Origin of the sequence: Glutamicibacter protophormiae, assembly GCF_014647495.1 — a bacterium.
GTDB lineage: Bacteria > Actinomycetota > Actinomycetes > Actinomycetales > Micrococcaceae > Glutamicibacter > Glutamicibacter protophormiae.
On the sequence record NZ_BMPH01000012.1, the window covers coordinates 57,672 to 147,929 of the forward strand.

Here is a 90,258-nt window from a genome sequence, read left to right on the forward strand (position 1 = left end):
GCTTCGACTTCCTGCTTCCCATCGCCCGCTGGATCGGCTACAAGGGCGACACCAACTTCCACGGCAGCGTCCTGGACCCAATAGTCTGGGCCGCAGCGCTGATCAGCAGCACAGAGCGGATCAACGTCTTCTCCACCATCCACACCGCGTTCAACCACCCGATGGTCACCGCCAAGCAGATGGCGACCCTCGACCAGCTCGGCGGCGGCGGCCGCGCCGGATTGAACATCGTCGCCGGCTGGAACCAGCCGGAATACGAGGCCATGGGAACCCTCATGCCGCACGAGCACGATGACCGCTACAGCTTCGCCCAGGAATGGGCCGACGTCGTCCTGGCCGCCTGGCAGGAACCGGGAATCTTCAACATGGAGACCAAGCACTTCAAGCTGCGCGGGGCCGAATCCGAACCGAAGCCGCAGGGCAACAAGGTGCCGATCCTTAACGCCGGATCTTCGGGCCAGGGCCGGGCCTACGCCGCCAAGAACTCGGACTTCGTGTTCACCATCGTGCCTGACGTGGCCACCGGCGCCACGATCGCCGCGACCGTGAAGGAACAGGCCCGCACCGAATTCGACCGCGAGGTCGGCGTCTTCACCCTGGGTCACGTGGTCTGCCGCGACACCCGCGAAGAGGCCGAGGAATACCTAAAGTACTACGCCCGGGACAACGCCGACTGGGGCGCGGTGGACTACCTGATGGGCCTGCAGGGCCTGCATGCCCAGTCCTTCACCCCGGAAATGCTCGCCACCATGCGCGACCGCTTCGCCTCCGGCCACGGCTCGCTGCCGCTGGTGGGCACCCCGGAGGATGTCGCGGACCAGATCACCGCCTTGTACGAGGCGGGTTTCGAGGGCATGACGCTGGCATTCGTCGACTACGTGACCGAGCTTGAATACTTCGGGCAGAAGGTGCTTCCGATCCTGGAAGCCAGAGGTGTACGGTTGCCGCGTTAGGCGGCTAAGGACGGCAGGGCCCCGCAATGGTGCGGGGCCCATGCCCCGTGCTACAGGGAAAACTCGCTAAGGAGGATGATCATGACTGAGTTGTCGACGACCGGTCATTCGGCGGCAGGTGGGATGCTGACCCAGCACCCGGTCGCCCGGAGCACCGATCCGCGCATCATCCGCGATGCAGTTAACGAACTGACCCTCGACCAGCACGCCCTGCGCCTGAACAGCGGGGTGGCTTTGAACGGCTCCGTCAACGGCACCAGCCTGGGCCCGCTGTCCCTGGTCCACGTGGCCTATGGCGAAGAAGTCACCATCACCTCCCCGCCGACCGGTGAGCGCATCCTGGTTGTCTTCCCGCTCGGCCCGATGGCCGTCGAATCCAGTTCGCACCAGTGGAAATCCGTAGCCCCCTTCGCACTGAGCACCTCCCGGACCACGCTGATGATCCCGGACGCCGGACGCGGGGCGCTGATCGGCGGGATGGAATCGAAGGTCGCCGCGGAGTACTTCGCCCGCATCAGCGGCAGGAACCTGGCCGCCGGCATCAGCCTGGATTCGAGCACGCCCCTGCAGCTTGCCGCACCGAACCTGGTGGCCCACACCTGGATGGAATCCTGTCTGGCCCTGGGCGAGCTGGGTGTCGCCCCCGAAGCGCATATCGGACAGACCCTGCTGAACACGTTCATCTCGACCCTGCTGCTCGGATTGACCCCGCATCTGGACTGCTTTGAGCAGCCGCAGCAGGCGCCCAGCGGATATCCCGACTACCTGCAGGCGGCCAAGAATTTCATCGACGAGAATTTCGCGCACATCACGCGGATCTCGACGGTGGCCCAAACCGTCGGCATCAGCTCGCGGCAGCTGCAGCATGTCTTCACCCGGCACCTGGGCACCACGCCGGTCCAGTACCTGCGCGAGGTGCGCCTGCTGGCGGCCCACCAACTGCTGCTGGGAGCCAACCCGGCCCAGGGCGACAGCGTCAGCTCCATCGCCTCCAAGGTGGGCTTCGACCACCTCGGACGCTTCTCTGCCTACTACGGGCAGAAGTTCGGCTCCGCCCCTTCGCGGACCCTCGCCGCGGCCTGACATTTCGACCAGTTTGTAATTACCACTCGCCATCAAAGGAACCGTCCATGAATGTTGCAGAACTTGTAGGAAAAACCCTCGCGGAGCTCGGCGTAGGACATGTCTTCGGTGTTGTCGGCAGCGGCAACTTCGCCATTACCAATGCCCTAATCCAGCAGGGTGTGCCCTACACGGCCGCGCGCCACGAGGGCGGGGCGGCGACGATGGCCGATTCCTACTCCCGCACCAGCGGGCAGGTCGGCGTAGTCTCGGTGCACCAGGGATGCGGCCTGACCAATGCGGCCACCGGCATCGGTGAGGCGGCCAAGTCGCGCACGCCGATGATCGTGCTGGCCGCCGAAGCTGCCCCGAGCGCCGTGTATTCGAACTTCGCCATGGACCAAGACTCGTTCTCCACCTCCGTCTACGCGGTGTCGGAGCGGATCCACAGCGCGCAGACCGCGGTGGCAGATACGGTGCGCGCCTACCGCACCGCTGTCAACGACCGCCGGACCGTGGTGCTCAACCTTCCGCTGAACGTGCAGGCGCTGCCGGCCCCCGAAACCGTGGAGCCCATCGAGGTGGTGCCCCGCGAACCGATCCGCCCATCGCGCGATGCCGCGCGCGCCCTGGCGGTCCTCTTGGAGAACGCGCAGCGCCCGGTCTTCGTTGCCGGGCGCGGCGGCCGCGGCGCCAAGCAGGAGATCCTCGCCCTGGCCCGCCACACCGGCGCGCTGGTGGCCACCTCGGCAGTGGCCAAGGGATTGTTCAACGAGGACGACTTCAACCTGGGCATTTCCGGCGGCTTTTCCTCGCCGCTGACCGCCGAGCTCATCTCCTCGGCGGACCTGATCGTCGGGTTTGGCTGCGCGCTGAACATGTGGACGATGCGCCACGGGCACCTGATCGGCCAGGACGCCAAGGTGGTCCAGGTGGATCTGGACGAGCCGGCGCTGGGAGCCAACCGCCCCATCGACCTGGGTGTCGTGGCGGACAGCGCCGAATGCGCCAAGGACGTGCTGGAGCTGCTGCTCGCCCAGAAGACCGCTGTCCGCGAAAGCTACCGCACCGCCGAGGTGAAGGAGCGCCTTGACGCCCAGGCCCGTTGGCAGCAGGTCGACTATGCGGATCTGGGCACCGATTCCTCGATCGATCCGCGGACGCTGACCAAGGCCCTGGACGAGATCCTCCCGGCCGACCGCGTAGTGAGCGTCGATTCGGGCAACTTCATGGGATACCCGAGCCAGTTCCTCGACGTGCCCGACGAGCACGGCTTCTGCTTCACCCAGGCGTTCCAGTCCATCGGCCTGGGCCTCTACACCGCGATCGGCGCGGCGCTGGCGCAGCCGGAGCGGCTGCCGGTGCTGGGCACCGGCGACGGCGGCTTCCACATGGCGATCGCCGAGCTGGATACCGCGGTGCGCCTGAAGCTCCCGCTGGTCTGCATTGTCTACAACGACGCGGCCTACGGCGCCGAGGTGCACCACTTCGGCGAGGCCGAGGATGTTCCGGACATGGGCTCGGTGGTGTTCCCCGAAACTGATTTCGCCGCCATTGGCAGCGGCTTCGGTGCCGACGGCATCACCGTGCGCACCCTCGCGGACCTGGATGCCGTGAAGCATTGGGTGGATTCAAACCCTGCCAAGCCCTTGGTGATCGACGCGAAGATCGCCTCGGATGGCGGCGCGTGGTGGCTAGCCGAGGCCTTCAAGGGGCACTAGACCCGGGCATGCATAGTCGCTGGGGCGCGGTCGCCGACGTAATCCACGACCGCGCACCATTTGCCTTGAACCTATCGGCCGCAGGTACCGGACTTCGGCGGCGGCGAGGCCGCCGCAGGTATTTGCGGCCAGCCGGAGCCCAGCGTTGTGAACCCTGACAGGACGGGAATCGATGCCGGTCGGGCTTGTGCTGCGCCGTCTGAAAAGATGGTTCATGGATCCCTGTTGCGTCATGTCAATACCTCCGGGAGCCTTGATACGTTGCCTCAGATGAAAACCTCCGCGAAATAGGTGGTTCATTGCACTGCCTTCCTCGCCTGCCGGGCCGAGGACCCGGACTTCGCAACGGATAACTTCTCCAGACGGCCGGTGAGCTCCAGGATCTGCTGGGACAAGGCCATGACCCGGATTTTCTTGAACGCGGCGTTCATCCGGATGACCGGCATCTTCCGCACTGCTGGATGCGCTACCGCCCGCTGATGCGGTGTGGCTGGCCGGTCATGGACCATGGTGACCTTCGCGCCGTGGCGGGTCTTGGAAACCAGCTTCTGCTGCGGCAGCAGGTAGTTCGTGAAGATCCGATCCAGTTCCCAAATCTGGTTGAGTAGCTCCAGTTCCTCGGGGCTGTCGTAGCGTTGGTAGCCGACCAGTTCGCGGACCCGTGACCAGTTCTTCTGCTCCACGTGCGCGCCGTCATTCTTGTTCCCTGCCCGGGAACGGGTGAACGTGATCTGCTGCTCCTGGCAGAAGCGCAGCAGCTCCTGATTGATGAACTCGCTGCCGTTATCCGAGTCGATGCCGATGATCGGGAACGGGAAGACCTCCATGACATGCATCAACGCGGCGAACACGTGCTTCTGTGCCTTGTTGCGCACCGAGCGGTTCACGGTCCACCCGGTGCTGATATCGGTGACGGTCAGGGTGAAGCAGAACTCGCCTTGGCTGACACCGCCTTCCTGGCCGACCAGATCGATCTCCACGAAGCCGGGGACCGCGTCGTCCCATTCGGCCCAGGTGCGCACCGGGATCTGGGACTTGAGTAGGGAACCGGGCTTGGTATGCGAACGGCCCCGAAGGGCTATCTTCTTCCGTTCGTTCGCCAGCCTGCGGTCGATGGTCGAGGCGCTCATCCGCAGCAACAGTGCTGCTTGCGCGTCGGTGACGTCCAAGGCTTTCTCGCTGCGTAGCTTGGGCACGAGGTAGGGCATGGAAGCCACCAGCAGTTTGGAGGCCGGGCCGCGCAGCACCGCCCAGCACACGATCAGCGCCGGTTGCAGGTCTGCCGGGTAGGTGGGTTTCCGGCCGGCCCGCACGATGCGCGGCGTGGGCGGTTTCAGTGCTTGGCGCAGGGCGGCGCGGGCGTAGTCGCGGTGCCAGCCGGTCAGCGCGGTCAGCTCGTCCAGGATCTGTGATTTGCTGGGCTTGTCCGCGCGTTGGTAGCGGTGGGCGAGCTTCTTGGTGACTTCTTTGCGTGCGCTCATTGTCAGTCCCATGGTGCTGAGCAGATACCCGAAGATCCCGAGAATCAAGAGCTGTTGTGCCGGAGGTTTTCTTGTGACGCAGCGTAGTATCCGTGCCGGAGGCTTTTTATGAGTCAACGCGGGATCTTCCGGCCTCGGAGCTATCGGCGTACCCTGCGTTCCATGGAAGAACTGGAAATGGTTCACGAGTCGCATCCCGGGAGCAAACGCCGGATCCGGCTGGCCCGCATCATTGCGGGTTTCTTTTGTTTGGTGGCGCTGTTTCCCATGTTCGGGCTCATTGATCTTGAAACCCTGCTGGGGTGGGCTCCTCCCGAGTACCTCTGGGCTGTGCCGCTGGAATCGAGCTGGGGATCACTATTCACCTTTATCATCGGCTCAGCGCTGGGCTTCATCGCCCTGTGGCCCGCGCGCTCGCGCACCGCGCTGGTGATGCTGGCTGCGGCCACCGGCGTGATCCTTCTCTTTGCCCTGCTATGGCGGGAACAGGAACCTGGGTGGGTGGGCCTGACGGTGGGCATGGCGACCGCCGTGCTTGCCTGGCTGCTGCGCAGCCGGCTGGTTCCCGGCCCGGTGCCGGTGCCGGTGCCGGTGCCGGCGATGGCTTGGCCGCGGCTTGCCTGGGCGCTGCTCGGCGTGGTGTTGTGGGCGCCGGTGGCCTGGGGGCCTTCCAGCATTCGATTTCCGCCGGCCCGGAAGAATTGGAGATCACCAACGACGTTGACCACTGGCCAATGCACGCTGCGGTGGCGCTACTGATGATCCTGTTCTTCTTCTGGCTGGTCTGGCGCAGGCAGTCTGAGCGTCTGGTTTTCTGGGCAGTAGGCATGTCGGCCAGCTGGATCGGGACGGCGATGCTCGCCCACCCGGACCGGGCAGGCGCTCTGGTCTCTCCGGCGGCGGGGGCTGCGATGATGCTCTGGGGACTGGTGGGAGCGCTGTTGAAGCGCTGACGACCGCTCCATCGTACAAAACAATAAGCGGGAGTGCCCCGAACAGCCATACGGCGGTTCGGGGCGCTCCCGCGTGCCAGCATCCAGCTGGCGCTAGACGGTTGGCATCAGGTCGTCCTGTGCGGCGTCCTTGGCCGGGGTCCAGCGCAGGTGGACCTGCTCGTCAACCTCGGCCTCCTGCAGCAGCGACAGGCGCGGGCGAACCGCGTCGGTGCGTGCGCTTGGCGGCTTGCGGCGGCCGGCCTTGAACGGCAGCGGCCAGGTGGCTCCGGCGCCCACGTACTCCTGTTCGGCGGCGGCCTGCAGGGTCCACTGCGGGTTGTACAGGTGGGTGCGGCCCAGTGCCACCAGGTCGGCGCGTCCTGCCAGCAGGATCGAGTTCACGTCGTCGTAGGAGCTGATGGCACCCACGGCGATGACCGTGACACCGGCGGCTGCGGCAACCTGGTTGCGGATCTTGTCCGCAAACGGGGTCTGGTAGCTGCGGCCGAAGGCGGGGCGCTCGTTGCGTACGATCTGGCCCGAGGACACGTCGATCGAGTCGATGCCGTGGGCGATGAATGCCTTGGCGATCTCCAGTGCGTCGTCCTCGGTGTTGCCGCCCTCGGCCCAGTCGGTGGCGGAGATGCGGGCGCCCAGCGGCTTGTGCGCCGGCCAGGCGGCACGCACCGCGTCAAGGACCTCCAGCGGGTAGCGCAGGCGGTTTTCCAGCGAGCCGCCGTATTCGTCGGTGCGCTGGTTGGACAGCGGTGAGAGGAACGAGGAGAGCAGGTAGCCGTGTGCGGCGTGCACCTCAAGCAGGTCGAAACCTGCCTCGTCGGCGCGCTTGGCGGCGGCCACGAACTGCTCGCGGACCTCGTCCATCTGGGCGCGGGTGATTTCCACCGGAACGTGGCAGCCTTCGCCGTACGGCAGCGCCGACGGGGCCAGGACCTCCCAGTTGCCCTCATCCAGCGGTTCGTCGAGGCCTTCCCACATGAGCTTGGTGGAACCCTTGCGGCCGGAGTGGCCGATCTGGGCGCCGATCTTCGCCTGCGAGTTGCCGTGCACGTATTCGGTGATGCGCTTCCACGCGGCGCCCTGCTCGTCGGTGTACAGGCCGGTGCAGCCCGGGGTGATGCGGCCGATGTCCGAGACGCAGACCATTTCGGTCATGACCAGTCCGGCGCCGCCCATGGCCTTGGAGCCCAGGTGGACCAGGTGGAAGTCGCCGGGCACGCCGTCGACCGCCGAGTACATGTCCATGGGGGAGACCACCACGCGGTTGACGAGCTCCAGCTCGCCGATTTTGTGCGGCTGGAACATGGCCGGGGCCACCACGTCGGAACCGTTCAGGCGGGCAAAGTCCTCATCCACCTTGGTGGCGAACTCGGTGTCGCGCAGCTTGAGGTTGTCGTAGGTGATGCGGCGGGAACGGGTGAGCAGGTTGAAGCAGAACTGGACCGGGTCCTGGTCCTTGTACTGGCCGATGTTCTCGAACCATTCCAGCGAGGCCTGGGCGGCGCGCTGGGTGGATTCGACCACCGGGCGGCGCTCGGTCTCGTAGGCTTCAAGCGCCGCCTCAACCGAGTTGTGCTCGTGCAGGCAGGCGGCCAGGGCCAGGGAGTCTTCCATGGCCAGTTTGGTGCCGGAGCCGATGGAGAAGTGCGCGGTGTGCGCCGCGTCGCCGAGCAGCACGATGTTCTCGTGGCGCCAGTGCTGGTTGCGCACCGTGGTGAAGTTGATCCACTTGGAGTTGTTGGTCAGCACATCGAAGCCGGCCAGCTCGTCCGCGAAGATCTCCTTGACCTTGGCCACGGACTTCATGTCGCTCACGCCTGGAGGGAAGACCTCGTTTTCGCTCTCGTCGAAGCCGGCGGCCCGCCACACGTCCTCGTGCATTTCGACGATGAAGGTGGAGCCCTCGTCGGAGTACGGGTAGCCGTGGATCTGCATGGTGCCCGCGTCGGTTTCCTTGACGAAGAACTTGAAGGCCTCGAACACCTGGTCGGTGCCCAGCCACATGTACTTGGAAGCGCGCGGATCCAGCGAGGGCTTGAAGGACTCGGGGAACTTGGCGCGGACGGAGGAGTTCAAGCCGTCGGCCGCCAGCACCAGGTCGTACTGCGCCATCAGCTCTTCCACCGGCGGGGCGACGGTGGAGAAGCGCACGTCAACGCCCAGCTCGATGCTGCGGCGCTGCAGCAGCTCCAGCAGCTCCTTGCGGCTCATGGCCGCGAAACCCTGGCCGCCGACAGTGTGCATGGCGCCGCGGAAGTGGATGTCGATGTCGCTCCAGCGGGCGAAACGGCGGGACATGTACTCGGCGATCACCGGGTCGGCGTTGCCGATGCCGCCCAGGGTCTCGTCGGAGAACACCACGCCGAAGCCGAAGGTGTCGCTGGCGGCGTTGCGCTCCCAGACCGTCACCTCGTGCGCCGCGTCCAGCTGCTTCATCAGGGCGCCGAAGTACAGTCCGCCCGGGCCTCCGCCAATCACTGCGATTTTCATGGTCTTAGTCCTTTCACCAGTCCCCGTGGGCACTGCGGTCAAAAATTTGTTGGGGTGGGCTGCCGGTTAGGACAGCGAATCGGCGTTCAGCGCCTCGCGCAGCTTGAAGTGCTGCAGCTTGCCGCTGGGATTGTGCGGCAGCTCGTCCACGAAGTGGATTTCACGCGGGTACTTGTAGGGGGCGATGGTCGCCTTCACGAAGTCCTGCAGTTCCTTGGCCTTGGCCTCGGACTGCTCGGCCCCGTCGACCAGCACCACGAATGCGCACACGATGGATCCGCGGTTCGGGTCCGGGCGGGCGATGACCGCGGTCTCCAGCACCTCGTCGTGCTGGTTCAACGCGTTCTCCACTTCCGGAGCCCCGATGTTGTAGCCGGAGGAGACGATCATGTTGTCGCTGCGGGCCTGGTAGATGAAGTAGCCCTCCTCATCCTTCATGAACACGTCCCCGGTGACGTTCCAGCCGCCGCTGATGTAGTTCAGCTGGCGTTCGTCGTCCAGATAGCGGCACCCGGTCGGGCCGATGACCGCGAGTCGGCCGATCTCGTTCGGGCCCAGCTCCTTGCCATGCTCATCCAGGATGGTGGCGCGGAAACCGGGGATCGCGGTGCCGGTGCGGTCGGGACGGATGTCCTTGCCGGCGGCCGAGATGAACACGTGCAGCATCTCGGTGGAGCCGATGCCGTTGACCAGTTCCAGTCCGGTGGCCTCGTTCACCTGGTGCCAGGTTTCAGCCGGCAGGTGCTCGCCGGCCGAGACGCCGACGCGCAGCGAGCGCAGCAGGTCGGCCTTGCCGTTCTTGAGGATCGCCCGGTAGGCGGTGGGCGCGGTGAACAGCACCGTCGCCCCGGCCTGGTGCGAGAGCTCTGCCAGTTCCACCGGGGTGGCCCGCTCGGTCAGCAGCGAGCTGGCCCCGAAACGCAGCGGGAAGACAACCAGGCCGCCGAGCCCGAAGGTGAAGGCCAGCGGGGGAGACCCGGCAAACACGTCGTCCTTGGTGGGCTTGAGGATATGGCGCGCGAAGGTGTCCGCGTTGGCCAGGATGTCGCGGTGGAAGTGCATGGTGATCTTCGGCGTTCCGGTGGTGCCGGAGGTCGGGCCCAGCAGCGCCACGTCGTCGGCGGCGGCGTCCACGTTGGTGAACTGCCCCGACTTCGCCGCGGCCAGCTGCACCAGGTCGGATTCCCCGTCGCCGCCGAACGCCACCACCGGGTAGGCGTCGTCGGCGGCGAGCACCATGTCCTCGACGAAGCGGTGGTCGCACAGGGCCACGGAAGGCTTGGTCAGCTCCGCGATGGTTGTGATCTCCTGGGCGCGCAGCGCCGCCATGGTGGTCACCGCGACGGCGCCGGCCTTGAGCACACCCAGCCAGCAGGCGACCAGCCAGGCGTTGTTCGGTCCGCGCAGCATGACCCGGTTGCCCGGGACGATGCCGAAGTCCTCCACCAGCACCTGCGCCACCTGGTTGGAGCGGGCCAGCAGCTGGCCGTAGCTGAGGGTGGTTCCGTCGGGCGCCAGCAGGGCCGGACGGTCCGCGCCGAAGGCGGCGACGGCGTCGTCGATCAGCACGGTGGCCGCGTTCATCCGGTCCGGGTACTGCAGTTCCGGCAGGGTGAATTCCATCGTCGGCCACTGTTCCAGCGGCGGCAGATGGTCGCGGGTGAACGTGTCAACGTGGGACGAGGGTGATAGAGGCATGTCGTATCTCCAGTGGTCGTTTCGCCGTATACGGTGTGGTGAAGGATTTCGGGCGGTGCACTAGCCGCGTGGGCCGCGGATCATGCCCTCTTGGGCAACGGTGGCCAGCAGCTTGCCGTCCCGGGTGTAGAACCGGCCCAGGGCCAGTCCGCGGTTGTTCTGGCTGGAGACTGCCTCCTGGACGTAGAGTACCCAGTCGTCCACCCGGCCCTCGCGGTGGAACCACATGGAGTGGTCCAGGCTGGCAGTGGTCAGGCCCTCGGTGCGCCATGGCAGGTTCAGGCTGCGCAGGATCGGTTCCATGATGGTGTAGTCGCAGACGTAGGTCAGCGCCGCCCGCTGGATCATCTTGTCGTCCGGCAGCGGGGAGAAGGCCTTAACCCAGACCGCCTGGTGCGGCTCGGTAGCCCCTTCCACGCTCAGGTACACCGGCGATGGCACATGGCGCATTTCGAAGCTGCGCCCGGTGGACCAGTACTCGGCATCCGCGCCTTCGGTGCCTTCCAGCGCCTGGGCGGCGCTGTCCAGCGACTCCGGATCCAGGTCGAAGGAGCCTTCCGGGGCATCCTTGGACAGGTCCGGGCCCTGCTCGGGCACGTGGAAGGAACCCAGGGCGGAGAAGACCGGCTTGCCGTTCTGGAATCCACGCACCTGGCGGGTGGAGTATCCGCGGCCGTCGCGCAGGTGCTCCACCTCGTAGCGCACCGGCTCGTGCATGTCGACGGGGCGCAGGAAGTAGGAGTGCATTGAATGCAGCTCGCGGTCATCGCCCACCGAACGCATCATGGCCATGGCCCCCTGGGCCACCATGTCGCCGCCGTAGGCCTTGGGCCACGGAGCGTACTGCGGGGTGGCGTTGAACGCCTGGTCGAAAACCTCCGGCGCGGTCTCCGTCAGCTCGATGGCCTTCAGGAAGATCTGGGAGTCGAGGTTCTGGGCGCTCATGCTCGGCGGTATCCTTCCAGCGATGCGTCGTCGACGTCTTCGAGGTTCACCACGATGTTTTCCGGGGTGCGGGCGGTGAGCCAGACGAGCTCCTCGGTGACCGACATGTTGGCTTCGACGTGAGGCATGAACGGCGGAACGAAGACCCAGTCGCCTGCGGTCATGTCCAGGTACTGCTCGTAGTTCTCGCCGAAGTAGATGCGGCCGTGGCCGCGCAGCACGTAGCCGCCGGTTTCGGCTTCGCCGTGGTGGTGCGGCAGCGAGCGGTAGCCCGGGGTATTGGAGACCTGGCCGAACCAGATCTTGGTGGCTGGGGTGTGCTGGATGCTGACGCCCGAGACGCGTACGCAGTCGCCGGACTGCGCGGTGTTGGTGTCTTCCTGACCGGCACGGGTGACTACGGGGACCACAAAACCGTCGGCGCCGGCGTACATCGAGTTGTCGCCTTCGGTGCGGTAGACCATTGGTGTTTCAGTCATGGTTTTTCTCCTTTGGAAGTGTGAACTGGAGTTCTGGTTGAGGTGAAGTTTGCTGGCGGATCAAGCGTCGGCCGGGACCCGCAGGGTGAACTTGTTGGACAGTTCGCCGATGCCGGGAACCTCCGTGGACAGCACGTCGCCCGATTGCAGGAAGCGCGGAGGGGTCATGCCCATGCCCACGCCTCCCGGGGTTCCGGTGAGCACCACGTCGCCGGCCCGGAGCGTGGTGAAGCTGGAAATGTAGGACAGCAGGGCGGCCGCCGAGAAGACCAGGGTCCGGGTATTTCCGCGCTGGACCTCTTCGCCGTTGACCTTGCAGATGACCTCGACGCCGGCGACCGGGTCGATCTCGTCAGGGGTCACCAGGTACGGGCCCAGCGGGGTGGTGCCGTCGAAGGCCTTGCCTTGGAACCACTGGAGGGTGCGGCGCTGCCAGTCGCGCATCGAGACGTCGTTGGCCACCGTGTATCCGGCGATCGCCGCGAGCGCTTCGTCTTCGCTGGCATGGCGCAGGGTGGAGCCGACAACCACTGCCAGTTCGGCTTCCCAGTCGACGGACTCGGAATTTTCGCTGGTGATCTCGGCATTCGGATCGGTCAGGGTATCGGCGAACTTGGCGAAAAGCGTCGGGTATTCGGGCAGTTCGCGGCCCATTTCCAGGATGTGGTCGGAGTAGTTCAGCCCGCAGCAGATGACCTTGTTCGGGGCGGGGACGGGGTTCAGGATGGTTGCATCGGCGGTGGCGATGAATTCGGCGGATCCGGAGGCAAGAGCTTTCCGGGCCAAGTCCTGCCACTGCTCGTTGTCGAGGAGCTCACTGAGATTCTGGGCATTCAGCGGAGCAAAGCCGCCGTCTACCGCCACGGCTGCCATGCGCTGTGTTTTGTACTGAATCGAAGCGAGTTTCATTGTGTGCTTTCTCCCGGAGAACTATGTGTCGACTTTTTTACCGCCGTCACGTATGCTCAATGTAGCACGCATTACAATTTGTGCGCTAGACCTAATTTTTGGATATCGCATCGAATCTCTGAAAGGGATCACCATGGCCGAAACCGCAGTCTTCGAAAACCTCACTGTCAACCCGGAATCCCTGCCCAAGCCATCCGGCTATGCGCATGGAATGCGTGCTGGAGACACCGTTTACCTCGGCGGCCAGACCGCCCTGGACAAGAACATGCAGATCGTTCCCGGCGGCATCGTGGAACAGTTCAAGCAGGCTTTCGGCAACGTCTTGACCACCCTTGAGGAAGCCGGCGGCAAGCCGGAGGACCTGGTGACCGTGACCATCTACCTCACCGACGTCGACGACTACATGGCCAACGGCCGTGAGATCGGCAAGCTGTGGCGCGAGATGGCGGGCAGCAAGTACCCGGCCATGGCCGGCATCGGCGTCACCCGCCTTTGGCAGAAGGAAGCGCTTATCGAGATCCAGGGCGTCGCCGTTATCCAGAGCCGCTAGGGATTTACCGGGCAGCAAAACAACAATAAGCCGCAGGCCAGTTCGCATGAACTGGCCTGCGGCTTATTGTTGGCCGGGCAGGCAGGCAGAAGCCTCGGAGCTAGATGCGGGCGTCGCTTTCCTGGGCGCTGATGGCGCGTTCCGCGTGCCGGGACGCCCTGAACCCGATGATTTCGTGGAGTTGCTGGAACAGGTCGGAGGCCGCGATGGCGTTCCACCCTTCCGGCAGGAGCTCGGCAGGGAGGCCCGGGTCGGAATACGGCAGCCGGCGCCACTGGGTAATCAACACGAGGTAGTCGGCAAACGCCTCGGCGTCGAGGTCCTCCGACTCTTGCGCGGTTGGAATTCCCGTCCATTTCTCCAGCAGCGGCCGATTGGTTTCCAGGAACTCGGAATAGAGGGAATCCAGCGATTCGAGGTCCCACCAAATGCCCATGTTCTTGGCCAGGTCATGGCTGCCCACATGCTCCGCCAGGAAGAACTCGAAGTAATCCGCCATCCCGTGTCGGTCGAAGTAGGACAGGGCCTCGTCCTTGAGGTGCTCCGGGGCAATCCACAGCCCGGGTGCGACGGCGCCGAATCCCATGCGGACCAGGGTCGAGCGGATCTTGTGCCGGATGCTGCGCTGCGATTCGGGCACCGTGAACGTGGCCAGCAGCCAGCGGCTGTCGGCGGTCGCCCGGCGGGGAGTGAAGATGCGTTCATCGCCTTCCGCGAACGCGGACAAGGCCGAGGGCGACAGCGCGTAACCGTTCCGGTTGTTGACCTTGACGCTGTCGATGACGCCGCGCTTCTTGAGCCGCGAGATCGAAGAACGCACGCCGGCCGACTCGACGCCGAGGTCGTTCATCAGCGAAATGATCGTGGACACCTGCAGCTCGCCCCCGTGCGCCCTGGCGTAGAGGCCGAAGAGGGAAATGATCAGCTGATGGTGGCGCGGCGTCGAATTTTCGCTGCCACCTGATGGTTGCTCGGTCCGTGGCGTCATGCGCTCACTGTATCGAATCCCAGGTCGATTAGACCAAGCGGCAGTTTGGACGCCGACCGTGTCGATCCCGTCCGGCCCGATCCCGGCGGGTTGGCAATGGCCAAGAACAAAGGGCAAGGGCAGAGTCCGGGTATCGACCCGCGGCGCTGTCCCTGCCCTCGGTGCGGTTGATGCTAGGCCAGGTTCTTTTCGTAGAACTCGCGCAGCTGCACGCTCTTGGCCTTGGCGATGTCGTCCCATTCATCGATCGACGCCGAGTCGTCCGCGTAGTCCGAGGGAATCTTGAAGATCTGCAGCGGGACGTTGAAACGCTGGCAGATGCTGGCGTAGGCGTAGCCTTCCATGTCCACCAGGGAAGCACCCAGACCCGAGATGTGCACCCGCTGCTTGTCATCGGAGACGAAGACATCGCCGGTGGCCATGGTGGCCTGGAACTCCGGCAGCAGGATCTCGCCGGCCGGATCGACCTCGGCCGACGGCAGCGGGAAATCATGCTGGATCAGCTTGGTCACTTGGTAGATGGTGTCCAGGCTCGGGCGGTCCTCGCCGGCATGGCCGACCACGCCGGCGGTGCCCAGCACGATGACGCGCTCGACGGTGCCGGTGGCCAGCTCCCCGGCCAACGCCACCGCCGCATTGACCTTGCCCACGCCGGTGATCAGGTGCTCGACGTCGGCAAAGGCGACGGCCTCGTCGCTATGGGCAAAGACGAGCAAGGTCTTCTTGTCCGACATGAAATTCCCTTCTGAAGAAGTCAGTCCGGGGTCCGCTGGTGCGCCCCGAAGTCTCCCAGAATTCTATCGGTTACGCCCCATTAACCCTCATCGCATCATGGCCGAGTGAGCGGATAGACTTTTGCCATGAGTGATATTGAACTTGCAGAAGTTGAGAGCTTCGCGCTGGACCACACCAAGGTCAAGGCGCCCTACGTGCGCAAGATCGGCGTCGAACGCGGACCCAAGGGCGACGCCATTTCCAACTACGATATCCGCTTCGTCCAGCCGAACCACGGGGAGATCCCCACGGCCGGACTGCACACGATCGAGCACACCCTGGCCGGGCTGATCCGCACCCGTTTCGAGGGGCTGATCGACTTCTCGCCGTTCGGCTGCCGCACCGGATTCCACCTGATTGCCTGGGGCGAGCCGACCCCCGAGCAGGTCGCCGCGGCCATCAAGACCTCGCTGGAGGACCTGGTGGAAAAGGTCACCTGGGAAGATGTCCCGGGCACCGAGGCCGTCAGCTGCGGCAACTACCGCGACCACAGCCTGCACTCGGCCAAGGAATGGGCCAAGCTGATCCTGAAGCAGGGCATCAGCCTGGACGCCTTCGACCGCTCCCGCATCGCCTAGCGACAGCATGCTCGAAGCAGTGGATCCCGGCCCCGCCTTGGCGCGGCCGGGATTTTTCGCGCCTGCTTGTCGAGATGCGCGTGCTACGCGCGACCCAGCGAATACCTAAGTAGCATGGGTAGCATGGCTGCTATGCGAAAAGTTCTGTCCTCGGCCGCTGTCCTGTCGATCCTCACGCTGGCGGCGGCCGGCTGTGCGAACTTCGATGCGGCGGCGACCTCCCCGGTCAGCGACGTGTGCAGCGCCGCCATCCAAACGCAGAACGAGGCATGGTCCAACCCCGAAACCTCGAACCAGCAGCTGCAGGAAGCGGAACTGCGGGGACTGCAGGACTGCAAGAACATCGACGAGTGGAGCACCGCGGTGTCCTACAACCCCGGTTCCATGGGATACGAGGTGCTGAGCACCGAAGAAGCCGCCAACCTCGTCTACATGTCCTGCGAGAGCGGGGACGCGGAGAACCTGACCCCGGTCTGCGCGGACGCCGCCGGGCGCGGCTATTTGAACTAGCGGGCCCCCCGCCCGGAATCCCGGCACCCCGGCGGCACACCGGCCGGCCGCATCCCGTGCCGCCGCAGCTTTTCGGTAGGCTTGCATGAAACGCCAAGCCATCATGCAAAAACTTCTGAGAAGGCCGCCACGTGCTATTGACGATTACGCTTGAATCCGCACCCGGGTCGGGGATCGACGCCACCGCCCTGTCGCATCTGCTGCGCAAGCATCCTGCCAAGGTGCAGTCATTCGACCTGCCGGTGGGCCAAGCCCACGTGTTCTATCCCGAATGCACCGCGCAGCGCACCACGGCGGCCCTGCTCATGGAAGTCGACCCGGTGGGGCTGGTGCGCAGCAAGCGCTTCCGCGGCGATGCCGGCGCCCTGGACTACTACGTCAACGACCGCCCCTACGTCGCCTCGAGCCTGATGTCCGTGGCCCTGGGCAAGGTCCTGCGCAGCGCCATGACCGGAACCAGCGAATCCTACCCCCAGCTGGCCGCCGCGCCGCTGCCGCTGCGCATCGAGCTGCCCGCGGTCTCCAGCCGCGGGCTTGCGGGCAGGGACCTGGCGAAGCGGCTGTTCGCGCCGCTGGGCTGGAATGTCGAACAGACGCCCATCGCCCTGGACGAGCAGTACCCCGCCTGGGGCGAATCGCAGTACAGCTCGCTGGTTCTCAGCGGCGAAGTCCGTCTGGACCTGGCGCTGCGCCAGCTCTACGTCCTGCTGCCGGTGCTGGACGACTCGAAGCACTATTGGGTCAACGACGACGAAGCAGAGAAGCTGGCCCGGCAGGGCGAGGGCTGGCTGGAGGACCATCCGGACCGGGAACTGATCGCCCGCCGCTACCTGGCCCACCAGAAGGACCTGGTGGCGCTCGCGGAGTCCCGGATGGACGCGGCGGCGTCCCCGGAATCCGCGGCGCGCGCCAGTGCACCGGAGCCAACCGGAAACGATGCCCGGGTTCCGCTGCGGGTGCAGCGCGCCGTGGATGTCATCGCGGCGCTCAAGGAGCACGGAGCCCACCGCGTGGTGGACCTGGGCTGCGGACCGGGCGCGCTGCTGCGCCGCTTGCAGGCCGACCCCTTCTTCACCCGCATCGTCGGCACCGATGTCTCCGCCCGTTCGCTGGAGCAGGCGGCCGCCGCGCTGCGCCTGGATGAGCGCTCGGACGAGCAGCGCGAGCGCCTCAGCCTGCTGCACTCTTCCGCGGTCTACCGCGACGCCCGGCTGTCCGGCTACGACGCGGTGGTGCTCATGGAGGTCATCGAACACGTGGACGCCACCCGGCTGCCGGCGCTGCAGGACGCGGTGTTCGCCGCGGCCGCCCCGCGCGTTGTCTTGATGACCACTCCCAACGTCGAATACAACGGCAAATACCCGGACCTCGGCCACGGGTCCCTGCGCCACGACGACCACCGTTTCGAGTGGACGCGCGCTGAATTCCAGGCCTGGGCCCGGGCCGCCGCGGCGGAGTTCGGCTACACCGTCGATTTCCGCGGCATCGGACCGGCGGACAGCGCCGTGGGCGCACCTACCCAGATGGCCGTCTTCCGAAAGGACGCAGCATGAGCGAGTTCTCCATCCCAGAAACCGGGCTGGTGGTGCTGGTCGGCGTCTCCGGATCCGGCAAGTCCAGTTTCGCCGCCAAGCACTTCGGGCGCTTCGAGGTGCTCTCCAGCGACTACTTCCGCGGCCTGGTGGGCAATGACGAAACCGACCAGTCCGTCACCGCCGCGGCCTTCGACGCGCTGCACTACGTGGCCGGCAAGCGCCTGGATGCCGGGCTGCTGACCGTGGTCGATGCCACCAGCGTCCAGCAGTCCGCCCGGCAGAGCCTGATCGAGCTCGCGAGAAGCCACGACGCGCTGGCCACGGCCATTGTCCTGGACGTGCCTGTCGAGGTGTGCCTGCAGCGCAACGAAGGCCGCGGCGAACGGCGGGTGCCCAAGGCGGTGATCGACCGCCAGCACCTGCAGCTGCGCCGCTCGCTCAAGTCCTTGCGGCGCGAGGGTTTCACCCGGGTCCATGTCCTCTCCAGCCCGCAGGACATCGATGGGACGGCCATCACCCGGCACAAGCTGCTCAATGACTTCCGGGACCAGCACGGCCCGTTCGACGTCATCGGCGACGTGCACGGCTGCCTGGAGGAGCTGGTGCTGCTGCTGGCGAAGCTGGGCTACGACATTGTCCGCGACCGGCAGGGGCGCGCCGTCGACGCCTTCCACCCGAATCGCCGGGCCGTCTTCGTGGGCGACCTGGTGGACCGCGGCCCGGACTCGCCCGGCGTGCTGCGCCTGGTGATGGGCATGGTTGCCGCCGGGCACGCGCTGGCGGTGCCCGGCAACCACGAGGACAAGCTGGTGCGCGCGCTGCGCGGGGCCAAGGTGACCCTGAATCATGGCCTGGACAAGACCCTTGAGCAGTTGGAGGCCGAAGGCCCGGAATTCAAGCGCGAGGTGCAGGACTTCTGCCGTTCCCTGGTCTCGCACCTGGTGCTGGACGACGGCAAACTGGTGGTGGCGCACGCCGGGCTGATTGAGAAGTACCATGGTCGCGCCTCCCAGCGGGTGCGGGCCTTCGCACTCTACGGGCAGGTCACCGGGGAGGTGGACGAGTACGGTTTGCCGGTGCGCTATCCCTGGGCCCGGGACTACCGCGGCGACGCGGCGGTGCTCTACGGGCACACGCCGGTCACCGAGGTCGCGTGGATCAACAACACCGCCTGCCTGGACACCGGTTGCGCCTTCGGCGGCCAGCTCAGCGCGCTGCGCTACCCGGAACGGGAAGTTGTCGCGGTGGAGGCGCTGGCGCAGTACGCCGAGCCGATGCGCCCGCTGGAATCCCCGCACGGTCCGCAGCGCGAGCCCGGGGTGCTGTCCATGGAGGACGTCACCGGCCCGCTGCACCTGAAAGCGGGGGAGCGCGGCAGCGTGAAGCTCAGCGCCGCCCAAGCGGCCGGGGCGCTGGAAACCATGAGCCGCTTCGCCACCGACCCGCGCTGGCTGCGGTACCTGCCGCCCACCATGTCCCCGGCGGACTCCTCGGCCCGCCCCGGATACCTGGAGCATCCGGACGAGGCCTTCGCCTACTTCCGCAAGCTCGGGATCGGCGAGGTCATCTGCGAAGAGAAGCATACGGGGTCGCGCGCGGTGCTGCTGCTGGCCTGCGATCCAGCGCGCTTCGACGCTCCGGCCGGCTGGCTCGGGGCGTTGCATACGCGGACCGGGCGCGAATTCCTGGAGCCGGAGGCCGAACGCGCCCTGCTGCAACGTGCCCATGCGGCTGCGGAGGCGGCCGGGTTGTGGGACGAGCTGGGCTCGGACTGGGTCATCCTGGACGGCGAGCTGCTGCCCTGGTCGCTGAAGGCCGAATCCTTGATCAAGGACACCTACGCCTCTGTCGGGGCCGCCGCGGTGGCCGCAACGTCGGCCGCAGCGGACCTGCTCGAAAGGGCGGCCGGAACCGGACTGGATCTTGTTGCGCTGCTGGAACGCACCAGGGAACGCAGCGAGAACGCGCAGGCGTTCCGCCAGTCCTACCGGCGCTACGTCGGCGACAAGGAGCAGGTCCGCTTCGCCACCTTCCAGGTGCTGGCCTCCGAAGGCAGGACCTACGAAACCAGCGACCACGGCTGGCACATGGGCATTGCGCGGAAGCTTGCGGTGCAGGCGCCCGACCTGTTCAAGGACACCGCGTGGCTGCGGGTGTCGCTGGACTCCGGGGAATCGACCGCCCAAGCGGTGCAATGGTGGGAAGAGCTGACCGCGTCCGGCGGCGAGGGCATGGTGGTCAAGCCGTGGCTGAATCTCACCCGCGGTGCCAGGGGCTGGGTGCAGCCGGGCATCAAGGTGCGCGGACGGGAGTACCTGCACATCATCTACGGCGCCGACTACCTGGCGGAAGCGAACCTGCAGCGGCTTAAGCAGCGGGCTACCGACCGGAAGCGTTCTCGGGCCCTGCAGGAGTACCTGTTGGGGCTTGAGGCGCTGCGGATGACCGCTGCGGGGGAACCGCTGTGGAAGGTGCACCAGATGGTGTTCGGTGTGCTCGCCTTGGAATCCGAGCCGCTGGATCCGAGGCTTTAGTTGAATGCATGCGCGTCCCGCCGGACTGTGACCATGAGGGCCAACTTATTTGCGAGGAGGAGCTATGGACGAAGTGCCTTGGGATGTTTCTGACTAGCCGGTGTATTCCGCAACAACTATCCCGGCGGCGGGGCCACCTTGGGGTCGGCCGTGGCCCGCGGGTACGCGGCGGGAAGCCATGTGGCCAGCGTGTTGCAGCAACGACAACCGGCTCCGGCCGGCAGATAGGCGGAAAAATGACGCAGGAAACACCCGCGGGCGCGGTACTGGAGTTCGAGCCCTGGGCGGGACGCTTCAGCGAGCGGGTCGTGCTGGTCACCGGCGCGGCCGGCGGACTGGGCGCCCAAGCGGTGCAGCGCCTGCACAGTGAAGGCGCCATCGTGATCGCCACCGATATCCGCAGTCCGGACACCGGGCATGCGGCGCTGTCCCTGGAACTGGATGTCGCGGATCCCGAAGCCTGGGCGCAGGCCGCGCAGCGTATCCGGGACGCCTACGGCCGGCTGGACGGGGCGCTGTTCTGCCACGGCATCCAGGGTCCGGAGCACACGATCCAGGACGTGCCGATCGCCGGATGGAAAAAGACCCTGGAAATCAACCTGGACGGCTGCTTCTACGGGCTGCAGATGGTTGTTCCGCTGATGCGGCAGGAGAACTATGGGCGCATCGTGATGCTCTCTTCGATTGCCGGGCGCGAAGGCAACGAGAACATGAGCGCCTACGCGGTGTCCAAGGCCGGATTGATCACCTTGGCCAAGACCGTCGCCAAGGAGACGGCGCGCTACGGGATCACCATCAACTGCATCGCCCCCTCGATGTTCAACACCCGGCTGCTGGAGGACCTGAGCGCCGAACGCAATGCCGCGCTGCTGGCACGGGTGCCCATGCAGCGCGTGGGGGAGCCGCAGGAATTCTCGGCACTGGCGCTGTGGCTGCTTTCGCCCGAAGCCAGCTACATGACCGGCCAGGTGCTGGATCTCAGCGGGGGACGCAACACCGCGTAGGCCCCGCCCGGCGCCGGCGCCATGAGGATGCCCGGAACCGCAGCCAGCACCGCGGCTGCGGTTTTCGGGCATCGTCGCGCCGCTCCCGGGACGCTGGAATTCCACGGCGTCGCGGGAGAGCGGAAGCGAAGCGCCTCGTGGCGGATCAGGAGTTCCCGGTGCATCCACCGCGGCAACCAAGCGGGCTTGGCCGAGAGGGTTGCTCGGGTTTTCCGCCGCAGCGGGGTGCGCTGAATTCCAGCGGCCCGTCCGGGGCCTCTGCCCGCCGCGAACCGGTTGTCTACCCCGGTGCTCGCTGTGGGAGAATCGGTAGAGCTAATGCCAGCTGGTGCTGGCTGACTTCGAGCGATCTAAGGACGTACCCAGTGGTCATGATTCCGTTGCCGTTGCATTCGGTGGAGGATCAGCAGTTTTCGCCTCTCGACCCCGCAGACCTCACGCTGGTTCACCGCGGCGAGGGCGGTTCGGAAGTCCGCCGCAGCATCCTGCCCGGCGGCGTTCGCGTCTTGACCGAAGCCATGCCGGGACAGCGCTCGACCACGGTGGGATTCTGGGTGCCGGTCGGTTCGCGCGACGAGGAGGCCGGGCACTACGGCTCGACCCACTTCCTGGAGCACCTGCTGTTCAAGGGCACCACCAAGCGCAGCGCGCTGGAAATCGCCCAGTCCTTCGACGCCGTCGGCGGCGAGTCCAACGCTGCCACCGCCAAGGAATCCACCTGCTACTACGCGCGGGTCCTGGACACCGACCTGCCGATGGCCATGGAAGTCATCGCGGACATGGTCACCTCGGCGGTCATCGACCCGCACGAGCTGGAGCAGGAACGCGGAGTCATCATCGAGGAACTCGCGATGGACGCCGATGACGCGACGGATGTCGCGCACGAGCACTTCGTCGCCCGCGTCATGGGCAACCACCCGCTGGGCCGCCCCATCGGCGGCAGCCCCGAGGAGATCATGGAGATTTCCCGCGAGGCGGTGATGGAGCACTACCGCGCCCACTACCGGCCGAGCGAACTGATCGTCACGGCGGCGGGCTCGCTGGACCATGAGGAATTGTGCACCATGCTGATGTCCGCACTGAGCGAGGCGGGCTGGGAACTGGATCCGATGGCCGTGCCCGAACCCCGACGCAATCCGGAGCCGGCGAAGATCACCAGCATCCCGGGGCTGGAGGTCATCAACCGCCCGGTGGAACAGGCGAACATCATCATCGGCTGCACAGGAATCACCGGGCACGACGAACGCCGCCAGGTGCTGGCGGTCCTCAACGCGGTGCTGGGCGGAGGCATGAGCTCGCGGCTGTTCCAGGAGATCCGCGAAAAGCGCGGCCTGGCCTATTCGACCTATTCCTTCTCCGCGGCGTACACCGACGCGGGATACTTCGGCATGTATGCCGGCTGCGCCCCGGGCAAGGCCGCCGAGGTCATCGGCCTGCTCGGCTCGGAGCTGGACCGGCTGGCCCGGGAAGGCATCTCGGACGAGGAACTGTCGCAGGCCAAGGGGCAGCTGGCCGGCGGCACCGTGCTGGCGCTGGAAGATCCGGGAAGCCGCATGTCCCGGCTGGGGCGTGCGGAAATGATCACCGGGGAATTCCAGGACATCGACGAAGCACTGTCCCGCGTGCATGCGGTGACGGCGGACCAAGTCCAGGCCCTGGCCCGGGAACTGGCCGCCCGGGAACGGGTCGTCACCGTGGTCGGGCCCTTCGAGAACGAGGCGGCCCTGGGCCTCTAACAGGATGCCGCCCGGCAGGTCAAGCCGCTTCGGCGGGGGCCTGGGGGACCTGCACTGCGTGGCCGGTTTCTCCGGCCCGCCGGACGAGACCTGCCAGTTCCGGCGCATGGGAGAAATTGAAACCATGCGCGGCCCGGGGCAGGATCGTCAACCGCGACCCCGGGGTTTTGGCGGTGAGCCGCAGCCCGAATTCCGGTGGAGAGAGCGGGTCGCGGGTGCCGCACACGACATCCACGGGGCAGCGGACCGTACCCAGCAAGTCGATGGTCGGATAGTCCAGCATCTGCCGGCAGCTCTTGGCCCACCACGGGATGCCGCAGCGCAGGTAGTCCACGGCCAGGATCGCCTTGACCGAGTTCAATTCGTTCGGGAAGTCCTCCAGCAGGCGCCGGGTCTGCCGGAACAGGGTGTCCTCACGGTCGTTGACCGCCGGTGCGGCGACGACCAGGTGCTTGACCATGTCGGGCCATGAGCGCGCAATCTCGATGGCGACCTGGGCGCCCATGGAATGGCCGACCAGCACCACGTTCTCGGCCTTGAGCTGCCGCAGCGCCAATGCCACCTCATGGGCGAACCGCGGCACCGTGACGGGCCTGCCGTCATCCAGGTTCTTTCCATGGCCGGGCAGTTCCGGGACGATGACGCGATGGTCGGTGGCGAGCAGATTGGCTAGCGGGGTGAAATAGCGGCTGGACGCGCCGAGCCCGTGAATCAGCACCACATCGGGGCCTTGCCCTGCACTGCGCACCGAGAGCCGGGTCTTCAGCGACTCGGGTAGCGCTCCAAAGTATTGGTGCCTCACAGCGGCCTTTCGTGTTTTCAAGAATGACGGGACGATGCTGCGCGGCAGCTAGGCTCCGCGGTTGCGCTGTTCAAGTGCGGACCAGAGATCCTCCGGGAACATGGTGTGCACGTCCTTGAGGTACTGGGCGCCGTCCCCGGGCTTCTCCACCGTGCTTCCGGTGATCTTGAACGGGAATGCCGTCGCCTGGGCGGCGGGTGCGGGGTTCGGCCCTTGCGTTTCGGTGCAAGTGGCCCAGCCGAAAGTGGCGGGATCCCCGATGCGGAATACCTCGACCTGGCATGAGGGCGCGGCGAAGTCGGTGCCGTGATCCTGGACCAGGTCGACGATGGCCTGCTGCTGGTCATCCGAGAGCGCTTCCGGCTCGCTGGCGGCCCCGCAGGCCGACGTGCCGAAGGCCAAGACCAGCACCGATAGCGCGCTGATTCCGAATCTCTTGATGGTGTGTCCCACTGTGTTCATGCCTGTCGATCGTGATTTGCCTGGTCTCATCTTGGCCCACGTGCCGCAAGATATCCAAGCTACCCCACCGTGCGGGGCTGCGGTGTCCGCAGAAACACAGGAACCGCATTCCCGGGATATCCCGGGCTGAGCGGCGCGTCACGCAAATCCATCGCAGGCGGTGGTTGGCTATAGGGTTAATGGCATGAGTGCACAGATCAAGGTGGCCGTGCTCGGCGCGGCCGGACGTATGGGCTCGGAAGCGGTCAAAGCCGTCGCCGATGCAGCGGACATGGAACTGGTAGCGAGCCTGGGGCGCGGGGACGACCTCCAGCAGATCATCGATGCCGGAGCCACCCACGTCGTCGACCTGTCCGTCCCCGCCTCCACCGAGCAGAATGTGCGTTTCGCCGTTGAGCACGGGCTGCATGCCGTGGTCGGCACCACCGGCTGGAGCGACGAGCGCCGTGCAGCGCTGGAAGCGCTCCTGGCCGAGCACCCCGCCAGCGGCGTGCTGATCGCCCCGAACTTCGCCCTGGGCTCCGTCCTGGCCAGCGCGTTCGCGGCCACCGCCGCCAAGTACTTCGAGTCCGTGGAAATCATCGAATTGCACCACCCGAACAAGGTCGACGCGCCCAGCGGCACTGCCGTGCGCACCGCTGAGCTGATTGCCGCGTCCCGCCAGGCCGCAGGTGTCGCCCCGAGCCCGGATGCCACGGAAACCCAACTTGAGGGAGCCCGCGGCGCCGACGTGGACGGCATCCGCGTGCATTCGGTGCGCCTGCGCGGACTGGTTGCCCACCAGGAAGTCCTGCTTGGCGGCCCGGGCGAGCAGCTCACCTTGCGCCACGACTCCTACGACCGCGCCTCGTTCATGCCCGGCGTGCTGCTGGGGCTGCGCACCGTCGCCTCGCGCCCGGGGCTGACCTACGGCCTGGACGGTTACCTGGAGCTGGGCCAGTGAAAACGAAACTCTGGGTCGGCGGAATCCTGATTCTCTTCGCCCTGTACATCGGCATGGCCTTCACGCAGGCGTTCCGCTTCATGGGGACCGATTCGCTGACGGCAAAGATCATGGGTGTCGCCATTCTGGTGGTTCCCGCGTTCGGTGTCTGGATCCTGATCCGCGAAGTCCTGTTCGGCCTGCGCACCGAAGCCATGGGCAAGACCCTGGCCACGCTGGGCGAACTGCCCGAAGACCTGCCGCGTATGCCGTCCGGACGCTTCGTGCGCGAAGCCGCGGACGCCGACTTCCCCAACCACCAGCGCGATGTGGAGGAGAACCCGGAGTCCTGGAAGTCCTGGTACCGTTTGGCCCTGGCCTACGAAGCCTGCGGCGACAAGCGCCGGGCACGCAACTCGATGCGCACCTCCATCGGCTTCTGGCGCCAGGAGCAGAAGGCCGAAGCGGCCTAGTCCCGCGGACCAGAGCCCAGAACCACGCAGGTCCCCGCCATCCTTGATCGGAAGGCGGGGACCTTTCGCATGACGCCATCGGCCAGCGGCCACCGGCAGTGCGGGTCAGCGCGGCGGAGGCGCGGCGTTTTTGCCTGGCGGCTCGGCATCGGCCCCGCTCAGGACGCGCACCACATATTCGAGGGGACCGGTGGCCTTGGTCAGCGCGAGCCAAAGCCCCAGCGCCGCAGTGGCAGCGCACAAGATCCACCAAATGGTCATCGGCGGCAGGTAATCCTGCATCAGGGGCAGGAGCAGGATATGCCCCGCATAGAGCGTCAAGGGGGCCCGTCCCGCCCCGGCCAGGAATGCGCCCAGCCGGCCCAGCTTCGGAACGACCAGCTGCATCACCCCGATGGCGGCGACCGCGCAGGCCGCCGCATGGAGCGTGAAGACCAGCGAGGTGCTGTGCGCGGTGGGCAGCCAGAGGTAGGCAGGATCCGCCATGAATGGATCCAGGGTGACGCGCGGCAGGCGGCCGGCGACCACCAGCGCACCTACGTCGGAAAGCTGGACCTGCGCGGCGGCGGCGATCCGGTCGAAAAACCGGCTCGTGGCCACCCACCCGAGCGCCAGCATTGCCATTGCCGTCCCGGCTCCGCCGGCGGCGAGCTTGGCCGCGGTCGCCGGAGAAGCCAGGGGAGTGCGGCCCAAGGCGATGCCCAGCAACCCGAAACCGAACCAGACCATCAGCGGGTAGTAGCCGGTGACCAAGACGTCCTTGAGCAGCAGTCCCGGGGTGAGCAGGTCGGTGAAGGTTGGGTTGTGCCCGAGGTCCTGTCCCGCCCAGGTATGGGCCAACGGGCGCCACAGTATAGGCATGATTAGCAACCAGAGGGCTGAGACTACCCAAACTGTTGCTCTTGAGAGCCTCAGGGCCAGCGGAAGCAACAGAAAAAGTAGGCCATAGTGAACCAGAATGACGGCAACGCCTTCATTTGAGGGTCCAATGAGCATTCCGAGCACGGCAATAATTAATGCTCTCAGGGCAAGGACTGAGTAAACCTTGGGGTTGGAAAAGCCTTTGCGCGCCAGCGAACGCGTCAAAAGCGTCAGCGAAACCCCGGCCAAAATCATGAATAAAACCGAGGCCCGCCCCGAGGCCACAGCCCCGGTAAACGTAGGGGAGTAGGCCCCTTCGGGTCCCCTTTCGTAGAGGCTGAAAACGTGGGCCGCGAACATGCCGAGAATGGCGGCCAGACGAGCGGCGTCCACCCCCAGCAGCCGTGGCGGTTTGCTCGTTGGGTCCATGGATTTATCGCATCACGGAATTGTCCGAAGATGCCATCGCAACATGCGCGAGTGTAGATTTAATCCCATGGCTACAAGTGCAATGGATAATCAGGCGTTCCCCTTTGGCACGGTGCTGACCGCGATGGTCACGCCCTTCACCGACGCAGGTGAGGTCGATTATGAAATGGCCGCGAAGCTGGCCACCAAGCTCGTGGACGACGGCTGCGACGGCCTGGTCGTCACCGGCACCACCGGCGAAACCTCGACGCTGACCGACGAGGAAAACCTGGGCCTGTTCCGTGCGGTGGTCGCCGCCGTCGGAGACCGCGCAGCGGTGCTTGCCGGATCCACCACCAACGACACCCGCCACTCGATCGCGCTGTCCCTGGCGGCGAAGGAAACCGGCGTGGATGGCATTCTGGTCACCACCCCGTACTACAACAAGCCGAGCCAGGCCGGCGTCATCGCCCACGTGAAGGCGATCGCCGAGGCCGTGGAACTGCCCATCATGCTCTACGACATCCCGGGCCGGGCCGGCATTTCGCTGGCCCCCGAGACGATCATCGAACTGGCGAAGATCCCGCAGGTGATCGCACTGAAGGATGCCAAGGCGGATTACCAGTCCACCACCACGGTGCTGGCCAAGAGCAATCTGCACGTGTACTCGGGCGACGACGGACTGACCCTGCCGCTCATGGCCGCGGGCGCCGTCGGCGTGGTTTCGGTCTCAGCTCACGTCGAGGCGGCCAAATACCGTAGGCTGGTTAATGCAATGCATGCCGGGGATCTGGCCACTGCACGTGCTACACACTTCGAGCTGGACCCGATCCAGCGCGGCATCATGAGCCACATTCAGGGCGCGGTCGCCGCAAAATATGGACTTCACTGGCAGGGTGTCCTGCCGAACACCGTCGTCCGACTGCCGCTGCTGGCACCGTCGGACGCAGAACTCGATGCCATCCGCGCGGACCTACGTGAAGGCGGATGGGATCTGTAACGAAAGGGTATAACCGCATATGACCGAGAGTTCAGTAGGAAAGGCCGATTCTGCACGCATGCAGAAGCCGGCCAAGGTGAAGAAGGGGACGATGCGCATTGTCCCTCTCGGAGGTTTGGGCGAAGTAGGCCGAAACATGACCGTGTTCGAGCTCAACGGCAAGCTGTTGATCGTGGACTGCGGCGTGCTCTTCCCCGAGGAGCACCAGCCTGGTGTGGATCTGATCCTGCCGGACTTCTCATACATCAAGGATCGCCTGGACGACGTGGTGGGCCTCGTGCTCACCCACGGCCACGAGGACCACATCGGCGCCGTGCCGTACCTGCTGCGCCTTCGCGAAGACATCCCGCTGTACGGGTCCAAGCTGACCCTGGCCTTCGTCGAAGCCAAGCTGGCCGAGCACCGCATCAAGGCCAACACCAACATCGTGGTGGAGGGCGAAATCGCCCAGGTCGGAAACTTCGAATGTGAATTCGTCGCGGTCAACCACTCGATCCCGGATGCCCTGGCGGTCTTCCTGCGCACCGAGGCCGGCACCGTGCTGCACACCGGCGACTTCAAGATGGACCAGCTGCCGCTGGACGGGCGCATCACCGACCTGCGCCACTTCGCCCGCCTGGGCGAGGAAGGCGTGGACCTGTTCCTGCCGGACTCCACCAACGCCGAGGTGCCGGGCTTCACCGTCGCCGAACGCGAAATCGGTCCGGTGCTGGAAGCCAAGTTCGCCCGCGCCCGCCGCCGCATCATCGTCGCTTCCTTCTCCTCGCACGTGCACCGCGTGCAGCAGGTGCTGGATGCCGCCGCCATGCACGGCCGCAAGGTCGCCTTCATCGGCCGCTCGATGGTGCGCAACATGGGTATCGCCGAGCGCCTGGGCTACCTGGACATCCCGCAGGGCGTGCTGGTCGACCTGAAGCAGATCGACCAGCTGCCGGACCACAAGGTCGTGCTGATGTCCACCGGTTCCCAGGGCGAACCGATGGCCGCGCTCTCGCGCATGGCCAACGGCGAGCACAAGGTGCAGATCAACCCGGGCGACACCGTGATCCTGGCCTCCAGCCTGATCCCGGGCAACGAGAACTCGGTCTTCCGCGTGATCAACGGCCTGATGCGGCTGGGTGCAGAGGTCATCCACAAGGGCATGGCCAAGGTCCACGTCTCGGGCCACGCTTCGGCCGGCGAGCTGCTGTACTGCTACAACATCCTGCGCCCGAAGAACGTGCTGCCGGTGCACGGAGAAACCCGCCACCTGATTGCCAACGGCCGCCTGGCCGCGCAGTCCGGAGTGCCGGAGGAAAACGTGCTGCTGGCCGAGGACGGCTCGGTCATCGACCTCAAGGACGGCGTGGCCCAGCTCGTCGGCCAGGTCGAATGCGGCTACGTCTACGTGGACGGCTCCAAGGTCGGCACCATCACGGATGACGACCTGAAGGACCGCGTCACCCTCGGCGAGGAAGGCTTCATCTCGGTCATCACCGTGATCAACCGCCAGAACGGCACCATCATCTCCGGCCCGGACATCCACGCCCGCGGCGTGGCCGAAGAGGACTCGGTCTTCAACGAGATCAAGCCGAAGATCGCCGCCGCGATCGTGGAAGCGGTTGCGAACAACCCGAACCACTCCACGCACCAGCTGCAGCAGATCACCCGCCGCGTCATCGGCTCGTGGGTGTCGCGCAAGCTGCGCCGCCGCCCGATGATCGTCCCGGTAGTGCTCGAAGCCTAGGCTTTCGGAACACCGAACAGCGGAACCCTGCCCACCGGGCGGGGTTCCGCTGTTTAACGGGGCACGGCATGAAAATCCGGTCAAGGATGTTCCCGGTTCGACATCTACCCGGTGGATCACGCCTGCCGGAGGACCCGCGGGTTAGGCTTGGCCCATGATGCGTCAACGGGCACGGGCCCTGAGTACCATGGGCAAACAGCTCTTCTGGTCAGCGGCAGGTCTCGGAGCGTTGTGCGGGGCGGCGGCGGCCGTGGCAATTCTTGGCCCGGCGGCTTACTGGACCGGTTCGCAGGGCGATGTAGATACGGCCTATCTCCTTAATTTCCTGGCCACGATTCTCCCGATTGCGATGCTCAGCGGAATCGGTGTGGGGATACTCAGCTGGGCCGCGACGTACGCTGCCGTGGGAATCCTCGAAGTGCGACGACCCGAGGCGACAGCATTGCATCAAGCGGCAGCCGGCGCCGCGGGATCCATGGCGGGCGGGCTGCTTCCCGCGCTCGTGATTTTTCCAAGTGTTTTGGCGGAAGAGCCGAATTTTGGAATCATTTACGGCCTGGTGTTCGGTCTGATGGCATTGTGCTTCATCCTGGCGTTCGGAACCCTGTTGGCCTTGAACCGCACTGATGTTCGGCAACGGCCCGGGACCTGACAGAGCAGGCCGCAGAATAACTTGACCAAAGAAAGGTGTTGCCCACATGCCACCGCACACTCCGGCGTTGGAAACACAACGGATTTCCCTTCGCCTGCTGGCGGGAACGGTCCTGTCCGGTGCAGCGCTCGGCGCTTTGCTGGGACTCATGAACTACTGGGGGATACTGCTCGAAACATGGACAGGTCCACAACCGTCGGAGGCGGCCGCCATAGCTTTCGGCGCGCTGGCCAACGGGGCCATGCTCGGCGCTGCGGCAGGCCTGATCCCCGGGGTGGGCGCCCTGTCTGGCATGGCGCTCCAGAAGCGTCAGCAGAAATCGGGCCGGGGAGCGTCCCAGCGCGGTGCAGCGCTCACCGGCGCGGCAACGGCCACGCTGCTTGTGTCCTGCGCTGGACTTGCGGTACTCCTGCCGAGCGCCCCTGCAGGATTCTGGATCGGGAACGCGGCAGGCTACCTGGTGCTATCCCTGGCCATTGTTTGGACGATGACTACACGGTTCCACGGACGCGGAAGCAGATCTGCGAACTGAGAGGCCGCGCCGACGCGTAGCGGTGCGCAATTGGCAGGTACCGCCAAAAGCCACTAGCGTGGGTCCCGAGGAATCTCTAGATCAGATGTGCTTAAAGGTGCTCTGTCAGTCCTCAGCATGGCCAGTGCCTGGCCGTCAACATTCGAACCCCGAGGATTCTTCATGTCTGTTCCGCCGAATCAGCCGAATTACTACGCCAGCTCCACGAACCCGTATCCGTCGAACCCCTACGAGCAGCAGCGCAACGGCGAGGGCCGCAAGAGCTTCATCGCGGCGTGGCTGCTGTCCTGGTTCCTGGGCGGCCTGGGCATCGACCGGTTCTACCTCGGGAAGATTGGCACAGGTATCCTCAAGCTGATCACCTTCGGCGGTTTTGGCATCTGGGCCCTCGTGGACATCATCTTGATTCTTGCCGGGGCCATGCGCGACAAGTACGGCTACCGTTTGTCCGGGTACGAGGAGCACAAGAAAACCGCATGGATCATTTCGATCATCCTGCTGGTCCTCGGACTTGGTTTCGGCAGCGTGAACGCCCCGGACTACATCCAGCAGTGGCAGGCTTTCTAAGCCTCCTGCGTGGCCCCGGGAAAATTCGCTGAGAATTTCGTGGGGTCATTGCCTTGGGAGCGTTTATACGTTCCTGATCTGGGATGACAAACTGGACTAATGCTGAAGATTCACGCGCGGGACTGTGCCGGAAGCCAGGAATTAGGCAGAATAGGGCAAATGAACGCCCTGACGAATCCCCACAGGCCGGCGCCGCATCGCGCGCCGCAGATCCAGGATGCAGCTGGTGTCCGCCCATGATCGAGTTCGATGCAGTCAGCAAGAGCTACCCGGGCGGTACCACGGCGGTCAGCGACTTCTCGCTTGAGGTGCCTGCGCATCGCACGACGGTGTTCGTCGGATCCTCCGGTTGCGGCAAGACGACGCTGCTGCGCATGGTCAACCGCATGGTCGATCCTTCGGCGGGGAGCATCAGGATCGATGGGCGGGACATCAGCGCCGGTTCTCCGGTCCAGCTGCGCCGCAGCATCGGCTATGTCATGCAGAACGCCGGGCTGCTCCCGCACTTCACCGTCGCGGAAAACATCGCCACGGTGCCGCGGCTCAAGGGAACCTCCCGCGGCAAGGCCCGCCAGCGTGCGGTGGAACTGATGACGACGGTGGGACTGGATTCCAGCCTTGCCGACCGGTATCCGCACCAGCTCTCCGGCGGCCAGCAGCAGCGCGTCGGCGTCGCCCGGGCACTGGCCCCGGAGCCGAACATCCTGCTCATGGACGAACCCTTCGGCGCGGTGGACCCGATCGTCCGCACCGAGCTGCAGCAGGAGCTGCTGCGGCTGCAGCGGGAGCTGGGCAAAACCATCATCTTCGTCACCCACGACATCGACGAGGCGTTCCTGCTGGGGGACCAGGTGGTGATCCTCTCCGAGCAAGCGCAGAAGCTGCAGGTGGGAACCCCCAGCCGGATCATCGAATCCCCGGCCAACGACTTCGTTTCCTCGTTCATCGGGGCCGACCGCGGGCAGCGGGCCCTGAGCATCAAGCAGACTCCCACCGGAACCGTGCTGGTGGACTCCCAGGGCAGGACCCAGGGCCGCCTGGTCGACGCGCCGGACCTGGACCGGGCATGAACTGGATCCTTGAAAACCTCGACCTGATCGGGACGCTGGCGCTGGAACACCTGCGCCAAAGCCTGTGGGCGATTGCCGCCGGGTTCCTGATCTCGCTGCCGCTGGGCTGGGCAGCCTGGAGGTACCGGTCCCTGCGCGGCCTGGTGGTGACCGGCACCGGCCTGCTGTACACCATCCCGTCGCTGGCACTGCTGATGATCCTGCCGGTCGTCACCGGAATGAGCGCCATCAGCGAAGCGAACCTCATCGTGTCCCTGACCGTCTATGCGCTGGCCATCATGGTCCGCTGCGTGGTGGACGGGTTGGACTCGGTCGACCCGCAGACCCGCTCGGCCGCCACGGCCATGGGCTACGGACCGGGCCGGCGCTTCGCCGCGGTGGAGCTTCCGCTGGCCGGCCCGGTCATTCTCGCAGGACTGCGGGTGACCGCCGTCAGCACCATCTCACTGGCCACCGTGGGCATCCTGGTCGGCGTGACCAACCTGGGCTACCTGTTCACCAACGGGCTGCAGCGGCGCATCATCCCCGAGGTGCTCGCCGGCGTCCTCGCGGTGGCGTTGATCGCGCTGCTGATCGACCTGCTGCTGGTGCTGGCCGGGCGCTGGCTCATGCCCTGGACCACCGCGCGGCCCCAGCGGGCCCGGCGCGCCCGGAACAGCGCACCCGAGGCGGTGGGCACCCGATGAACCTGCTGCGCGATGCCTTCTCCTGGCTCACCGACCCCGCCCAATGGACCGGGGCCAGCTCGCTGCTGCTCCTGCTGGGCCAGCACCTGATGTACACCGCGATCGCTGTCGCTCTCGCCGCGGTCATCGCCATACCCCTGGGCTGGGCCATCGGCCATACCGGCCGCGGCCGTGAAATCGCCGTGGCCGTCTCCGGGCTGGCCCGCGCCGTCCCCTCCTTCGGCCTGCTGATCCTGCTGGTGCTGCTGGCCGGGGTGCTGCACAAGCCCGAGGCCGCGGTGATCACCTTCGTGCTGCTGGCCATCCCCTCCATCCTGGCCGGCGCGTATACGGGGCTGGAATCGATCGACCGCAAGACCATCGACGCCGCCCGCGCCATGGGCATGACCGAACGCGAGATCCTGGCCAAGGTCGAAATTCCGTTGGGCCTGCCGCTGCTGGTGGGCGGGCTGCGTTCGGCCATCTTGCAGGTGGCCGCCACCGTTACCATCGCCGCCTATGTCAATCTCGGGGGACTGGGCCTGCCGATCATCACCGGCTTGAACCTGCGGCGCTATGACATGGTGCTCGGCGGCGCGCTCCTGGTCGCGGCGCTTGCCCTGGTGCTGGAACTGCTGATGGCCCTGGCCCAGCGGATGTCCGTGCCCCGCGGCCTGCGCAGCACCAGCACCGCCGGCCCGCCGGCCGAGCCCGCAGGGCGCGGCGCAGACCACGCAAACACCACAGAATTGCACAGAGATCGCACCGTTGAAAGGACGCGAACATGAAATTCCCAATGCGCAAGACCCGGGCAGGCTCGGTCCTTGCACTCGCCGGAATGCTGGCACTGGCAGGATGCGGTGCCAGCGATCCGCTGGCCAACGAGCCGAGCACCGGAGCCTCCGGCGACGCCGGCAAGACCGTCGTCGTGGGGTCCCAGGCGTACTACTCGAATGAGATCATCGCGGAGATCTACGCCCAGGCGCTGGAGAAGGCCGGTTTCACGGTGGAGCGGCAGTTCAACATCGGGCAGCGTGATGCGTACATGCCGCAGCTGGAGAACGGCAGCATCGACATCATGCCCGAGTACACCGGAAACCTGCTGCAGTACTTCGAGCCGGACACCACCGCGCGGGCGACGGATGACGTGTACGACGAGCTCGGCAAGGCGCTGCCCGACTCCCTGGCGGTGCTGGACCAGGCCCAGGCCTCGGACCAGGACTCCTACACGGTCACCGAGAAGTTCGCCAAGGACAACGGCCTTGCCTCGATCGAGGACTTGGCGAAGGTCTCCGAAAAGCTCACCCTCGGCGGCCCGCCGGAGCTGGCCGAAAGGCCCTACGGGCCGAAGGGCTTGAGCAAGACCTACGGCATCGACGCGGCCTTCTCCGCTACCGGGGACACCACGGTGGAGGACCTGGTTGCGGGAACGGTGAATGTGGGCAACGTGTTCACCGCGGACCCGCGGATCAAGACGGAGAACCTGGTGGTCTTGAAGGACCCGAAGGCGTTGTTCCTGGCCTCCAATGTGGTGCCGGTGGTCGAAGCCGACATGTCCGATGATCTGGCGGCAGTGCTCAACCCGATCAGCGCCAAGCTTTCCGCCGAGGCCCTGATCGACCTGAACGTCCAGAGCACGGTGGACCAGAAGTCTGCGGAGGACATCGCCAGCGCCTGGCTGGGCAGCAACAGCTGAGGCCTCCAGGCTGGGGCGTGATTATTCTCTAGCGTCGCGGGGGCGCCGAGTTCACGTGTAAATTCGGTGCGTTCCCAGCCGATGGCGATACCCTAGAAATATGGCCCCACGTACCCAGTCTCAGGGGGCGAAGAAGCCAACGACGCGTAAACCCAAGGCGTCCGGCACCTCGTCCTCCAAGAAACCCACCGATAATCCGGAGCAGGAACTGCCGTTGCCGCTGCGCGTGATCCGCAGCGTGTGGATGGGCATCGCCCGGATCTTCGGTGGCGCCTTCCGACGCATCGGCGGCACCGTCAAACCCGACTACGAGCTGCGGCGCGACGGCACAGGACTGTTTCTCGCCCTGATCGCCATTGTCGTGGCGATCGTCGAATGGTGGGGACTGCGCGATGCCGGCTGGTTCGGCATCGGGGTGCATGCGGTGGCCGGCGGAACGCTCGGCTTCATGGCCGTGCTGCTGCCGATCATCCTATTCGTGGGGGCTTTCCGGCTGTTCCGCTACCCGGAAGCCGTCACGGAGAACAACCGCATCGGCATCGGCCTGCTGATCATGACGCTGTCCGGGTCCTCCATCGCCTCGCTGGCCAATGGGTCGCCGGCGGTGTCCGAGGACTTCGACGTGCTCTGGAATGCCGGGGGCATGGCCGGATCCATTCTGGGCACCCCGCTGGGGCTGCTGATTTCGGCGCCCGGAGCCATGGCGGTGTTCATCTTCCTGGTGTTCATGTCGCTGCTGATCGTCACCGCCACGCCGATCACCCAGATCCCCACGCGCATCCGCAACGGCTACAACCGCCTGCTGGGCCAGGATCCTGACGTAGTGCGCGCGGGCCGCGCCTCCGCCCAGGAGGCCTCCCACACCGTCGAGCTGGGGGCCCAGTCCGAGGACCACGACCAGTCCTACCTCTACCCGCAGGACGAGGCGGCGCCGGCTCCCAAGAAAAAGAAGCCCGGCTTCTTCGAACGCCGCGCGGCGGCCCGCAAGGTCACCGAGGTCTACGACGTGGACGGCCACGAGGGCGCGGAGCGCAGCGGCGACATCGCCTATGACAAGGCGGTCATCGACGAGGAATCGGCCGAGCCGGACGAAGCCGCCACCACCTCGCTGCCGGCGGTGCACCGAAACCGCTCCTTCGAGGTCTTCGACGCCGACGAAGGCGCCACCCAAGCCCTTTCCCGGGAGCAGATGGCTTCGGAGCATCCGACCATCGCGCACCGCGCGGTGGAGGTCGAAGCAGAACTGGATGCGGAGCCGGAACCGCAGACCCCGCCTCCGGGCGTGAAGCGCCCCACCAAGGCCGAGGCCGAGATGGCCCAGATCATGGAGAGCATCGGGCTCAAGTCCGAGCCCGAAGCCTCCACCAGCGCCATGGACCAGGTCTCCTCGCGCGCCGCCGGCCTCTCCGGCGCGCCGCAGCCACCCATCCCGGCGCGCACCGAGCAGCTGCAGCTCTCCGGCGACATCGCCTACACCCTGCCTTCGGCCGACTTCCTGCCGCCGGGTCCTCCGGCCAAGGAGGCCAGCGAAGCCAACCAGGTGGTGGTCGACGCGCTGACCAACACCCTGCAGCAGTTCAAGGTCGACGCCCGGGTCACCGGGTTCTCCCGCGGCCCGACGGTGACCCGTTACGAGATCGAGCTGTCCCCGGGCACCAAGGTGGAGAAGGTCACCGCGCTGTCCAAGAACATCTCCTACGCCGTGGCCTCCTCCGACGTGCGTATCCTGTCCCCGATCCCGGGCAAGTCCGCCATCGGCATCGAGATCCCGAACACGGACAAGGAGGTCGTCGCCCTGGGCGACGTGCTGCGCAGCCAGAATGCGCGCAAGACCGAGCACCCGATGGTCATGGGCGTGGGCAAGGACGTCGAGGGCGGATTCGTCGTGGCCAACCTGGCCAAGATGCCGCACCTGCTGGTTGCCGGCGCGACCGGCGCAGGCAAGTCCTCGTTCGTGAACTCGATGATCACCTCGATCCTGATGCGTTCCACCCCGGACCAGGTCCGCATGGTCATGGTCGACCCCAAGCGCGTGGAACTGACCGCCTATGAAGGCGTGCCGCACCTGATCACCCCGATCATCACCAACCCGAAAAAGGCCGCCGAGGCCTTGGGGTGGGTCGTGCGCGAGATGGACACCCGCTACGACGACCTGGCGAACTTCGGCTTCAAGCACATCGACGACTTCAACAAGGCGGTCAAGGCCGGCAAGGTGCACCCTCCCGAGGGTTCCAAGCGCGTGCTCAAGCCCTACCCGTACCTGCTGGTGATCGTGGACGAGCTCGCCGACCTGATGATGGTCGCGCCGCGCGATGTGGAAGACTCGATCGTGCGTATCACCCAGCTGGCCCGTGCCGCCGGCATCCACCTGGTGCTGGCCACCCAGCGCCCGTCGGTGGACGTGGTCACCGGCCTGATCAAGGCCAACGTGCCCTCGCGCATGGCCTTCGCCACCTCCTCGGTCACCGACTCTCGCGTGGTGCTGGACCAGCCGGGCGCCGAGAAGCTGCTGGGCCAGGGCGACGCGCTGTTCCTGCCCATGGGCACCTCCAAGCCGATGCGCGTGCAGGGCGCCTGGGTCACCGAGTCGGAGATCCACCGCGTGGTGGAGCACGTCAAGGCCCAGCTGCAGCCCGAATACCGCGACGACGTCATGCCGGTCGCGGAAAAGAAGAAGATCGACGAGGACATCGGAGACGACCTGGAGCTGCTGCTGCAAGCCACCGAGCTTGTGGTCACCAGCCAGTTCGGTTCCACCTCGATGCTGCAGCGCAAGCTGCGCGTGGGCTTCGCCAAGGCCGGGCGCCTGATGGACCTGATGGAATCGCGCGGGGTGGTCGGCCCGTCCGAGGGCTCCAAGGCCCGCGACGTGCTCATCAAGCCGGATGACCTGCCCATGGTGCTGGCCGCGATGCGCGGCGACGACCCGTCCAACACGCAGGCGAGCGCCGCCGAACAGGCGCTGGTGGACGAGGCGAATGTGAACCACGCGGATCCGGTGGCAGAATATGCCGAGGACCTGGTTGCCAAGGACCTGGATGACCGACCGCAGGCCGTCGATTACTTCGACGGCTCCGACGACGAGGGCTCCGGTGAGGACGCCTGGGACCTGACAGGGAGACACTGACACCCATGAGTGAGCAAGCTTCGCACGAAACACCGCAGCCGGTGCCGGTACTGAATATCGCCAACGTGCTGACCACGATCCGCATCATCATGGTTCCGTTCTTCATCTGGGCGTTGTTCGCGGACGACAGCACCCACGGCACCTGGCGCTGGGTGGCGCTGGGGCTGTTCGTGCTGGCCATGTACACCGACAAGCTGGACGGCGATCTGGCCCGCAGCCGCGGGCTGGTCACGAACTTCGGCAAGATTGCTGACCCGATTGCCGACAAGCTGCTCACTGGCTCCGCGTTGGTCTGCCTGTCCATCCTGGCCGAGCTGCCATGGTGGGTCACCGTGACCATTCTGGTCCGCGAATGGGGCATCACCCTGCTGCGCGTGGTGGTCATCCGCTATGGCGTGATCGCCGCCAACATGGGCGGCAAGATCAAGACCGTGCTGCAGGCAGTGGTCATCGGGCTGTACCTGCTGCCGCTGACCCATACCGTCGACTGGCTGCATGCGGTGGCCTGGGCCCTGATGCTGTTGACCGTCGCTGTGACCGTGGTGACCGGTGTTGAATACATCTTCAAGGCCATCGCCCTGCGCAACACCTACAAGAAGAACGAACAGCGCTAGCTAACGCCAACGACCAACGAACGCCGGTGCGCATCGGGGACTACCCGGTGCGCACCGTCCATACCCAGGAGAGCGACAAATGAGGCACCAGGCACCAGCGGTGATTTCCATGGCCGGCGAGCAGAAGCTCCAGCTGGCCACCGCCGAATCCCTGACCGCCGGGCTGATTGCGGCAACCTTGGCCGAGGTGCCGGGAGCCTCTGCGGTGCTGCGCGGCGGGATAGTCAGCTACTCCAGCGACGTCAAGGCCTCCGTGCTGGGAGTGGACGAGAATCTCCTGGCGGAGAAGGGGTCCGTAGACCCCGAGGTGGCACGACAGATGGCTGTTGGAGCCCAGCGCGCCTGCGGAGCCGACCTTGCCGTCTCGGCCACCGGCGTCGCCGGTCCCGAATCGCATGACGGAAAATCCGTGGGCACCGTGTTTATCGGGTGGGCATCCGGAAGCGAGTCCGGAGCCAGAGAACATCACTTCGTCGGCGACCGTGCCCAGATCCGGGAGCAGAGCACCAACGCAGCCATCAACCAGCTGGCTGCCATATTGGGTAAAGCTTCTTCACAGTAAAGCGCGGAATACTATTTTTCCCGGCAATTTCCGCAATGAATCATCGTTTTGTGGCGTAGGTCGCAAATTTATGATTAGGGTGATGGTACGGGAACAAATTCGAATGACATGCCGTTGTAAGAATTGAAGGGTCGCTAGGACGGCCCCCGTTATGAATAGATCTTCGAGATGGACCTAGGAGCAAAGGCTAAATTTATGGTCAAGCAACCCGTCACAGTCAATGGTGTTGTCCGTTGGCGCGATATGGGAGAAGCCCATATGGTCCAGCCCGTGAAGGAGGAGCACAAAATGGTAGTACTCCGTCATGAAATCGGTGACGTCCTGCGTGACGTCCGTCAGCGCCAGGGTCGTACCCTCCGCGAGGTTTCCCATAGCGCCCGAGTTTCGCTGGGCTACCTGTCGGAAGTGGAGCGTGGACAGAAGGAAGCATCTTCGGAGCTGCTCTCGTCAATCTGCTCCGCTCTGGAGATTCCGCTCTCGCTCATGCTGCGCGAGGTATCTGAGCGCGTCGCACTGGCCGAAGGCATCGCGATCCCGGACACCGTTCCTACCGACATGGCCAACGAGTTCGCAGCAACCCGCAACGACAAGCCACTGGCTTCGGTTTAAGCTACATCAACACTTACCGGGGATGCCGCAGGCAGCCAACCCGGCTGGCGAGGGCCTACGCAAATGCGTGGGCCCTCGCTTCATTCGTGGGAGAATATTCCAGTGCGACTTAGTGACTTTTGGCGGAATATGGAGAATGAATTCGGCCCGCGATACTCCCATGTTCTGGCCGACTCCATGGCCCTGTCCGAACTGGACAGCATGACGGCGAGCGTTGCCCTGAACAAAGGCGTCAAGCCAAAACAAGTCTGGGAAGCGTTGTGCCGTGCGCAAGATGTGCCAGCGGAACGCTGGCTCGGTGTAGACATCGAGCCAAAGCAGTCCTAGGCGTCGACGAGCAGTTTCGAGTATTCGAAACATCCACATTGATTTTCGAACATCTATTCGGATAGAATTGATCGTGAACGAGGCGGAACGCCGCCCGCGAAAACTTAAACTTTGAGTTTGTCCACACTTGCCGGATCCGCGGGTCCAAAGTGTCGGTAGGCGCTCATACTGTCTAATGCAGGACAAGAAATCGTGAGCAGGTCGATTGATGGCTTGCATGAGCAAAGGTGAACCATGGCAGCAAATAATGATCGGGAAAAGGCACTTGAGTCTGTCCTGGGCCAGATCGACAAGGCCTTCGGCAAGGGCTCGGTCATGCGCCTGGGTGATGAAACTCGCGCTCCCATTGAAGTAATTCCTACCGGTTCGGTTGCACTGGACGTGGCCCTGGGCATTGGCGGACTTCCTCGCGGCCGTGTCGTGGAGATCTACGGTCCGGAATCTTCCGGTAAGACCACCGTCGCACTGCACGCTGTGGCCAGCGCCCAGCGCAACGGCGGCATCGCGGCATTCATCGACGCCGAGCACGCACTGGACCCCGAGTACGCCAAGAAGCTGGGCGTTGACACCGATGCGCTGCTGGTCTCCCAGCCGGATACCGGTGAGCAGGCCTTGGAAATCATGGATATGCTCGTTGGCTCCGGCGCACTGGATATCATCGTCATCGACTCCGTGGCGGCCCTGGTTCCACGTGCGGAAATCGAAGGCGAAATGGGCGACAGCCACGTTGGCCTGCAGGCTCGACTGATGTCCCAGGCACTGCGCAAGATCACCGGTCGCCTCTCGGCTTCGAAGACCACCGCGATCTTCATCAACCAGCTCCGCGAGAAGATCGGCGTCTTCTTCGGCAGCCCGGAAACCACCACCGGTGGCAAGGCGCTGAAATTCTACGCTTCGGTACGTATCGATATCCGCCGAATTGAAACCCTCAAGGAGGGAACCAACCCGGTCGGTAACCGCACCCGCGCCAAGATCGTCAAGAACAAAATGGCTCCGCCGTTCAAGCAGGCCGAATTCGACATCTTGTACGGCCACGGCATTTCCCGCGAAGGCTCGCTCATCGACATGGGTGTTGAGCACAACCTGGTCAAGAAGTCCGGTGCTTGGTTCACCTATGATGGCGACCAGCTGGGCCAGGGCAAGGAAAATGCCCGCCGATTCCTGCGCGACAACCCGGATCTGGCTACCGAGCTGGAACGTCAGATCCTGCAGAAGCTCGGTGTTCTGCCGGCGGAAGAGGTAGAAGAAGACGAGACAGAACTGCGAGTCGTCGAGGGCGATAAGTAGTGAGTTCAGGTTTCAAACGACGTAGCGTTCGACCCGGATACGGTTCCGGGTCGGACGCTACGTCCGTTTCCAACGAATTTCAGGGAGACCTTCAGGACATGCCCGAATGGGCTCGGCCCGACCCGGCCGCGCCCGAGGCCCCTGAACCGGGAGAACCGGGCGCCCGCCAAGCTGCGCCACGAAGCCTTCCCTCCGACGCGGTGGAACCAACCAATCGGCGGGTCATTGCCAGCGTCCCAGCGCAGGAGAAGAAGAAGCCGGAAAACGTCGACGAACTACGTGCAGCGATGTACGAGATCCTGTCTGCCCCGGCACCCGCAGCGCCTACGAAAAAGGAACGCCGGGAGGCTCGCGAGGCCAGGCGAGCGTCGCGCGAATCTGGGGAAACTGAAGAACTCAGCGATGACCAATGGCGGGAAAAGGCCCGAGGGATCCTGCTGCGACAGCTGACGGCCAGCGACAAAACCGCGAAACAGCTGAAGGACAAGCTTCTTGAAAAAGATTGTCCTGAAGACATTGCCGATGAGGTGATCGAGCGCTATGCGCAAATCAAGCTCGTCGACGACGAACGCTTCGCCAAGACGTGGGTGGCGGCAAGGGCCCGCTCCCGCGGGCTGGCGCGCGGCGCGATCAAGCGCGAGCTGCGTACCAAGGGAATCGATGATGAAACCGCAGCCGAAGCGCTGGAGCAGATCGACGACGAAACCGAGGAGCAGCGCGCGAGGGAACTGGTTCGCGCCAAGCTGCGGCCGGAATCGATGGGAGTGGACCGGGACAGGTCGTTGCGACGCCTGGTCGGCATGCTGGGGCGCAAGGGGTATAACGGAGGAATGGCGTTCAAGGTAGCTCGCGAAGAATGGGAAGAACGCTTCGGGCAGCACTAGAGGCAACGCGGTCGAACTCCGCGCGCCGAGGACTGCCTTCGTTTCGGGGCCTGCGCGAATTCGGTAACATTATAAGGTGAGCGAGCAACAACCGATTTCCAGCCCCGAGTCCGAACTGCAACCACGCACCTACGAAGTGCGCACCTTCGGCTGCCAGATGAACGTCCACGACTCCGAGCGGCTCTCCGGGCTGCTTGAAGACGCAGGGCTGACACGGAAGCCGGAAGAAGCGACCGACGGCGTCGCCGACGTCGTGGTATTCAACACCTGCGCCGTACGTGAGAACGCGGACAACAAGCTCTACGGCAACCTCGGCATCCTGAAGGGTGTCAAGGAATCCCGACCGGGCATGCAGATCGCCGTCGGCGGCTGCCTGGCGCAGAAGGACCGCGAGACCATACTCAAGAAGGCTCCGTGGGTCGATGTGGTTTTCGGAACCCATAACATCGGCTCGCTGCCGGCACTGCTGAACCGCTCTCAGCACAACAAGAAGGCTGAACTGGAGATCCTCGAGTCCCTGGACGTCTTCCCCTCGACACTGCCGACGCGCCGCGAATCGGTCTACGCGGGCTGGGTGTCGATCTCGGTGGGCTGCAACAACACGTGCACGTTCTGCATCGTGCCCTCCCTGCGCGGCAAGGAACGCGACCGCCGGCCCGGTGAAATCCTGGCCGAAATCCAGGCACTCGTGGACGACGGAGCCATCGAAGTGACGCTCCTGGGCCAGAATGTAAACTCCTACGGCGTAGAATTCGGCGACCGGCTGGCGTTCGGCAAGCTGCTGCGAGCCTGCGGAGAAATCGAAGGACTGGAACGCGTGCGTTTCACCAGCCCGCACCCGGCGGCATTCACCGACGACGTGATCGAGGCCATGGCCGAAACCCCAAACGTCATGCCCCAACTGCACATGCCGCTGCAGTCCGGATCGGACCGAGTGCTCAAGGAGATGCGCCGTTCCTACCGTTCAAAGAAATTCCTCGGAATCCTGGACAAGGTGCGCGAGCGCATCCCGCATGCCGCGATTACCACCGACATCATCGTCGGCTTCCCAGGGGAGACCGAAGAAGACTTCCAGGCCACCCTCGACGTCGTGGAAGCTTCGCGCTTCTCCTCGGCCTTCACCTTCCAGTACTCGCCGCGCCCCGGCACCCCGGCTGCGACCATGGACGAGCAACTGCCCAAGGCCGTCGTCCAGGAACGATTCGAGCGTTTGACTGCACTGCAGGACCGGATTGCCAAGGAGGAAAACGCCAAGCAGCTGGGCCGGACCGTTGAGGTCATGGTTACCGAGCACGCAGGCCGCAAGGCCGAATCGACCCATCGACTGTCCGGCCGCTCGCAGGACCAGCGCCTGGTGCACTTCTCGGTTCCCGAGGGTGCCGCCACCCCGCGCCCCGGCGACCTGGTCACCCTGCCGATCACCGAGGTAGCGGCATTCCACTTGGTTTCCGACCCGACCGCGGAGCAGTACCAGCTGCGCCGTTCGCGGGCAGGCGACGCGTGGGACCGGTCGCAGGCCGAAAGCTGCGGTGTGCCGGCGCCCGGAACAGTCAGCGAGCCGGGACGGACCAACCTGGGCATGCCGACCTTGAAGGTGCGCGGCTAGCCGCATGGACGCGACGCAACTTCCGGTCATTGCCGTGGTCGGCCCAACCGGAACCGGCAAATCCGATCTGGCCATCGCCCTGGCCAGGAACCTGAACGGCGAGATCGTCAATTCAGATGCACTGCAGTTCTACCGGGGCATGGACATCGGAACCGCGAAGCTGTCCCCTGAGGAGCGCGGAGGCATCGAGCACCACCTCATGGACATCATGTCCGTGCGGGAGGAAGCCTCTGTCGCGGAATTCCAGATCCAGGCCCGTGAGTGTTTTGAAGCGATTCGAGCCAAGGGCAGGGTGCCTGTCATGGTCGGCGGTTCCGGCCTGTATGTGCGTGCTGCACTGGATGTCATCGACTTCCCGCCCACCGATCCGCAGGTGCGGGCACGGCTCGAAGCCGAAGTGCAGGCGCACGGAGACGGCGAGGTACGTCGTCGGCTGGCGGAAGTGGATCCGGTGTCTGCGGCGAGGAATCTCGACCAGCGGCGCGCCATCCGCGCTTTGGAGGTCTTTGAAATCTCCGGCCGGGCTTTCAGCTCCTATATGCCCCAGCGCCAGTATTTCCAGCCTGCGGTGCAGATCGGGCTAAATTACGAGCGTTCCGCGTTGCATGCGACGTTGGAAGCCCGGGTCCATACAATGGATTCCAAGGGACTGGCCCAGGAAGTGGAAGGCCTGCTGGACTCGGGCTTGCGCGAGGGCAAGACCGCGTCGCGGGCCATCGGCTACCAGCAGTACATTGATTTCCTGGACGGGAAGATCGGGCGCGCCGAGGCGATTGATCAGACAGTGGTCGCCACCCGCAAGTTCGCCCGCCGCCAGATCACCTGGTTCAATGCCGATGAACGGGTCGCCTGGCTGGACCCGACCAAACCCGGGCTGCTTGAACAGGCGGTGGCGCTGGTGCTCGAAAGCCAGCGAACTATCGCCCCCAGCGAATGAAGCACTAAACACGAGGAGCACGGATGTACCGCAGCGAACTTCAGCAGCTTGCAGGCCTGCCATTTGCCAAGGGGCATGCAACTGGAAACGATTTCGTCTTGCTGGCGGATCCCACAGGAGCCCTTGAAATCACCGCGGCGCAAGTGGAGTCCCTATGCCACCGTCGTTTCGGCATCGGCGGCGACGGGCTGATCCGTGCGGTGCCGACCGCCCAGATGTCCGGGTATGAGCAGCAGTTCAACGAGAATCCCAAGGCCTACTGGTTCATGGACTACCGCAACAACGACGGTTCCATCGCTGAGATGTGCGGCAACGGAGTGCGCGCCTTCGTGCACTTCCTCCTTGCGGAAGGCCTGGTGAATCTGCCGGTCGGGCAGAGCCTGCAGATCGGCAGCCGTGCGGGCGTCAAGGAAGTCACCCGGCTGACGGACGGGTATGCGGCCAACCTGGGCCCATGGGGTTTGATCCATGAGGACCAGGCCGCCAGCGACTCGGTGGACTCGATGGTCCGCCCCAGCGGCTGGGAACAGGCGCTTCCGGCGTTGAGCATAACCATGGGCAATCCGCATACCGTGGTAGCGCTGCCCGACCAAGGCATGCTGGATGACCTGAACCTATTTATCGCCCCAGAAGTTTCCCCGGCCCCTCCCTACGGCACCAACGTGGAATTCGTGGTTCCCGCAGAGCCGCTGATCGAGGACGGCACGGCCCGGGTGAAGATGCGCGTCTTTGAACGAGGGGTAGGGGAGACGCTGTCCTGCGGCACTGGAGCCTGCGCAGCGGCAGCGGCAATGCGTTATTGGGCGCGCGGCACCGCCCTGATCAATAATTGGTCGGTCGAGGTTCCCGGCGGCACCGTCGGGGTTGAATTCCTTGCCAACGGCGACGCCCGGGAAGATACCGTGCTCAGCGGACCGGCGGAACTGGTTGCGCGAGGCATCATCGGCCGGGACTAGCACTCAGTCCCGCCCGCGGCACGGCCGGGGCAGGCTACCGGGCCGGGCGGGAAACCTTTAAGACGCGGAAAGCCTTGGCCGTAGCTTCACGGGTGACGTTCCAGTCGCCCGGGAGCTGGGCAACCAACCACTTCTGCAGGGAATCACTGCCCAAGTTCTTCTGCACCACCATCCAGGCCTCGCCGCCGGGCGCGAGCCTCGGCAACCACTGCAGCAACAGCTCATGCAGGGCATCCTTGCCGATACGGATCGGGGGATTGGACCAGATCGTGTCGAATTCAAGCTCGGGATCCACGGACTCAGGCCGGCCGACAACCACGTTGTCCAAGCCCAGGTTCTGCGCGTTCAGGCGGGCTAGCTCGATGGAGCGCTCGTTGACATCGACACCGTAGACCCGAGACTCGGGGCTTTGCTCCGCGGCGGTGATGGTGATGGGTCCCCAGCCACAGCCGATGTCCAGAATGCGTCCGCGCGGCGTCGGAACATACTTCAGCAGCACTTCGGTGCCCTTGTCCAAGCCCGAAGGCGAGAAGATACCCGCTGCGGTCTGAATCTTGCGGGCGCGGCCGTTCAACTCGACTGAAATCGTGCGGCGTTCATCGGCCGAGGCGGGGCTGGCGCTGAAGTAGTGATCCGAGCTCATACTGCAAAGTTTATCGTTGCGTGCCCACGCGCCAAACACGGCTGGAGGCAACGTGACAAAGACAATATGTACGGGTGTTCGCAAGACTGATAGAGTTTTCCCTATGACTTTGTTCTTCGTCTAATACGTAGCCCACACGGTTACCCGTGATTCCCGGATTCCCGGCGCTGATTTTGCGCGCCTGGACAGCGGAATCCGCAGGCGGCAAAGTCTTTTCTACTTTTCAGAATCCCAGGTGTGTCGGGGTCTTCACCTTGCCTTTGCGTTTGAGTAACCGCATCAACATCAGCGTCGATCGCTGTCATCAAAAATTGCAAAGGATACTCAATGACCAACGAACACCTAGAAAACGACCGTGCCACGTCGCAAAGTGGGGGTGCCCCGCACTATTCTGGAAAGCGAAGTACTTCAAAGGAGACCATGACTAACTCCGAGTCACACGAACACGATTCATCGTCAATGGACGAAGCCCAGATTCAGGCGGCCATTGATCGCATCCTTGCGGCAGATGAGGCCCAGGGGCCGCAGGTGCAGCATTTCGCATCCGATGATGAATCCATCTTCTCGGGCCAGGCGACAGCACTAAACCGCTTTTCCTCCGGCTATTCCACCTACGACGGCGAGCAGGACGATCTAGCCGAACGACGCGCGCTGCGCCGTGTTGCGGGCCTGTCTACCGAGCTTGAAGACGTCACCGAGGTCGAATACCGCCAGCTGCGTCTGGAACGCGTGGTATTGGCCGGGGTATGGACCGACGGCAGCGTCACCGAAGCGGAGAACTCCCTGCGCGAATTGGCCGCGCTGGCAGAGACCGCCGGCTCGGAGGTACTCGACGGTGTGGTGCAGCGCCGAAGCAAGCCAGACCCGTCGACCTACCTGGGCTCGGGCAAAGCCATGGAATTGCGCGAGATCGTGGCTTCCACGGGAGCCGATACCGTGATCGTCGATGCTGAACTTGCCCCGTCGCAGCGCCGTGCGCTGGAGGACGTCGTCAAGGTCAAGGTCATCGACCGCACCAGCCTGATCCTGGATATCTTTGCGCAGCATGCCAAGTCCCGCGAGGGCAAGGCCCAAGTCGAACTGGCCCAGCTGGAATATCTGCTTCCGCGTCTTCGCGGCTGGGGCGAGTCCATGTCCCGTCAGGCGGGTGGCCGTGTCGGCGCCGCCGGCGGCGGCATCGGTTCGCGCGGCCCGGGTGAAACCAAGATCGAGATGGACCGCCGGCGCATTCGCGACCGCATGGCCAAACTGCGTCGCGAGATCAAGGCGATGAAACCGGCTCGCGAAGCCAAGCGCGCAAACCGCCGCCGCAACGAGGTTCCGGCGGTGGCCATTGCCGGCTACACCAATGCCGGGAAGTCCTCGTTGCTCAACCGTCTGACTAACGCCGGGGTCTTGGTGGAGAACGCCTTGTTCGCCACGCTGGATCCCACGGTACGTCAGTCGGCTACGGAAGACGGGCTGACCTACACGCTGGCTGACACGGTGGGCTTCGTGTCGAACCTGCCTACCCAGCTGGTGGAGGCTTTCCGATCGACGCTGGAGGAAATCGCCGATTCTGACCTGATCCTCCACGTCGTCGATGCTTCGCATCCGGACCCGGAAGGCCAGATCCAGGCTGTACGCACGGTGTTGGGTGAAGTTGATGCACTGAATATTCCCGAGATTATCGTGCTGAACAAGGCGGATGTGGCTGACCCGTTCGTCATTGAACGGATCCGCAATCGCGAATCGAACACCGTGGTTGTCTCGGCGCACACCGGAGAGGGCATCGAGGAGCTCTTGGCGAAGGTCAGCTCTTCCATCCCGCGTCCGAGCGTGCAGATGGAAGTGCTGATTCCATACAACCGCGGGGATTTGATCGCGAAACTGCATCAGAGCGAATCTGAAATCCTTGACAGCGAGCATCTGGAGAACGGAACCAGAATGATCGTCAAGGTAAGAGAATCAATGGCAGCAGAGTTGGAGACTTTCAACCTTCATGGATAAGCAAGAGCAGGCCCTTGACCTGCTGGAAGCGGCAGTAACTTCCATGGGCGGTGCCATGCGCACCGGCCAGCAGGAAATGGTCAAACACGTCGTCTCGGCGCTGGAAGACGAAGAGCACCTGCTCGTTCAAGCCGGAACCGGTACGGGCAAGTCCATGGGCTACCTGATTCCGGCCCTGGCGCACGCGCAGACCAGCTCCAAGCCGGTGATCGTATCGACGGCAACCCTAGCGTTGCAGTCGCAGATTGTCGGTCGCGACGTACCCCGGCTCCTGGATTCGCTCAAGGGCAAGCTCTCGCGACCCATGGATGTGGCCCTGCTCAAGGGCCGATCCAACTACCTTTGCCAGTACAAGCTCGGCGGCGGATATCCGGAGGATGACGAGGGGACGTTGTTCTCCTTGGACGAGCCCGCTGCGCCCAGGGGGCAGACATTTTCGCCTCTGGCCAGCGAAGTCATGAAGCTTCGCGACTGGGCCGAGCGCACCGACACCGGGGACCGGGACGAATTGGTCCCGGGCGTCAGCGACAAAGCCTGGAAACAGGTTTCGGTCTCCGCCATGGAATGCTTGGGCTCGCAGAAATGCCCCATGGCCGATGAATGCTTCTCGGAGATGGCCCGCGCCCGCGCGGCTGAATCCGATGTGGTGATTACCAACCACGCCCTGCTGGCAGTTTCGGCCTTTGAAGGGCTGTCGGTGCTGCCGGACTTCGACATCGCCATTATCGACGAAGCACATGAGCTCCAGGACCGCGTCACCAGTTCGGTGTCCGGGGCATTGTCGGCTCGTACGGTACTCACCGCAGCGGGCGGCGCCAAGCGCCATTGCGCGGTGAACGTGGATGAACTGGTGAAGGCAACGAACAGGCTGGAAAAGGCCTTGACCGGAGTTCCAACCGGGCTATTGCAGACCGGGCTGCGCGAAGACATGGGTATCGCCCTGAACGACATCGTCGAGCAGGCACGGCTGGTTCTCGCATTGACCAAGCCGGAAGCAAACGCACCAGCCGATGGCGGCCGGCAGACCGCGCGGTCGCAAATGCAGGCGGTCATGGACGATGCCATCCGCATGCTCGAAGCTGAAGAGCGCCGTGAGGTGCTCTACACCACCCGCCCGCGCGAGTTCGTCGAGGGTCGCGGTTATGTCGAGGCGGATGACACCCAACCGGCAACACTCAACGTGGCGCCGCTCTCCGTGGCCGGAAAGCTGCGTGAAGGACTATTCGACGGGCGTACCGTCATCTTGACCAGCGCCACCTTGGCTATCGGCGCGCAATTCGACTCCGTGGCGGGATCTCTCGGGCTCATGGGCGCCGGGGCTCCTTCCTGGACCGGCATCGACGTCGGCAGTCCCTTCGACTATCCGAAACAGGGCATCTTGTACGTTGCCAAGCACCTGCCCAAGCCAGGCAGGCAGCTTGCGGCTGAGACCCTGGACGAAATCGAGGATCTGATCAAGGCTTCGGGCGGTGGCGCGCTGGCGCTGTTCACCTCGAAGCGATCGGCCGAAGAGGCGGCCGCGATTCTGCGCGAGCGCCTCGATGTGGACATCCTCTGCCAGGGCGAGGCGAGCATGAAGTCGCTGGTGGCACAGTTCGCCGAGGAGCGGGACACCTGTCTGTTCGGCACCATGACCCTGTGGCAGGGTGTAGACGTGCCCGGCGACGCCTGTCGTTTGGTCATTATCGACAAGATCCCGTTCCCCCGTCCGGACGACCCAATTTCCAAGGCACGTACCGAGGATGTGCAGAAGCACGGTGGCAATGGATTCATGCAGGTTTCGGCAACCCATGCGGCTATCCGCCTCGCCCAGGGCGCTGGCCGCCTGATCCGTTCTGTGTCGGACAAAGGGGTTGTCGCGATCCTCGATTCGAGAATGGCTACTGCACGCTATGGAAGTTTCCTGAAAGCCTCGCTGCCGCCCATGTGGCCCACCGTGGACAAGAAGACCATCGTCGGCGTTCTCAAGCGCATGGACCCGAATGGATAACCGCTTGGATCGCTGAAACGGCTTTCAGGATTGGATGATTTTTATTCACTGGGAGCCGTGGAATGGTGGTCGTAATTCTCAAGCACCCCGCATTCCGCTGCTCCGTCTATTCGATTATCGTAGTGTTCGCGGGCGGTTCCAGTGATGGTGGCGCGGAATTGTCATTTTCGCAGTAGAGACGGTTCAATTGTGTAAAATTTCCCGTGCCGGATAATTTCGGATGAATTCAATTCCACCATCATGGATGAAGGGTGATATTGGTTACTTCCAGCATCGTTCGCCAGCTACTCGCTAGCGTGCTGCGTTGTCGGATTCTCCGGTGATGTCAGAGGAAATGAGTACCGGCGCCGGTGGCTAGATGAGGGAATCCGAGCACGTTTCAAGTTGAAAGTCCTGCTGACTGGCACGCTTCCGAATTTCCCCAAATTGGATGATATCGAAGTGAACCCAAAATCAGCTCCCCAAAATCTTCGATGGACTTGCTGCTTGAAATTATGAACAATATTCCCGGACGAATTTGAGAAATTAATAGACGGACCTGAAGTTGTTTTTGTACAGGTGCTTCAAGAGGATGGAATTTCGTATCATCACGAATTCATTGAGGAAGTACCGTGTCCTATTTTCCTTCTCCTGTTCCACCGGAGCGTCCGAAATCGAAGAGCAGCAAGAAACTCTGGGTTGTCGTAACCGTTCTTGCCGTACTGGTCATCTTGATGCTTGCCGTACCCGAGTTGGCATTGCTGCTGGGATTGCTTCTCCTGATCGTTTCCTTGATCGGACTGGTCTTGGGCAAACTGCCGTTTCTCCGTATTTTCGGCAGGAAGCGAATTGCTGCACTAACTGCCGGTTCGGTTCTTATCACCATCGTCGCTGGCGGCTTCATGGACACCACCGGCGCGGCGAACGCTCCACCCTCTGCCGACGCAGCTCCGACCACAAAGGTGAGCGAAACACCAACACCCAGTCCATCGCCGTCCACGCTTGCAGATTTCATTGGCGAAACGTGCGAGGGGGACGAGCTGGTCATGGAACAAGCTTCCGAGAAGCTGTACTGCGACGAGGGTGCCACGAATGCACTTGTTTGGACCAGCCAAGGCGACCACGATAAGTCTGTTCTAGCTGCCAAGCAAGAGGCAGAGAAGAAGGCCGCAGAGGCAAAGGCCGCCGCCGAGAAAAAGGCAGCCGAGAAGAAGGCTGCCGAGACGAAGGCTGTGGAGGAGAAGGCTGCTGCCGAAAAGAAAGCAGCGGAGAAAGCCGCTGCCGACAAGCGAAGGGCCGAGGAAGCAGCGGCTAAAAAGGAAGCGCAGAAGCAAGCTGCCAAAGAAAAGGCAGAACGTGCAGCACCTGAAGCCTACACTCCGCCTGCCAAGGCACCATCTTCCACCTCCTATGCGAATTGCACGGCTGTGAAGAATGCCGGGGCCGCTCCCATCTATCAAGGTGACCCGGGATATTCGCGCAAGCTTGATCGTGATGGGGACGGTGTCGGTTGCGAAAAATAGCGATTGCTTCGAGCGCATTTCTAGCGCTTTCGGCGATTCTCACGGGATGCTCCGCACCGGCTGGTGGTGCCAGTCTCGCGGACGGCAATGAGTCCGCGGATCAACCTGAAATCGTGATCCGGAGCGAAGCTCCGCCGATTGAGATCTATAGTGAAGCCCCAACGCCGATTGCAACGCCTGCGGAGTCAGCCAGGCCTTCCTCGGCAACAGCATCAACCGCACAAGATGCCGAGAACCTCGGGGAGGAAGCGACCGGAGCCCTGGAGCTTCTGGCGGAAGTACCGGTCAAGGGACGTGCGCCTAAGACTGGATACGACCGCGACCTGTTTGGCAGCGGGTGGGGGGATCCGGACCGAAACGGGTGCGATGCGCGTAATGATATTCTCGCCCGTGATCTCGTGGTCCACTCTTTCCAAGACGGTACGGGGGACTGCGTCGTTTTGACCGGAACCCTCAACGATCCGTACACGGGCAAGTCGATCCAGTTTCAACGTGGTCAGGGAACCAGCAATGCAGTTCAGATCGATCACGTAGTTGCACTCTCTGATGCATGGCAAAAGGGGGCACAGCAGCTATCGGTAGTGGAACGTCAGGAATTCGCAAATGACCCACTGAATCTCCTGGCTGTGGACGGTCCGACCAATGCGTCAAAAGGCGACAGTGATGCTGCAACCTGGCTTCCACCGGAAAGAGGATACTGGTGCGATTACGTGACTCGGCAAGTTGAGGTCAAACATAAGTACGGTTTATGGATGACAGGTGCCGAGCATGCAGCGAGTGAGCGTATTCTCTCCGAGAATTGCACTTAGTTCCGAGCCCACTTTTCCAGCGTCGAGTCTTGAAGCTGCGAAGGCTTGCGACAGGAAATATTGATATTGAAACCAAAGGGTAGAACGCGGTAAGCATCCCAAGCTAGCGAGCAGTGATTCTCGGATGCCGAGCTAAACCGACGAGCGCTGGGGATCAGTTCCATGGAACTGAGCCCCAGCGCTCGTCGGCATATTGGATTAGAGCGAACGCATGACCGAGACCACCCGGCCCATGACGGTCGCAGCGTCACCGAGAATTGGCTCGTAACGCGAATTCTGCGGCAGCAGCCAGGTATGTCCGTCGCGCTGCCGGAACGTCTTCACGGTTGCCTCTTCATCAAGCAAGGCAGCCACGATGTCGCCGTTGTTCGCAGTCTGCTGGCGGCGCACCACAACCCAGTCGCCGTCGCAGATGGCTGCGTCCACCATTGAATCGCCGGAGACACGGAGCATGAACAATTCGCCATGGCCCACCAGCTGGCGTGGAAGAGCAAACACATCTTCAACAGTCTGGTCTGCCAAGATCGGACCGCCAGCGGCGATACGTCCTACCAGCGGCACCATGGTGGTGTCCGCCGAGGTGCTCAGCTCGATAATCTTCGCGTCTTCCTTGCCGGCTTCGTCCACCGGCTTGGGGGCCTCGGCCGCTGTTGCATCCTCACTGAGCTGCAGCGGAAGCAGGATCTCCATTGCGCGAGGACGACGCGGATCGCGACGGAGGTAGCCGAGCTTTTCAAGCTGGCTCAGCTGGTGCGTCACACTCGAAAGACTCTTGAGTCCCACGGTGTCACCAATCTCGCGCATCGATGGCGGATAACCGTTCTTGCCGATCGATCGCTGGATGGTCTCCAGAATTTTCTTCTGGCGGATCGTCAGCGAACGTGCGTTCGATCGGGGAGTGCGCTCTGAAGCTGACATGTCCTTTAGCCTTCCCTAATCACCGGTCGAGAGCTGGGCGGATGCCTAACTGTCGGAAGCCGGTGATGTTATGTACTCGTTCCTCTTCTACTTCGAAATCTTAGTCGATGTGAGGGAGTCTTTCAAAGATTTGTTCGAAAGTGTCTGGACAATTTCCGCGAGGGTCTGTTAGAAAAGATATACGAGAGTCGAACACATCTTCGAAGTGAGTATTCGAAGATAGGTTCGTATGATGTCACTGTTGAGGAGAATAGTCATGGCTACCGTCGCACTTGACTCGAAACGCACCAAAGAACATATGAAGATCCGCATCAATCGCCGAGGCTGGGCGGTACTGGTTGGAGTTCCCGTTTTCATTTTGACCATCGCCGCCGCATTCTTGGTATCCATATTCACCTCTAGCGCCCAGGCCTCGTCCACCTTGCCGCAGGGAATTGAAACCGTGGCAGTAACGGTGATCCCGGGAGACTCCCTGTGGGATCTTGCCCGTGAATATGCCGTCGGGTACGACGTGAACGCCGCCATGGAACACATCGCAGAGATCAACGCCCTGGATTCCAGCGAGATCCGCGTCGGTGATACCTTGGACATCCCGGTGCTGGCTAATTAGCCGGCCCACCCCCTTCGGTGGCGACAGGTATTGTTACCTAGCTTCGTCGCCGATTCTGGAACCGCCGACCGCACCATTAGACTTAATGACGTGAATGTCCGCAGTGAACTATTGAGTCAGCTGCCCTTGCGTGAGAATCTCCGCGGGCTGTCCCCTTACGGTGCGCCACAAATTGACGTGCCAATTCAGCTGAATGTCAATGAGAACACCCATCCGCTTCCGCAGACCGTGGTCGATGCTATCGCGGAAGAAGTCTCCAAGGCGGCGGCGACGCTGAATCGCTACCCGGATCGTGAATTCGTGGAATTGCGCGAACTCCTGGCCAGGTATCTGGGCCATGATCTGGACCGCGAGAACATCTGGGCAGCCAATGGCTCCAACGAGATCCTGCAGCAGATCCTGCAGGCCTTCGGCGGCCCCGGTCGAAGCGTGATGAGCTTCGGCCCCACCTATTCCATGTACCCGCTGCTGGCCAGCGGGACGGATACGGAATATATTGCCGGCAAGCGAGCCGATGATTTCACACTTTCCGCTGAGTCCGCTGCCGCACAGGTGCGCGAGCACGCACCGAATATCGTTTTCCTCTGCTCGCCGAATAATCCAACTGGCACCGCATTGGGGCTGGATGTCATCGAGGCTGTCTATGAGGCGGCCTCGGAGACGAAGGCAATGGTGATCGTCGACGAAGCCTACGCCGAATTTTCACTGGCCAACACCAAATCTGCGTTGAGCCTCCTCGCGGGCCGTCAGCGGTTGATCGTCAGCAGAACAATGTCCAAGGCCTTCGGCTTGGCCGGCGCCCGCGTCGGATATTTGGCGGCGGCGCCGGAAGTCACCGATGCGATTCGACTCGTCCGCCTGCCCTACCACCTCTCTGCGGTGACCCAAGCGACGGCCATTGCAGCGTTGAAGAACGTAGACCTCCTGCTGGCGCAGGTCGAGGAAATCAAGACCCAGCGAGACCGCATCGTGAGTACCTTGACCGAACTTGGCTTGAAGCCTTCGGTTTCGGACTCCAACTTCGTATTCTTCGGCGGGCTGGAAGACCCCCACGCCATTTGGCAGGGGCTTCTGGATGCCGGAATCATCATCCGTGACAACGGAATCGCCGGCACCCTGCGAGTCACCGCGGGTACCGAGGCCGAAACGACCGCCTTCTTAGAGCGACTGACCGAACTGCTCAGCACGCAGAAGTAGACAAGACAAGCGAAGGAAGACATGTCTGCCGAATTGATTGGCGCACGTCGCGCCCGTATGGAACGAGTCACCAGCGAATCCTCGGTATTCGTTGAACTGGACCTCGATGGCTCAGGCGTCTCGGAGATCAGCACCACAGTGCCGTTCTTCGACCATATGCTCACTGCTCTGTCCAAGCACTCACTGATCGATCTCACCGTGCGTGCAACTGGTGACACCCATATCGACGTGCACCACACCGTGGAAGATACGGCGATTACCATTGGCGAGGTGCTGCGTGTTGCCCTGGGCAACAAGGCCGGAATCCGACGCTTCGGAACCTCCTACGCACCTCTGGATGAAGCGCTGGCCCGCTCGGTGGTGGATGTTTCCGGGCGCCCCTACCTGGTGCATGGCGGTGAGCCAGCGGGTCAGGAATACCACCTGATCGGCGGACACTTCACCGGTTCGATGACCCGTCACGTTTTCGAGGCGATCACATTCCACGCACAAATCTGCGCACACATCGAGGTGCTCTCGGGCCGCGACCCGCACCACATTGTCGAAGCGCAGTTTAAGTCCTTCGCACGTGCGTTGCGCGAAGCCGTCGAGCGCGACGAGCGCATGGGCGACAAGATTCCATCCACGAAGGGTGCCCTTTAAGTGGCAAAGAAGAAAGTTGTTGTTCTGGACTACGGTTCGGGCAACGTTCGCTCGGCAGTGCGTGCACTGGAAGCAGCCGGAGCCGAGGTGGAACTGACCGCAGACCCGGAAAAGGTCCTGGCGGCCGACGGACTGGTCGTCCCCGGAGTCGGCGCATACGCGTCGGTCATGGAGCAGCTGACCAAGCTCGGCGCATTGCGGTGGATCGGACGTCGCATCGCCGGAGGCAAGCCAGTGCTCGGAATTTGTGTTGGACACCAGGTTTTCTTCGATGAGGGTGTTGAACACGGCGTCAAGACTGCAGGTATCGGCGAGTGGCCCGGCACCGTGGAACGACTGCAGGCTGACGTCATCCCCCATATGGGTTGGAACACCGTCCGCCCGCCGGAGAAAACCAAGCTCTTCGCGGGAATCGAGAACGAGCGCTTTTACTTCGTGCATTCCTATGGAGTTCAGAAGTGGGAATTCGATGTCACCCAACCGGCGATGACCCCGCCGCAGGTCACCTGGTCCACCCATGGAACCCCCTTCATTGCAGCTGTTGAAAACGGTGCCTTGTCGGCTGTGCAGTTCCACCCGGAGAAGTCCGGGGACGCCGGCAAGAAGCTGCTGAGCAACTGGCTGGATACCCTCTAAGATGTGGTCGATCGTACTTCTCGGCGTCGGCGCGTTTCTCGCCGGCGGAGCAATCTCCCTGAAAAACCAGAAGGCGCACCTGTCGTGGATCATCGCCGCGTGGGGCCTGGCAGCTGGTTGTGTCATCGCAGCATGGGCCTTGACCCTCTAGTTTCAAACTTTCGAAGAAGGACAACATGAGTGAGCAACCAATCCTCGAACTGCTACCTGCAGTAGATATCGCCGGTGGTCAGGCAGTGCGCCTGGTTCAGGGTGAAGCCGGATCCGAAACGGGATACGGCGACCCTCTGGAAGCGGCACTGGCCTGGCAGAACGACGGTGCTGAATGGCTGCACCTGGTCGATCTCGATGCGGCCTTCGGCCGTGGCAGCAACATCGAGATCGTCCAGCGTATCGCCCAGGAACTGACCATCAAGGTCGAGCTCTCCGGCGGCATCCGCGATGACGCATCGCTCGACCGGGCGCTGGAATTCGGTGCCACCCGCGTGAACCTGGGTACCGCCGCACTGGAGAACCCGGAATGGACCCGCAAGGCCATTGCCCGCCACGGCGACAAGATCGCCGTCGGCATGGATGTGCGCGGCACTACCCTGTCGGGTCATGGCTGGACCAAGGACGGGGGAGACCTTTGGGAAGTGCTCGCCCGTCTTGAGGATGCCGGGTGCGCACGCTACGTCGTGACCGACGTAACCAAGGACGGAACCCTGCGCGGTCCGAATGTCGAGTTGCTGCGTGAGATCGCCTCGAAGACCAACAAGCCGGTTGTAGCTTCGGGTGGCATTTCCTCCCTCGAAGACCTGCGTGTCCTGCGTGCACTGGTGCCGGAAGGCATCGAAGGTGCCATCATGGGCAAGGCGCTGTACTCCGGGCAGTTCACGCTGCCACAGGCGCTTGATGTTGCGGGCCGTCGCTAGCTACGCCTGAAGCAAAGTTCTGAAAACGTGGATCGGTTGGAATACTCCAACCGATCCGCGTTTTTCTTTTATGGTGCGGAAAAGGACCATCTTTCAGCTTTCGCGTTCTGCGGCCCTCGAAGGTCGCAAATTTCTGCACGGAACAGTAGGCAGGAACCAAGCGGAGCACGCCCGGCACATCTGCACTATCCAAGTACGCGAATCCCGTGCTGCCGTGCTTTGAAGATTCCACGAGCTGGGTCCGCCGCGAAGCGACAGCGACTGGAAAATCTGAAATGTGCCCGAGATCTCGTGGGCAAGCTCATGCCCCAGTCCCTGAAACTTGTTCTTGCGTCGGGCTTCTCACAGATAGCATGGATCTATGAACACCGAGCAACCTGAATCCACTCCTAAGCGCCATCTGCCCGGACATATCGTCGCGGCATTGGCTCAGGCGGGTTCCGCGACTGATTCCGCAGGTCAGAGCTGGGAAGGTCGAGACCTGGCCGGTGAAGATAATCCACTGCACAAGTTCGACAAGGATGATGGACTGGCAGATGCCGAGGTCATGCAGGCCCTTGCTGATCTGCGCGCCGGCAAGGGCAGCGAGTCAGGCGTCCACCAGACGCTGGCCAACGCCCGAGTCTTCGTTGCGGTAGTAGCCCAGCTCGGAGAAGAGGCGATGACCGAGCACGGCTTCGCCGCCGACAAGGAAGCCGACATGGCTCTGGTCAAGATCAAGGGGCCGGACGGACGCATGGCGCTACCGGTGTTCACTACCGTTGAACGTCTCCAGGCATGGCACAACGAAGCGAGACCTGTTGCAGTTTACGCCCCGCGCGCAGCGTTGTCGGCGGTTAGCGAAGAATGCCAGCTGCTGGTGTTGGATCCAGGCAGTGACTATACCTTCGTCCTTCGACGACCTGGCATGTGGAATCTTGCCAAACAGATCGAATGGACGCCGAGCTATCTGAACCAGCACATTGCCGAGCTGGTACAGGAAGCGACTAGTGGCTACGACCAGTTGCGCAAGGTGCAGGTTGCACCGGGCCGAGGTGTCGGATCACGTGACGCACAGGGCCAAGCAGTCCCCGGAGGCGGCTCCGGACCGGAACTGAACCTTCAGTTCGTTTTCGCGGCAGGGACCAGCGAAAACGATGCACGGGAAATCGCGTCAAGTATCCACGGGCAGTTGGCCCGAAAACCCGAGTTTGCCGAGGCGGTGGACTCAATAGAAATCAGCTTGCTCAGCTCATCCAGCTAGGGATGGGCCTACCCGAAGAGGAACACCCCACGTCATGAAGAACTACTGGCAGATTCTGCGTCAGCCTCAGATCGCTTCACTGTTGGTTATCGGCATGGTGGCTCGGCTTCCTCATTCGGCGCTGGGCATGTTGCTTCTGCTCCATTTGGTCACCAACCTCGACCAAAGCTGGGTTTCCGCCGGTCTGGTGACCGCGTTGATGACGATCGGCATCGCGATCGGCGCCCCCTGGCGTGGTGCCCGCGTGGACATGTGGGGCTTGCGACGGGCGCTGATTCCCTCGGTCATCGTGGAAACCGCCGTCTGGTGCACCGTACCCCACGTCCCGCTGGTGTGGATCTATCCGTTGGCGTTCATCGGAGGGCTCTTTGCACTGCCGGTCTTTTCCGTAGTCCGTACCGCCTTGGGTGTCATGACCACTGGAGAGCAACGGCGCACCGCGTTCGCCTTGGACGCGACCGCAACCGAGCTGGTCTTCATTGTCGGTCCCGCGGCGGCAGGCATCGTGGCCACCCAAATTTCGAGCACTATCGGGTTGAGCGTCATCGGCGTGACGGCTTCGGTGGCTGGCTTGGCCATGATGCTTCTGAACCCTCCGACCAGCAGCGCCGATCCCAAGGCTTCGGCGAACAAGGCCAACGTCCATGAGGAGCGACTCGGGGCCGAGGCAAGCTTCATCGCTGCCGCCCCGGTGGGCGTGCCCGAGGTTGAAGGCGAACTGATCCTTGCCGGCATGAAATCTGCGCGTGCCAGGATCAAGAAACGCGGAAAGAACTTCAAGAACCGGTTCAACTGGGTTAGCGCCTCGGTGCTCGCGGTCTTCATCTCGGCATCCGGGGCGGGAATGCTGCTGACCGGCACCGAGGTGTCCATCGTGGCCGAACTCGAAGCAGGCGGCAACAGTGAACAGCTCGGCTTGGTTTTCCTCTTCTGGTGCGGAGCTTCGCTGATCGGCGGGCTGCTCTACGGCGCCATGCGCCGCAATATTTCGCCTCTTGTGCTGCTGCTGCTCATGGCGATTCTGACAATCCCGATGTTCTTCGCTTGGGATCCTCTGTCGTTGGCGATCTTCTCCGCACTCCCGGGCTTCATGTGTGCGCCGACCCTGTCCGCGGCCTCCGAATGGTTGACCGACCTGGTGGCGGAGAAGCGCCGAGGCGAAGCCATGGGTTGGTACGGATCGGCGATGACCGGCGGCACAGCGCTGGGCTCTCCGCTGACCGGCGTGATGGTCGACAACTTCGGCCCACCGCTGGCATTCGTCGGGATTGGGTCACTGGCCATTGCGGTTGTTGTCATGGCATTGATCGCCCAGCAAATTCGACGCCGGGTCCGTCGCCAACGCACCCGCACACGCATTGCAGCGTAGATTCCGGCTTCACGGACACGCGGACCATAAAAAGATCATCCTCGGTGCGGCATAGCATGCCGGGCCGAGGATGATCTTAATCTCTTAAATTTTTCGGGTTGAAGGCTAGTTGACCGGTCCGGTGAACTTTTCTCCGGGACCCTTGCCTGGCTCGTCGGGGATCAGCGAAGCTTCGCGGAACGCCAGCTGCAGGCTGCGCAGGCCATCGCGCAGCGGCGCCGCATGCTGCGAACCGATCTCCGGTGCCCCGGCAGTGACTAGGCCTGCGAGGGCGGTGATCAGCTTGCGGGCTTCATCCAGATCCTTCAGTTCATTTGCGTCGTCGCCTTCGGCCAGGCCGCATTTGACGGCAGCGGCGCTCATCAGGTGAACAGCGGCCGTCGTGATGATCTCTACTGCCGCGACCTCAGCGATGTCACGCACCTGCTGGTCGACGGAGTGCTGGTGCGAGTTGGTGTCTTCGGTACTCATACTGCTAAGCTTGTCACAGACCGACTCAATACATGCAGTCAGCGTTCACCGGTTCGCGCCGGGCGGACGGATCGTACTAGTATTGAGCCATGCAAGTGGAGGCCAACTCCCACCCGCTGTCGCCGCTTGAGGCTTCCGGGTACTTCGGCAGGATGTGCTTGAGCATGTCCCAGATGCAACTCGGAGTTTTCCGAAGTTATGTCGTGTCGTCACTGTGGCCTTCGCCTGCAATCGCAGCCGGAGGCCTTCTTCGTTTGCGGGTATGGAACTTAGGATTTCAGGAGTGACACATCAGCGATCCACGCATTAATGAGCGCATTCGCGTGCCAGAGGTACGTCTCGTCGGCCCCAATGGTGAGCAGGTAGGCATCGTCCGCATCGAGGACGCGCTTCGACTGGCTCACGAGTCCGATCTGGACTTGGTCGAGGTGGCACCCAACGCCAAGCCTCCAGTGTGCAAACTGATGGACTTCGGCAAGTACAAGTATGAAGCCGCAGTCAAGGCTCGCGAAGCTCGTAAGAACCAGACCAACACGGTCCTGAAGGAAGTTCGCTTCCGCCTGAAGATTGACACCCACGACTACCAGACCAAGGTCGGCCACGCACTGCGCTTCCTGGGCGCCGGTGACAAGGTCAAGGCCATGATCCAGTTCCGCGGTCGTGAACAGCAGCGTCCCGAGATGGGTATCCGCCTGCTGGAGAAGTTTGCAGCGGATGTCGCAGAGGTTGGCATCATTGAATCCAGCCCGCGCATCGATGGCCGAAACATGGTCATGGTTGTAGGTCCGTTGAAGAACAAGGCCGAGGCTCGTCGCGAACAGCAGCAGAAGTCGGGAGGCCGTGATTCGGCCAAGCGCAAGATCCGCACTGACGCTCCAGCCGAGACCGAAGGCCAGAATGTCGCTGCAGCGATGGACGAGGATGCACTCGCCAAGCTGGAGCAGGCACGCCAAGCAGCTGAGGGCGACGCCTAGCCAAGCCTGTTGGGCTTTCGAGCCCGTCACCGCCAGCCGGTGAAGGAACTTCCCTTGGAAGATCCAACTACAAGAGAACAGCAGCGGTCACCTTTCGCAAGGGGCCCGCTTCGGATGATCCCTACACGGTATTCAATTGCCGTGTGGAGCACGTAAGGAGAACGGCAGCTATGCCGAAGTTCAAGACTCACAGTGGCGCCAAGAAGCGCTTCAAGGTTACCGGCAGCGGTAAGCTCGTCCGCCAGCAGGCTAACCGCCGTCACTACCTGGAGCACAAGTCCTCGCGACTGACCCGTCGCCTGGCTTCTGACCAGCTGGTCGCAAAGGCCGATGTGAAGACCATCAAGCGGATGCTGGGCCTCTAAGCCTCCCTTTCGCAATTCGGGGAAGCATTACCCCACCACCCATAGATTTCTCCCATTCCGCCATCGCGGCATGGGGAACCAACTTGAAGGAGACACACGTGGCACGTGTGAAGCGGGCAGTAAACGCCCACAAGAAGCGTCGCGTCGTAATGGAACGCGCCAAGGGCTACCGCGGACAGCGTTCGCGCCTGTACCGTAAGGCCAAGGAGCAGCTGCTCCACTCGTTCGTATACAGCTTCAACGACCGTCGCAAGCGCAAGGGCGACTTCCGCCGCCTGTGGATCCAGCGCATCAACGCTGCATCCCGCGCCAACGGCCTGACCTACAACCGTCTGATCCAGGGCCTGAAGGCTGCTGAGATCGAGGTTGACCGCCGCATGCTTGCCGAGCTGGCTGTCTCGGACTCCAACGCTTTCGCCACCCTGGTTCAGGTAGCAAAGGGTGCCCTGCCGGCTGACGTCAACGCCCCAAAAGCGCCTAAGGTAGTAGCCGCTGCAGCCCCAAAGGCTGCTGCTAAGGCTGCTGCCGCTGCTCCAGAGGCCGCAAAGGCCCCAGCCGCAGAGGCAACGGACGAAAACGGTGTCTTCAAGGTAGTTGAAGGTGCTGAGGTTCCAGAGGGCTTCATCATCAAGGGCAACGCAGGCTCCAACAAGTACCACGTACCGGGCTCGACCTGGTACGAGCAGACTGACGCTGAAGTCTGGTTCAACTCCATCGAGGCTGCCAAGGCCGCAGGCTTCGAGCCTGCCGGCGGCGAAGCCCGCCAGAAGTTGAAGTAAATCTACTTCCTCTTTATTGGAGAGATCACACCAAAGGGTGGGATCCGCACTTGGTGCGGATCCTGCCCTTTGGCGTTTCTACCGGTATTCTCGAATCATGACCTATTCGCCCGAGCTCATGTCCAATCCACGCGCCGACAGGGTCAAGGCCGTCGCACGGCTTGCCAACCGCAAGGGACGTGAAGCCACCGGTCAGTTCCTCGCAGAAGGCCCGCAAGCCGTGCGTGAAGCGCTGCTGGCGCACCGGAACAATGACAATCTCATCCAGGACATCTATGCGGTTCCCGGATTCCTTGAAAGCCACCCCGAATTCAATGAGCTGCTGGCGGATATCAAGCTGACGCCGCGTCTTGTCACCGGGGAAGTGCTGCTTGCCATGGCAGATACGCAGACCCCGCAGGGCATCCTGGGTGTGGTGGCCATGAGCCAGCCGCAGCTCAGCGAGGTGCTCGAAGCCAAGCCTAAACTGATCGCGGTGCTCTGCCGGGTCCAGGATCCGGGCAACGCGGGAACCATCTTGCGCGCCGCCGATGCCGCCGGCGCGGACGCCGTGGTGCTGACGAAGGGGAGCGTCGACATCTACAACCCGAAGGCCGTGCGCTCCACGGTGGGTTCGCTGTTCCACCTCCCGGTGCTCAGCAACGTCGAATTCGACCACCTCGTCGCCGCCTCCAAGGCCACCGGAGTCCAGGTGCTGGCCGCCGACGGTTATGCCGCCCACAACCTCGACGCCCTGCAGGACCAGGCGGTGCTGCGCGCCCATGCCGGGGGCGGCGCCCCCACCGACGGAACCGCACCGGTGCTGGAAACACCCACCATGTGGCTGTTCGGCAACGAAGGCCAAGGACTGGACGAGCATGAAAAATCCGCGGCGGACTTCCGCGTGGCAGTTCCGTTGTACGGAGTCGCCGAGTCGCTGAACGTCGGAACTGCGGCCACCGTCTGCCTTTACGGCTCGGCCCGGGCCCAGCGCTAGCCGACTGCAACCGAATCCCGAGGGAAGAACGCCTGAATGAATACCGCACTGAAGCAGATCGTCGCGGTGGCGATCGTCGACGACCTCACTGCGCCCACCCGGATGCTCGCCGCGCGACGCAACCGTCCCGAAAGCCTTGCCGGCCTCTGGGAATTCCCCGGCGGCAAGGTCGAGCCGGGGGAGTCGGACACCGCGGCGGTGCGCCGCGAACTGCGCGAAGAACTGGGTGTGCAGCTGCGCCTGGGCGCCGAAATCGCCGGTCCGCTGCCGCAGGGATGGCAGCTGAACGACAAGGCGGCGATGCGCGTGTGGTTCGCAGTCATCACCGAGGGGGAACCCCGGCCGTTGGACGGGCATGACCAGCTGGCATGGCTGGACCTGGACGATTCGCTGGGGGAAGCGGTTCCGTGGATTCCCGCCGATGCACCGATTGTCGGTGCCTGCCTGGAGCTGTGCCGAATCGGCCATCTGGCCCAACACCCGTAGACTGTTTACAGCGTCAATAGTGGTTTGCAAGCCACCTACCCAAATTTCAAGGAGCGTCTCCGTGAAGAGACTAATTAGCGTCATTGCGCTGGCTTTCGCCGCCGTGCTGGCCCTGTCCGGCTGCGTCAACATGAACGCGGGCGTCAGCATCGAGGGTGACGACCAGGCCACCGGTACCGTCGAAGTCACCATGAACAAGGACGCGCTCCAGGGCCTGGACTTCCAGGATCTCCTGGCCACCCAGGTCAACATGGACCAGCTGAACACGCAGCTGGCCGGCGTCTGGACCACCAGCAACATCGATGACGGCGAGAATGTCGGCCTGGCCTTCACGACTGCCAAGACCATGACCTTCACCGAGCTTGCCGACGCCTTCACCGTCTTCGGCTTCCCGGTCACCATCTCCGGCAACGGGCAGGAGTTCACCTTCTCCATGCCGGGCACCGGCCAGACCGCCGTTGATTCCAGCTTCACCGAGGCGAACTTCGCAGTGACCTTCCCGGGCGCGATCGTCTCCACCACCGCCGGTCAGGTCGATCACCACACCGTGACCTTCGACCTGATCCAGGGCGCCGAGTCCTACCAGGCCACCGGCAAGGCGAACTTCGCAATGCTCTACTCCATCATCTTCGGCGGCGCACTGCTGGTGCTGACCTTCGTCTTCGTGCTGGCCTTCAGCCCGAAGGCCGCCAAGGAATCCCACTAGCGCGGATTTCATCGCAGCTGCGTAAGCAGTGCCACGCTCAGGGCCCGTCATCGTTGAAACGAAGACGGGCCCTTGGCAATAGAATAGAAGCAAAGTGCTTGAACGAGTAATTACGAGATAAGAGTAAGGATCGATCGATCCCATGTCTGATCAGACAACACCAACGGCTCCGGACGCGGAGCCGAACATTCCGCACCCCACCGATGAAGCAGCGATCTCCCAGGCAGTAGAGGCCGCCCTGGCCGCCATCGAAGCCGCAGGGGACCTGAACGAGCTGAAGGAAGCGCGTCTGGCCCATACCGGCGAGAAGTCGCCGCTGTCGCTGGCCAACCGCCAGATCGGCAAGCTGGACAAGTCGGAGAAGGCCGTCGCCGGCAAGCTCGTGGGCGGCGCCCGCGGGCGGGTCAACAAGGCGCTGGCAGCCCGCACCGTGGTGCTGGAAGAGGCCGAAGCGGCCCGCATCCTCGTCGAGGAGACCGTCGACGTCACCGCGGCGCCGCGCCGCCGCCGTGCCGGCGCCCGCCACCCGCTGTCGGTGCTGCAGGACCGGGTCTCGGACATTTTCGTGGGCATGGGCTGGGAAATCGCCGAGGGCCCCGAGGTCGAATCTGAGTGGTTCAACTTCGACGCGCTGAACTTCAAGCCCGACCACCCGGCCCGCGAAATGCAGGACACCTTCTTCATCGAGCCTGCCGACGCCCATCTGGTGCTGCGCACCCACACCTCCCCGGTGCAGGTCCGCTCGATGCTCGAACGCGAGGTGCCGGTCTACGTGCTCTGCCCGGGACGCACGTTCCGCACCGACGAACTCGACGCCACCCACACCCCGGTCTTCCACCAGTTCGAAGGCCTGGCCGTTGACAAGGGCCTGACCATGGCCGACCTGCGCGGAACCCTGGAGCACTTCGCACGCCAGATGTTCGGCGCGGAAGCGCAGATCCGCCTGCGCCCGGCCTACTTCCCGTTCACCGAGCCGAGCGCCGAACTCGACATCTGGCACCCGGGCGCCAAGGGCGGCCCGCGCTGGATCGAGTGGGGCGGCTGCGGCATGATCAACCCGAACGTGCTGCGCGCCGCCGGCATCGACCCGGAGGAATACTCCGGCTTCGCCTTCGGCATGGGCATTGAGCGTACGCTCATGTTCCGCAACGACGTCCCGGACATGCACGACATGATCGAGGGCGACGTCCGTTTCAGCCAGCACTTCGGGATGGAGATCTAAGTTATGCGTATTCCACTTTCCTGGCTGCGCGAGTACACGCAGCTTCCGGCCGATGCCTCGGCCGAAGACCTCATGGCGGACCTGGTCAAGGTCGGCCTGGAGGAAGAAGACGTCCACCGCCCCTCCGACGAGCTTTCCGGCCCGATCGTGGTCGGCCAGGTGCTCTCCCTGGTCAAGGAGGAAGCCTCCAACGGCAAAACCATCAACTGGTGCCAGGTCCGCGTGGTGCCCGAAGGCGCCGAGCAGACCCTGACCGGCAAGGGCATCGACCCGACCGGCGTGCAGGGCATCGTGTGCGGAGCGCACAACTTCGTGGAGGGCGACAAGGTGGTTGTCACGCTTCCGGGCGCCGTGCTGCCGGGCGACTTCAAGATCTCCCCGCGCAAGACCTACGGCCACACCTCGGCCGGCATGATCGCTTCCTCGCGCGAGCTGGGCATCGGCGACGACCACGACGGCATCATCGTGCTCTCCCGCCTGGGCCTGGATCCGGAGCTGGGCACCGACGTGTTCGAGCTCTTCGGCCTGGATGACCAGGCTGCGGAAATCAACGTCACCCCGGACCGCGGCTACTGCTTCTCGATCCGCGGCGTAGCCCGCGAATACGGGCTGGCCACCGGCACCGACTACACCGATCCGGCCTCCAAGGTCCAGGTCACCGACGCCGCCGAGGCCGGCCACCCGGTGGTGCTGGACGACCAGGCGCCGATCTACGGCGTGGCCGGCTGCACCCGCTTCGTGACCCGCGAGGTCGCCGGCATCGACCCGACGCGCCCGACCCCGCGCTGGATGGCTTCGCGCCTGCAGCTGGCCGGCATGCGCTCGATCTCCCTGCCGGTGGACATCTCCAACTACGTGATGCTGGAGCTGGGCGCCCCGCTGCACTTCTACGACGCGGACAAGCTCACCGGCGCCATCACCGTGCGCCGCGCCGCGGCCGGGGAGAAGCTCACCACCCTGGATGAGAAGGACCGCGAGCTGTCGCCAGAGGACCTGCTGATCACCGACGAATCGGGCGCCATCGGCATTGCCGGCGTCATGGGTGGCGCCAGCACCGAGGTCTCGGATGCGACCTCCCGCGTGCTGATCGAGGCCGCGCACTTCGACGCGGTGTCCATCGCCCGTTCGCGCCGCCGCCACAAGCTGCCCTCCGAAGCGTCCAAGCGCTTCGAGCGCGGGGTGGACCCGCGCATCATGCAGATCGCCGCGCAGCGCGCAGTTGACCTGCTGGTCGAGCTGGCCGGCGGCACCGAGACCGCCAAGGTCACCGACGCCGGCGCCGTGCCGGAGGCCGCGCAGATTCTGCTGCCCGCAGGCTTCGCCTCGGCGCTGATCGGCGTGGACTACTCCGACGCGCAGATCATCTCCGCGCTGGAGGGCATCGGCGCGCAGGTCTCGCAGGACGCCGCGGGCTTCACCGTGACCGCCCCGAGCTGGCGCCCGGACCTGGCCATCAAGGAGGACCTGGTTGAAGAGGTCGCCCGCGTGATCGGCTACGACCAGATTCCGGCGACCCTGCCGGTGGCGCCCCCGGGCCGCGGCCTGAGCCGCTCGCAGTCCCAGCGCCGCCGCGTGCTGCAGGGCCTGGCCGACGTCGGCATGACCGAGGTGCTCAGCTACCCGTTCGTCTCGCAGGCGCAGAACAACACCTTCGGCGCCGCGCAGGCAGGCACCCCGGTCAAGGCCATCACCCTGGCCAACCCGATCTCCAAGGAATTCCGCTTCCTGCGCACCTCGCTGCTGCCTGGGCTGCTGGACACCGCACGCCGCAACCACGGCCGCGGCTTCCGCGACCTGGCCCTGTACGAGGGCGGCCTGGTCTTCCTGCCGGGCGAGCAGCTGGGCTCCAGCGTGCTGCCTCCGCTGGGCGCCAAGCCGAGCGACGAGGTGCTGGCCGAGCTCTTCGCCGGCGTGCCGAACCAGCCATGGCAGATCGCCGGCGTGTTCACCGGCCACGAGGCCCCGGCCGCCGCCGGGTTCGCCCCGCGTGCCTGGGACTGGGCCGACGCACTGGATGCGGCGCGTACCGTCGCAGACCTGCTGGGCACGCAGCTGGAGATCGCCCAGGGCAGCCACCAGGCATTCCACCCGGGCCGTGCGGCAGCGCTGAAGCTGGATGGCCAGATTGTCGGCTACGCCGGCGAGCTGCATCCTGCGCTGCTCAAGGACGCCGATCTTCCGGCGCGCACCGTGGCCTTCGAACTGAACGCCGCGGCCGTAATGGATGCGGCCCCGGCCGTGGTTGTCGCAGGGCACCTGTCCACCCAGCCGCTGGCCACCCAGGACGTTGCCCTGGTCGTGGACCGCGAGGTCGTGGCCGGCGACGTGCTGGCAGCACTGCGTGAAGGCGCCGGCGAGCTGCTGGAAGACGTCGCCCTGTTCGATGTCTACGAGGGCAAGGGCATCGAGGACGGCAAGAAGTCGCTGGCCTTCGGCCTGCGTTTCCGCGCCACCGACCGCACCCTGACCGCGGACGAAGCTTCCGAGGCGCGAGCCGCCGCGGTGGCCGTGGCCGCCGCGAAGTTCGGCGCCGTCCAGCGCTAGCTGCGACTGCTTGCTACGCCCCGTTTCCCTGGATCTGCAGGGAAACGGGGCGTTTGCCATTTCCGCTAGCGATACAGGAAGCGGTACCAGTGCGGCCTGGTCCTCTTCTGGAGCCAGCCCAGCCCACGCGTGTCGGCGGGGTAGTCGTCGATGAGGGCCCACTGGGAAAGGACGTCCTCCAGTTCTTCGCGGGAGATTCCTCCGATGAAGGAAGAGAAACGGGAATTGTCGAATTGCAGGCTCAGGAAGGTCGCACCGGGTGCGGCGAGCCTGCCGACCTCCTGCCCATAGCGGGTGCGGGCGGCGTCGGACAGGCCCTGCAGGCATCCGGAGTCCAGGAAGAAATCGAAGCCGGCAGCCAATTCGGACAGGTCGGTGACGTCAGCGTGTACGTAGGTCTCGTGCGGCCCCGCCTGCCGACGGGCACGGACCAGCGGCAGTTGCTGCGCCTCCACGCCCACCACCTCGAAGCCTGCCGCGGCCATTCGGCGGCCGTGGCTTCCGCTGCCGCAGCCCAGGTCGATGGCCCGGGGGAGGAGGCCGGGGGAATCGCCGGCATGCTGCTCGAGTTCAATGCGCAGCTGATGCTCGAAGCTGTCACCGTGGATCTTGGCGTAGTGCTCCCACGGGTGGACGCCCAATCGGTAGGAAAGGCCGTAATTGATCTCCATGAGTTTCCCTCCGCCGCATTTGAGGTGTTGGGAGCATTATGGCCCCGGAACGGCACTGTGGCTAGGAAGCAAACGAGTGCCCAGCGAGTAGCCACGGGCTAGACTTGTGGCTTGGGTTTATTCGATGCGAAAAGGGGGAACGCATGTCGGCTGCGCGGAAAACAGGGGCTTGCCTGCTCGTTTTGGTTCTGGGAGCCATGGCTGTCGTGGCGGCCATCGCCCTTGCCTGGGGAGCGGTGCTGCTGATCCAACGCGGGGCGGGAACGCATCTGGACGAACCGGCGCAGGACCAGCAGCGCGAACAGGATTCAGGGACGGCTACAAGCCCTCCTCTGATACCTCGGAGTCTGCGGACAGGTAGGGAATCGGTGAGATCCGCTGGGAGTGGGGGTCTGCGGCCTCCGCGTCGGTACGCTGCCGGGTGCACGCGCTGCGGACCAGCAACCTGAGTACACGGGAATTGTTCTCGAAAGTACTGGCGAGCACCGATGCGGCGCCCGCTCCGCCGGCAATGCCAGGCCCTGCGGGAGCATCAGGGGCCCGATTCCCCGTTCCCGAATCGTGGCTCCACCCATAAGCAGACTTCCACGGATTCGAGCTTGCGTGGGGCGGCGAACATTCCGTTGGCGTATTACCTGCCGGGTGATCAACCCCTGAATTCCCGCGGCGCGCAGCGCCATTTCCCTGCCCCGCGGCAGTCGGGAAGCTGTTCAGGTCTCGCTGGCGCAGGTCACGGCAGCTCCTCGCAGAGTGCCGGCAAGCCTGGCCCGGAAATCATGGTCTGCGGCGGGAGCAGCGAGCAGGCACGCGGGCACGGGCTTTCGGCCAGCTTAAAGACGAATGCCGAGGGATGGAACACGGGGTTCACATTCCTCGGCATGCCGGCAGGGTCCTTGGCGGATCTAGCTGCCGGATACGGTCTTTTCCACCGGTGGCAAATCGGACCATGGGAAGGTGATCCACTTGTCGGTGCGGCGCCACTCGTAGTCCGGAACCATGATGGTGCGCGGCTTGGTGTAGAGGCAGACGGTCTTGACGTTTGCGCCCCATTCAGAGATGAGGTCGACGACCTTGGCCAAGGTGCGCCCCGAATCCGAGACGTCGTCAACAAGCAAGACGTTCTTGCCGTGCAACGCTCCCTCGTCCAGCATCGGGGGGAGCACGACTGGTTCCGGAAGGACGGTGCCGATGCCGGTGTAGAACTCCACGTTCAGGGCGCCGCAGGCCTTGGCTCCCAGGGCGTAGGCGATGGAACCGGCCAACAGCAGTCCGCCGCGGGCGATTGCCACGACAACGTCGGTTTCGAATCCGCTGTCAACAACGGTCTGGGCCAGTTCGCGGGATGCCACGCCGAAGGTGTCCCAGGTGAGAACTTCGCGTTCGGCTTCAGGAAGTACGGCCGCGCCGGAATCATCAATGCTAGTCATCCTCCAATTTTACAGCCACTTGTAACCCACGTTGACATGAGGGGGTTTCATCCTTTCGGATTCCGGGAGGTCTCGACCCGGCTCATTGCACGTCTGATATGCGACGAAGCATCGAATTGGCAACTGGGCAGCCTACGCGGTTCCGTGCGAAGTGTTACCCGCATCTCTGATATTTCCGTGCACCTGCGCTTCCGCACAGTGGGCCGAGCGGACACATTGGCCAGGGCTCCGGGACGGGGCCACCTCGAAGAACGCGCGGGCTCCGGCGGCCAGGCGCGACTTCGGGCGCCGTGGCGCGTCAAGCAGTTTGTATCTTCGGCAGTCATATTCGGTCTAATGGGTTGCAACACTACCTAGCTAGTGAGACTATCTAACGGTGGAAGATTTCGAGGACTACCCCGAGCTGACGAGGGCCGCGCTCCCGCAGGCGGTGCTTTCGGTGCTGAGCCACGGGGAGAATCACGGGTACGCCATTGCCGAGGCGCTTCGCCGGCACGGGTTCACGCGCATCAAAGGAGGGACGCTCTACCCGTTGCTGAAACGGCTGGAAGAGCAGAAGCTGACGCAGCACCTCTGGACGCACGAGCATGCGGGGCCTCCTCGCAAGCTCTTCAAGCTCACGCCGCACGGCGAGGCGGAGCTTCAGCGTGCTGAAGCCGCCTGGGCGGGCATGACGCACGCCTTGTCCGAGATTCGAACGACAAGCCAGGAGAAATCGTGAATTACGAACGGAACTTGACCTTCAACCTGCGGATGCAGGGCATGCCGGAGTCGGAGATAGCTGAGACGCTCAAAGAGGTTCGATCCCATGAGGCCACGACGGGCGCATCCGCCGAGGCGGAATTCGGTCCCGCCGAGGAGTATGCCAAGCAATTTCCCAAGCGGAAGCGACGTACGAAGGGGCGCGCCATCGTCACCGCTGGATTGATGCTGGCGGTTGCCTACCTGCTTTTCGCTTTCTTGGGCAAACCGCTCGCGGGTATCGATATCCGCGACTACGTCGGACCGCTGGTACTGCTTCCGGCGGTAGCGATCATCGCCGTGGGCATGCTCCTCGGATTCCTGGTGGACTACTTCCAGCCAGCCCGGTCCGCATAGTGCGGCAGGCATCCACGAGTCGGGCGGAGCAGGGGCATTGATCCTTGAATTCTTGGTGGCGTGCCGAGTGCGCCGCGCTGCTTCTTCCCCTTGGCGGCGCACCGTGCCGTGGCTGACTTCTGGCGATATCTGGGAACTTGATACGGGTTCAAGACATCGCCTGAAATAGGCGATACGATGGCCTAAATCAATCGTCGGGAAGATCGACCCGCTATTCGACCGGAGTTCTGCACATGCAATTTCGCCGCTATTTGACTCGATGCTCCGCCACGGCCGCCGTGGCGGTGCTGGGATTCTCGCCGGTATGGCCTGCGGCTGCCGCCAGCGCTTCCGCCGTCGGCATCGCCGCCGGAGCAAACCTGGAGGGTGTCAGCGTTTACGACACCGCGGATGTCCTGAATGATGAGAAGATCAAGGACGCCATGGCGGGTATCGACTTCAACGAACCTACCAAGGTTGCGGTCTTTTCTCGCGAAGGCAAGAACTCCGACGACATCAACACCGAAACCCTCACGTTCGCACGGGATGCGCATCCGGAGTGGATCTCGCAAGATCCCGAGGACTACGGCGACTACTGGGCCGATGGATACTTCATCATCATGCTTTCGGTCGAGGGACCGGGCGACGGCCAGATCGGCACCTACTTCGGTGAAGACCGCAAGGTTTCCACGGGCCAGATGGAATCCATCCACAAGGCCGGGTACGAGGACTTCAATCTCTCACGCTGGACCGACGGCGTCATCGCCGTCGGCGCCAAGGGTGCGAAGATCATGAACCGGCCTTGGTACAAGAACCCGGCCCTTTGGATCACCACGGGCGTCGCCGGCGGCGCAGCGGGAGTGACAGGCCTGGTGGCCTTCGGTATTCGGGCTTCGCGGCGCAAGGAGTTCGCGGCGCACCTCGACTCCGGCAGGGAGCATCTGGGCAACGTGTCCATGGATCTGGATGCCACCGAGCTATCCGCCCGCACCCTGCCGAGCGGCTCACGCCATGCGGCGGACCTTGAACGGCGTTTTGCCGATTTCATGGTCGATTACCGTTCGCTGTTCACCCGGCAGCAGGAGCTGGAAGCGGCCACGAAGAAAACTCGGTCCTCCACGTCGGGCGTCGCTCGCTCCAAGGACTTCAACGACACCGCACAGCAGTTGGATGCGACGGATGACGCAATCATCGCCGCGGCGGCGCTGTACACCAGGTCTGCCACGTGGCAAGATGCGTGGCGGGCGCAGGCGGCCCCGATCCTTGAGGATCTGGAGGAACTTCCGCAGCTGCTCGACGACACGGACAAGAAGCTGGGCCCGGCCGGGAGCGCGTTGCGCTCATTTGCCGCAACAGCGCAGCAGGAGGTGCAGGATATCGGCACGGATCTGGCCGCGCAGGCGATCGATGTCGATACCGCTCTGGACCGGCTCAGCGAGCTGCGCAAGCAATTGACCGAACGGCTTGAAGCCTATGCCACCGCACGGATCGGCGCCTACGCCAAGTCCAAGGCGGAGGAAAAGGAAATGCGCGAGTCGATGCGCCAGCAGCGCTACGCCGCCACCGGATCCCGCGGCGGCGGATCGATCCTGGACGTGACCAGCCCGGCAGAGCTTTTTTGGCGGGTGGGCGCATTCAACATCGGCTACCATTCCGCAGTCAGTGCGGTGGACAGCTCCCGCCAAGCCGCCAGCTCGTCTTCCGGGGTGTCCAGCGGTTATTCCGGGGGCGGCAGCTTCTCGGGGGCGGGCGGTTCTTCCCGCTTCTAGGGTTCTGCATCCGACGCCCTCAAGAGGGCAGTAGCACCGGCATGCGGTGGGGCTAGTGCGCTGCGCGCACCTGGGCCAGCAGTCGCTGAGGTGTTTCCCAGAGGACTTCGCGCATCCATTGGTCGCCCAGGCCCAACGCATCGAGGGCCTGGATCTGGTGGCTGTAGGGGTAGGGGATGTTGGGGAAGTCGGTGCCGAGCACCACCTTGCCCGCCAATGCCGCCAGCAGCGAGCCATATCCCTCTGGCATGGGAGCGAACTGCTCCGTGAAGTCGGTAGCCAGCATGGTGGTATCCAGGTAGACATTCGGGTGGGCCAGTGCCAGCTCGGCGAACTCGCGGTAATCGGGCAAGCCCGCATGGGCGATGACCAGAACCAGATCCCCATGTCGTTCCAGCAGCCGGCGAATGGGCTCGATGCCCGTGTGATCTCCCTGGTGCGGGCCGTTGCCGCAGTGGATGACCACCGGGGTGCGCGCCTCGGCCACCAGCTGCCAGGCCCGGTCCAGCAACGGGTCGTTCGGGTCGAAGTTTCCGACTTGGACATGGATCTTGAAGACTTCGACACCCGACTCGAGGCAGTCTTTGACCTGTTGCTCGGCGCCGGCCTCGGGATAAAAGGTGCCGGAGGCGATCGCCTGCGGGTGGTGCGCCGCGAAGTTCCGCGAGTACTCATTGAGCCAGCCGGCCATGCCCGGGCGGTGCGCGTAGTTCAAGGTGCTGAACCGGGCGACTCCCAGCTGTTCGAGGGTGGCGACGCGGTGCGCCTCGTCGGTGCGGTAGCTGATCGGCCAAGGTAGGTCGCCGTGCGCTTCGCGGCCGTCGAAGAACGCCCAGACCTTGTCCAGCACATTCTGCGGCATGAAATGCACATGCAGATCAATCAGCCCCGGAAGGCCCAACCGTCCCAGATAGTCCTGGATCTCTGCATCGTTGGCGGGGCTTCGCTGCACCCGGGAAAGGTCTTCCACTGGTGTGCTCCGAGGGTCGTCGTTGTGAGGGGATTGGGTGGCCGGCTGGAGGCCGGAAACCGGACTAGGCCAGCAGCATCGCGGTCTGGGCGATGGCGGAAACCAGGAATACCAGCGTCCAGGCGAAGAGCGCCCAATCGCTGGGGCCGAAGGAGGAGAAGACGTTGGCGAAACGCCGGAGCACGCTGGTGCGCTGGATGGCCTTGGCCTGCGCCGGTCCTCGCCGGTCCCGATGGACGTGGCGGCCTGAACCGCCGTCCGAGTCCTCGGACCGGGAACTGAACACGGCATAAAACAGCAGCAGGAACATGCCCGCTCCGAGGAGCAAGGGCACCGCCAATGAAACCAACAGCTCGCCTTTCGGGAAAATGTCAATGGAAGGAAACGGGCCGCCGCGGCACTGCGACGGCCGGTGCCGAGGTTAGGGAACGAGCAGCACCTTGCCCGTAGTGGCGCGGGACTCCAGCGCGGTGTGGGCCGCCGAAGCCTCGGCCAGCGGGAAGCTCGCTCCGATGCGCACGTCCAGCTTGCCTTCGGAAGCCCAGCGGAAGATGTCGCCGAAGCGCCAGTGCATTTCGTATTCAGTGGCAATGAAGTCGTCGAGTTTCGGGCGGGTGACGGTCAGCGAACCGCCGGCGTTCAACCGCTGTAGGTTGAAATCGGGCACCTGGCCGCTGGCCCCGCCGAACAGCACCAGGGTGCCGCGGCGCCGCAGCGCGGCCAGCGAGGTGTCGAAGGTGTCCTTGCCGATGCCGTCGTAGACCGCATGCACCCCCTGGCCGTCGGTGACCTCCTCGACGGTGGCCGCCACCTGGTCGTAGCCCACCACGTAGTCTGCTCCGGCGGCCTTGGCCAGGTCTTTCTTCTCCTGGGTGCTGGCGGTGGTGATCACCGTGGCGCCCTTCAGCTTGAGCAGCTGGGTCAGCAGCAGCCCCACCCCGCCAGCTCCGGCGTAGGTCAGGACGATGTCGCCCTCGCGCACGATATAGCTCGAATGCACCAGGTAGTGGGCGGTCATGCCCTGCAGCGGCAGCGCGGCGGCCACCTGCAGGTCCACGGCATCGGGGACGTGCCCGGCCCGGGCGGCGTCGACCACCGCGTAGTGGGCGTAGCCGGCGGTGCCGGAAGCGGTCGCCACCCGGTCCCCGACAGTGAAGTTCTGCACGCCCTCGCCGACCTCGGTGATGATCCCGGAGAATTCGGAGCCCGGCGTGAAGGGGTAATCGACCTTGTAGGTGCCGCTGCGCTGGTAGGTTTCGATGAAGTTGACCCCGATCGCGGCGACCTTCACCTGGATCTGTCCGGGCCCCGCGGCCGGAACCGGAGACTGCCCCAGAACCAGTCCCTTGGCATCCGATGGTTCGTCAACGAGTATGGCTTGCTGCTGCATGGGGGAGCGCTCCTGTGGAAGAATGACGTCGACCCGTATGGACGGGCCCCTACTAGGGCCAGTCTATGACTCGAGCCTGCGCAGCGGCTGATCGAGAGCGTCCATGTCGTCGTTCATGACAAACCATGTTATGAATATTTATTAGCCTCAATGCATATTTTGCGGTAGAATCTGGTCATGACGATTTCAGTTGCTGTCTCCGGTGCCAGCGGGTACGCCGGCGGCGAGGTCCTGCGCATCCTTGCCACCCACCCCGACGTAGAAATTGGCGCCATCACCGCGCATTCCCAGGCCGGGCAGCGCCTGGGCGGCATCGCGCCGCACCTGCATGCGCTCGCCGACCGGGTGCTGGTGGACACCACCGTGGAAAACCTCGCCGGGCACGACGTCGTCTTCCTGGCCCTGCCGCACGGCGCCAGCGCCGCAGTGGCGCAGCAGCTGCCCGAATCGACCCTGGTCATCGACGCCGGAGCCGACTTCCGCCTGGAATCCGCCGAGGCCTGGGAGAAGTTCTACGGCACCAAGCACGCCGGATCCTGGCCCTACGGCCTGCCCGAGCTTCCCGGCCAGCGCGAAAAGCTGGTCGGCGCCAAGCGCATCGCGGTGCCCGGCTGCTATCCGACCGGCGGCCAGCTTTCGCTGGCGCCTGGCTTCGCGGCCAACCTGCTGGAACCCGACGACGTGGTGATCGTGTCCGCCTCGGGCACCTCCGGCGCGGGCAAGAGCGCCAAGACCCACCTGCTGGGCGCCGAAGTCATGGGCTCCATGAGCACCTACGGCGTGGGCGGCGTGCACCGGCACATCCCGGAGATGGAGCAGGGCTTCTCCAAGCTCGCCGGGGAACCTGTCACCGTGTCCTTCACCCCGACCCTCGCCCCGATGCCGCGCGGCATCCTGACCACCGCCACCGCCAAGGTGAAGCCCGGGGTGACCGAAGCGCAGCTGCGCGCGGCCTGGTCCGCGGCCTACGACCATGAGCTGTTTGTCCACCTGCTGCCCGAGGGCCAATGGCCGACCACCGGCGCGGTACAGGCAAGCAACCACGTCCAGCTGCAGCTGGCCTTCGACACCCACGCCAACCGCGTGATCGTCTCGGTCGCGCTGGACAACCTGACCAAGGGCACCGCAGGTGCCGCAGTCCAGTCGATGAACATCGCGCTGGGACTGGAAGAAAACACCGGATTGCTCATGCAAGGAGTCGCACCGTGAGCCTCGCCCACACCAACACCCACCCATCCGCCAACGCCCTGGGCGTCACCGCCCCGGCAGGCTTCACCGCCGCGGGCGTGCCGGCAGGACTGAAGTCCACCGGCAAGAACGACGTGGTCGTGGTGCGCAACCTCGGGCCGGACTTCGCCGCGGCCGGCGTCTTCACCTCGAACCGCGTGGCCGCCGCTCCGGTCAAGTGGTCCCGCCAGGTGCTGGCCGACGGCCGCATCGACGCGGTGCTGCTGAACTCCGGCGGCGCCAACGCCTGCACCGGCGCGGAGGGCTTCGGCAACACCCACCGCAGCGCCGAATACGTGGCGGACCTGCTGAAGATCTCCGCCGGCGACGTGGCGGTGGCTTCCACCGGCCTGATCGGCCAGCAGCTTCCCATGGACAAGCTGCTGCCGGGCATCGCGCAGGCCGTCGGCAAGCTGGCCGGCAGCCAGGATGCCTCCGACCAGGCTGCCGCCGGCATCATGACCACCGACTCCGTGTCCAAGCAGGTCAGCCGCGTGGTGGGGGATTCCACCAGCGGCCAGGCCATCATCGGCGGCATGGCCAAGGGCGCGGGCATGCTCGCCCCGGCGCTGGCCACCATGCTGGTCGTGTTGACCACCGACGCGGTGCTCACCAGCGAGCAGCTGGACGCCGCGCTGCGCAGCGCCACCGCGATGAGCTTCGACCGCGCTGACTCCGACGGCTGCATGTCCACCAATGACACGGTGCTGCTGCTGGCCTCCGGCGCCTCGGGCATCACCCCGGACACGGCCGAGTTCACCGCGGCGCTGACCGACGCCTGCCAGGAGCTGGCAGCCCGGTTGATCGACGATGCCGAAGGCGCGGACCACACCATCGCGATCCGCACCTTCAACGCCGCCACCGAAGCCGATGCCCTGGAGGTCTCCAAGGCCGTCTCGCGCTCCAACCTGGTCAAGACCGCGGTCTTCGGCAAGGACCCGAACTGGGGACGCGTGCTCTCCGAGGTCGGCACCACCGCCGCGGCCTTCGACCCGGACGAGCTGAACGTCGCGATCAACGGCGTGTGGGTCTGCAAGAACGGCGGGGTGGGCGAGGACCGCTCGCTGGTCTCGCTCGAAGACCGCAACGTCACCATCGACATCGACCTGAACGCGGGCACCGCGCAGGCCACGGTGCTGACCAACGACCTGACCCACGACTACGTCCACGAGAACTCCGCCTACTCCAGCTAGGCGCGTCCCTTCAACAAGGACAAAGGAAGAGCATCATGCCTGAGAACACCCGCACCGACGTCGGCCTGGCCCAGCGCAAGGCCGAGGCGCTGATCGAGGCGCTGCCCTGGATCCAGCGTTTCGCCGGCACCACCATGGTCATCAAGTACGGCGGCAACGCCATGGTCAACGACGAGCTGCGCCGCGCCTTCGCGGAGGACATCGTGTTCCTGCGCCACGCCGGGATCAACCCGGTGGTGGTGCACGGCGGCGGCCCGCAGATCAACAAGATGCTCGACACCCTGGGCATCGAGTCGGAGTTCCGCGGCGGGCTGCGGGTCACCACCCCGGAAGCCATGGACGTGGTGCGCATGGTGCTCACCGGCCGGGTGCAGCGCGATCTGGTCGGCTTGATCAACTCGCACGGCCCCTACTCCGTGGGCATGTCCGGCGAGGACGGCGCCACCCTGCAGGCCATCCGCACCGGCACCATCGTTGACGGGCTGCCCGTGGACCTGGGGCTGGTCGGCGAGGTCACCCGGGTGCGCACCGACCAGGTGGACTCGCTCATCGACGCCGGGATGATCCCGGTGGTCTCCACCGTGGCCCCGGAATTCGACGCCGAGGGCGAACCGACCGGCGCGGTGCTCAACGTCAACGCCGACACCGCGGCCGGCGCCCTGGCCACCGCGCTGGGCGCCTCCAAGCTGGTGATCCTCACCGATGTGGAGGGCCTCTACAGCGCCTGGCCCGACAAGTCCTCGCTGATCACGTCCATCACCAACGACGAGCTGCGCGAGATGCTGCCGGGCCTGGAATCGGGCATGATCCCCAAGATGGGCGCCTGCCTGGATGCCGTGGACTCCGGCGTGGGCCAGGCCCACATCGTGGACGGGCGCGAACCGCACTCCATGCTGCTTGAAATCTTCACCGCCGCCGGCGTGGGCACCCAGGTGGTCCCCGCCGCCCCAACGAACCAGAAGGACCAGAAGTGAGCGAGACCGCCGCCTCCACCGACGCAATGCCCAGCGAGAACTCCAGGGCCGCGGACCTGGCCGGGCTGGGCAACCAGTCCTCGGCCGCGCTGGCCGAGCGCTACTCCAACAGCCTGCTGGGCGTGTTCGGCGCCCCGCAGCGGGTGCTGGTGCGCGGGGCCGGCTGCCATGTGTGGGATGCCGACGGCAACCAGTACCTGGATCTGCTCGGCGGTATCGCGGTGAACACCCTCGGCCACGCCAACCCGTTGCTGACCTCTGTGATCACCTCGCAGCTGGCCACCTTGGGGCACGTGTCCAACTTCTTCACCTCGCCCACGCAGATCGCGCTGGCCGAGAAGCTGCTGCGGATCTCCGCCGCCCCGGCCGGCTCCAAGGTGTTCTTCGCGAACTCCGGCACCGAGGCCAACGAGGCCGCGCTGAAGCTCACCCGGCGCAACGCTGGCACCGAGCAGGCTCCGCGCACCAAGGTCATCGCCCTGGAGCACGCATTCCACGGCCGCACCCTGGGCGCGCTGTCGCTGACCTACAAGGAAAAGTACCGCGCCCCGTTCGCCCCGCTGCCGCAGAACGTCACCTGGATCCCCGCCGGGGACGTCCAGGCGCTGCGCGACGCGGTGGACGAGACCGTCTGCGCGGTGTTCATCGAGCCGATCCAGGGCGAAGCCGGCGTGCTGGAGCTGTCCGGCGAGTACCTGCAGGCGGCCCGCGAGATCACCTCCGAGGCCGGCGCGCTGCTGGTCTTCGACGAGGTGCAGACCGGCATGGGCCGCACCGGCGAGTTCTTCGCCTCCGCTCCGGTGATCCCGGATGTCATGACCCTGGCCAAGGGCCTGGGCGGCGGCTTCCCGATCGGCGCGATGATCGTGTTCGGCGAGGAAAACACCGCATGGCTGACCCCTGGGGACCACGGCACCACCTTCGGCGGCAACCCGGTGGCCTGCGCCGCCGGCTTGGCGGTCATCCACACCATCGAGAAGGACAACCTGCTGGCCCACGTGCGCGACACCGGCGCCTGGCTGCGCGAGCAGCTGGCCGGAGTGCAGGGCGTGGGCGCGGTACGCGGCGCCGGCCTGCTCAACGCCTTCGAGCTCACGGCCGGCTCGGCGCCGGCAATGGTCACCGCCGCGCTGGACGCCGGCTTCATCATCAACGCCACCGACGAGCGCACCATCCGCCTGGCCCCGCCGCTGGTGGTCACCCGCGAGCAGCTGGCTACCTTCATCGCGGCGCTGCCCGGCCTGCTGGCCGCGGCCGCAGCCTGAGCGACCTACTGACTTTAAGGAACACACCATGAGCACAACCCGCCACTTCCTGACCGACCTGGACTTCAGCCAGGCCGAGCAGACCAAGGTGCTGGACCTGGCACTGGCCATGAAGGCCGACAAGTACGGCTACACCCCGTACGCCGGCCCGCAGACCGTCGCGGTCTTCTTCGACAAGACCTCCACCCGCACCCGGGTCTCCTTCCACGCCGGCATCGCCGAGCTGGGCGGCAGCCCGCTGATCATCAACTCCGCCGAGTCCCAGCTGGGCCACAAGGAATCCATCTCCGACTCGGCCAAGGTGCTCGAGCGCATGGTCTCCACCATCGTGTGGCGCACCTACGCACAGTCCGGCCTGGAGGAAATGGCGCAGAATTCCTCGGTGCCGGTGATCAACGCGCTGTCCGACGACTACCACCCGTGCCAGCTGATCGCCGACCTGCTCACGGTGCGCGAGCACAAGGGCGCGCTGGCCGGCCTGAAGATGACCTACCTGGGCGACGCGGCCAACAACATGGCCAACTCCTACCTGCTGGCCGGTGTCACCGCGGGCATGCACGTTGCGATCGCCGGACCGGAGGGCTACCTGCCGGCGGACTCCATCGTCGCCGCCGCCAAGGAGCGCGCCGCGCTCACCGGCGGCTCGGTCACCATCACCACCGATGCGGCCGCCGCGCTGCAGGACGCCGACGTGGTCGCCACCGACACCTGGGTCTCCATGGGCCAGGAGGAGGAAAAGGAAGCACGCCTGTCGCTGTTCACCGACTACTCGGTCACCTCCGCGGCGATGAAGCACGCCAAGGACGATGCCATCGTGCTGCACTGCCTGCCGGCCTACCGCGGCTACGAGATCGAGGCCGACGTCATCGACGGCCCGCAGTCGGTCGTGTTCGACGAGGCGGAGAACCGCGTGCACGCGCAGAAGGCCGTCATGACGTGGCTCATGGTCGCCTCCGGCCTGGCCGAAGACGCCCGGATGGAGCTGTAGCCATGGCTTCGCAGCCCAGTACGAAAACCGCCCGCCAGGCGCGCATCCGCGCCTTCCTGGGCAACAACTCGGTCAAGTCCCAGGCCGAGCTGCTCGGCCTGCTCAAGGACGACGGGCTGGAGGTCACCCAGGCAACGCTCTCGCGCGACCTGGTGGAGATCGGTGCGGTGCGCATCCGCGACAACCTGGGCCAGCTAATTTACGCTGTGCGGCAGGAAGGCGGGGACCGCTCCCCGCAGACCGCCATCACCCAGGAAGTGCTGGACGCGCGCCTGGCCAAGATCTGCGCCGAGCAACTGGTCACGGCCGAGGCCTCCGGGAACATCGTGGTGCTGCGCACCCCGCCGGGCGCCGCGAACCTGCTGGCCCTGGCCATCGACCACTCGCAGATGCCCTCGATTCTCGGCTGCATCGCCGGGGACGACACGATCATGGTCACCACCAGGCAGGTGGACGGCGGCGCGGACGTCGCCGCCCGCTTCCTGCAGCTGGCCGAACCGAGCTAGAACACCGCGGATCCTCCGCTGTGAAACGACGCCGGGCGCACGATGTTATCCACATTGTGCGCCCGGCGTCGTTGCGCCCGCCCCCGGCGCGCGATCATCGGGGCATGGGAGGCCGCAGCCTTGCCCGCGGTACCGCGGCGCACCTTGCCCGGCCCGGCCGCCCATAGCCGTCCGGGCCCGCGCCGCAGCATCCCCCAGCGCGGACCGACGGGCCCGGGCGGCGCCGGCAATCCCGGCGCGGACAGGGCGAAGCCGCCGCCAACCCCGAGGTTCGCGGCGGCTTCGCCGTGGTGGTGGAGGCCGTGCGGGCCGCGTGCTCTCAGGCGGCGAGCTCCTCGACGGCGTTCAGCGCGAAGGCCTGCTCGAAGGCCTCCTGCACCTCGTCGTTGTAGGCGACCAGCACGATCCGGCGTATCGGTGAGATGTGCTTGTTGGTTTCCACCCACTCATTGATGGCCGTGTAGGCGATCTGCGCAACCTGCTGCGGATCCCAGCGGAACGCACCGGCGCCCAGCGCAGGGAAGGCGATCGAATGCACCTCGTGGCGGGCAGCCACGTACAGGGAATTCTTGAAGCAGTCGGCAAGGATCTTGGGGTTCGGCTTGATCAGGGCCAGATTCGGTGCGGCCGTGTGGATGACCCACTTGGCCTTGAGATTGCCCGCCTTGGTGGCCACGGCGACACCCGAGGGAATGCCGTCGGGATAGCGGCTGGCGCGGACTTGGCGGCAGGCGGCCAGCAGGGCCGGACCCGCGGCCGCATGGATGGCGCCATCCACGCCGCCTCCGCCGAGCAGGGAGGGATTGGCTGCGTTGACGATGGCGTCGACGCTCAGCGTGGTGATGTCACCGCGGAACAACTGGATATCCATTTGACTTCCTCCAACGACGTATCCGTATACGACTATGGCTTCACCTTACGCCGGGGCCATGCTTCGTGGAAGAGGGAATCTGCCAACTGTTGGGCATCGCGCGGAGACTTCTTCGAGTTTCCACAGGAAGTGCTTTCACGAGGCAGGAACGGCTTTCGCCGGCCCGTGATGCATATTTATGAGCATCATTGCATAAACCTTTGCTAGAGTAGTGTTCAGCGAAATAAACTCCATCGCATCCGCCGGCCGAACCGGCGCGCGGCGGAGTCCGGGCAGCAGCAGAAAGGAACGAGCCATGGCCTCGTCAACAAATGAAGGATCGCTCTGGGGCGGCCGTTTCTCCGACGGTCCCGCGGATGCAATGGCCGCACTGAGCAAGTCCACCCACTTCGACTGGCGCCTGGCCAGCTACGATATCGCCGGCTCCCGCGCCCACGCCAAGGTGCTGCAGCGCGCCGGCCTGCTGACCGAGCAGGAGCTCGCGGACATGATCGCCGCGCTGGACAAGCTCGAAGCCGACGTGCTGGACGGCACCTACGCCGCCGCGCAGTTCGACGAGGACGTGCACGGTTCGCTGGAACGCGGACTGCTGGAACGCGCCGGCACCCAGCTGGGCGGCAAGCTGCGCGCTGGGCGCTCGCGCAATGACCAGATCGCGACGTTGGGCCGCATGTTCCTGCGCGACCATGCCCGCATCATCGCCGGCGGCGTCGTCGACACCCTGGATGCGCTGCTGGGCCAGGCCAAGGCCCACCCGTACGCACCAATGCCGGGCCGCACCCACCTGCAGCATGCCCAGCCGATCCTGCTCTCGCACCTGCTGCTGGCCTACGCCTGGCCGCTGCTGCGCGACGTGCAGCGCTTCGTGGACTGGGACAAGCGCGCGGCCGTGTCACCCTACGGTTCCGGCGCCCTGGCCGGCCAGACCCTGGGCCTGGACCCGAATTTCGTGGCCGACGAGCTGGGCTTCGATTCCGCGGTCTACAACTCGATCGACGGCACCGCCGCCCGCGACGTGTTCGCCGAATTCTCCTGGATCACCGCAATGATCGGCGTGGACCTTTCCCGCGTGAGCGAAGAGGTCATCCTCTGGGCCACCAAGGAATTCAGCTTCGTGAAGCTGCACGACGCGTTCTCCACCGGTTCCTCGATCATGCCGCAGAAGAAGAACCCTGACATCGCAGAGCTCGCCCGCGGCAAGGCCGGTCGCCTGATCGGCGACCTGACCGGCCTGCTGGCAACCCTCAAGGCGCTGCCGCTGGCCTACAACCGCGACCTGCAGGAAGACAAGGAACCGGTGTTCGACGCCGCGGACACCCTCGAAATCCTGCTGCCCGCCGTGGCCGGCATGATTCAGACGCTGACCTTCAACACCGAGCGCATGGCGGATCTGGCCCCGCAGGGCTTCGCCTTGGCCACCGACATCGCCGAATGGCTGGTGCGCCAGGGTGTGCCGTTCCGCGACGCCCACGAGCTGTCCGGCGCCGCCGTGCAGCTGGCCGAGTCGCGCGGAGTGGAGTTGTGGGACCTGTCCGACGCGGACTATGCAGGGATCTCCGAGCACCTGACGCCGGCGGTGCGCGAGGTGCTCTCCACCGAGGGCTCGCTCAACGCCCGCAACGGCCAGGGCGGCACCGCCCCGAGCGCCGTCGCGCAGCAGATCGTCGAATTCGAGCGCCAGCTGGACTCGGTCCGCGGCTGGGTCGCCAAGTAGCACTGCCCGGTAGGCGGCCGGAACCGCGCAGCAGGTTTGCCTGCGGCGCGGATCCGGCCGCCTACGCATTTAAGCCCCACTCGCGATAAGGTGTGGGTCATGACACAGTTACTGGCACCGGATGCACTCATTTCACAGGTCACCACCGCATTGGATGAGTTGCGGGAACAGGTGCGCGGCGTCGACTTCCAGAACTACGCAAAAGCCAGTTCGCTGCCGGGCTGGAGCACCGCACAGCTCATCGCGCACCTGGCCTCCTTCGCCAAGGCCGCCCGCCGCCAGTTCGAGCGCGCCGGGCAGGAACCGCTGCTCGAAATGTACGACGGGGGAGCGGCCGGCCGCATCGAGGCCATCAACATGACCGCGCTGATGCGCCCCGAAGCGCTGCTGGAACTGACCAACACCGCGCTGGCCGAGTTGCGCGAGGTGCTGCCATCCGCCGCCGGCGCATGGGAAGAACCGGTCGGCTACCGCCCCGGAGCGAAGGTGGCGGACATGATGTACGCCACCTGGCGCGAGATGCTGATCCACGCCACCGACCTGGACGAGTTCGTGCGCCCGGCCTCCAGCTGGCCCGCCGAATTCTCCGAACATCTTTTCCGCGCGCTGGCCGCCCGGGTGCCTTCCGGGGATCGCCTGGTGCTGCAGCCGCATGGCAAACCCCCGGTAGTTCTGGGTGCCGGGGAGAACTCCTGGGTGCTCTCGGGAACCGAGTTTGATCTGGCCGCATGGCTTGCCGGGCGCCCCGCCGCAGGACCGGTGCAGGCCACCGCCGCCGCGGACGCGGCCGATTACCCCGAGCTGCTGCCTTGGCCGAGCGACCGTCTGATGAACCGCTAGCCCCGGGCCGCCGAATCCGAGGCCGCCGGCCGCAGTCCCCTCCCGGGTGCTGCGGCCGGCGCCGTTAAGCCGCCTGACTCGAAGATCCCCAAGTACGGCTAAAATTGTGAGGCGTGAATACTTCTGAGAGCATTACCGACCTGCTGGACCGTTTGTGCGCGATCGTCCCCGACTACCCGCAGCCTGGAATTTCCTTCAAGGACCTGACCCCGGTCTTCGCGGACCCGGTGGGCCTGCGCCGCATGGTCGATGAGCTGATCGCCCCGTTCGAGGGCCGGTTCGACATCGTTGCCGGGTTGGAAGCCCGCGGCTTCGTGCTCGCGGCGGCGGCGGCCTACGCCTCCGGCAAGGGAATGCTGACCATCCGCAAGGCCGGCAAGCTGCCGCGCGAGGTCTACCGCGACGAATACACCCTTGAATACGGCTCGGGCTGCCTGGAGATGCACCGCGACGAGATCGCCCCGGGCACCCGGGTGCTGATCCTGGACGATGTGCTGGCCACCGGAGGCACCGTGGGCTCCGCCGTGCGGCTGGTCGAGATGACCGGCGCCGTGGTCGCCGGCATCGGCGTCGTGCTGGAACTGGACGGCCTGGAAGGCCGCGCCAAGCTGGACGGGCATGAGGTCGTCTCGCTGCAGCTGGTGCATTCCTGAACCACGTTTCGGCTGGTTACGCCGCCCGCGAAGCGGATTAACCGCAGGCGCGGCAGCACGCGTAGAATTATCTGTCCTGTGAATTTAGCGCAAGGGGAAACTGGGTTGTCCGAAACGATCGAACAGGATCTGTCCGTCGAGACCGAGTACGTGGGGAAACTGTACGCAAGGCTTGATGAATTGCGCGCCGAAAAGGTGGAGCAACTGGTCCGAACCAGGGCGCAGGGCGCCGTGGGGAGCTTCCAGAACATGTCCGAGCGCGACTCCTTCGCCACCCTGTACGAGGACCGCATCGCGCAGCTGGATGCCGTGCAGGACCGGCTGGTCTTCGGCCGCCTGGACATGGCCGCCGCCAACGGCTCCAACGGCGATCCGGAGGCGGAAGAGCACCGCACCCGCTACATCGGGCGCATCGGGCTGAGCGACGAGGACCTGAACCGGCTGATGATCGACTGGCGGGCCGCCGAAGCCGCGCCGTTCTACCAGGCGACGGCGCTGAACCCGCGCGGCGTGCGCCGCCGCCGCCACCTGATGTTGTCCGGGCGCAGCGTGGCCGGCATCGAGGACGATGTGCTGGACGAGACCTGGCTGGACGAGGGCCATACCCACCACGGCGAGGGCGCTCTCATGGCTGCGCTGCGCGAAAAGCGCACCGGCCGCATGGGCGACATCGTGGGTACCATCCAAGCCGAGCAGGACGCCATCATCCGCGCTCCGCTGCCCGGAGCCGTGGTGGTCCAGGGCGGGCCGGGCACCGGCAAGACCGCGGTGGCGCTGCACCGCGCCGCCTTCCTGCTCTACGAATACCGCGAGCGGCTGAAGAACGCCGGCGTGCTGATCGTGGGACCGTCCAACTCGTTCATGCGCTACATCGAGCGTGTGCTGCCCTCGCTGGGCGAGACCGGCGTGGTCATGTCCTCGGTGGGCGAGCTCTACCACGGAGTGAAGGCCGTGCCGGAGACCAACCGCACCGTGGCCCGGCTCAAGGGACGTCCCTCGATGGCCCGCGTCATCTCCGCCGCCGTGCGCAACCGCCAGCGCGTGCTGGCCGAGGACCGCACCGTGGTGGTGGAAGGCACGCGGCTGACGCTGACCCGCAAGATGGTGCTCAACGCGCGAGAACGCGCCCGGCACACCCACAAGCCCTACAACCAAGCCCGCGAAACCTTCGTGAAGGTGCTCGTGGGGGACCTGGCAGAGCAGCTACGCCGCAAGCTGGAGGAATCGGCAGGGCAGTCCTCCACCACCGACCGCTCCTACCTGCCGCAGGAGGTCCGCGAGTCCTGGGACGTGCGCGTGGCGCTGAACCTGTGCTGGATGCCGATGACGCCGCAGAAGCTGGTGCGCGAACTGTTCGCCAACCCGCACCTGCTGGCCGCCGCCGCGCCGAAGCTCTCCGAGGCCGACCGCGACGCGCTCTACCGCCGCGTCGACGCCCCGTTCACCGAGGCCGACGTGCCGCTGCTGGACGAAGCGGCTGAACTGCTGGGCGAATACGAGGACCCGCAGGCCGCCAGCGGCCAGGCCCAGTACGACCGCGACGTGGAGAACGCACAGGCCGCGCTGGTGAACATGCACACCATGCTGGAAAACGCCGGCATCGACGGGGTGGTCACTGCGGAGCAGGTCGCCGGGGTCAACCAGGAGACCGCCGTGCGCCAGACTGCCGCCGAGCGAGCGGTCTCGGACCGCACCTGGGCCTACGGGCACATCGTGGTGGACGAGGCGCAGGAACTCTCGCCCATGCAGTGGCGGCTGCTGCTGCGCCGCTGCCCGATCAAGTCCTTCACCATCGTGGGTGACATCGCCCAGACCTCCGCGGCTTCGGGCGCGACCAGCTGGGCCCAGGCGCTCTCGCCGTTCTTCGGCGAACGCTTCACCCTGGAAGAGCTGACGGTGAACTACCGCACGCCGGCGCAGATCGCCGACGCCGCGGTGCGTGTGGCGCAGGCCGCCGGATTGCACATCACCACCCCGCGTGCGGTGCGCGAGGGCGACTGGCCTCCGCTGCTGACCAAGACCACCGACGCGCAGCTGGACGAAACGCTGCGCACCGCGCTGGCCGAGGAACTGGAATACGCCGCAGGCGGACTGCAGGCGGTGATCGTTCCGCAGGATCAGCTGGCCCATGCCCGCAGGGTGATCGGCGCCGCCTACGGCGACCGCGTGGGCGCCGGCTCCGGAGGGCTGAGCCAGGACATCGTGGTGATCTCCGCGCGCGAATCCAAGGGCCTTGAATTCGATGGCGTGATTATCTTGGAACCCGAGCAGCTGGTGGCCGAGGTCGACGGGGGAGTGGGCGACCTGTATGTGGCGATGACACGTACCACCCAGCGCCTGCGGGTGGTTTACACCGGAGAGCTGCCCGAGGGGATGGAAGCCTAGAAACCTCGGCGGCGCCAACTGGCATACAGCCTCCGCAAACCGATAATCTAGGAAGTGCGCACGCCAGGAAACCCCAACTGGCTGCGTCGTGGTGAATTCCCGCTGGAAGCAGCGGGGACAAAGGGGCAGAACATAGACAGAAAAATGGTCAAAGTTAGCATGTCTGAAACCAATCAGAATCCCGTTATTGCGGGACAGAGTAATGATTCCTCCTTCGCGAACGTCTGGCAGGAACTGAAGTGGCGCGGCCTGGTGCATGTTTCCACCGACGAGGCCGAGCTGGAGCGTGCGCTGTCCGAGGAGACCATTACCTACTATTGCGGCTTTGACCCCACCGCGCCGTCCCTGCATCTGGGCAACCTGGTGCAGCTGCTGAACATGCGCCGCCTCCAGCTGGCAGGCCACAAGCCGCTGGCCCTGGTCGGCGGCTCCACCGGCTTGATCGGTGACCCGCGCCAAACCGCCGAGCGCACCCTGAACACCAAGGAAACCGTTACCGAGTGGGTTTCCAAGCTGCAGGCACAGGTTTCGCGTTTCCTGTCCAACGAAGGCGAGAACGCGGTTCGCCTGGTCAACAACCTGGACTGGACCGCACCGCTATCCGCCCTGGACTTCCTGCGCGACGTAGGAAAATACTTCCGCGTGGGAACGATGATCAAGAAGGAGATCGTCGCCGCGCGCCTGAACTCCGACGAGGGCATCAGCTACACCGAATTCTCCTACCAGGTGCTGCAGGGCTACGACTACCTGGAGCTGTACCGCCAGTACGGTTGCACCCTGCAGACCGGCGGTTCGGACCAGTGGGGCAACCTGACCAGCGGCACCGACCTGATCCGCAAGGTAGAGGGGAAGTCGGCTTTCGCCTACGGCACCCCGTTGATCACCAACTCGGACGGCACCAAGTTCGGCAAGTCCGAGGGCAACGCGATCTGGCTGGATGCCCAGATGTGCTCCCCGTACACCTTCTACCAGTTCTGGCTGAACACCGCCGATGCAGATGTGATCGACCGACTGAAGGTCTTCACCTTCATGTCGCGGGAGCAGATCGAGGCGTTGGCTGTGGAAGTTGCCGAACGTCCGTTCAAGCGCCAGGCCCAGCGCGAGCTTGCCTGGCAGGTGACCTCGCTGGTGCACGGCGAAGACGCGACCAACAAGGTGATCGCCGCTTCCGCCGCAGTCTTCGGCAATGGAGAACTGGGCGACATCGACCTGCCGACCTTGCAGGCAGTGATTGCCGAACTGCCCACCGCCCAGGTGGCGGCCGGCGACCTCGGCATTCTGAATGTGTTGCATGCTTCCGGACTAAGCGAGAGCTTGTCGGCTGCACGACGCACTGTCGGTGAAGGCGGAGCCTATGTGAACAACGAAAAGGTCGAAGGCATTGACAGCGAACTGTCTGAAGCCGACTTCCTCCATGGTCGCTACGCGATCGTCCGCCGCGGCAAGAAGAACATGGCTGTCGTCGAACTGACCAAGTAGAAACTCAGCAAAACCGCCAAGAATTTGTGAACCAGCACACTTTTTTGGCGGTTTTGTTGCATCTAAAATGTAAAAACACTAGTCAGAGCGGAAAATTGTGCCGTTTCGGGAGTCGTTGGCCGATTTTGCGTGGGGGCGGAAGGCGTGTAGAGTTTTATCTCGTGCCGCTGACACGGACCAGCCGGAAACGGCAGGGATGTGGACGCGAAGCGAACAAGCGTGAAACACG

87 protein-coding genes (1 of these 87 cut by a window edge) are annotated in these 90,258 nt (G+C 64.6%); 67 read left to right on the forward strand and 20 right to left on the reverse strand.

The genetic code is table 11. The annotated features are described in order from the left end of the window. The 3 genes from IEY43_RS13790 to IEY43_RS13800 all read left to right on the forward strand — a co-directional run. On the forward strand, positions 1–953 hold the 3' portion of the coding sequence (locus IEY43_RS13790; protein WP_188949154.1) for an LLM class flavin-dependent oxidoreductase. It extends 151 nt beyond the left edge of the window; only the last 953 of its 1,104 coding nucleotides appear in the window; its start codon lies beyond the left edge, outside the window; the stop codon is at positions 951–953. Positions 954–1,034: 81 nt separating this feature from the next. Continuing rightward, positions 1,035–2,036 carry a helix-turn-helix domain-containing protein gene (locus IEY43_RS13795; RefSeq protein WP_188949155.1) on the forward strand — a complete coding sequence of 334 codons (1,002 nt, stop codon included), beginning with the start codon at positions 1,035–1,037 and terminating at the stop codon, positions 2,034–2,036. A gap of 47 nt (positions 2,037–2,083) precedes the next feature. Next, the gene (locus IEY43_RS13800; RefSeq protein WP_188949156.1) at positions 2,084–3,736 is read left to right on the forward strand and encodes a thiamine pyrophosphate-binding protein; all 1,653 of its coding nucleotides are present in this window, start codon (positions 2,084–2,086) and stop codon (positions 3,734–3,736) included. 296 nt (positions 3,737–4,032) lie between these two features. On the opposite strand, the gene IEY43_RS13805 is transcribed toward IEY43_RS13800, so the two are convergent. Next, positions 4,033–5,217 carry an integrase catalytic domain-containing protein gene (locus IEY43_RS13805; protein WP_188949157.1) on the reverse strand — a complete coding sequence of 395 codons (1,185 nt, stop codon included), beginning with the start codon at positions 5,215–5,217 and terminating at the stop codon, positions 4,033–4,035. 162 nt (positions 5,218–5,379) lie between these two features. Here IEY43_RS13805 and IEY43_RS13810 point away from each other — a divergent pair, with 162 nt between their 5' ends. Then, positions 5,380–5,976 carry a hypothetical protein gene (locus tag IEY43_RS13810; RefSeq protein WP_188949158.1) on the forward strand — a complete coding sequence of 199 codons (597 nt, stop codon included), beginning with the start codon at positions 5,380–5,382 and terminating at the stop codon, positions 5,974–5,976. Then, positions 5,964–6,170 (forward strand): hypothetical protein, encoded by a 207-nt coding sequence (locus IEY43_RS13815; protein WP_188949159.1) that lies wholly within the window; start codon positions 5,964–5,966, stop codon positions 6,168–6,170. The genes IEY43_RS13810 and IEY43_RS13815 overlap by 13 nt, the downstream gene beginning before the upstream one ends. 93 nt (positions 6,171–6,263) lie before the next feature. On the opposite strand, the gene IEY43_RS13820 is transcribed toward IEY43_RS13815, so the two are convergent. The 5 genes from IEY43_RS13820 to IEY43_RS13840 form a co-directional block, all read right to left on the reverse strand. Further along, on the reverse strand, positions 6,264–8,660 hold the full coding sequence (locus tag IEY43_RS13820; RefSeq protein ID WP_188949160.1) for a bifunctional salicylyl-CoA 5-hydroxylase/oxidoreductase: 2,397 nt from the start codon (positions 8,658–8,660) through the stop codon (positions 6,264–6,266). Between the two features lie 66 nt (positions 8,661–8,726). Beyond that, a complete protein-coding gene (locus IEY43_RS13825; RefSeq protein WP_188949161.1) occupies positions 8,727–10,358 on the reverse strand; it encodes an AMP-binding protein in 1,632 nt (543 codons plus the stop codon). A 60-nt stretch (positions 10,359–10,418) separates the two neighbouring features. Continuing rightward, a complete protein-coding gene (locus IEY43_RS13830; RefSeq protein ID WP_188949162.1) occupies positions 10,419–11,303 on the reverse strand; it encodes an acyl-CoA thioesterase in 885 nt (294 codons plus the stop codon). Further along, positions 11,300–11,782, reverse strand: a complete 483-nt coding sequence (locus IEY43_RS13835) for a cupin domain-containing protein (protein ID WP_053797681.1) — start codon at positions 11,780–11,782, stop codon at positions 11,300–11,302. The genes IEY43_RS13830 and IEY43_RS13835 overlap by 4 nt, the downstream gene beginning before the upstream one ends. 60 nt (positions 11,783–11,842) lie before the next feature. After that, entirely contained in the window at positions 11,843–12,691 is an 849-nt protein-coding gene (locus IEY43_RS13840; protein WP_188949163.1) for a fumarylacetoacetate hydrolase family protein, read from the reverse strand. A 133-nt stretch (positions 12,692–12,824) separates the two neighbouring features. On the opposite strand from IEY43_RS13840, the gene IEY43_RS13845 reads away from it, so the two are divergent. Then, entirely contained in the window at positions 12,825–13,241 is a 417-nt protein-coding gene (locus tag IEY43_RS13845) for a RidA family protein (protein ID WP_053797683.1), read from the forward strand. A gap of 100 nt (positions 13,242–13,341) precedes the next feature. Here IEY43_RS13845 and IEY43_RS13850 read toward each other — a convergent pair whose 3' ends face one another. Both IEY43_RS13850 and IEY43_RS13855 read right to left on the reverse strand, forming a co-directional pair. After that, a complete protein-coding gene (locus IEY43_RS13850; protein ID WP_120989653.1) occupies positions 13,342–14,229 on the reverse strand; it encodes a PaaX family transcriptional regulator in 888 nt (295 codons plus the stop codon). 173 nt (positions 14,230–14,402) lie between these two features. Beyond that, positions 14,403–14,963 carry a phosphorylase family protein gene (locus IEY43_RS13855; RefSeq protein WP_188949164.1) on the reverse strand — a complete coding sequence of 187 codons (561 nt, stop codon included), beginning with the start codon at positions 14,961–14,963 and terminating at the stop codon, positions 14,403–14,405. 126 nt (positions 14,964–15,089) lie between these two features. Here IEY43_RS13855 and IEY43_RS13860 point away from each other — a divergent pair, with 126 nt between their 5' ends. From IEY43_RS13860 to IEY43_RS13885, 6 genes are all read left to right on the forward strand, one after another. Continuing rightward, positions 15,090–15,581, forward strand: a complete 492-nt coding sequence (locus tag IEY43_RS13860) for an S-ribosylhomocysteine lyase (RefSeq protein WP_188949165.1) — start codon at positions 15,090–15,092, stop codon at positions 15,579–15,581. 123 nt (positions 15,582–15,704) lie between these two features. Further along, complete coding sequence (locus IEY43_RS13865; RefSeq protein ID WP_188949166.1) at positions 15,705–16,091, forward strand: hypothetical protein; 387 nt, start codon at positions 15,705–15,707, stop codon at positions 16,089–16,091. A 131-nt stretch (positions 16,092–16,222) separates the two neighbouring features. Then, positions 16,223–17,644 carry a 3' terminal RNA ribose 2'-O-methyltransferase Hen1 gene (locus IEY43_RS13870; protein WP_188949167.1) on the forward strand — a complete coding sequence of 474 codons (1,422 nt, stop codon included), beginning with the start codon at positions 16,223–16,225 and terminating at the stop codon, positions 17,642–17,644. Next, positions 17,641–20,160: a polynucleotide kinase-phosphatase gene (locus tag IEY43_RS13875; protein ID WP_188949168.1), complete on the forward strand. Its 2,520-nt coding sequence runs from the start codon at positions 17,641–17,643 to the stop codon at positions 20,158–20,160. The genes IEY43_RS13870 and IEY43_RS13875 overlap by 4 nt, the downstream gene beginning before the upstream one ends. 236 nt (positions 20,161–20,396) lie before the next feature. After that, positions 20,397–21,164 (forward strand): SDR family NAD(P)-dependent oxidoreductase, encoded by a 768-nt coding sequence (locus IEY43_RS13880; protein ID WP_188949169.1) that lies wholly within the window; start codon positions 20,397–20,399, stop codon positions 21,162–21,164. Between the two features lie 365 nt (positions 21,165–21,529). Next, entirely contained in the window at positions 21,530–22,900 is a 1,371-nt protein-coding gene (locus IEY43_RS13885; protein WP_374189869.1) for a M16 family metallopeptidase, read from the forward strand. A gap of 19 nt (positions 22,901–22,919) precedes the next feature. On the opposite strand, the gene IEY43_RS13890 is transcribed toward IEY43_RS13885, so the two are convergent. Both IEY43_RS13890 and IEY43_RS13895 read right to left on the reverse strand, forming a co-directional pair. Then, complete coding sequence (locus IEY43_RS13890; RefSeq protein WP_188949171.1) at positions 22,920–23,702, reverse strand: alpha/beta fold hydrolase; 783 nt, start codon at positions 23,700–23,702, stop codon at positions 22,920–22,922. 48 nt (positions 23,703–23,750) lie between these two features. After that, the gene (locus tag IEY43_RS13895; RefSeq protein ID WP_188949172.1) at positions 23,751–24,164 is read right to left on the reverse strand and encodes a hypothetical protein; all 414 of its coding nucleotides are present in this window, start codon (positions 24,162–24,164) and stop codon (positions 23,751–23,753) included. Between the two features lie 184 nt (positions 24,165–24,348). On the opposite strand from IEY43_RS13895, the gene dapB reads away from it, so the two are divergent. Together dapB and IEY43_RS13905 are read left to right on the forward strand one after the other, a co-directional pair. Next, positions 24,349–25,107 carry a 4-hydroxy-tetrahydrodipicolinate reductase gene (gene dapB / locus IEY43_RS13900; protein WP_188949173.1) on the forward strand — a complete coding sequence of 253 codons (759 nt, stop codon included), beginning with the start codon at positions 24,349–24,351 and terminating at the stop codon, positions 25,105–25,107. Beyond that, entirely contained in the window at positions 25,104–25,559 is a 456-nt protein-coding gene (locus IEY43_RS13905; RefSeq protein WP_188949174.1) for a tetratricopeptide repeat protein, read from the forward strand. The genes dapB and IEY43_RS13905 overlap by 4 nt, the downstream gene beginning before the upstream one ends. Before the next feature lie 105 nt (positions 25,560–25,664). On the opposite strand, the gene IEY43_RS13910 is transcribed toward IEY43_RS13905, so the two are convergent. Beyond that, positions 25,665–26,849: a heparan-alpha-glucosaminide N-acetyltransferase domain-containing protein gene (locus tag IEY43_RS13910; protein ID WP_188949175.1), complete on the reverse strand. Its 1,185-nt coding sequence runs from the start codon at positions 26,847–26,849 to the stop codon at positions 25,665–25,667. A 67-nt stretch (positions 26,850–26,916) separates the two neighbouring features. Between IEY43_RS13910 and dapA the strand changes: the two genes are divergently transcribed. The 19 genes from dapA to dapF all read left to right on the forward strand — a co-directional run bounded on the left by dapA (position 26,917) and on the right by dapF (position 45,645). After that, entirely contained in the window at positions 26,917–27,828 is a 912-nt protein-coding gene (gene dapA / locus IEY43_RS13915; protein WP_188949176.1) for a 4-hydroxy-tetrahydrodipicolinate synthase, read from the forward strand. A 58-nt stretch (positions 27,829–27,886) separates the two neighbouring features. Next, the gene (locus IEY43_RS13920; RefSeq protein ID WP_374189870.1) at positions 27,887–29,554 is read left to right on the forward strand and encodes a ribonuclease J; all 1,668 of its coding nucleotides are present in this window, start codon (positions 27,887–27,889) and stop codon (positions 29,552–29,554) included. A 154-nt stretch (positions 29,555–29,708) separates the two neighbouring features. Beyond that, positions 29,709–30,206 carry a hypothetical protein gene (locus IEY43_RS13925; protein WP_188949178.1) on the forward strand — a complete coding sequence of 166 codons (498 nt, stop codon included), beginning with the start codon at positions 29,709–29,711 and terminating at the stop codon, positions 30,204–30,206. A gap of 46 nt (positions 30,207–30,252) precedes the next feature. Continuing rightward, positions 30,253–30,738, forward strand: coding sequence for a hypothetical protein (locus IEY43_RS13930; RefSeq protein WP_188949179.1), 486 nt, complete (start codon positions 30,253–30,255; stop codon positions 30,736–30,738). A 162-nt stretch (positions 30,739–30,900) separates the two neighbouring features. Beyond that, on the forward strand, positions 30,901–31,305 hold the full coding sequence (locus IEY43_RS13935) for a TM2 domain-containing protein (protein ID WP_188949180.1): 405 nt from the start codon (positions 30,901–30,903) through the stop codon (positions 31,303–31,305). 236 nt (positions 31,306–31,541) lie between these two features. Next, positions 31,542–32,375, forward strand: a complete 834-nt coding sequence (locus IEY43_RS13940) for an ABC transporter ATP-binding protein (RefSeq protein WP_188949181.1) — start codon at positions 31,542–31,544, stop codon at positions 32,373–32,375. Then, positions 32,372–33,061, forward strand: coding sequence for an ABC transporter permease (locus tag IEY43_RS13945; protein ID WP_188949182.1), 690 nt, complete (start codon positions 32,372–32,374; stop codon positions 33,059–33,061). The genes IEY43_RS13940 and IEY43_RS13945 overlap by 4 nt, the downstream gene beginning before the upstream one ends. Further along, positions 33,058–33,828, forward strand: a complete 771-nt coding sequence (locus IEY43_RS13950; RefSeq protein ID WP_188949183.1) for an ABC transporter permease — start codon at positions 33,058–33,060, stop codon at positions 33,826–33,828. The genes IEY43_RS13945 and IEY43_RS13950 overlap by 4 nt, the downstream gene beginning before the upstream one ends. Next, positions 33,825–34,736, forward strand: a complete 912-nt coding sequence (locus tag IEY43_RS13955) for an ABC transporter substrate-binding protein (protein ID WP_229777415.1) — start codon at positions 33,825–33,827, stop codon at positions 34,734–34,736. Before IEY43_RS13950 ends, IEY43_RS13955 begins: the two co-directional genes overlap by 4 nt. Positions 34,737–34,836: 100 nt before the next feature. After that, entirely contained in the window at positions 34,837–37,863 is a 3,027-nt protein-coding gene (locus IEY43_RS13960) for a DNA translocase FtsK (RefSeq protein ID WP_188949184.1), read from the forward strand. A 5-nt stretch (positions 37,864–37,868) separates the two neighbouring features. After that, positions 37,869–38,477: a CDP-diacylglycerol--glycerol-3-phosphate 3-phosphatidyltransferase gene (gene pgsA, locus IEY43_RS13965; RefSeq protein WP_188949185.1), complete on the forward strand. Its 609-nt coding sequence runs from the start codon at positions 37,869–37,871 to the stop codon at positions 38,475–38,477. A gap of 79 nt (positions 38,478–38,556) precedes the next feature. After that, the gene (locus IEY43_RS13970) at positions 38,557–39,039 is read left to right on the forward strand and encodes a CinA family protein (RefSeq protein WP_188949186.1); all 483 of its coding nucleotides are present in this window, start codon (positions 38,557–38,559) and stop codon (positions 39,037–39,039) included. A 195-nt stretch (positions 39,040–39,234) separates the two neighbouring features. After that, entirely contained in the window at positions 39,235–39,648 is a 414-nt protein-coding gene (locus IEY43_RS13975) for a helix-turn-helix domain-containing protein (RefSeq protein WP_047121151.1), read from the forward strand. Positions 39,649–39,711: 63 nt separating this feature from the next. Beyond that, complete coding sequence (locus IEY43_RS13980; protein WP_281065240.1) at positions 39,712–39,975, forward strand: DUF3046 domain-containing protein; 264 nt, start codon at positions 39,712–39,714, stop codon at positions 39,973–39,975. Between the two features lie 234 nt (positions 39,976–40,209). Next, positions 40,210–41,262, forward strand: a complete 1,053-nt coding sequence (recA, locus tag IEY43_RS13985; protein WP_188949188.1) for a recombinase RecA — start codon at positions 40,210–40,212, stop codon at positions 41,260–41,262. Positions 41,263–41,462: 200 nt separating this feature from the next. Beyond that, positions 41,463–42,146, forward strand: a complete 684-nt coding sequence (locus IEY43_RS13990) for a regulatory protein RecX (protein WP_188949189.1) — start codon at positions 41,463–41,465, stop codon at positions 42,144–42,146. Positions 42,147–42,222: 76 nt separating this feature from the next. Beyond that, the gene (gene miaB, locus IEY43_RS13995) at positions 42,223–43,752 is read left to right on the forward strand and encodes a tRNA (N6-isopentenyl adenosine(37)-C2)-methylthiotransferase MiaB (RefSeq protein ID WP_188949190.1); all 1,530 of its coding nucleotides are present in this window, start codon (positions 42,223–42,225) and stop codon (positions 43,750–43,752) included. A gap of 4 nt (positions 43,753–43,756) precedes the next feature. After that, entirely contained in the window at positions 43,757–44,689 is a 933-nt protein-coding gene (gene miaA, locus IEY43_RS14000; protein WP_188949191.1) for a tRNA (adenosine(37)-N6)-dimethylallyltransferase MiaA, read from the forward strand. 23 nt (positions 44,690–44,712) lie between these two features. After that, positions 44,713–45,645, forward strand: coding sequence for a diaminopimelate epimerase (gene dapF, locus IEY43_RS14005; RefSeq protein WP_188949192.1), 933 nt, complete (start codon positions 44,713–44,715; stop codon positions 45,643–45,645). A 34-nt stretch (positions 45,646–45,679) separates the two neighbouring features. Here the strand turns inward: dapF and IEY43_RS14010 are convergent, their stop codons facing one another. After that, on the reverse strand, positions 45,680–46,288 hold the full coding sequence (locus IEY43_RS14010) for a class I SAM-dependent methyltransferase (protein ID WP_188949193.1): 609 nt from the start codon (positions 46,286–46,288) through the stop codon (positions 45,680–45,682). 420 nt (positions 46,289–46,708) lie between these two features. Between IEY43_RS14010 and hflX the strand changes: the two genes are divergently transcribed. The 4 genes from hflX to IEY43_RS14030 all read left to right on the forward strand — a co-directional run bounded on the left by hflX (position 46,709) and on the right by IEY43_RS14030 (position 52,578). Continuing rightward, a complete protein-coding gene (hflX, locus tag IEY43_RS14015; protein ID WP_188949194.1) occupies positions 46,709–48,277 on the forward strand; it encodes a GTPase HflX in 1,569 nt (522 codons plus the stop codon). Continuing rightward, a complete protein-coding gene (locus tag IEY43_RS14020; RefSeq protein ID WP_188949195.1) occupies positions 48,270–50,267 on the forward strand; it encodes an ATP-dependent DNA helicase in 1,998 nt (665 codons plus the stop codon). Before hflX ends, IEY43_RS14020 begins: the two co-directional genes overlap by 8 nt. A 611-nt stretch (positions 50,268–50,878) precedes the next feature. Then, entirely contained in the window at positions 50,879–51,769 is an 891-nt protein-coding gene (locus tag IEY43_RS14025; RefSeq protein WP_229777416.1) for an excalibur calcium-binding domain-containing protein, read from the forward strand. A 113-nt stretch (positions 51,770–51,882) separates the two neighbouring features. Then, complete coding sequence (locus tag IEY43_RS14030) at positions 51,883–52,578, forward strand: HNH endonuclease family protein (protein WP_308425066.1); 696 nt, start codon at positions 51,883–51,885, stop codon at positions 52,576–52,578. 198 nt (positions 52,579–52,776) lie between these two features. On the opposite strand, the gene lexA is transcribed toward IEY43_RS14030, so the two are convergent. Beyond that, positions 52,777–53,496 (reverse strand): transcriptional repressor LexA, encoded by a 720-nt coding sequence (gene lexA, locus IEY43_RS14035; protein WP_188949196.1) that lies wholly within the window; start codon positions 53,494–53,496, stop codon positions 52,777–52,779. Positions 53,497–53,752: 256 nt separating this feature from the next. Between lexA and IEY43_RS14040 the strand changes: the two genes are divergently transcribed. The 8 genes from IEY43_RS14040 to IEY43_RS14075 all read left to right on the forward strand — a co-directional run bounded on the left by IEY43_RS14040 (position 53,753) and on the right by IEY43_RS14075 (position 60,107). Next, positions 53,753–54,106: a LysM peptidoglycan-binding domain-containing protein gene (locus IEY43_RS14040; protein ID WP_188949197.1), complete on the forward strand. Its 354-nt coding sequence runs from the start codon at positions 53,753–53,755 to the stop codon at positions 54,104–54,106. A 90-nt stretch (positions 54,107–54,196) separates the two neighbouring features. Further along, positions 54,197–55,303 (forward strand): histidinol-phosphate transaminase, encoded by a 1,107-nt coding sequence (locus IEY43_RS14045; RefSeq protein WP_188949198.1) that lies wholly within the window; start codon positions 54,197–54,199, stop codon positions 55,301–55,303. Positions 55,304–55,324: 21 nt separating this feature from the next. Beyond that, positions 55,325–55,945 (forward strand): imidazoleglycerol-phosphate dehydratase HisB, encoded by a 621-nt coding sequence (gene hisB / locus IEY43_RS14050; protein WP_188949199.1) that lies wholly within the window; start codon positions 55,325–55,327, stop codon positions 55,943–55,945. Then, positions 55,946–56,581: an imidazole glycerol phosphate synthase subunit HisH gene (hisH, locus tag IEY43_RS14055; protein ID WP_188949200.1), complete on the forward strand. Its 636-nt coding sequence runs from the start codon at positions 55,946–55,948 to the stop codon at positions 56,579–56,581. A gap of 1 nt (position 56,582) precedes the next feature. After that, entirely contained in the window at positions 56,583–56,732 is a 150-nt protein-coding gene (locus tag IEY43_RS14060) for a CG2302 family histidine operon protein (protein ID WP_188949201.1), read from the forward strand. Positions 56,733–56,757: 25 nt separating this feature from the next. After that, positions 56,758–57,495: a bifunctional 1-(5-phosphoribosyl)-5-((5-phosphoribosylamino)methylideneamino)imidazole-4-carboxamide isomerase/phosphoribosylanthranilate isomerase PriA gene (gene priA / locus IEY43_RS14065; protein ID WP_188949202.1), complete on the forward strand. Its 738-nt coding sequence runs from the start codon at positions 56,758–56,760 to the stop codon at positions 57,493–57,495. Positions 57,496–57,856: 361 nt separating this feature from the next. Next, a complete protein-coding gene (locus IEY43_RS14070; protein ID WP_188949203.1) occupies positions 57,857–58,738 on the forward strand; it encodes an SseB family protein in 882 nt (293 codons plus the stop codon). 34 nt (positions 58,739–58,772) lie between these two features. Further along, positions 58,773–60,107, forward strand: coding sequence for an MFS transporter (locus tag IEY43_RS14075; RefSeq protein WP_188949204.1), 1,335 nt, complete (start codon positions 58,773–58,775; stop codon positions 60,105–60,107). Positions 60,108–60,212: 105 nt separating this feature from the next. Here the strand turns inward: IEY43_RS14075 and IEY43_RS14080 are convergent, their stop codons facing one another. Beyond that, the gene (locus tag IEY43_RS14080; protein ID WP_188949205.1) at positions 60,213–60,578 is read right to left on the reverse strand and encodes a DUF1844 domain-containing protein; all 366 of its coding nucleotides are present in this window, start codon (positions 60,576–60,578) and stop codon (positions 60,213–60,215) included. A 323-nt stretch (positions 60,579–60,901) separates the two neighbouring features. On the opposite strand from IEY43_RS14080, the gene infC reads away from it, so the two are divergent. From infC to pheT, 8 genes are all read left to right on the forward strand, one after another. Further along, complete coding sequence (gene infC / locus IEY43_RS14085; protein ID WP_229777417.1) at positions 60,902–61,552, forward strand: translation initiation factor IF-3; 651 nt, start codon at positions 60,902–60,904, stop codon at positions 61,550–61,552. Positions 61,553–61,722: 170 nt separating this feature from the next. Next, a complete protein-coding gene (gene rpmI, locus IEY43_RS14090; RefSeq protein ID WP_047121169.1) occupies positions 61,723–61,917 on the forward strand; it encodes a 50S ribosomal protein L35 in 195 nt (64 codons plus the stop codon). A 98-nt stretch (positions 61,918–62,015) separates the two neighbouring features. After that, positions 62,016–62,696, forward strand: a complete 681-nt coding sequence (rplT, locus tag IEY43_RS14095; RefSeq protein WP_188949206.1) for a 50S ribosomal protein L20, sunset domain variant — start codon at positions 62,016–62,018, stop codon at positions 62,694–62,696. 97 nt (positions 62,697–62,793) lie between these two features. Next, entirely contained in the window at positions 62,794–63,672 is an 879-nt protein-coding gene (locus IEY43_RS14100) for a TrmH family RNA methyltransferase (protein WP_188949207.1), read from the forward strand. A gap of 36 nt (positions 63,673–63,708) precedes the next feature. After that, positions 63,709–64,158, forward strand: coding sequence for a (deoxy)nucleoside triphosphate pyrophosphohydrolase (locus IEY43_RS14105; RefSeq protein WP_188949208.1), 450 nt, complete (start codon positions 63,709–63,711; stop codon positions 64,156–64,158). Positions 64,159–64,219: 61 nt separating this feature from the next. Further along, positions 64,220–64,864 (forward strand): LppM family (lipo)protein, encoded by a 645-nt coding sequence (locus tag IEY43_RS14110; protein WP_188949209.1) that lies wholly within the window; start codon positions 64,220–64,222, stop codon positions 64,862–64,864. A 142-nt stretch (positions 64,865–65,006) separates the two neighbouring features. After that, positions 65,007–66,086, forward strand: a complete 1,080-nt coding sequence (gene pheS, locus IEY43_RS14115; protein WP_188949210.1) for a phenylalanine--tRNA ligase subunit alpha — start codon at positions 65,007–65,009, stop codon at positions 66,084–66,086. A gap of 3 nt (positions 66,087–66,089) precedes the next feature. After that, complete coding sequence (gene pheT / locus IEY43_RS14120; RefSeq protein ID WP_188949211.1) at positions 66,090–68,630, forward strand: phenylalanine--tRNA ligase subunit beta; 2,541 nt, start codon at positions 66,090–66,092, stop codon at positions 68,628–68,630. 65 nt (positions 68,631–68,695) lie between these two features. Here pheT and IEY43_RS14125 read toward each other — a convergent pair whose 3' ends face one another. Then, a complete protein-coding gene (locus tag IEY43_RS14125; protein ID WP_188949212.1) occupies positions 68,696–69,301 on the reverse strand; it encodes a class I SAM-dependent methyltransferase in 606 nt (201 codons plus the stop codon). Positions 69,302–70,203: 902 nt separating this feature from the next. Then, positions 70,204–70,728 carry a phosphoribosyltransferase gene (locus tag IEY43_RS14130; RefSeq protein ID WP_188949213.1) on the reverse strand — a complete coding sequence of 175 codons (525 nt, stop codon included), beginning with the start codon at positions 70,726–70,728 and terminating at the stop codon, positions 70,204–70,206. A gap of 376 nt (positions 70,729–71,104) precedes the next feature. Between IEY43_RS14130 and IEY43_RS14135 the strand changes: the two genes are divergently transcribed. From IEY43_RS14135 to IEY43_RS14145, 3 genes are all read left to right on the forward strand, one after another. Beyond that, positions 71,105–71,449, forward strand: coding sequence for a PadR family transcriptional regulator (locus tag IEY43_RS14135; RefSeq protein WP_188949214.1), 345 nt, complete (start codon positions 71,105–71,107; stop codon positions 71,447–71,449). A gap of 14 nt (positions 71,450–71,463) precedes the next feature. Continuing rightward, positions 71,464–71,826: a hypothetical protein gene (locus tag IEY43_RS14140; protein ID WP_188949215.1), complete on the forward strand. Its 363-nt coding sequence runs from the start codon at positions 71,464–71,466 to the stop codon at positions 71,824–71,826. 233 nt (positions 71,827–72,059) lie between these two features. After that, positions 72,060–73,574: a DUF5129 domain-containing protein gene (locus tag IEY43_RS14145; RefSeq protein ID WP_188949216.1), complete on the forward strand. Its 1,515-nt coding sequence runs from the start codon at positions 72,060–72,062 to the stop codon at positions 73,572–73,574. Positions 73,575–73,626: 52 nt separating this feature from the next. Here the strand turns inward: IEY43_RS14145 and IEY43_RS14150 are convergent, their stop codons facing one another. The 3 genes from IEY43_RS14150 to IEY43_RS14155 all read right to left on the reverse strand — a co-directional run bounded on the left by IEY43_RS14150 (position 73,627) and on the right by IEY43_RS14155 (position 75,934). Next, positions 73,627–74,544, reverse strand: coding sequence for an amidohydrolase family protein (locus IEY43_RS14150; RefSeq protein WP_229777418.1), 918 nt, complete (start codon positions 74,542–74,544; stop codon positions 73,627–73,629). Positions 74,545–74,608: 64 nt separating this feature from the next. Continuing rightward, positions 74,609–74,893 (reverse strand): hypothetical protein, encoded by a 285-nt coding sequence (locus tag IEY43_RS18230; RefSeq protein WP_229777419.1) that lies wholly within the window; start codon positions 74,891–74,893, stop codon positions 74,609–74,611. A 72-nt stretch (positions 74,894–74,965) separates the two neighbouring features. Then, a complete protein-coding gene (locus IEY43_RS14155; protein WP_188949218.1) occupies positions 74,966–75,934 on the reverse strand; it encodes a quinone oxidoreductase family protein in 969 nt (322 codons plus the stop codon). Positions 75,935–76,111: 177 nt separating this feature from the next. Between IEY43_RS14155 and argC the strand changes: the two genes are divergently transcribed. The 6 genes from argC to IEY43_RS14185 are packed head-to-tail and all read left to right on the forward strand — an operon-like array spanning position 76,112 to position 82,087. After that, positions 76,112–77,143: an N-acetyl-gamma-glutamyl-phosphate reductase gene (gene argC / locus IEY43_RS14160; protein ID WP_188949219.1), complete on the forward strand. Its 1,032-nt coding sequence runs from the start codon at positions 76,112–76,114 to the stop codon at positions 77,141–77,143. A gap of 38 nt (positions 77,144–77,181) precedes the next feature. Then, on the forward strand, positions 77,182–78,354 hold the full coding sequence (argJ, locus tag IEY43_RS14165) for a bifunctional glutamate N-acetyltransferase/amino-acid acetyltransferase ArgJ (protein ID WP_188949237.1): 1,173 nt from the start codon (positions 77,182–77,184) through the stop codon (positions 78,352–78,354). Between the two features lie 35 nt (positions 78,355–78,389). After that, positions 78,390–79,328 carry an acetylglutamate kinase gene (gene argB / locus IEY43_RS14170; protein ID WP_188949220.1) on the forward strand — a complete coding sequence of 313 codons (939 nt, stop codon included), beginning with the start codon at positions 78,390–78,392 and terminating at the stop codon, positions 79,326–79,328. 26 nt (positions 79,329–79,354) lie between these two features. Further along, positions 79,355–80,593, forward strand: a complete 1,239-nt coding sequence (locus IEY43_RS14175; RefSeq protein ID WP_188949238.1) for an acetylornithine transaminase — start codon at positions 79,355–79,357, stop codon at positions 80,591–80,593. 28 nt (positions 80,594–80,621) lie between these two features. Continuing rightward, entirely contained in the window at positions 80,622–81,581 is a 960-nt protein-coding gene (gene argF / locus IEY43_RS14180; protein ID WP_188949221.1) for an ornithine carbamoyltransferase, read from the forward strand. A gap of 2 nt (positions 81,582–81,583) precedes the next feature. Beyond that, on the forward strand, positions 81,584–82,087 hold the full coding sequence (locus tag IEY43_RS14185; RefSeq protein WP_188949222.1) for an arginine repressor: 504 nt from the start codon (positions 81,584–81,586) through the stop codon (positions 82,085–82,087). Between the two features lie 319 nt (positions 82,088–82,406). Here the strand turns inward: IEY43_RS14185 and IEY43_RS14190 are convergent, their stop codons facing one another. Further along, positions 82,407–82,958 (reverse strand): O-acetyl-ADP-ribose deacetylase, encoded by a 552-nt coding sequence (locus IEY43_RS14190; RefSeq protein WP_188949223.1) that lies wholly within the window; start codon positions 82,956–82,958, stop codon positions 82,407–82,409. A gap of 295 nt (positions 82,959–83,253) precedes the next feature. On the opposite strand from IEY43_RS14190, the gene argH reads away from it, so the two are divergent. The 5 genes from argH (at position 83,254) to tyrS (ending at position 90,029) form a co-directional block, all read left to right on the forward strand. Further along, positions 83,254–84,672, forward strand: coding sequence for an argininosuccinate lyase (gene argH / locus IEY43_RS14195; protein WP_188949224.1), 1,419 nt, complete (start codon positions 83,254–83,256; stop codon positions 84,670–84,672). 99 nt (positions 84,673–84,771) lie between these two features. Then, positions 84,772–85,512 (forward strand): maleylpyruvate isomerase family mycothiol-dependent enzyme, encoded by a 741-nt coding sequence (locus IEY43_RS14200; RefSeq protein WP_188949225.1) that lies wholly within the window; start codon positions 84,772–84,774, stop codon positions 85,510–85,512. 113 nt (positions 85,513–85,625) lie between these two features. Further along, a complete protein-coding gene (locus IEY43_RS14205) occupies positions 85,626–86,165 on the forward strand; it encodes an adenine phosphoribosyltransferase (protein ID WP_229777421.1) in 540 nt (179 codons plus the stop codon). A 105-nt stretch (positions 86,166–86,270) separates the two neighbouring features. Continuing rightward, the gene (locus tag IEY43_RS14210; RefSeq protein WP_188949226.1) at positions 86,271–88,550 is read left to right on the forward strand and encodes a HelD family protein; all 2,280 of its coding nucleotides are present in this window, start codon (positions 86,271–86,273) and stop codon (positions 88,548–88,550) included. Between the two features lie 159 nt (positions 88,551–88,709). Continuing rightward, positions 88,710–90,029 (forward strand): tyrosine--tRNA ligase, encoded by a 1,320-nt coding sequence (gene tyrS / locus IEY43_RS14215; protein ID WP_188949227.1) that lies wholly within the window; start codon positions 88,710–88,712, stop codon positions 90,027–90,029. Positions 90,030–90,258 lie beyond the last annotated feature (229 nt).

What these genes read in the sequence shown, in the direction of transcription:
- IEY43_RS14080 (WP_188949205.1), bottom strand. Translation starts at nt 60,578, where the DNA reads ATGAGTACCGAAGACACCAACTCGCACCAGCACTCCGTCGACCAGCAG.
- IEY43_RS13930 (WP_188949179.1), top strand. Translation starts at nt 30,253, where the DNA reads ATGCCACCGCACACTCCGGCGTTGGAAACACAACGGATTTCCCTTCGC.
- IEY43_RS13810 (WP_188949158.1), top strand. Translation starts at nt 5,380, where the DNA reads ATGGAAGAACTGGAAATGGTTCACGAGTCGCATCCCGGGAGCAAACGC.
- IEY43_RS14175 (WP_188949238.1), top strand. Translation starts at nt 79,355, where the DNA reads ATGCCCAGCGAGAACTCCAGGGCCGCGGACCTGGCCGGGCTGGGCAAC.
- IEY43_RS14155 (WP_188949218.1), bottom strand. Translation starts at nt 75,934, where the DNA reads ATGCAGCAGCAAGCCATACTCGTTGACGAACCATCGGATGCCAAGGGA.
- IEY43_RS13975 (WP_047121151.1), top strand. Translation starts at nt 39,235, where the DNA reads ATGGTCAAGCAACCCGTCACAGTCAATGGTGTTGTCCGTTGGCGCGAT.
- IEY43_RS13875 (WP_188949168.1), top strand. Translation starts at nt 17,641, where the DNA reads ATGAGCGAGTTCTCCATCCCAGAAACCGGGCTGGTGGTGCTGGTCGGC.
- IEY43_RS13920 (WP_374189870.1), top strand. Translation starts at nt 27,887, where the DNA reads ATGCAGAAGCCGGCCAAGGTGAAGAAGGGGACGATGCGCATTGTCCCT.
- IEY43_RS13960 (WP_188949184.1), top strand. Translation starts at nt 34,837, where the DNA reads ATGGCCCCACGTACCCAGTCTCAGGGGGCGAAGAAGCCAACGACGCGT.
- IEY43_RS14040 (WP_188949197.1), top strand. Translation starts at nt 53,753, where the DNA reads ATGGCTACCGTCGCACTTGACTCGAAACGCACCAAAGAACATATGAAG.
- pheS (WP_188949210.1), top strand. Translation starts at nt 65,007, where the DNA reads ATGTCTGATCAGACAACACCAACGGCTCCGGACGCGGAGCCGAACATT.
- IEY43_RS13950 (WP_188949183.1), top strand. Translation starts at nt 33,058, where the DNA reads ATGAACCTGCTGCGCGATGCCTTCTCCTGGCTCACCGACCCCGCCCAA.
- IEY43_RS13945 (WP_188949182.1), top strand. Translation starts at nt 32,372, where the DNA reads ATGAACTGGATCCTTGAAAACCTCGACCTGATCGGGACGCTGGCGCTG.
- IEY43_RS14145 (WP_188949216.1), top strand. Translation starts at nt 72,060, where the DNA reads ATGCAATTTCGCCGCTATTTGACTCGATGCTCCGCCACGGCCGCCGTG.
- IEY43_RS14060 (WP_188949201.1), top strand. Translation starts at nt 56,583, where the DNA reads ATGTGGTCGATCGTACTTCTCGGCGTCGGCGCGTTTCTCGCCGGCGGA.
- IEY43_RS14125 (WP_188949212.1), bottom strand. Translation starts at nt 69,301, where the DNA reads ATGGAGATCAATTACGGCCTTTCCTACCGATTGGGCGTCCACCCGTGG.
- IEY43_RS13910 (WP_188949175.1), bottom strand. Translation starts at nt 26,849, where the DNA reads ATGGACCCAACGAGCAAACCGCCACGGCTGCTGGGGGTGGACGCCGCT.
- IEY43_RS13795 (WP_188949155.1), top strand. Translation starts at nt 1,035, where the DNA reads ATGACTGAGTTGTCGACGACCGGTCATTCGGCGGCAGGTGGGATGCTG.
- argF (WP_188949221.1), top strand. Translation starts at nt 80,622, where the DNA reads ATGAGCACAACCCGCCACTTCCTGACCGACCTGGACTTCAGCCAGGCC.
- miaA (WP_188949191.1), top strand. Translation starts at nt 43,757, where the DNA reads ATGGACGCGACGCAACTTCCGGTCATTGCCGTGGTCGGCCCAACCGGA.
- IEY43_RS14010 (WP_188949193.1), bottom strand. Translation starts at nt 46,288, where the DNA reads ATGAGCTCGGATCACTACTTCAGCGCCAGCCCCGCCTCGGCCGATGAA.
- IEY43_RS14130 (WP_188949213.1), bottom strand. Translation starts at nt 70,728, where the DNA reads ATGACTAGCATTGATGATTCCGGCGCGGCCGTACTTCCTGAAGCCGAA.
- tyrS (WP_188949227.1), top strand. Translation starts at nt 88,710, where the DNA reads ATGTCTGAAACCAATCAGAATCCCGTTATTGCGGGACAGAGTAATGAT.
- IEY43_RS13860 (WP_188949165.1), top strand. Translation starts at nt 15,090, where the DNA reads ATGAGTGATATTGAACTTGCAGAAGTTGAGAGCTTCGCGCTGGACCAC.
- rpmI (WP_047121169.1), top strand. Translation starts at nt 61,723, where the DNA reads ATGCCGAAGTTCAAGACTCACAGTGGCGCCAAGAAGCGCTTCAAGGTT.
- dapB (WP_188949173.1), top strand. Translation starts at nt 24,349, where the DNA reads ATGAGTGCACAGATCAAGGTGGCCGTGCTCGGCGCGGCCGGACGTATG.
- argH (WP_188949224.1), top strand. Translation starts at nt 83,254, where the DNA reads ATGGCCTCGTCAACAAATGAAGGATCGCTCTGGGGCGGCCGTTTCTCC.
- IEY43_RS13840 (WP_188949163.1), bottom strand. Translation starts at nt 12,691, where the DNA reads ATGAAACTCGCTTCGATTCAGTACAAAACACAGCGCATGGCAGCCGTG.
- dapF (WP_188949192.1), top strand. Translation starts at nt 44,713, where the DNA reads ATGTACCGCAGCGAACTTCAGCAGCTTGCAGGCCTGCCATTTGCCAAG.
- IEY43_RS13970 (WP_188949186.1), top strand. Translation starts at nt 38,557, where the DNA reads ATGAGGCACCAGGCACCAGCGGTGATTTCCATGGCCGGCGAGCAGAAG.
- IEY43_RS14105 (WP_188949208.1), top strand. Translation starts at nt 63,709, where the DNA reads ATGAATACCGCACTGAAGCAGATCGTCGCGGTGGCGATCGTCGACGAC.
- IEY43_RS13830 (WP_188949162.1), bottom strand. Translation starts at nt 11,303, where the DNA reads ATGAGCGCCCAGAACCTCGACTCCCAGATCTTCCTGAAGGCCATCGAG.
- IEY43_RS13835 (WP_053797681.1), bottom strand. Translation starts at nt 11,782, where the DNA reads ATGACTGAAACACCAATGGTCTACCGCACCGAAGGCGACAACTCGATG.
- IEY43_RS13925 (WP_188949178.1), top strand. Translation starts at nt 29,709, where the DNA reads ATGATGCGTCAACGGGCACGGGCCCTGAGTACCATGGGCAAACAGCTC.
- IEY43_RS13850 (WP_120989653.1), bottom strand. Translation starts at nt 14,229, where the DNA reads ATGACGCCACGGACCGAGCAACCATCAGGTGGCAGCGAAAATTCGACG.
- IEY43_RS13825 (WP_188949161.1), bottom strand. Translation starts at nt 10,358, where the DNA reads ATGCCTCTATCACCCTCGTCCCACGTTGACACGTTCACCCGCGACCAT.
- argB (WP_188949220.1), top strand. Translation starts at nt 78,390, where the DNA reads ATGCCTGAGAACACCCGCACCGACGTCGGCCTGGCCCAGCGCAAGGCC.
- argC (WP_188949219.1), top strand. Translation starts at nt 76,112, where the DNA reads ATGACGATTTCAGTTGCTGTCTCCGGTGCCAGCGGGTACGCCGGCGGC.
- IEY43_RS14190 (WP_188949223.1), bottom strand. Translation starts at nt 82,958, where the DNA reads ATGGATATCCAGTTGTTCCGCGGTGACATCACCACGCTGAGCGTCGAC.
- IEY43_RS13800 (WP_188949156.1), top strand. Translation starts at nt 2,084, where the DNA reads ATGAATGTTGCAGAACTTGTAGGAAAAACCCTCGCGGAGCTCGGCGTA.
- IEY43_RS13935 (WP_188949180.1), top strand. Translation starts at nt 30,901, where the DNA reads ATGTCTGTTCCGCCGAATCAGCCGAATTACTACGCCAGCTCCACGAAC.
- IEY43_RS13820 (WP_188949160.1), bottom strand. Translation starts at nt 8,660, where the DNA reads ATGAAAATCGCAGTGATTGGCGGAGGCCCGGGCGGACTGTACTTCGGC.
- lexA (WP_188949196.1), bottom strand. Translation starts at nt 53,496, where the DNA reads ATGTCAGCTTCAGAGCGCACTCCCCGATCGAACGCACGTTCGCTGACG.
- IEY43_RS13855 (WP_188949164.1), bottom strand. Translation starts at nt 14,963, where the DNA reads ATGTCGGACAAGAAGACCTTGCTCGTCTTTGCCCATAGCGACGAGGCC.
- IEY43_RS13845 (WP_053797683.1), top strand. Translation starts at nt 12,825, where the DNA reads ATGGCCGAAACCGCAGTCTTCGAAAACCTCACTGTCAACCCGGAATCC.
- dapA (WP_188949176.1), top strand. Translation starts at nt 26,917, where the DNA reads ATGGCTACAAGTGCAATGGATAATCAGGCGTTCCCCTTTGGCACGGTG.
- IEY43_RS14075 (WP_188949204.1), top strand. Translation starts at nt 58,773, where the DNA reads ATGAAGAACTACTGGCAGATTCTGCGTCAGCCTCAGATCGCTTCACTG.
- IEY43_RS13895 (WP_188949172.1), bottom strand. Translation starts at nt 24,164, where the DNA reads ATGAACACAGTGGGACACACCATCAAGAGATTCGGAATCAGCGCGCTA.
- IEY43_RS14020 (WP_188949195.1), top strand. Translation starts at nt 48,270, where the DNA reads ATGGATAAGCAAGAGCAGGCCCTTGACCTGCTGGAAGCGGCAGTAACT.
- IEY43_RS13955 (WP_229777415.1), top strand. Translation starts at nt 33,825, where the DNA reads ATGAAATTCCCAATGCGCAAGACCCGGGCAGGCTCGGTCCTTGCACTC.
- priA (WP_188949202.1), top strand. Translation starts at nt 56,758, where the DNA reads ATGAGTGAGCAACCAATCCTCGAACTGCTACCTGCAGTAGATATCGCC.
- IEY43_RS14185 (WP_188949222.1), top strand. Translation starts at nt 81,584, where the DNA reads ATGGCTTCGCAGCCCAGTACGAAAACCGCCCGCCAGGCGCGCATCCGC.
- recA (WP_188949188.1), top strand. Translation starts at nt 40,210, where the DNA reads ATGGCAGCAAATAATGATCGGGAAAAGGCACTTGAGTCTGTCCTGGGC.
- pgsA (WP_188949185.1), top strand. Translation starts at nt 37,869, where the DNA reads ATGAGTGAGCAAGCTTCGCACGAAACACCGCAGCCGGTGCCGGTACTG.
- hisB (WP_188949199.1), top strand. Translation starts at nt 55,325, where the DNA reads ATGTCTGCCGAATTGATTGGCGCACGTCGCGCCCGTATGGAACGAGTC.
- IEY43_RS13880 (WP_188949169.1), top strand. Translation starts at nt 20,397, where the DNA reads ATGACGCAGGAAACACCCGCGGGCGCGGTACTGGAGTTCGAGCCCTGG.
- pheT (WP_188949211.1), top strand. Translation starts at nt 66,090, where the DNA reads ATGCGTATTCCACTTTCCTGGCTGCGCGAGTACACGCAGCTTCCGGCC.
- IEY43_RS14200 (WP_188949225.1), top strand. Translation starts at nt 84,772, where the DNA reads ATGACACAGTTACTGGCACCGGATGCACTCATTTCACAGGTCACCACC.
- IEY43_RS13865 (WP_188949166.1), top strand. Translation starts at nt 15,705, where the DNA reads ATGGCTGCTATGCGAAAAGTTCTGTCCTCGGCCGCTGTCCTGTCGATC.
- IEY43_RS13805 (WP_188949157.1), bottom strand. Translation starts at nt 5,217, where the DNA reads ATGAGCGCACGCAAAGAAGTCACCAAGAAGCTCGCCCACCGCTACCAA.
- IEY43_RS14070 (WP_188949203.1), top strand. Translation starts at nt 57,857, where the DNA reads ATGAACACCGAGCAACCTGAATCCACTCCTAAGCGCCATCTGCCCGGA.
- hflX (WP_188949194.1), top strand. Translation starts at nt 46,709, where the DNA reads ATGACTAACTCCGAGTCACACGAACACGATTCATCGTCAATGGACGAA.
- IEY43_RS13980 (WP_281065240.1), top strand. Translation starts at nt 39,712, where the DNA reads ATGCGTGGGCCCTCGCTTCATTCGTGGGAGAATATTCCAGTGCGACTT.
- IEY43_RS13940 (WP_188949181.1), top strand. Translation starts at nt 31,542, where the DNA reads ATGATCGAGTTCGATGCAGTCAGCAAGAGCTACCCGGGCGGTACCACG.
- IEY43_RS14100 (WP_188949207.1), top strand. Translation starts at nt 62,794, where the DNA reads ATGACCTATTCGCCCGAGCTCATGTCCAATCCACGCGCCGACAGGGTC.